The 93,492-nt window shown below is 56.3% G+C and carries 89 protein-coding genes, 1 tRNA gene, 1 other RNA gene and 1 pseudogene (1 of these 92 only partly in view); 45 read left to right on the top strand and 47 right to left on the bottom strand.

Annotated elements, in window-relative coordinates; genetic code table 11:
• Positions 1-349 precede the first annotated feature (349 nt).
• From ENTHG_RS24445 to ENTHG_RS18595, 5 genes and pseudogenes are all read right to left on the bottom strand, one after another.
• Positions 350-484: non-coding RNA, RtT sRNA (locus ENTHG_RS24445), on the bottom strand.
• Positions 485-514: 30 nt separating this feature from the next.
• Positions 515-591, bottom strand: a tRNA-Pro gene (locus tag ENTHG_RS18610).
• An 89-nt stretch (positions 592-680) separates the two neighbouring features.
• Positions 681-2,346, bottom strand: a pseudogene (gene eptB / locus ENTHG_RS18605) (kdo(2)-lipid A phosphoethanolamine 7''-transferase).
• Positions 2,347-2,597: 251 nt separating this feature from the next.
• Positions 2,598-3,800 carry an L-lactate MFS transporter gene (locus ENTHG_RS18600; protein ID WP_044183245.1) on the bottom strand — a complete coding sequence of 401 codons (1,203 nt, stop codon included), beginning with the start codon at positions 3,798-3,800 and terminating at the stop codon, positions 2,598-2,600.
• A gap of 243 nt (positions 3,801-4,043) precedes the next feature.
• On the bottom strand, positions 4,044-4,733 hold the full coding sequence (locus ENTHG_RS18595; protein ID WP_044183241.1) for an autotransporter domain-containing protein: 690 nt from the start codon (positions 4,731-4,733) through the stop codon (positions 4,044-4,046).
• Positions 4,734-4,959: 226 nt separating this feature from the next.
• Between ENTHG_RS18595 and tag the strand changes: the two genes are divergently transcribed.
• Positions 4,960-5,541: a DNA-3-methyladenine glycosylase I gene (tag, locus tag ENTHG_RS18590; protein ID WP_044183237.1), complete on the top strand. Its 582-nt coding sequence runs from the start codon at positions 4,960-4,962 to the stop codon at positions 5,539-5,541.
• Complete coding sequence (locus ENTHG_RS18585; protein WP_044183234.1) at positions 5,519-5,965, top strand: N-acetyltransferase; 447 nt, start codon at positions 5,519-5,521, stop codon at positions 5,963-5,965. The genes tag and ENTHG_RS18585 overlap by 23 nt, the downstream gene beginning before the upstream one ends.
• On the opposite strand, the gene ENTHG_RS18580 is transcribed toward ENTHG_RS18585, so the two are convergent.
• The gene (locus ENTHG_RS18580; RefSeq protein WP_106403326.1) at positions 5,928-8,258 is read right to left on the bottom strand and encodes a molybdopterin guanine dinucleotide-containing S/N-oxide reductase; all 2,331 of its coding nucleotides are present in this window, start codon (positions 8,256-8,258) and stop codon (positions 5,928-5,930) included. The two genes, ENTHG_RS18585 and ENTHG_RS18580, sit on opposite strands and share 38 nt — an antisense overlap.
• 204 nt (positions 8,259-8,462) lie before the next feature.
• Here ENTHG_RS18580 and ENTHG_RS18575 point away from each other — a divergent pair, with 204 nt between their 5' ends.
• From ENTHG_RS18575 to ghrB, 5 genes are all read left to right on the top strand, one after another.
• Entirely contained in the window at positions 8,463-9,479 is a 1,017-nt protein-coding gene (locus ENTHG_RS18575) for a LacI family DNA-binding transcriptional regulator (protein WP_044183230.1), read from the top strand.
• Between the two features lie 111 nt (positions 9,480-9,590).
• Complete coding sequence (locus ENTHG_RS18570) at positions 9,591-10,340, top strand: sugar phosphate isomerase/epimerase family protein (protein ID WP_044183227.1); 750 nt, start codon at positions 9,591-9,593, stop codon at positions 10,338-10,340.
• Between the two features lie 4 nt (positions 10,341-10,344).
• On the top strand, positions 10,345-11,283 hold the full coding sequence (locus tag ENTHG_RS18565; protein WP_044183224.1) for a sugar kinase: 939 nt from the start codon (positions 10,345-10,347) through the stop codon (positions 11,281-11,283).
• Positions 11,284-11,366: 83 nt separating this feature from the next.
• Positions 11,367-12,653 (top strand): MFS transporter, encoded by a 1,287-nt coding sequence (locus tag ENTHG_RS18560; protein ID WP_044183221.1) that lies wholly within the window; start codon positions 11,367-11,369, stop codon positions 12,651-12,653.
• A 20-nt stretch (positions 12,654-12,673) separates the two neighbouring features.
• Positions 12,674-13,648, top strand: a complete 975-nt coding sequence (ghrB, locus tag ENTHG_RS18555; protein ID WP_044183218.1) for a glyoxylate/hydroxypyruvate reductase GhrB — start codon at positions 12,674-12,676, stop codon at positions 13,646-13,648.
• 49 nt (positions 13,649-13,697) lie between these two features.
• Here the strand turns inward: ghrB and cspE are convergent, their stop codons facing one another.
• Both cspE and ENTHG_RS18545 read right to left on the bottom strand, forming a co-directional pair.
• The gene (gene cspE / locus ENTHG_RS18550; protein WP_044183215.1) at positions 13,698-13,910 is read right to left on the bottom strand and encodes a transcription antiterminator/RNA stability regulator CspE; all 213 of its coding nucleotides are present in this window, start codon (positions 13,908-13,910) and stop codon (positions 13,698-13,700) included.
• A 247-nt stretch (positions 13,911-14,157) separates the two neighbouring features.
• The gene (locus ENTHG_RS18545) at positions 14,158-14,868 is read right to left on the bottom strand and encodes a DUF3053 domain-containing protein (RefSeq protein WP_044183212.1); all 711 of its coding nucleotides are present in this window, start codon (positions 14,866-14,868) and stop codon (positions 14,158-14,160) included.
• A 382-nt stretch (positions 14,869-15,250) separates the two neighbouring features.
• On the opposite strand from ENTHG_RS18545, the gene ENTHG_RS18540 reads away from it, so the two are divergent.
• Positions 15,251-15,541 carry an HTH-type transcriptional regulator gene (locus tag ENTHG_RS18540; protein ID WP_044183209.1) on the top strand — a complete coding sequence of 97 codons (291 nt, stop codon included), beginning with the start codon at positions 15,251-15,253 and terminating at the stop codon, positions 15,539-15,541.
• Positions 15,542-15,726: 185 nt separating this feature from the next.
• On the opposite strand, the gene ENTHG_RS18535 is transcribed toward ENTHG_RS18540, so the two are convergent.
• The 4 genes from ENTHG_RS18535 to ENTHG_RS18520 form a co-directional block, all read right to left on the bottom strand.
• Positions 15,727-15,879 (bottom strand): Hok/Gef family protein, encoded by a 153-nt coding sequence (locus ENTHG_RS18535; RefSeq protein WP_044183206.1) that lies wholly within the window; start codon positions 15,877-15,879, stop codon positions 15,727-15,729.
• Positions 15,880-16,206: 327 nt separating this feature from the next.
• Positions 16,207-18,276: a glycine--tRNA ligase subunit beta gene (gene glyS, locus ENTHG_RS18530; protein WP_044183203.1), complete on the bottom strand. Its 2,070-nt coding sequence runs from the start codon at positions 18,274-18,276 to the stop codon at positions 16,207-16,209.
• A 9-nt stretch (positions 18,277-18,285) separates the two neighbouring features.
• Positions 18,286-19,197, bottom strand: a complete 912-nt coding sequence (glyQ, locus tag ENTHG_RS18525) for a glycine--tRNA ligase subunit alpha (RefSeq protein ID WP_044183200.1) — start codon at positions 19,195-19,197, stop codon at positions 18,286-18,288.
• 105 nt (positions 19,198-19,302) lie between these two features.
• Positions 19,303-19,602 carry a YsaB family lipoprotein gene (locus tag ENTHG_RS18520; RefSeq protein WP_425325305.1) on the bottom strand — a complete coding sequence of 100 codons (300 nt, stop codon included), beginning with the start codon at positions 19,600-19,602 and terminating at the stop codon, positions 19,303-19,305.
• Between the two features lie 168 nt (positions 19,603-19,770).
• Here ENTHG_RS18520 and ENTHG_RS18515 point away from each other — a divergent pair, with 168 nt between their 5' ends.
• Positions 19,771-20,766, top strand: coding sequence for an acyltransferase (locus ENTHG_RS18515; RefSeq protein WP_044183194.1), 996 nt, complete (start codon positions 19,771-19,773; stop codon positions 20,764-20,766).
• Positions 20,767-20,798: 32 nt separating this feature from the next.
• On the opposite strand, the gene yiaA is transcribed toward ENTHG_RS18515, so the two are convergent.
• The 5 genes from yiaA to xylA form a co-directional block, all read right to left on the bottom strand.
• Complete coding sequence (gene yiaA / locus ENTHG_RS18510) at positions 20,799-21,242, bottom strand: inner membrane protein YiaA (protein ID WP_044183191.1); 444 nt, start codon at positions 21,240-21,242, stop codon at positions 20,799-20,801.
• A gap of 109 nt (positions 21,243-21,351) precedes the next feature.
• Positions 21,352-22,269, bottom strand: a complete 918-nt coding sequence (locus tag ENTHG_RS18505) for a GlxA family transcriptional regulator (protein ID WP_044183188.1) — start codon at positions 22,267-22,269, stop codon at positions 21,352-21,354.
• On the bottom strand, positions 22,266-22,805 hold the full coding sequence (locus tag ENTHG_RS18500; RefSeq protein ID WP_044183185.1) for an isochorismatase family protein: 540 nt from the start codon (positions 22,803-22,805) through the stop codon (positions 22,266-22,268). The genes ENTHG_RS18505 and ENTHG_RS18500 overlap by 4 nt, the downstream gene beginning before the upstream one ends.
• Before the next feature lie 134 nt (positions 22,806-22,939).
• Positions 22,940-24,394 (bottom strand): xylulokinase, encoded by a 1,455-nt coding sequence (xylB, locus tag ENTHG_RS18495; protein ID WP_044183183.1) that lies wholly within the window; start codon positions 24,392-24,394, stop codon positions 22,940-22,942.
• 59 nt (positions 24,395-24,453) lie between these two features.
• Positions 24,454-25,776: a xylose isomerase gene (gene xylA, locus ENTHG_RS18490; RefSeq protein ID WP_044183179.1), complete on the bottom strand. Its 1,323-nt coding sequence runs from the start codon at positions 25,774-25,776 to the stop codon at positions 24,454-24,456.
• A gap of 365 nt (positions 25,777-26,141) precedes the next feature.
• On the opposite strand from xylA, the gene xylF reads away from it, so the two are divergent.
• From xylF to xylR, 4 genes are all read left to right on the top strand, one after another.
• Entirely contained in the window at positions 26,142-27,134 is a 993-nt protein-coding gene (xylF, locus tag ENTHG_RS18485; protein ID WP_044183176.1) for a D-xylose ABC transporter substrate-binding protein, read from the top strand.
• A 79-nt stretch (positions 27,135-27,213) separates the two neighbouring features.
• The gene (locus tag ENTHG_RS18480) at positions 27,214-28,755 is read left to right on the top strand and encodes a xylose ABC transporter ATP-binding protein (protein ID WP_044183173.1); all 1,542 of its coding nucleotides are present in this window, start codon (positions 27,214-27,216) and stop codon (positions 28,753-28,755) included.
• A complete protein-coding gene (gene xylH / locus ENTHG_RS18475) occupies positions 28,733-29,914 on the top strand; it encodes a xylose ABC transporter permease XylH (RefSeq protein ID WP_044183170.1) in 1,182 nt (393 codons plus the stop codon). The genes ENTHG_RS18480 and xylH overlap by 23 nt, the downstream gene beginning before the upstream one ends.
• 93 nt (positions 29,915-30,007) lie before the next feature.
• Positions 30,008-31,186, top strand: coding sequence for a D-xylose utilization transcriptional activator XylR (gene xylR / locus ENTHG_RS18470; protein ID WP_044183167.1), 1,179 nt, complete (start codon positions 30,008-30,010; stop codon positions 31,184-31,186).
• An 84-nt stretch (positions 31,187-31,270) separates the two neighbouring features.
• Here xylR and ENTHG_RS18465 read toward each other — a convergent pair whose 3' ends face one another.
• Entirely contained in the window at positions 31,271-32,098 is an 828-nt protein-coding gene (locus ENTHG_RS18465; protein WP_071825904.1) for a protein bax, read from the bottom strand.
• Between the two features lie 320 nt (positions 32,099-32,418).
• Between ENTHG_RS18465 and ENTHG_RS18460 the strand changes: the two genes are divergently transcribed.
• Complete coding sequence (locus ENTHG_RS18460) at positions 32,419-34,449, top strand: alpha-amylase (RefSeq protein WP_044183161.1); 2,031 nt, start codon at positions 32,419-32,421, stop codon at positions 34,447-34,449.
• Between the two features lie 178 nt (positions 34,450-34,627).
• The gene (gene avtA, locus ENTHG_RS18455; protein ID WP_044183158.1) at positions 34,628-35,881 is read left to right on the top strand and encodes a valine--pyruvate transaminase; all 1,254 of its coding nucleotides are present in this window, start codon (positions 34,628-34,630) and stop codon (positions 35,879-35,881) included.
• Between the two features lie 16 nt (positions 35,882-35,897).
• On the opposite strand, the gene ENTHG_RS18450 is transcribed toward avtA, so the two are convergent.
• Both ENTHG_RS18450 and ENTHG_RS18445 read right to left on the bottom strand, forming a co-directional pair.
• The gene (locus ENTHG_RS18450) at positions 35,898-36,395 is read right to left on the bottom strand and encodes a 4Fe-4S dicluster domain-containing protein (RefSeq protein ID WP_044183155.1); all 498 of its coding nucleotides are present in this window, start codon (positions 36,393-36,395) and stop codon (positions 35,898-35,900) included.
• Between the two features lie 111 nt (positions 36,396-36,506).
• A complete protein-coding gene (locus ENTHG_RS18445; RefSeq protein WP_044183152.1) occupies positions 36,507-37,328 on the bottom strand; it encodes an IclR family transcriptional regulator in 822 nt (273 codons plus the stop codon).
• A gap of 323 nt (positions 37,329-37,651) precedes the next feature.
• Here ENTHG_RS18445 and yiaK point away from each other — a divergent pair, with 323 nt between their 5' ends.
• The 10 genes from yiaK (at position 37,652) to ENTHG_RS18395 (ending at position 47,275) form a co-directional block, all read left to right on the top strand.
• Positions 37,652-38,650, top strand: a complete 999-nt coding sequence (gene yiaK / locus ENTHG_RS18440) for a 3-dehydro-L-gulonate 2-dehydrogenase (protein WP_044183149.1) — start codon at positions 37,652-37,654, stop codon at positions 38,648-38,650.
• A gap of 11 nt (positions 38,651-38,661) precedes the next feature.
• Entirely contained in the window at positions 38,662-39,129 is a 468-nt protein-coding gene (locus ENTHG_RS18435) for a YhcH/YjgK/YiaL family protein (protein ID WP_044183146.1), read from the top strand.
• 147 nt (positions 39,130-39,276) lie between these two features.
• On the top strand, positions 39,277-39,756 hold the full coding sequence (locus tag ENTHG_RS18430) for a TRAP transporter small permease subunit (protein ID WP_044183145.1): 480 nt from the start codon (positions 39,277-39,279) through the stop codon (positions 39,754-39,756).
• A 2-nt stretch (positions 39,757-39,758) separates the two neighbouring features.
• Complete coding sequence (gene yiaN, locus ENTHG_RS18425) at positions 39,759-41,036, top strand: 2,3-diketo-L-gulonate TRAP transporter large permease YiaN (protein WP_044183142.1); 1,278 nt, start codon at positions 39,759-39,761, stop codon at positions 41,034-41,036.
• A 12-nt stretch (positions 41,037-41,048) separates the two neighbouring features.
• A complete protein-coding gene (locus ENTHG_RS18420) occupies positions 41,049-42,035 on the top strand; it encodes a TRAP transporter substrate-binding protein (protein ID WP_044183139.1) in 987 nt (328 codons plus the stop codon).
• A 16-nt stretch (positions 42,036-42,051) separates the two neighbouring features.
• Positions 42,052-43,548, top strand: coding sequence for an FGGY-family carbohydrate kinase (locus ENTHG_RS18415; RefSeq protein WP_044183136.1), 1,497 nt, complete (start codon positions 42,052-42,054; stop codon positions 43,546-43,548).
• Positions 43,545-44,198 (top strand): 3-keto-L-gulonate-6-phosphate decarboxylase UlaD, encoded by a 654-nt coding sequence (gene ulaD, locus ENTHG_RS18410; RefSeq protein ID WP_044183133.1) that lies wholly within the window; start codon positions 43,545-43,547, stop codon positions 44,196-44,198. The genes ENTHG_RS18415 and ulaD overlap by 4 nt, the downstream gene beginning before the upstream one ends.
• Positions 44,199-44,200: 2 nt before the next feature.
• Positions 44,201-45,061 carry an L-ribulose-5-phosphate 3-epimerase gene (locus ENTHG_RS18405; protein WP_044183132.1) on the top strand — a complete coding sequence of 287 codons (861 nt, stop codon included), beginning with the start codon at positions 44,201-44,203 and terminating at the stop codon, positions 45,059-45,061.
• Positions 45,055-45,750, top strand: coding sequence for an L-ribulose-5-phosphate 4-epimerase (gene araD, locus ENTHG_RS18400; RefSeq protein WP_044183129.1), 696 nt, complete (start codon positions 45,055-45,057; stop codon positions 45,748-45,750). Before ENTHG_RS18405 ends, araD begins: the two co-directional genes overlap by 7 nt.
• A 394-nt stretch (positions 45,751-46,144) precedes the next feature.
• A complete protein-coding gene (locus ENTHG_RS18395) occupies positions 46,145-47,275 on the top strand; it encodes a fimbrial protein (protein WP_081653644.1) in 1,131 nt (376 codons plus the stop codon).
• 66 nt (positions 47,276-47,341) lie between these two features.
• On the opposite strand, the gene dbpA is transcribed toward ENTHG_RS18395, so the two are convergent.
• The 4 genes from dbpA to ENTHG_RS18375 all read right to left on the bottom strand — a co-directional run bounded on the left by dbpA (position 47,342) and on the right by ENTHG_RS18375 (position 49,703).
• Positions 47,342-48,715, bottom strand: a complete 1,374-nt coding sequence (gene dbpA / locus ENTHG_RS18390) for an ATP-dependent RNA helicase DbpA (RefSeq protein WP_044183124.1) — start codon at positions 48,713-48,715, stop codon at positions 47,342-47,344.
• Positions 48,716-48,800: 85 nt separating this feature from the next.
• Entirely contained in the window at positions 48,801-49,010 is a 210-nt protein-coding gene (locus ENTHG_RS18385; RefSeq protein ID WP_044183121.1) for a hypothetical protein, read from the bottom strand.
• An 84-nt stretch (positions 49,011-49,094) separates the two neighbouring features.
• On the bottom strand, positions 49,095-49,502 hold the full coding sequence (locus tag ENTHG_RS18380; RefSeq protein WP_044183118.1) for a type II toxin-antitoxin system HicB family antitoxin: 408 nt from the start codon (positions 49,500-49,502) through the stop codon (positions 49,095-49,097).
• Between the two features lie 15 nt (positions 49,503-49,517).
• The gene (locus ENTHG_RS18375; RefSeq protein ID WP_044183992.1) at positions 49,518-49,703 is read right to left on the bottom strand and encodes a type II toxin-antitoxin system HicA family toxin; all 186 of its coding nucleotides are present in this window, start codon (positions 49,701-49,703) and stop codon (positions 49,518-49,520) included.
• Positions 49,704-49,955: 252 nt separating this feature from the next.
• Between ENTHG_RS18375 and ENTHG_RS18370 the strand changes: the two genes are divergently transcribed.
• Positions 49,956-50,837: an ROK family protein gene (locus tag ENTHG_RS18370; protein ID WP_044183115.1), complete on the top strand. Its 882-nt coding sequence runs from the start codon at positions 49,956-49,958 to the stop codon at positions 50,835-50,837.
• A gap of 35 nt (positions 50,838-50,872) precedes the next feature.
• Here ENTHG_RS18370 and selB read toward each other — a convergent pair whose 3' ends face one another.
• From selB to ENTHG_RS18355, 3 genes are all read right to left on the bottom strand, one after another.
• Positions 50,873-52,723, bottom strand: a complete 1,851-nt coding sequence (selB, locus tag ENTHG_RS18365) for a selenocysteine-specific translation elongation factor (RefSeq protein WP_044183112.1) — start codon at positions 52,721-52,723, stop codon at positions 50,873-50,875.
• The gene (gene selA / locus ENTHG_RS18360; RefSeq protein WP_044183109.1) at positions 52,720-54,108 is read right to left on the bottom strand and encodes an L-seryl-tRNA(Sec) selenium transferase; all 1,389 of its coding nucleotides are present in this window, start codon (positions 54,106-54,108) and stop codon (positions 52,720-52,722) included. The genes selB and selA overlap by 4 nt, the downstream gene beginning before the upstream one ends.
• 94 nt (positions 54,109-54,202) lie before the next feature.
• Positions 54,203-54,811 (bottom strand): glutathione S-transferase, encoded by a 609-nt coding sequence (locus ENTHG_RS18355; RefSeq protein WP_044183106.1) that lies wholly within the window; start codon positions 54,809-54,811, stop codon positions 54,203-54,205.
• Between the two features lie 521 nt (positions 54,812-55,332).
• Between ENTHG_RS18355 and ENTHG_RS18350 the strand changes: the two genes are divergently transcribed.
• The 3 genes from ENTHG_RS18350 (at position 55,333) to mtlR (ending at position 59,148) form a co-directional block, all read left to right on the top strand.
• On the top strand, positions 55,333-57,243 hold the full coding sequence (locus ENTHG_RS18350; protein WP_044183103.1) for a PTS mannitol transporter subunit IICBA: 1,911 nt from the start codon (positions 55,333-55,335) through the stop codon (positions 57,241-57,243).
• A gap of 169 nt (positions 57,244-57,412) precedes the next feature.
• Positions 57,413-58,561 carry a mannitol-1-phosphate 5-dehydrogenase gene (mtlD, locus tag ENTHG_RS18345; protein WP_044183100.1) on the top strand — a complete coding sequence of 383 codons (1,149 nt, stop codon included), beginning with the start codon at positions 57,413-57,415 and terminating at the stop codon, positions 58,559-58,561.
• On the top strand, positions 58,561-59,148 hold the full coding sequence (mtlR, locus tag ENTHG_RS18340; RefSeq protein ID WP_106403324.1) for a mannitol operon repressor MtlR: 588 nt from the start codon (positions 58,561-58,563) through the stop codon (positions 59,146-59,148). Before mtlD ends, mtlR begins: the two co-directional genes overlap by 1 nt.
• Positions 59,149-59,176: 28 nt before the next feature.
• On the opposite strand, the gene ENTHG_RS18335 is transcribed toward mtlR, so the two are convergent.
• Entirely contained in the window at positions 59,177-59,395 is a 219-nt protein-coding gene (locus ENTHG_RS18335; RefSeq protein WP_044183095.1) for a hypothetical protein, read from the bottom strand.
• Positions 59,396-59,532: 137 nt separating this feature from the next.
• Here ENTHG_RS18335 and ENTHG_RS18330 point away from each other — a divergent pair, with 137 nt between their 5' ends.
• The 5 genes from ENTHG_RS18330 to fpr all read left to right on the top strand — a co-directional run bounded on the left by ENTHG_RS18330 (position 59,533) and on the right by fpr (position 64,004).
• Positions 59,533-59,895, top strand: coding sequence for a YibL family ribosome-associated protein (locus ENTHG_RS18330; protein WP_044183990.1), 363 nt, complete (start codon positions 59,533-59,535; stop codon positions 59,893-59,895).
• A gap of 208 nt (positions 59,896-60,103) precedes the next feature.
• Positions 60,104-60,898 (top strand): transcriptional regulator LldR, encoded by a 795-nt coding sequence (lldR, locus tag ENTHG_RS18325; protein ID WP_044183093.1) that lies wholly within the window; start codon positions 60,104-60,106, stop codon positions 60,896-60,898.
• Entirely contained in the window at positions 60,876-62,063 is a 1,188-nt protein-coding gene (gene lldD, locus ENTHG_RS18320) for an FMN-dependent L-lactate dehydrogenase LldD (protein WP_044183091.1), read from the top strand. Before lldR ends, lldD begins: the two co-directional genes overlap by 23 nt.
• An 87-nt stretch (positions 62,064-62,150) precedes the next feature.
• Positions 62,151-63,161: a class II fructose-bisphosphatase gene (gene glpX / locus ENTHG_RS18315; protein ID WP_044183089.1), complete on the top strand. Its 1,011-nt coding sequence runs from the start codon at positions 62,151-62,153 to the stop codon at positions 63,159-63,161.
• Between the two features lie 96 nt (positions 63,162-63,257).
• Positions 63,258-64,004 carry a ferredoxin--NADP(+) reductase gene (gene fpr, locus ENTHG_RS18310; protein WP_044183086.1) on the top strand — a complete coding sequence of 249 codons (747 nt, stop codon included), beginning with the start codon at positions 63,258-63,260 and terminating at the stop codon, positions 64,002-64,004.
• Here the strand turns inward: fpr and ENTHG_RS18305 are convergent, their stop codons facing one another.
• Entirely contained in the window at positions 64,005-64,424 is a 420-nt protein-coding gene (locus tag ENTHG_RS18305) for a DUF805 domain-containing protein (protein ID WP_044183083.1), read from the bottom strand.
• A 112-nt stretch (positions 64,425-64,536) separates the two neighbouring features.
• On the opposite strand from ENTHG_RS18305, the gene ENTHG_RS18300 reads away from it, so the two are divergent.
• Both ENTHG_RS18300 and tpiA read left to right on the top strand, forming a co-directional pair.
• A complete protein-coding gene (locus ENTHG_RS18300; protein WP_044183080.1) occupies positions 64,537-65,118 on the top strand; it encodes a DUF1454 family protein in 582 nt (193 codons plus the stop codon).
• A gap of 105 nt (positions 65,119-65,223) precedes the next feature.
• Positions 65,224-65,991 carry a triose-phosphate isomerase gene (gene tpiA, locus ENTHG_RS18295; protein ID WP_044183077.1) on the top strand — a complete coding sequence of 256 codons (768 nt, stop codon included), beginning with the start codon at positions 65,224-65,226 and terminating at the stop codon, positions 65,989-65,991.
• Between the two features lie 54 nt (positions 65,992-66,045).
• Here the strand turns inward: tpiA and nepI are convergent, their stop codons facing one another.
• From nepI to rbsK, 5 genes are all read right to left on the bottom strand, one after another.
• A complete protein-coding gene (gene nepI / locus ENTHG_RS18290) occupies positions 66,046-67,227 on the bottom strand; it encodes a purine ribonucleoside efflux pump NepI (protein WP_044183073.1) in 1,182 nt (393 codons plus the stop codon).
• Positions 67,228-67,332: 105 nt separating this feature from the next.
• Positions 67,333-67,785, bottom strand: a complete 453-nt coding sequence (locus tag ENTHG_RS18285; RefSeq protein WP_044183070.1) for a DUF1198 domain-containing protein — start codon at positions 67,783-67,785, stop codon at positions 67,333-67,335.
• A 95-nt stretch (positions 67,786-67,880) separates the two neighbouring features.
• Positions 67,881-68,894: an aldose 1-epimerase family protein gene (locus ENTHG_RS18280; RefSeq protein ID WP_044183067.1), complete on the bottom strand. Its 1,014-nt coding sequence runs from the start codon at positions 68,892-68,894 to the stop codon at positions 67,881-67,883.
• Positions 68,895-68,904: 10 nt separating this feature from the next.
• Positions 68,905-70,197, bottom strand: coding sequence for an L-fucose:H+ symporter permease (gene fucP, locus ENTHG_RS18275; RefSeq protein ID WP_044183064.1), 1,293 nt, complete (start codon positions 70,195-70,197; stop codon positions 68,905-68,907).
• 114 nt (positions 70,198-70,311) lie between these two features.
• On the bottom strand, positions 70,312-71,232 hold the full coding sequence (gene rbsK, locus ENTHG_RS18270) for a ribokinase (protein ID WP_044183061.1): 921 nt from the start codon (positions 71,230-71,232) through the stop codon (positions 70,312-70,314).
• Between the two features lie 263 nt (positions 71,233-71,495).
• Here rbsK and ENTHG_RS18265 point away from each other — a divergent pair, with 263 nt between their 5' ends.
• Positions 71,496-72,290, top strand: coding sequence for a DeoR family transcriptional regulator (locus ENTHG_RS18265; RefSeq protein ID WP_044183058.1), 795 nt, complete (start codon positions 71,496-71,498; stop codon positions 72,288-72,290).
• Positions 72,291-72,343: 53 nt separating this feature from the next.
• On the opposite strand, the gene ENTHG_RS18260 is transcribed toward ENTHG_RS18265, so the two are convergent.
• Positions 72,344-73,099, bottom strand: a complete 756-nt coding sequence (locus tag ENTHG_RS18260) for an IclR family transcriptional regulator (RefSeq protein ID WP_044183056.1) — start codon at positions 73,097-73,099, stop codon at positions 72,344-72,346.
• Positions 73,100-73,328: 229 nt separating this feature from the next.
• Here ENTHG_RS18260 and ENTHG_RS18255 point away from each other — a divergent pair, with 229 nt between their 5' ends.
• The 3 genes from ENTHG_RS18255 (at position 73,329) to ENTHG_RS18245 (ending at position 77,175) form a co-directional block, all read left to right on the top strand.
• Positions 73,329-74,228 (top strand): dihydrodipicolinate synthase family protein, encoded by a 900-nt coding sequence (locus ENTHG_RS18255; protein WP_044183053.1) that lies wholly within the window; start codon positions 73,329-73,331, stop codon positions 74,226-74,228.
• A 21-nt stretch (positions 74,229-74,249) separates the two neighbouring features.
• A complete protein-coding gene (locus ENTHG_RS18250) occupies positions 74,250-75,767 on the top strand; it encodes a UxaA family hydrolase (RefSeq protein ID WP_044183050.1) in 1,518 nt (505 codons plus the stop codon).
• Positions 75,768-75,828: 61 nt separating this feature from the next.
• On the top strand, positions 75,829-77,175 hold the full coding sequence (locus ENTHG_RS18245) for an MFS transporter (protein WP_044183047.1): 1,347 nt from the start codon (positions 75,829-75,831) through the stop codon (positions 77,173-77,175).
• 32 nt (positions 77,176-77,207) lie between these two features.
• Here ENTHG_RS18245 and ilvN read toward each other — a convergent pair whose 3' ends face one another.
• From ilvN to ivbL, 3 genes are all read right to left on the bottom strand, one after another.
• Positions 77,208-77,498, bottom strand: coding sequence for an acetolactate synthase small subunit (gene ilvN / locus ENTHG_RS18240; RefSeq protein WP_044183044.1), 291 nt, complete (start codon positions 77,496-77,498; stop codon positions 77,208-77,210).
• A gap of 3 nt (positions 77,499-77,501) precedes the next feature.
• Positions 77,502-79,190, bottom strand: coding sequence for an acetolactate synthase large subunit (gene ilvB, locus ENTHG_RS18235; RefSeq protein ID WP_044183040.1), 1,689 nt, complete (start codon positions 79,188-79,190; stop codon positions 77,502-77,504).
• Between the two features lie 104 nt (positions 79,191-79,294).
• Positions 79,295-79,393 (bottom strand): ilvB operon leader peptide IvbL, encoded by a 99-nt coding sequence (gene ivbL, locus ENTHG_RS25165; RefSeq protein WP_103281084.1) that lies wholly within the window; start codon positions 79,391-79,393, stop codon positions 79,295-79,297.
• A gap of 522 nt (positions 79,394-79,915) precedes the next feature.
• On the opposite strand from ivbL, the gene tisB reads away from it, so the two are divergent.
• Both tisB and ENTHG_RS18220 read left to right on the top strand, forming a co-directional pair.
• Positions 79,916-80,005 (top strand): type I toxin-antitoxin system toxin TisB, encoded by a 90-nt coding sequence (tisB, locus tag ENTHG_RS18225; RefSeq protein WP_044183037.1) that lies wholly within the window; start codon positions 79,916-79,918, stop codon positions 80,003-80,005.
• A 153-nt stretch (positions 80,006-80,158) separates the two neighbouring features.
• Entirely contained in the window at positions 80,159-80,992 is an 834-nt protein-coding gene (locus ENTHG_RS18220) for a DMT family transporter (RefSeq protein ID WP_044183987.1), read from the top strand.
• Between the two features lie 38 nt (positions 80,993-81,030).
• On the opposite strand, the gene ENTHG_RS18215 is transcribed toward ENTHG_RS18220, so the two are convergent.
• From ENTHG_RS18215 to ENTHG_RS18200, 4 genes are all read right to left on the bottom strand, one after another.
• Positions 81,031-82,038 (bottom strand): Ldh family oxidoreductase, encoded by a 1,008-nt coding sequence (locus ENTHG_RS18215; RefSeq protein ID WP_044183034.1) that lies wholly within the window; start codon positions 82,036-82,038, stop codon positions 81,031-81,033.
• 12 nt (positions 82,039-82,050) lie between these two features.
• Positions 82,051-83,067 carry a zinc-binding alcohol dehydrogenase family protein gene (locus ENTHG_RS18210; RefSeq protein WP_044183031.1) on the bottom strand — a complete coding sequence of 339 codons (1,017 nt, stop codon included), beginning with the start codon at positions 83,065-83,067 and terminating at the stop codon, positions 82,051-82,053.
• 8 nt (positions 83,068-83,075) lie between these two features.
• A complete protein-coding gene (locus ENTHG_RS18205; RefSeq protein WP_044183028.1) occupies positions 83,076-84,542 on the bottom strand; it encodes a mannitol dehydrogenase family protein in 1,467 nt (488 codons plus the stop codon).
• A 344-nt stretch (positions 84,543-84,886) separates the two neighbouring features.
• The gene (locus ENTHG_RS18200) at positions 84,887-85,636 is read right to left on the bottom strand and encodes a FadR/GntR family transcriptional regulator (protein ID WP_044183024.1); all 750 of its coding nucleotides are present in this window, start codon (positions 85,634-85,636) and stop codon (positions 84,887-84,889) included.
• Between the two features lie 282 nt (positions 85,637-85,918).
• Between ENTHG_RS18200 and emrD the strand changes: the two genes are divergently transcribed.
• Complete coding sequence (gene emrD / locus ENTHG_RS18195) at positions 85,919-87,103, top strand: multidrug efflux MFS transporter EmrD (protein ID WP_044183021.1); 1,185 nt, start codon at positions 85,919-85,921, stop codon at positions 87,101-87,103.
• On the opposite strand, the gene ENTHG_RS23780 is transcribed toward emrD, so the two are convergent.
• Positions 87,006-88,094, bottom strand: coding sequence for a cellulase family glycosylhydrolase (locus ENTHG_RS23780; RefSeq protein WP_052332733.1), 1,089 nt, complete (start codon positions 88,092-88,094; stop codon positions 87,006-87,008). The two genes, emrD and ENTHG_RS23780, sit on opposite strands and share 98 nt — an antisense overlap.
• 165 nt (positions 88,095-88,259) lie before the next feature.
• Here ENTHG_RS23780 and dsdA point away from each other — a divergent pair, with 165 nt between their 5' ends.
• On the top strand, positions 88,260-89,594 hold the full coding sequence (dsdA, locus tag ENTHG_RS18185) for a D-serine ammonia-lyase (RefSeq protein ID WP_044183983.1): 1,335 nt from the start codon (positions 88,260-88,262) through the stop codon (positions 89,592-89,594).
• Here dsdA and ENTHG_RS18180 read toward each other — a convergent pair whose 3' ends face one another.
• Both ENTHG_RS18180 and ENTHG_RS18175 read right to left on the bottom strand, forming a co-directional pair.
• Positions 89,595-89,945, bottom strand: a complete 351-nt coding sequence (locus tag ENTHG_RS18180) for a DUF202 domain-containing protein (protein ID WP_044183018.1) — start codon at positions 89,943-89,945, stop codon at positions 89,595-89,597.
• Complete coding sequence (locus tag ENTHG_RS18175; protein WP_044183015.1) at positions 89,935-90,282, bottom strand: YidH family protein; 348 nt, start codon at positions 90,280-90,282, stop codon at positions 89,935-89,937. Before ENTHG_RS18175 ends, ENTHG_RS18180 begins: the two co-directional genes overlap by 11 nt.
• Positions 90,283-90,366: 84 nt before the next feature.
• Here ENTHG_RS18175 and ENTHG_RS18170 point away from each other — a divergent pair, with 84 nt between their 5' ends.
• Complete coding sequence (locus ENTHG_RS18170) at positions 90,367-90,822, top strand: hypothetical protein (protein ID WP_044183012.1); 456 nt, start codon at positions 90,367-90,369, stop codon at positions 90,820-90,822.
• Positions 90,823-90,866: 44 nt separating this feature from the next.
• On the opposite strand, the gene ENTHG_RS18165 is transcribed toward ENTHG_RS18170, so the two are convergent.
• Together ENTHG_RS18165 and ENTHG_RS18160 are read right to left on the bottom strand one after the other, a co-directional pair.
• Complete coding sequence (locus tag ENTHG_RS18165; protein WP_044183009.1) at positions 90,867-92,360, bottom strand: sulfatase-like hydrolase/transferase; 1,494 nt, start codon at positions 92,358-92,360, stop codon at positions 90,867-90,869.
• On the bottom strand, positions 92,357-93,492 hold the 3' portion of the coding sequence (locus ENTHG_RS18160) for a solute:sodium symporter family transporter (protein ID WP_044183004.1). 580 nt of this gene lie beyond the right edge of the window; only the last 1,136 of its 1,716 coding nucleotides appear in the window; the start codon falls outside the window, past its right edge — the gene reads right to left on this strand; its stop codon occupies positions 92,357-92,359. Before ENTHG_RS18160 ends, ENTHG_RS18165 begins: the two co-directional genes overlap by 4 nt.

Here is a 93,492-nt window from a genome sequence, read left to right as displayed (position 1 = left end):
TTTATCGTTTGAGCAGTTTCTGAAAAATTTCTTACGGAATGCTGAATATATGAGCGATTAATACCGCGAACGTTAAAACGCACAGCGGAAAATGCTGGGGTTATCTATAAGCAACGCGAAAAAAGATTTAACTATATATAAAAAATACAATGGAATATGTCACAGAAACGTTAATGGGCAGGGGGAAATAAGGTGAGGGGAAAACCGTAACCCGGATAAGGCGTAGCCCGGGTAAGCGTGAGCGCACCCGGGATTCCCGGATGCGGCGTTGCCTTATCCGGGCTACGTATACTCATCCTCACAAACTCCGGAAAGCAAAAAGCCAGCCCGAAGGCTGGCTTTTCTAAATTGGTCGGTGCCAGATGATTACTCGCCACTGCGTGGCTCGCCCTGCGGGCCGTTGCTGGCGCAACGTTCTCTCGCTTCGCTCGAGTCGAACCTCCACCCCCGGAGGTTCTCATCCTCGTTGGCACAGATGCAAAAAAGCCTGCTCATTGAGCAGGCTTTTCGAATTTGGTCGGTGATAGAGGATTCGAACCTCCGACCCCTTCGTCCCGAACGAAGTGCGCTACCAGGCTGCGCCAATCACCGAATGCGGGGCGCATCTTACTGCCACACACCCCTACCGTCAATCCTTTAATGTAAAAAAGCCGCCTGACTGGCGATAAAGCCGCCAGTCCTTACTTCGCCGCGTCCGTCGGCAGATGACACCAGTTGTTATTTTCGTTAATCCCGCCGTTTGGCGAGGTATAACCCAGGCAGCCCATGATGGTGTCGTACAGCTCAACGTGGCGGCGGGGCACTTTCATCGCCGCCTGCTGCTTGAGATGGGCGAACATCTTCGCTTTATCCGGGTTTTGCAGATACTTATCCGACATCCATACCATCATCGGTACCCGGAACTGCTCTGGCGGCGCCATCTTGCGCGGCGTGCCGTGCAGGTGCTCCTTCTCATTAATCGACTCGCCGTGATCCGCCGCGTAGAAGACAATCGCCTTCTTATCGCGCAGCTTATCAATCACCGTATCGATAAAGTGATCCACGTAGGTGACCGAGTTGTCGTAAGAGTTGATCAGCTCCTGCTTGCTGCATTTGCTGTCCACGCCAACGCACTCCGGCTTCCACTGCGCAAAGCTGCGCGGATAACGCTGGGTGTAGTTAAAGTGCGAGCCTTTGGTATGCAGCACAATTAAATGCTTGCCCTGCGTATTGTTATCCAGCGAGCGCTGCATCTCCTGAATCAGCAACATGTCGTCGACATTTTTTGCCCCGGTTGCGCGGCTCGGCGCCGATCTGCTCGCGGTAGGCGATGTTGTCCGCCATGGTGTTGCTGTAAAACCACATCTCGCTCTGCATCGCGTAGAGATCGGACGAGAAGCCCAGCTGCTTAAGCACCGCAAAGACGTTCTGCTCTTTCAGCGTGCGCTGCGGGTTATCATCCGCCCCGCCCTCGCGCACAAACATACAGCGCAGCGAAAGCTTGGTGGCGGTGTCGCAGGAGTAACCGCGGAAGGCGACCAGGTTTTTCTCCTGTGCCAGCTTCGGCGTGGTATTACGGGAATAGCCCAGCATTCCCATATGGTCCCAGCGCGTGGTTTCGCCAATGATAAACACCACATAGGTGTCGTCGATATCCTTTGGCGCAACGTAATTAAATTTTGTGGCCGGGTTAATCAACGATTTGTAGTCCGTTGACTCATCCACCTGCGCCCAGGCATACAGCCCCAGCGCGGAGAGCCAGTTAGAGGGGAGATAGGAGTTGGCTACCACGCCGCCATAGCTGGGCATATCGACGCCGGAACTGCGCTCCACCTCTTTTTGTTGCAGATCGAGCAGACGAATCGGCCCCCACACCATCAAAGCGGCTACCATCACCAGCGCCAGGCTACGCCACCGCTGCCCGCGGGTACGCAGCTGGCGCAGCAGGGTATAACGGCAGCGGTTATTCCAGATAGAGAGCAGCGGCACAATGCTGACAATCGCCACCCAGGCGATAAGCTGCCAGCCCACCACCTCTTTGGAGAGATCGATATCGGTCGTCATCACAGAGGCGATAATCCCGTAACCAATCACCACATTAAGGAAGGTCATGTAATAGCTGGCGGCGGCGGAAAAGAGCACCACCAGCGATGCCAGCACGCGCCAGGCGCGACGACCAAACAGCGAGAGCATACGAAGTAAAAAGAAAGTCACCAGCACCGTGGCAACCAGTTCAACAACCGCAGAGAGTCCTTTCCAGACGGTGAAGGCTTGCGCATAACCGTCAAACCGACGGTAAAAAACTGCGCTATTCATAAATAAGCCGATATATAACGCCAGCAGAAAACTTAATCTCTGCTGCGTCATCGCTTTGATATAACTCATGCAAGCAACCCTGGAAAAAGGGAAATTAACGCTGCCCGACGCTGGTCATCAGCATCCGATGGGCAATAAACGCGGGGGAAGTTAGTTCAGGAACTTCTTAAGCGCGGATAAGTAGACCACAGGCGGGGGGAAAAGTGTCTACAGGGAATGTGATCCGGCCATATATTTACAAAAATATATGGCCGTCTATTTGGCATTAATTCAGGAAATGTCTACTGCCTTGTCACGACGCCTCAGGCGTGGACTGGCTCGTAAGCGTGACGCTGCGGCTGGCGGATCGTGGTCGACAGGGCCAGCGACAGGATCAGCAGGGCGAAAATCACGCAGAAGGTGACATAGAAACCGCCGAACAGCGACGCGATAATCGAACCGCAGATGCTGCCGATACCAAACCCTAAGTAAATCACACCGTAGTTTTTCGCCAGGTTATTAAGACCAAAGAATTCGCTTACCAGCGACGGGAAGACGGTAATCGTGCCGCCGAAGTTAAAGGCTACACAGGCGATAGCGGCGAAGAAACTCATCGCGTTCAGCGGCGCGAAGAGCAGCGCGGCCATACCCACCAGCGAAATCACCTGGCCTATCGTGATCACGCGGATACGGGCAATCTTATCGGACAAGATCCCCAGCACCAGGCGGCCTGACAGGTTGGCGATGGAGATTACCGTGACCGCATTAGCGGCGGTAGCGACATCCAGATGCACCATTCCCTGGGCAATATCTTTCGCCACGCCAATCACATACAGACCGCTCATGCAGGCGGTGAGGAACATGACCGCCAGCATCCAGTACTGCGGTTTACGCATAGACTGCGCAAGGGTGAAGTCGTTTTCCACCACGCCGTTTACCACGCTCGCCTTCTGTTCTGGCGCATCGGTCATCAGCAGCGAACCGCAGACAATCATCACCAGTACAATCGCGCCCCAGATAACAAAGGTCTGTTCCAGACCCACGGAAGCAAGGAGCTGGCTGTCGATAAACTTAAAGCCAAGGCTGCCCAGGCCATAAGCGCCGATAGAGAAGGCGGAAATAAGCCCCTTACGCTCCGGGAACCATTTTACGCAGTTAGAGAGGGTTAACAGGTAGCCTGCGCCATCGGCCAGACCCACCAGCACCCCGGCGCTCAGCCACAGCATCATCAGGTTATTTGAGTGGGCGGTGAGGAAAAAGCCGACGCCCAGCATAATGCCGGAGGCCATGGTGACGCGTTTTACGCCAAAACGTTCCTGCAATTTGCCCGCGACGGAAGAAGAGAGCGCCAGCCCAAGGCTTAACAGACCAAAAGAGAAGGCCACCTGGCTTACCGGCTCATCGAGCTTATCCGCCAGGGCGCTGTTAAACAGGCTCCAGGTATAGACCGATCCTAACGCGAACTGCGTAATGATGGTGCCCAAAAGGGTCAACCAGCGAGTGCGGTGAGAGAATGATGTTGTCATAGCAGTTGTCCTGCGGAGAAAGTTAAGGAATTCACTGCTGACAACGATAGCGAAGCGCATTTCACGCCAGGGTTAAAAAGGCATGAAATGCAGCGGAGAAGGAATGAAATGCATTGAAACCGGAATGAATGGCAGCGCGAAAAAAGAAGGTGCGAAAAATCATTAAGTTAGTGAGCGCATACTATCAACGTAGAGTGCGTCATTATTGTTTCCGCAATGTAAAAACTTTGTATTTAATACGCATCAAAAGCGGGCGCTGACCCCCATGCTATAGAGGTAATTTTGCCCGGTCATCCAGTTTTCCGACTGCGAAAACGACGCGTAAGCCGCCAGATGCGGATTGAGCAGCATATCCGCGCCGAGGGTCACATCCAGCCAGTTGCCATACTGATTGGCAGCCGAAAGGCGGTTCAGCCCGGACTGGCTTTTCCAGACGTTCTCGCCAAACTGCTGGTTGTAGCTGATTTGCGCCCAGGGCCGCACGTCGCCCAGCCGGCTATCCACGCGCCAGCCGAGCGAACTGACGCTGGCATGCCAGAGCGGGTCGTCATAGGGCTGCGCGGTGACGCTATCGCCGAATTCGTTATACATAGAGGTGGTGGAACCATCGTAATGCCAGACGGCCACCGGCCCGGTCATGACATTGCCGGGCAGAGGAATATTCCAGCCGATACTCATGGTGCTCACGGCATCCAGCGGCGTATCGTCAGGTAAATTAAACGCCACGCCGGGGGCGCTTTGCGAGGAGCGAATCCGCTCTGCCAGAATATCGTTATAGTCTGGCTGGTGATCGCTGTCCCATGTATAGCGCTCAGCCATATTATTTTGCGGGTCGGCCGCGATATATTCTTGCTGCCAGGCGAATGCTGGGGAAGTGAAAAGCAGACAAACAGGCACTGCCATCAGCAAACGGCCACTGTATGTTATTTTCATTAATGCGACTCCGGAAAAGAGCCGAATCCGGCATATTTGTTATCGTTGTTGTTGAGGATCTGACCGGGGCAGGTTTACATCGCTAAACTCAGTGCTGTTTACGGTAGAGGGCATATCAATCCCGCAACCTGACGGAAAAATCCCTTTATTAACTATTGTCTTTTTAGCAGGCACGTCAAGCCGGGCCTGCATTTTATTTTTTAAAAATCAGCAACGGAGAAAGGATATGCAGCGTTGTGGTTGGGTAACACAGGACCCCCTTTATCTGGATTATCACGATAACGAGTGGGGTATCCCACAAACGGACCGTAAAAAACTCTTCGAGATGATCTGCCTGGAGGGACAGCAGGCCGGTTTATCGTGGATTACCGTCCTGAAAAAACGCGAGAACTACCGCCGCTGCTTCCATGATTTCGACCCGGAAAAAGTGGCGGCGATGGGGCCGGAGGACGTTGAGCGGCTGGTGCTGGATGCCGGTATCATTCGCCACCGGGGTAAAATCGAGGCGATCATCAACAATGCCCGCGCCTTGCTGGCTATGGAGCAGAACGGCGAGCCCTTCGCCGAGTTTATCTGGTCTTTTACTGACCATACGCCGCAGGTGACCCAGGCGGCGACGCTTGCCGGGATCCCGGCTTCGACGCCCGTTTCCTACGCGCTGTCAAAGGCGCTGAAAAAGCGCGGCTTTAAATTTGTCGGCACAACTATCTGTTATGCATTTATGCAGGCCTGCGGTCTGGTTAATGACCATCTTACGGGCTGTTTTTGTCATCCCGGAGGGCAGCATGATCGTCGAGTGGAACAGTAAAGAGACGGCCCCCCTGCTCAGCCTGTGGCTGGAGAGCACCATTTACGCTCATCCCTTTATCAGCGAAAGCTACTGGCGGGAGAGCGAGCCGCTGGTGCGTGATGTCTACCTCCCCTCCGCCCGCACCTGGGTACTGGAGGAAAACGGCGTGCCGCAGGGTTTTATCAGCGTGCTGGAGATGCAGTTTATCGGCGCGCTTTTTGTGCGTCCTGACGCGCTGGGCCAGGGAAAAGGCAAAGCGCTGCTTGACCATGTCAAACAGCGCTATAGCGCCTTAAGTCTGGAGGTGTACCAGAAGAACGAACGGGCGGTGAGTTTCTATCACGCTCAGGGCTTTCGCATAGAGGACAGCGCCTGGCAGGATGAAACGCAACACCCGACGTGGATCATGAGCTGGCAGGCGGATCAAACGCCGTCAGCGTAAGGGCCGGGCCGATATACTTTTCCACCCACGCCAGCGCGGTGTTTCCGGCGCAGCCGTTGCCCAGCCGTGAACTGGGCAGGTCTTTTGTCAGCACGTTGACGGCGCCGTTTTTGCAAATCCCCCCGGCGGCAGGGTCGAGATCCGGCCAGCCGCCTTCGTGAATGCAGATAACGCCAGGGCGAATGCCATCGGTAACCACAGCCCCTGCCAGCACCTGCCCGCGCTGGTTCCATACCCGCACCAGATCGCCGTCGGCGATACCGCGCGCGCTGGCGTCCTGCGGATGCAGGGTAACAGGTTCACGTCCGGCCACCGCATACTGTTCCCGCAGCGCGGAGTAGTTTAGCTGGCTGTGCAGACGATGCGCCGGATGGGCGGAGAGTACCTGCAACTGCTCCGCTTCGGCGTTGCCGTGCCACTCGTCTGGCGCAAGCCACATAGGGTGCGGCGGGCAATCGGCGTAGCCGAAGCTGGCGATGCGACGGGAGTAAATCTCAATCCTGCCGCTGTCGGTTTTCAGCGGAAAGGCCTGCGGGTCGCGGCGAAAGTCAGCGAAGCGGACAAAACGGGCATTCTCTTCGCTTTCCGGCATTTCAATCAGTTCGTTAGCCTCCCAGAACTGGGCAAACGGCGGCAGCGTCACCTGCTGGCTCGCCCCGCGCTGCTGGGCAATCTGATAGAAGGTCTCCAGCCACTGCAGGTCGCTTTTGCCTTCGGTAAAACGCGCCCGGCCTCCCGTCTCCCAGCGCTCGCTAAGCTCCGCAAACACCTCGAAATCATCTCGCGCCTCATCGCGTGGCGGCACCACGCGTTTCATCGGCACCAGATGCTGGTTGCTGTAGTCGCCGGTCATGGTTAAATCGTTGCGCTCAAAGGATGTGGTGGCGGGCAGCACAATATCCGCGTGTTTCGCCGCCGCCGTCCAGAAGCATTCGGAAATCACAATCAGCTCTGGCTTTTGCCAGGCGCGGATCAGGCGGTTGGTGTCCTGATGATGGGTGAAATTCGCGCCGCCGGCCCACCAGATAAAGCGGATATCCGGGAAGTGCCGGTCCATACCGTTGTGCTGGTAAAACGCGCCGGGGTTTTCCAGCGCCTCAACGATGCGCGCCACGGGAATTTTTTCCACCGCGTCCACGCCATCCTTTACCGAACCCTGCATGGACGCCAGCACCGCCGCGCGTCGCGTAGGGTTGCCGCCGTTGGCAAAGTGATAGGAAAGTCCAAAGCCGCCGCCGGGGGTGCCGATCTGGCCGAGCATGGCGGCAAGCGTCACCAGCATCCAGTGCTTCTGCTCGCCGAACTGCTGGCGCTGCATCCCCCAGCCGGACATCAACATGGTGGTATTTTCATGAAAAAGTTGCGCCAGTTCGCGGATTTTCGCCGCACTTACGCCGCAAATTTCGGCTGCCCATTCAGCAGTTTTCGCCACGCCGTCGCTTTCCCCCGTCAGGTAAGCGGCGAAGTGCTCATACCCTTCGGTGCAGCGGCTCAGGAAGTCGTCGTCCTGCCAGCCATTTTCCACCAGGGTGTGGGCAATGCCGAGCATCATTGCCACGTCAGTGCCCATATGCGGGGCGATCCACTCCATGCTATCGCCGAAAAACGCTACCGTCTCCGATCGCATCGGATCGATGCAGATCAGCTTTTTCCCGCTTTTACGCAGCGCGTCAAACCAGCCGATACCCTGCTCGTCCGACGCGTTCCAGGCAATTTTCAGCGTGTTAAGCGGGTTGGCGCTCCACAGCACCACCACATCGGTGTGTTCCAGCACCATCGGCCAGCTGGTCTGCTGCTGATACACCTCATTGCCGCCCACCACATACGGCATGATCGCCTGCGCCGCGCCGGTAGAGTAATCCCCCAGATGGCCGGTATAGCCGCCCGCCAGGCTCATATAACGCTGGAGCAGGGTGGCCGCCTTATGCAGCACCCCATTCGAGCGCCAGCCGTAAGAACCGGCAAAAATCGACGCCGGGCCATGCTGCTCGCGGATCCGTTTATGCTGCTGGTGAATTAAGGCCAGCGCTTCATCCCAGCTTACGCGTACAAATTCATCCTGCCCGCGCACGCCCTGCGGGCTGTCTGGCGAAGCGAGAAACCCTTTACGCACCATCGGAAAGCGCACGCGGGTGTTGCTGTGCACCTGGTCGCGCACTACCGTTTGCAGGGAATTGGGCTGGGCGGTGGGTAGCGCGCCCCGTGATGAGAGCACCGTCTCACCATCGGTTTCGACTAACATCGGCCCCCAGTGGGCGGCCGTAAGAACTGTTTTAATTTCCGGAGTGGTCAACGCGTGCTCCTGATGCTTGCAGGTGATGTGGCAGTCTGTCGGGTACTGCCTTATGAACTGGCTCTATCATCCACACGCCGTGCCAGTTGGCAAAGAATTAATCGGCATGAGAAACGCTCGCGGCGGGATAAGGCCTTTTCCCTCTTGCCTGCGCGGATTTTCGCGCTATGGTGTGGGCACACAGTAACCGCGAGGGAAGCCGGTATGGCGAAAACAACGCGCCCGACGATCAGTGATGTGGCAAAGGCGGCAAAAACGGGCAAAACCAGCATTTCACGCTATCTGAACGGCGAGAAACACCTGCTGTCGGAGGCGCTGCTGGCGCGTATTGAACAGGCCATCGCCGAACTCGACTATCGTCCCAGCCTGATGGCGCGCGGGCTCAAACGTGGCCGCACCCGGCTTATCGGCCTGATTATTGCCGATATTACCAACCCCTACTCCGTACATGTACTGAGCGGCATTGAGGCCGCCTGCCGGGAAAAAGGCTTCACCCCGCTGGTCTGCAACACCAATAACGAGATAGATCAGGAGCTGCACTATCTGGATTTACTGCGCAGTTACCAGGTGGAGGGCATTGTGGTGAATGCGGTCGGCATGCGTGAAGAGGGGCTGAACCGCCTGCAGCAGTCGTCCCTGCCAATGGTGCTGATTGACCGCAAAATTCCCGACTTTGCCTGCGATGTCGTCGGGCTCGACAATGTTCAGGCCGCCACTACCGCCACTGAACACCTGATTGAACAGGGCTTTGAAGCGCTGCTGTTCCTCAGCGAACCGCTGGGAACGGTGAATACCCGTCGGGAGCGGCTGGAAGCCTTTCGCACCACGCTTGCCCGCTATCCCGGCGCGGTGGCGGAGAACGCCGAAACGCCGCTTCAAGAAGCAGACCAGATTGATAACGTCTTGCGCCAGTTCCATTCCCGCCATCGGGGCATGCGTAAGGCGGTGATCTCGGCTAACGGCGCGCTCACGCTACAGGTTGCCCGCTCGCTGCGGCGCATTGGCCTGCACTGGGGCAGCGATATCGGCCTGCTCGGCTTTGACGAACTTGAATGGGCCGAACTGGCGGGCGTTGGCATCACCACGTTGAAACAGCCCACCTGGCAGATTGGCTATGCCGCGATCGAACAGGTTGTGCAACGCATTGAAGGCACCCGGGATACGGTGCGCGAACGGCTTTTCTCCGGCGAACTAATTGTTCGCGGCTCTACCGCCCGATAATTAACCTTCGTGATGCCGATCATAAATTCAGCACGCTGAGCTTCTCTTTGGAACCGGTTCCATCTAGCGTTAAAGGCAATCAAACAGTCTTTACCCGAGGGGAACCGGAAGATGAAACGTAAAATCATCGTTGTCACCGCCGCCTATGGCAGCACCCAGGTCGCCGCGATGGGCGGGCAGCTTGCCACGCTGCCGCTGATTGCCGACGCGGGCGCGGACGGCGTTGAAATACGCCGTGAACTTCTCAGCCCTGAGGAGCGCCGCCACCTCTCTTCACTGGCTTTCGCCATTGAGGCCCATGAGTTGCAGGCCTGCTACTCCGCGCCGGAACCCTTATGCATGGAAGACGGCACGCTGAACCCCAGTCTCCCCGCCCTGCTGGAAGAAGCCACGACCCTTAAGTCCCTGTGGCTGAAAGTCTCGCTGGGTCACTATCAGCAGCCGGGCGCGCTGGAGACGCTGCGTCGCTGGCTTGCTGACAGCGGCATGGCGCTGGTGGTGGAAAACGATCAGACCGAATGTGGAAAGCTTGCGCCGATGCGCCGTTTTCAGGCCGACTGCGAAGCGTTACGCCTGCCCGTTACCCTCACCTTCGATGCCGGCAACTGGCTGTGGGTTGGCGACTCGCCGGAAGAGGCCGCCCGCCATCTGGCGTCGGCGGTGAGCTATATTCATGTGAAGGCCGCCGCGCCCCACGGCGACAGTTTCCGCGCCGTTGCGCCGGATCATGCCGATGAACGCTGGCTGGCATTGCTCGATATGCTGCCAGCCGATGCCCCCCGCGGTATCGAATTCCCCCTTGAAGGTGCCGACCTCACCGCCGTCACCCGTCACTACGTTAATTTGTTACGTGAGGAGTAACGCCATGCAGAACCGGCTTGATGTCATCACTATCGGCGAAGCGATGGCCATGTTTGTCGCCACCGAAACCGGCGATCTGGCCGATGCGGAACAGTTTGTGAAGCGCGTTGCGGGCGCGGAACTGAACGTTGCCACCGGACTGGCGCGCCTCGGCATGAAAGTTTGCTGGGTCAGCCGGGTAGGCGACGACAGTTTTGGCCGCTTCGTGCTGAACTCGCTGAAAAAAGAGCGCATCGACGCGGGCTGCGTCACTATTGATGGCCGTTACGCTACCGGCTTTCAGCTGAAATCGAAAGCCGACGATGGAACCGATCCCATTGTGGAATATTTTCGTAAAGGATCGGCTGCCAGCCACCTCTCGCCGGAAGATTTTAACGCCGCGGCCTTTAATCAGGCGCGCCATTTGCACCTGAGCGGCGTCGCCGCCGCACTCTCCCCCACCTCGTATGCGCTACTGGAACATGCGGCAAAGGTGATGAAAGCCCAGGATAAGACTATCTCCTTCGACCCGAATCTGCGGCCGGTGCTGTGGAAAAGCGAAGCGGAGATGGTGGAAAAACTTAACCGCCTCGCCTTCCAGGCTGACTGGGTTTTGCCAGGGTTAAAAGAGGGGACGATCCTCACCGGCGAAACAACGCCCGAGGGCATTGCCGATTTTTACCTGCAGCGCGGCGTCAAAGCGGTGGTGATTAAAACCGGTGCCGACGGCGCGTGGTTTAAAACCGCCAGCGGCGAACAGGGCGCGGTAGCGGCAATAAAAGTTGAAAACGTGGTGGATACCGTCGGTGCCGGCGATGGCTTTGCCGTTGGCGTCATCAGCGCCCTGCTGGAGGGCAAAACGCTGCCGCAGGCCGTCGCGCGCGGCAATAAAATCGGCTCGCTGGCGATCCAGGTACTGGGTGACAGTGAAGGTCTGCCAACGCGCGAGGAGCTGGGCGAGTAGCCCTCTTCCCCCAACATAGTCATCTTCAGCCGCTCTGTGCCCTACACGCAGGCGGCCTAAACCTCAACCATAGAGGCAACCTTATGAAAACCTCGACGAACGCAGCAAAACGCTGGCTCTATATTATGCCGATTGTGTTTATCACTTACAGTCTGGCTTACCTCGATCGGGCAAACTTTAGTTTTGCTTCCGCTGCGGGTATCAATGAGGACCTGGGCATCACCAAAGGCGTCTCCTCCCTGCTCGGCGCCCTCTTCTTCCTTGGCTATTTCTTCTTCCAGATCCCCGGCGCGGTGTACGCAGAACGCCGCAGCGTGCGGAAACTGATTTTTATCTGCCTTATTCTGTGGGGCGCCTGCGCCTCGCTGACCGGGGTGGTTAACAACATTCCGATGCTTGCCGCCATTCGCTTTATTCTTGGCGTGGTGGAAGCCGCAGTTATGCCTGCGATGCTAATTTATATCAGTAACTGGTTTACCAAATCGGAACGCTCCCGCGCTAACACCTTCCTTATATTGGGTAACCCGGTGACGGTGCTGTGGATGTCGGTGGTTTCAGGCTATCTGATTCAGGCGCTGGGCTGGCGTGAAATGTTCATCATTGAAGGCGTGCCCGCGGTTATCTGGGCCTTCGCCTGGTGGATGCTGGTCCGGGACAAACCGACGCAGGTTGGCTGGTTATCAGCAGATGAAAAGACCGCGTTACAGGCGCAGCTGGACCAGGAGCAGCAGGGGATTAAAGCGGTGCGTAACTACGGTGAAGCCTTCCGCTCGCGCAACGTGATTCTGCTTTGCCTGCAATATTTCGCCTGGAGCATTGGGGTGTATGGTTTTGTACTGTGGCTGCCATCGATTATCCGCAGCGGCGGCGCCAACCTTGGCATGGTAGAAGTGGGCTGGCTCTCTTCCGTACCCTATCTGGCGGCGACCATCGCCATGATCCTCGCCTCCTGGGCGTCGGATAAACTGCAAAACCGTAAGCTGTTCGTCTGGCCGCTGCTGCTGATTGCCGCATTTGCCTTTATCGGCTCATGGGCAGTAGGGGCGAACCACTTCTGGGCTTCTTACACACTGCTGGTTATCGCAGGCGCCGCGATGTATGCGCCGTATGGTCCCTTCTTCGCCATTATTCCCGAAATGCTGCCGCGTAATGTCGCGGGCGGCGCGATGGCGCTGATTAACAGTATGGGCGCGCTCGGCTCGTTCTTTGGTTCGTGGTTTGTGGGCTACCTGAACGGCGCAACCGGCAGCCCGGCGGCATCGTACATATTTATGGGGGTAGCGCTTTTTGTCTCTGTGTGGCTTACTTTGATTGTTAAACCAACCCCTGCTAACAATAAAACGTATCCGACAGGCGCACGTCACGTCTGAAATCTAACGAGGGAGACCCCATGAAGCCGTCCATCATCCTGTATAAAGCACTGCCTGATGACCTGAAACAACGCCTGGAGGCCCATTTCACCGTTACGCAGGTGGCAAACCTGCATCCGGAAACGGTGGAGCAACATGCCGAGGCGTTTGCCAGTGCAGAGGGCCTGCTGGGTTCCAGTGAAAAGGTGGATGCCTCACTGCTGGAGAAGATGCCGAAGCTGCGCGCCACGTCCACTATCTCGGTGGGTTACGACAACTTTGATGTCGATGCGCTGAATGACAGGAAAATCCTGCTGATGCACACCCCTACCGTGCTGACGGAAACCGTCGCCGATACGATCATGGCGCTGGTGCTGAGCACCGCTCGCCGGGTGGTAGAGGTCGCCGAGCGGGTGAAAAAAGGCGAATGGACGAGCAGCATTGGCCCGGACTGGTTCGGCGTGGATGTGCATCATAAAACGCTGGGTATCGTCGGGATGGGCCGCATCGGGCTTGCGCTGGCGCAGCGCGCCCACTGTGGCTTTAACATGCCGATTCTGTATAACGCGCGTCGCCAGCATACCGAGGCGGAGACCCGTTTCCAGGCACGTTATTGCGATCTCAATACCCTGCTAAAAGAGGCGGATTATGTCTGTCTGGTGCTGCCCTATACCGACGAGACGCATCATCTGATTAACGCTGAGAAGTTCGCCCTGATGAAGTCGTCCGCCATTTTCATTAACGCGGGCCGCGGCCCGGTCGTCGATGAAAACGCGCTTATCGAGGCGCTGAAAAGCGGTGAGATTCATGCCGCCGGGCTGGATGTTTTTGAGCAGGAACCGCTGCCAAAAGAGTCGCCGCTGTTGACGTTACCCAACGTGGTGGCGCTCCCCCATATTGGCTCTGCAACGCATGAAACGCGTTACGGCATGGCGGCCTGCGCGGTGGATAACCTGATTGACGCCTTAAACGATAAGGTGGAGAAAAACTGTGTGAACCCGCAGGTTCGTCAATAACGCAAAAACCCGCCGAAAGGCGGGTTTTTTAATTCAGGGCGAGCAGAACTTACAGGCTGGTAACGTTCGCTGCTGCCGGGCCTTTAGCGCCGCTTTCGATAGTGAAAGAGACTTTCTGGCCTTCGTCGAGAGATTTGTAGCCATCGTTCTGGATAGCAGAGAAGTGTACGAACACGTCTTTAGAGCCATCGTCAGGAGTGATGAAACCGAAACCTTTGTCAGCGTTGAACCATTTTACTAAACCAGTCATTTTGTTAGACATAGATATTACCTTTTAAAAAATTATTGAGCCTTCCGGCGCGATGGTATGCGTTACAGATTTTTTAAGCGATGAAGGAAGGGTCACTACGTAGGATATTTAGATAATACCTGAGGACTACTTGACTAAACTGCTTTAGGTCTGTGTAACAAACCGACGAGGTGTATTAACACATACTTGCGGCCCCAAGCACAAGCTTTATTTTCACCTTTCAGAAAAAAACCCCGCTTTAGTGCGGGGTTGGTCACATTTACTGGGTGGCGTTAACCGCCGCGCTCCAGGCCTGCGTAAACGCCTGATGCTGCGACGCCAGCGGGCCAATAAGCGTGTTGTACTCGCTCGCCTGTTGGGAGGTCGGGAATTGAATACCGTTAGCGACAAAGCTCACCTGAGTGCCCTGCTGCGCGATAAAGTCCCCCACCTGCACAAGCTGCTGGGTGAATGTCTGTGCCGCCGGGATAAGCGGCTGCAACGCATTCGCCGGGTTAGTCACCACTTTCGAATAGACCTGGTCGAAGACCGGCTTCAGATCTTCCGCCTGTTTTAATGCGGAATGCGAAGCATCGGCCTGCATTTTCGCATTCTGCAACTGCTGGCTTAACACTCCCAGCGACCCGTTAGCCTGACGGAGCGGCTCGCGCTGCGTCATATAATCCTGCGGAACGCGAATGGCATTAACGCTATCCACGACCGGACGCAGACCGGAATCCATCGCCTGATTCACCTGCTGGGAATAGCTGTAGAGGATCGCATAATCAGAAACAAACGGGCCGAACTGTTTCTTCTGGTCAGCCGTCAACGCGGGCAGACGCTCACTGCTACGCATTGCTGTATTTTGCAGGAAATCGATAAACGCCTTGCGCTGATCGCCCTCTTTATCAAAACACCCACTCAGGCCAACTACCATCAACAGCGCCATAAGAGGCGCAAACCAGCGAGAGCAGGACTTTCCTGTCGCCATTTTATTACTCCTTTCAACCAAAAAAGCGCACACCGACACACGCGTGTCTGACGCTGACAAGAATAGTCCAGGTCGGCTTCGCAGGATACCCTTTTCCATGCTTTCTTGACCCTGGCGCGGGGGAGAAACGGTGAAGCCCAGCCAGGGGTTTTCGTCATGCCATTTTTTGCTAACTATTTACAAAAAAATACGCTGAAAACCCACCTGTTGATGAATCAATCAATTACCTTCATCGAAACGTTTAAATGTGCATTCTGAAAGCATTAAAAGGCCATTTGCATGAAATATATCGTTTCTGTGAGCTACCACACGGGATTTTTGCGACTACTCTTACTGTTGCTGAATTATGAATCCGCTGTGTGTGATTTACGAGGAGTTCTCAATGGAGTATCAAGATCCGATGTTTGAGCTGCTGAGCAGTCTGGAACAGATCGTTTTTAAAGATGTTACACAGACGGCTGCCCTGACACAAAAGCCTAACTCTTTCAATGAGTTTGAACAATTACGCAGAGGCACCGGGTTAAAAATAGATGACTTCGCTCGCGCGATGGGCGTTAGCGTTGCTATGGTAAAAGAGTGGGAATCGAAGCGTATTCGCCCTTCCGCTACCGAAATGAAGTTAATGCGCCTTATCCATGCCAACCCGAAGCTGAGCAAGCAGCTAATGGATTAAGCGTTTAAGCGTTAAGTAAGCCTCTGATGCCCAACCCCCGCCATGACGGGGGTTTATGTTTTCTGGGGCATGCTAAATTATTTTATCGCCTCTGCTTTTTTCTTATTAATGGTAAAGCGAATAAAAATGGGTGCATGAGAATGCTCAACGCCAATAAGGCGGGGATGACTCCCCGCCAGACACTCTTACTTTTCGTTGCTGCAAGCCAGTATTGCCGCCAGTTCTGTTGCTCCCTGCTTAATATGCAGCTCGCATAAAGAATCTCTTACCATTAAGGTAAATAATAAAATAGTGACACATACCACTATTAAAGTACTTAACAACGGTTTTTGCGGCATTCCCGGCCTCCAGTATTGCTTTTCAACAAGTAAGAGGCTACCTTTATGTTGTCTAGCATAGAGGGGCCTCACTTTGATTTATAGTCAGGTGGGGCTTTTCTCTGTCTGTCATTCGGTGAATACCTGAGACAGATAGTCTCAAGCACCCGCAGCTATTCTAACGCAAATAACCTGTCGAACGCTGTTAACGCATTCCTAAAAAATTTCCCGCCAATGAATAATATAGAATAACGTATTCGCAGAATAATTATTAATGAAACAAATAACAGCATCCGTTAATAATAAAAAACCCGCCCGGAGGCAGGTTTTTTATTTAATGGCGAACGGTTATTGCAGCAGGGAAATATCCGCTACCTGCAAGAACAGCTCACGCAGTTTGGACAGCAGCGTCAGACGGTTGATGCGCACATCTTTATCTTCCGCATTGACCATCACGTTCTCAAAGAACGCATCCACCGGCTGGCGCAGGGAAGCCAGCTCAATCAGCGCCTCCTGATAGCGGCCTTCGGCGAAATAGGGCTGCAATTTGTCGCGCAGCACTACCAGGTCTCGGGCCAGCGCCATTTCCGCCGCCTCTTTCAATACAGACGCGTGAACGATGTCATTCAGCGTTTCATCCGACTTCGCCAGAATATTGGAGACGCGCTTGTTTGCCGTCGCCAGTGCGGATGCCGCTTCCAGGGTGCGGAAGTGCGATACCGCCTTCATACGGGCATCAAAGTCAGCCGGACGGGTCGGACGACGCGCCAGCACCGCCTGAATGGTGTCAACGGTATAGCCTTCATCCTGATACCAGGCGCGGAAGCGGCCAAGCATAAAGTCGATAACATCATCCACGACGTTGGCGTTGGTCAGCTTGTCGCCGTACAGACGCGCCGCCTCTTCGGTCAGCGTCTGCAGATCCAGATTCAGGTTCTTCTCGACGATGATACGCAGCACGCCCAGCGCGGCGCGGCGCAGCGCGAACGGGTCTTTGTCGCCTTTCGGGTGCTGGCCAATGCCGAAGATACCCGCGAGAGTGTCCATCTTGTCGGCAATCGCCACCGCGCAGGCGACCGGGTTAGAGGGCAGCGCGTCACCCGCAAAGCGCGGCTGGTACTGCTCGTTCAGCGCAACGGCTACATCTTCCGCTTCGCCGTCATGGCGCGCGTAGTGCATCCCCATCACGCCCTGGGTGTCGGTGAACTCGAAGACCATGTTGGTCATCAGATCGCACTTGGAGAGCAGGCCCGCGCGGGTCGCGTGGTTCACATCTGCGCCAATCTGCCCGGCAATCCAGCCAGCCAGCGCCTGAATGCGGTCGGTTTTATCACGCAGCGTGCCCAGCTGCTGTTGGAACAGCACGGTTTGCAGGCGCGGCAGGTGGTCTTCCAGACGCTTTTTACGGTCAGTATTAAAGAAGAACTCTGCATCCGCCAGACGCGGACGAACCACCTTCTCGTTGCCGGAGATGATCTGCTGCGGGTCTTTGGATTCAATGTTAGCCACGAAGATGAAGTTCGGCAGCAGTTTGCCGTCGGCCGCGTAAACCGGGAAATATTTCTGGTCGCCTTTCATGGTGTAGACCAGCGCCTCAGCCGGAACGGCGAGGAATTTCTCTTCGAATTTCGCCGTCAGCACCACTGGCCATTCCACCAGCGAGGCCACTTCTTCCAGCAGGCTTTCGCTCAGATCGGCATTGCCGCCAATTTTACGCGCCGCCTCTTCTGCATCGGCTTTGATTTTCGCTTTACGCGCTTCGTAGTCGGCGATGACTTTACCGCGCTCCAGCAGAATGTGCGGATACTGGTCGGCATTGTCGATAGTGAACTCCGGCTCGCCCATAAAGCGATGACCGCGAATCACGCGATCGGACTGAATACCCAGAATAGTGGCCGGAATGACTTTATCGCCCAGCAGCAGCGTGACGGTATGAACCGGACGCACGAAATGCACGTCAGACGCGCCCCAGCGCATCAGTTTCGGGATCGGCAGCTTCGCCAGTGAAGTGGCAATCATGTTCGGCAGCAGCGCTTCAGCACTTTCGCCTTTCACATGGGCGCGATAGAGCAGCCATTCGCCTTTATCGGTGGTCAGACGCTCGGCCTGATCAACGGTGATGCCGCAGCCGCGCGCCCAGCCCTCAGCCGCTTTGCTGGGTTTGCCTTCGGCGTCAAATGCCTGGGCTACGGCCGGGCCGCGTTTTTCGACTTCACGATCCGGCTGAGACTCCGCCAGATTCGCCACTTTCAGCGCCAGACGGCGCGGGGCGGCAAACCACTCTACGTTGCCGTGCGCGAGGCCAGCGTTGTCCAGCTCCGCGGTAAAATTCGCAGCAAAGGATTCAGCCAGGCTGCGCAGTGCTTTTGGTGGCAGCTCTTCGGTGCCGATCTCCACCAGGAAAGTTTTCTCAGACATGGCCGCCTCTTATTTCGTTCTGTTGCACATCGGGAAGCCAAGGGCTTCACGGGAAGCGTAGTAAGCTTCTGCTACCGCTTTGGTCAGGGTGCGAATGCGCAGAATGTAGCGCTGACGCTCGGTGACGGAGATGGCTTTACGCGCATCCAGCAGGTTGAAGCTGTGGGCGGCTTTCAGAATACGCTCGTAAGCGGGCAGCGGCAGCGGGTTCTCCAGCGCCAGCAGCTGCTGGGCCTCCTTCTCGTACTGCTCGAAGCAGGTGAAGAGGAAATCCACGTCCGCGTATTCGAAGTTGTAGGTGGATTGCTCCACTTCGTTCTGATGGAAGACGTCGCCATAGGTGGTTTTACCCAGCGGGCCATCGCTCCAGACCAGATCGTAAACGCTGTCCACGCCCTGGATGTACATCGCCAGACGCTCCAGGCCGTAGGTGATCTCACCGGTGACCGGCTTGCACTCCAGGCCGCCGACCTGCTGGAAGTAGGTGAACTGCGTCACTTCCATGCCGTTCAGCCACACTTCCCAACCCAGACCCCAGGCGCCCAGCGTCGGGTTTTCCCAGTTGTCTTCGACGAAACGAATATCGTGAATAGTCGGGTCCATACCCAGCTCTTTCAGCGACCCGAGATACAGCTCCTGAATGTTGTCGGGTGATGGCTTAATCACCACCTGGAACTGGTAATAATGCTGTAAACGGTTGGGGTTTTCGCCATAGCGCCCGTCGGTAGGACGACGAGAAGGCTGAACATAGGCGGATGCCATTGGCTCCGGCCCCAGTGCGCGCAGACAGGTCATCGGGTGAGAGGTGCCCGCGCCGACTTCCATGTCCAGTGGTTGAACAATGGTGCAGCCCTGGCGAGCCCAGTAATCCTGTAAGGTCAGGATCAGGCCCTGAAAGGTCCTGGTATCAAACTTTTGCATAGTATTTCGTGCTGGATACGTGTGGATTTAAAGGAAGCGACCAGTATACCCGCTGGCTGCAAGATATACAGTACGAAACGGCGCTGTTTAAGGAAAATTGAAGAACTAGCGCATCGACAGGTGTAAAAACCGGCCTTCCGTGTCGAAAGTGCAGACAAACGCTTCCTTTCGGGGAGTAAAGCCACGCATCTCGTAGCTGCTCTGAAACTGTTCAAACCCGATGACGGCGATTTGCCGGGTGTCGGTATTGTAGCGCCGGGCGGCATTTTGTCGGCAGAGCTGCTCCATCGAAAGAGAATGCGCCGGGCCAACCTTTCCTTTCTGCGCCTGTTGCGCCGGGCTATCCGACGGAGTGCTACAACCGGACAGTAACAACAGCATCAGAGCCGACGCACTTGCTTTCATCATTTTTTACCACCTGGCCAGACCGCTGTTATTTTTAAGAAGAGAGGGCGTAAATTCTGCAAATCCCGCGCGGGCCAGACAAGCACGAAGGGGAAAACTCGGAATTTTCCCGGGAAAAAATGGAACAATAGCCAGTCAGAGGATATTTAACAGGAAAATGAGGAACTGATGCCGTCGAAAATTCACTGGATAGATAACCTGCGAGGGATCGCCTGTTTAATGGTGGTAATGATCCATACCACAACCTGGTATATCACTAACGCCGCCAGCGTCACGACCTTCGACTGGGATGTCGCCAATATCCTTAACTCGGCCTCACGGGTCAGCGTACCGCTGTTTTTTATGATTTCGGGGTATCTCTTCTTTGGCGAACGTAGCGCGCAGCCGCGCCATTTTTTGCGTATCGGGCTGTGTCTGGTTTTCTACAGCGTCGTTGCGCTGCTGTACATCGCCTTCTTCACCTCTATAAACAGCGAATTATCGATAAAAAACCTGTTACAGAAGCCCGTGTTCTATCACCTGTGGTTTTTCTTCGCCATTATTGTCATTTATCTGGTATCGCCACTGATTCAGGTAAAACAGATCGGCGGCAAGATGTTGCTGGCATTAATTATCGTGATTGGCATTATCGCCAACCCGAATACCGTCTCGCAAAAAGCGGGCGGCGTGGAGTGGCTGCCGGTAAACCTCTATATTAATGGCGATACCTTTTACTATGTCCTTTATGGCCTGCTTGGCCGGGCGCTGGGCATGCTTGATACGCAAAAAAAATATCTGTCGTTAATAAGCGGAGCGCTGTTTGCGCTGGCGGTTTTTGCTATATCCCGCGGCACCCTGCATGAACTGAGATGGCGAGGCAATTTCGCCGACACCTGGTATTTATATTGCGGGCCGCTGGTCTTTCTCTGCGCCGTATCGCTTCTGACGCTAGTAAAAAACACGCTTAACCAGCGTGCTCTGCCGGGACTGGGGCTTATTTCACGCCATTCGCTGGCGATTTATGGTTTTCACGCGTTGATTATTCACGCGCTACGGACGCGCGGCATTGAAATAAAAAGCTGGCCGATACTGGATATCGTATGGATATTTTCCGCTACGCTGGCGGGGAGCCTGATATTGTCGATGCTGCTGCAACGCATTGATACCCGGCGTTATGTGAGTTAAAAAACGGGCCCGATAGCTATCGGGCCCGTTTATTATTCCTGCATATCGTTGACGTGCTGTACCGGCTCCGGCTCAGGCTCTGTCATTACCCAGCCGTCGCGGACGTTTTTCTGCACCGCGACGACGCCAAACAGGCTGAGAAAGAACGCAAGGCCATAGAAGCCCTTTTCACTGAGCAGCAGGGTGGCATTCCACAACCCGACCAGCAATAAACCGACTGCGATGATAAATGCGACCAGGCACATCATGTAATAGATAGACGTTGTGGGAATGCCTTCGTATTTATCACGTACTGTCTTCTGATAAGAGGCGGCGGCAAACAGCCCCAGCACCAGTACGGCGAAATAGTACCCGCGTTCATTGAGTTCCATCTGCGCGTTCCACAGCCCGACCAGATAGGCGATAACGCCGCCCATGAGAGCTATCCACGAAACGATGTTAAAAGCGGGAGAAAAGTGTGCTGCGTTTTTATCCATAAAAACAACCCTCCATTGAATTGGTCCGACCATCTTAAACGTTCGAACGTAAAGAAATAGACGGTGGAATACTTTTCAGAATTTGTCTGCGGATATATTAGAGAAAGGGTTACGCCACGCGATGCCGCGCCCGATGAAGCTGCCGCGGTGAGGAAAACCCGGCCGCCAGCGCTGCCTGCTCGACGCCGCGCCCCTGCAACAGGCACTGCTCGGCAATTGCCAGCCGCAGCTGCTCAAGGTAATCGCGCACGCTAATACCTAAATGCTGCTGAAAGAGGCGTGTCAGATGACGCGAGCTGACATGAACGCGCCCGGCGATCTCTGCGAGTTGCCAGGGCTTCTGCGGCTCCGCGGTGAGCAGATCCTGGGCGCGATGCACCGCCGGATGCAGATGGTTGCGGTAACGCAGCCAGGGGGATAGCTGCGGATCGTCGCCGGAGCGGCGAAACCAGACCACCATCTCCCGCGCCACCGCCAGCGCCGTTGCCGGTCCACAGAGACGATGAATAAGGTGCAGCGCCAGGTCGATGCCCGAGGTGATGCCCGCGCTGGTCCAGATGCCCCGGTCTTCAATAAAAATGCGGTTTTCCTTCACCAGCGCCGTGGGCGCTGCCGCTCGCAGACGGGCAATGACATCGTGGTGCGTGGTGCACTGGATGCCTCCCAGCAGCCCGGCTTTCGCTGCCAGCATGGAGCCGGAGCAGACACACATCAGCGCAATCTTTTGGCTGTGAATAGCAGGCTGCAGGCGCATCAGCCAGCGGCGCGCCTTCTCCGCCTGCGGGGTGGCATAATAATGGGCGGAATCACACACGCCGGGCAGCACCAGCAGGCTGCCCTCCGGCAGCGTTTCGGGCAACGGAAGAATGTTGCCCATCGTCAGGCCGATTGAAACCGGCACCTCAGCGTCTGGCCCGATGTAATGCAGGCGAAAAGCGTCTCCCGCCAGCGCGAAGGTCTCTGCCGGGCCGGTCATATCCAGCGCCAGCACCCCCGGCAACATCACAAACCAGACATCTGTTGTCATAACGATTCCAGCGTTTCACTCACGGTTTTTAAGGTAGCGAAGCGGCCTGCAAGCACCGTTTCCGTACGATGGCGCAACGCGTCGCAATCCAGCGTAACGCCTTTGTGCGTCATCGGGAAGGTTAATGTCGCCTCGCTGACAAACGTCACCCTGTAGCCGAGGTCAGAGGCCACCCGCGCGGTGGTTTCGCAGCACTGTTCGGTGCGAATACCGCAGATGATCAGATGGTTAATATCCTGCCCGCGCAGCCAGCGATCCAGCCCGGTGTCGGTAAAGGCGTTGTGTACGTGCTTATAGAACACGGCAGCGGGCTGATGCGCCAGGAAAGGCATCGGCGCGACATAGCCACTGGCCAGCGAGAAGGGGCCGCTCTCCACTACGTGAAAGATGTCCACGACCGGCACCTGACGCGCCGCGCAGCCGTTGATGAGCGTTGTCATGGCCTGACGAAAAGCCGGGAAATCATCTTCCTGCCAGTACTCACGATGGAAGAATGACAGCTGTGTGTCGATATTAAGAAGCGCGGTACGAGACATTTCAGGACTCCTTGCACAGTGGGTGTATTGCTATTCTGGCAAGGTGCAGTGAGGATGCTAAGACCAAAAAAGGACATCCTCATGCTTATCAGGGACCGCTTTTCATCCCCCGCGTCTGATGCGGGGGAAAGGGATTACGACATTAACGGCAGCAGCTGCTGGTAGATTTTGCGGAAGATCTCGCGGCGCGGCTGATACCACGCATGGCGCTCAGCATCCGGCAGATGCTGCTGCTCCACAGGAAGCTGCGGCAGCAGCGTCGCCAGCGGAACGTCAGGATTAACCGCGATTTGCGCAAGCCGCGCGGCCCCCAGCGCCGGGCCGACATCTCCGCCCGTGCGATAGTCGAGCTGCTGGCCGCTGATATCCGCCAGCATCTGCCGCCAGTAGCTGCTGCGCGCCCCGCCGCCAATCAGCGTCACGCTTTTCGGCGCGATACCGCAGGCGTGCACCACATCCATACCGTCCGCCAGGGCATAACCTACGCCCTCCAGCACCGCGCGGGCCAGCTCACCCTGACCGTGCTGATGGGTCAGACCAAAAAAGACGCCCTTCGCCTGCGGGTTATTGTGCGGCGTCCGCTCGCCGGAAAGATAGGGTAGAAACCAGAGATCCCCCGCCTGTTCATCGGCCTGTTCCGCAGCCGCTATCAGCGCCTGCACCGTTCCCAGGCCAGTGAGCCTTGCGGCCCAGTCCAGACAGGACGCGGCGCTGAGCATGACTGACATGAGATGCCAGCGCCCCGGCAAGGCATGGCAGAAGCTGTGCACTGCGCTCTCTGGTTTGCTGAGAAAGCCTTCGCTTACGGCGAAGTAAACGCCGGAAGTGCCCAACGAAAGCATGGCCTGCCCGGCATCGGCCATGCCAACGCCGACGGCCCCCGCCGCGTTGTCGCCGCCGCCGGCAACGACCCGGACTTCCGCCATTCCCCAGCGTTGGGCGACGTCAGGCAGAAGCGTACCGGTCACCTCGCTGCCTTCAAACAGCGCAGGCATCTGCCCGCGGCCCAGGCCGCAGGCGGCGAGCATCTCATCGCTCCAGTCACGTTTCGCCACGTCAAGCCACATCGTTCCCGCCGCATCCGACATATCGCAGGCATAGTCGCCGGTCATCAGCAGGCGCAGATAATCTTTGGGCAGCAGCACCTTCGCCACGCGGGCGAAGATGTCAGGCTCATGGCGTTTTACCCACAGTAATTTCGGCGCGGTAAAACCGGGCATCATCAGATTGCCGGTTATCGCGCGTGAATCTTTTACCTGCGCTTCCAGCAGCGCGCACTCTTCGGCGCAACGGCCGTCGTTCCATAATATAGCCGGGCGCAGCACCCGGTTTTCGTTATCCAGCAGGGTCGCGCCGTGCATCTGCCCGGCAAGGCCGATCGCCTTCACCTGCTGTAATGAATGCTGTTCCGCTAAGGCGCGAATGGCGCGATCCGTCGCCTGCCACCAGTGGTCGGGATCCTGTTCTGACCAGAGCGGGTGTGGACGGGAAACCGTGAGTTTTTCCGTTTGCGAGGCCAGAACCGTACCCTGCTCGCTCAACAGAATGGCTTTCACACCCGATGTGCCAAGATCTATCCCGATATACATAGCGGTTAACTCCTTTAAAAGAGACGCCCGGCAGCGACAGGCCTGCCGGGCCTCGACGGTTACTTATCAAACAGGTAATAGTTGACCAGATTCTCAAGCTGTTCCTGATGACCGCTTTGATGACGCGGCGCCAGTTCGTGCTGTTCAGCGTACTTCGCCACTTCCGCCAGCGTAAGCTGCCCTTGCAGGATCTGCTGGCCAAGCTCACCATTCCAGCCGGCATAGCGTTTCGCTACGCGTTTATCCAGTTCGCCGTCTTCGATCATGCGCGCCGCGACTTTCAGCGCCAGCGCCATGGTGTCCATTGCGCCGATATGGCCATAGAAGAGGTCATATTTGTCGGTGCTCTGGCGACGGACTTTGGCGTCAAAGTTCAGGCCGCCGGTGGTAAAACCGCCCGCCTTAACGATTTCGTACATCACCAGCGCGTTCTCTTCCACGCTGTTCGGGAACTGGTCAGTATCCCAGCCAGACTGCGCGTCGCCGCGGTTGGCGTCAACCGAACCGAAGATCCCCAGCGCGATAGCCGAAGCGATTTCATGATGGAAAGAGTGGCCCGCCAGGGTGGCGTGGTTAGCCTCAATGTTCACTTTGATCTCTTTTTCCAGACCAAACTGTTTAAGGAAGCCGTAAACGGTCGCCACATCGTAGTCGTACTGATGTTTAGTCGGCTCCTGCGGTTTCGGTTCAATCAGCAGCGTACCGCGGAAACCAATTTTATGTTTGTGCTCCACCACCATCTGCATGAAGCGGCCAATCTGTTCGCGCTCCTGACGCAGATCGGTGTTCAGCAGCGTCTCGTACCCTTCACGACCGCCCCACAGTACGTAGTTTTCCCCGCCTAACTGGTGGGTAGCGTTCATCGCGGTGACGACCTGCGTCGCGGCCCAGCTAAACACTTCCGGGTCCGGGTTGGTGGCCGCCCCTGCGCCATAACGCGGGTTCGTGAAGCAGTTCGCCGTACCCCACAGCAGCTTAACGCCGCTCTCCTGCTGTTTCCGGGCAAGGATATCCACCATATGCGCGAAATTATTCAGATACTCTTTCAGCGACGCCCCTTCCGGCGACACGTCCACATCGTGGAAGCAGTAATACGGCACATTCAGCTTGTGAAAGAACTCAAACGCTACGTCAGCTTTACGCTCCGCCAGGGTCAGCGCCTCGCCCGGCTGCTGCCAGGGCCTGTCAAATGAGCCAACGCCAAACATATCCGCGCCGTTCCAGCAGAAGGTATGCCAGTAGCAGGCGGCGAAGCGCAGGTGATCCGCCATGCGTTTGCCCAGCACCAACTCGTCCGGGTTGTAATGACGGAACGCTAAAGGATTGGTCGTTTTCGGACCTTCATAACGAACGCGTTCGAGCTGGTCGAAATAAGCTTGCATAATGAGCTCCATAATCAGGTGTGCGGCAAAGGTTCATTTTCGTAGTAATACTGGATTCTCTCTTCGCCTTGCTCAATTACGTTATTTCACACTGCCATTGAGATAATACGCAAATGTGCGCCGCCTCGCAAAATAGACCCTGTTAACATTGCGGCGTTACTTCCCGATTTTTATGCAAAACCGATTTTGCTCATTTTAAAATCAGATCGCGGTCAAAATTCCGCAAATAAACCAAAAAACATAACGCCGGGATAAAAATCAGTAATTGCCAGCCAGCGCTTTCGCGCTAAGAATTTGCAGCGTTCATCGCAGTGCATGTTTCTTTTATCTTAGCTTCGTCACCCTACAAAAAAGGTATTACTATTATGAAGATAAAGAACCTTTGCCTTACTCTCTGTGCCTCTTTGCTGCTCGCCAGCATGGCCGGTCACGCAAAAGAAGTGAAAATCGGTATGGCGATCGACGATTTACGTCTCGAACGCTGGCAGAAAGACCGGGATATTTTTGTTAAAAAGGCGGAGTCCCTTGGCGCAACGGTGTTTGTGCAGTCGGCGAACGGAAACGAAGAAACACAAATGTCGCAAATTGAAAATATGATCAACCGCGGCGTGGATGTTCTGGTTATTATTCCCTATAACGGTCAGGTATTAAGCAACGTCATAAAAGAGGCGAAACAGGAAGGAATTAAAGTGCTGGCTTACGATCGCATGATCAATAACGCCGACATTGATTTCTATATCTCTTTTGACAATGAAAAAGTGGGCGAATTACAGGCGCAAAGTCTGGTCAGTAAAGTTCCTCAGGGTAATTACTTCCTGATGGGCGGCTCCCCTGTCGATAATAATGCCAAGCTCTTCCGTGAAGGGCAGATGAAAGTATTAAAACCTTATATTGACAGCGGAAAAATCAAAATTGTCGGCGATCAGTGGGTTGACGGCTGGCTGCCGGAGAACGCACTGAAAATAATGGAAAACGCCCTGACCGCCAACAACAATAAAATTGATGCGGTTGTCGCCTCCAATGACGCCACCGCCGGCGGCGCGATTCAGGCATTAAGCGCGCAGGGGCTCGCCGGGAAAGTGGTCATTTCCGGCCAGGACGCCGATCTCGCCGGTATTAAACGGCTGATGAACGGTAGCCAGACCATGACCGTTTATAAACCGATTACGCAGCTGGCGAATACCGCGGCGGAAATTGCCGTCGAGCTGGGTAATGGCCAGCAGCCGAAGGCGGACTCCTCCCTGAATAACGGCCTGAAAGACGTGCCTGCGCGTCTGCTGACCCCTATCGAGGTTACCAAAGACAACATCGACGCCACGGTTATCAAAGACGGCTTCCATCAGAAAAACCAGCTCTAAGCCTTACGGCGCGCCCCGTTCCACGGGCGCGCCACCTGTCTTCAGGCACTGTTGATACCTCGAATTACGTGGAGCAGTTATGCCTTATTTACTCGAAATGAAGAACATCACCAAGGCCTTCGGCGCGGTTAAAGCTGTGGACAATGTCAGCCTGCACCTTAACGCGGGGGAAGTGTTGTCCCTGTGCGGCGAAAATGGCTCCGGTAAATCCACGCTGATGAAAGTACTGTGCGGTATTTATCCCTGGGGCAGCTACGAAGGCGAAATTGTCTTTTCCGGTGAAACGCTACAGGCCAGCCACATCCGCGATACCGAACGCAAAGGCATCGCCATCATTCACCAGGAACTGGCGCTGGTAAAACACCTGACGGTTCTTGAAAACATCTTTCTTGGCGCGGAGATTACCCGCCACGGCGTGATGGATTACGACACCATGACGCTGCGCTGCGAAAAACTGCTGGCGCAGGTAAGCCTGCATATCTCCCCGGATACCCGGGTGGGCGACCTGGGGCTTGGGCAGCAACAGTTAGTCGAAATCGCCAAGGCGCTGAATAAGCAGGTTCGTCTGTTAATCCTTGATGAGCCTACCGCCTCGCTAACGGAGCAAGAGACCGCCGTCCTGCTGAATATCATTCGCGATCTGCAAAATCACGGCATCGCCTGTATCTATATTTCTCACAAGCTCAATGAAGTGAAAGCCATTTCCGATGTGATTTGCGTTATCCGCGACGGCCAGCATATCGGCACGCGCGACGCCGCAGGCATGAACGAAGATGACATCATCACCATGATGGTGGGGCGCGAACTGACCGCGCTCTACCCCAACGAGCCGCATACCGCCGGCGACGAAATTCTGCGCGTCGAGCATCTGACGGCGTGGCACCCGGTCAACCGCCATATCAAGCGGGTCAACGACGTCTCGTTCTCGTTAAAACGCGGCGAAATCCTCGGTATTGCTGGCCTGGTCGGCGCCGGGCGAACCGAAGCAGTGCAGTGCCTGTTTGGCGTCTGGCCGGGGCGGTGGGAAGGGGAGATTTATATCGAGGGCAAGCGGGCGCACATCGCCAACTGTCAGCAGGCTATCGCCCAGGGCATCGCTATGGTGCCGGAAGACCGCAAAAAAGACGGTATCGTCCCGGTGATGGCGGTAGGTAAAAACATCACCCTGGCCGCGCTGGATCAGTTTTCCGGCACCCTGAGCGCGCTTGATGACGCGGCGGAACAGCACTGTATTTTGCAGTCGTTGCAGCGGTTAAAAGTCAAAACCTCCTCCCCCGAACTGGCGATTGGCCGCCTGAGCGGGGGAAATCAGCAGAAGGCGATCCTCGCCCGCTGCCTGCTGCTCAATCCGCGCATCCTGATTCTGGATGAACCCACCCGCGGAATTGATATTGGCGCGAAATATGAAATCTACAAACTGATCAACCAGCTGGTTCAGCAGGGGATTGCGGTTATCGTCATCTCTTCTGAGTTACCGGAGGTGTTGGGGCTAAGCGACCGGGTGCTGGTGATGCATGAAGGCAAGTTAAAAGCCAATCTTATTAACCATCAGTTGACCCAGGAGCAGGTTATGGAAGCGGCGCTGAGGAGCGAACATCATGTCGAAAAGCAATCCGTCTGAAATGAAACTTTCCGCTCCGGTACCCGGCGCGTTTAGCGGCCTGAAATCACTTAATTTACAGGTCTTCGTCATGATCGCCGCTATCGCCGTGATCATGCTGTTCTTTACCTGGATGACCGATGGCGCGTACCTCAGCGCCCGTAACGTCTCCAACCTGCTGCGCCAGACCGCCATTACCGGCATCCTGGCGGTGGGGATGGTGTTTGTCATTATCTCAGCCGAAATCGACCTTTCCGTTGGTTCGATGATGGGGTTATTAGGCGGCGCAGCGGCTATTTTTGATGTCTGGCTCGGCTGGCCGCTTCCCCTGACCGTGGCGGTAACGCTGGTGCTGGGCCTGCTGCTCGGCGCGTGGAACGGCTGGTGGGTCGCCTACCGCAAAGTCCCGTCGTTTATCGTCACGCTGGCCGGGATGCTCGCCTTCCGTGGCGTGCTGATCGGTATCACCAACGGCACCACCGTCTCGCCCACCAGCGCCGCCATGTCGCAAATCGGGCAGAGCTATCTGCCTGACGGCGTTGGTTTCGGTGTGGGGGCGCTTGGCCTTGTCGCCTTTGTTCTGTGGCAGTGGCGCGGGCGGATGCGTCGGCAGGCGCTGGGGCTGGCGACCCCCGCCTCCACTGCGGTGGTGGGCCGCCAGTCGCTTATCGCGGTGCTGGTGCTGGGCGCTATCTGGCTGCTCAACGATTATCGCGGCGTGCCGACGCCGGTGCTGCTGCTGGTCTTCCTGCTGCTGGCAGGGATGTTTATGGCTACCCGTACCGCCTTTGGGCGGCGAATTTACGCCATCGGCGGCAACCTTGAGGCGGCCCGCCTTTCCGGTATCAACGTCGAGCGCACCAAGCTTGCCGTGTTCGCCATCAACGGCCTGATGGTGGCTATCGCCGGTTTGATTCTGAGTTCGCGCCTGGGGGCCGGTTCGCCGTCGGCGGGCAACATTGCCGAACTGGATGCTATCGCCGCCTGCGTCATCGGCGGCACCAGCCTGGCAGGCGGAATCGGGAGCGTAGCCGGTGCGGTGATGGGGGCTTTTATCATGGCCTCGCTGGATAACGGCATGAGCATGATGGATGTGCCCACTTTCTGGCAGTACATCGTGAAAGGCGCCATTTTACTGCTGGCGGTATGGATGGACTCCGCCACCAAACGCCGGGCATGATACAAGGACGATCACACTGCCGGAAAAATTATTCTCCGGCAGCGTGTTGAATATGATAATCAAACTCGATGATTCATTAACGACGGAACCGACATGTTTGAAAAACGCCACCGCATTACGTTGTTATTCAATGCCAATAAAGCCTATGACCGCCAGGTGGTTGAGGGCGTTGGCGAATATTTGCAGGCGTCGCAATCTGAGTGGGACATCTTTATTGAAGAAGATTTCCGTACCCGTATCGACAACATTAAAGACTGGCTTGGCGACGGTGTGATCGCCGACTATGACGACGGAGAAATTCAGCGGCTACTGGCCGACGTGGACGTACCGATTGTTGGCGTCGGCGGTTCTTACCACACCCCCGAGCACTATCCGCCGGTGCACTATATCGCCACCGATAACTTTGCGCTGGTCGAACAGGCCTTTTTGCACCTGAAAGAAAAAGGCGTGCACCGTTTTGCTTTTTACGGGCTGCCCCCCTCCAGCGGTAAACGCTGGGCCGCCGAGCGGGAACACGCCTTCTGCCAGCTGGTTGCTCAGGAGAAGTACCGCGGCGTAGTCTACCAGGGGCTGACCACCGCGCCGGAAAACTGGCAGCACGCGCAGAACCGGCTGGCAGACTGGCTGCAAACGCTGCCGCCGCAGACGGGCATTATTGCCGTAACGGACGCCCGCGCCCGCCACGTACTGCAAGTGTGCGACCATTTACATATCCCGGTGCCGGAAAAGCTCTGCGTGATTGGCATTGATAACGAGGAGCTGACGCGCTACCTCTCCCGCGTGGCTCTTTCTTCCGTAGCGCAGGGCACCCGGCAAATGGGCTACCAGGCGGCGAAATTGCTGCACCGCCTGCTGGATAATGAACCCCTGGCGCTACAGCGGCTGCTGGTGCCGCCGGTGCGCGTGGTGGAGCGGCGCTCTACCGATTACCGCTCCCTCAACGATCCGGCAGTTATCCAGGCCATGCACTATATCCGCAACCACGCCTGTAAAGGCATCAAAGTCGAGCAGGTGCTGGACGCGGTGGGGATCTCCCGTTCGAACCTTGAAAAACGCTTTAAAGAAGAGGTGGGTGAGACGATTCACGCCGTCATCCATGCGGAGAAACTGGAAAAAGCGCGCAGCCTGCTGGTCTCTACTTCGCTGTCCATCAATGAAATCTCGCAGATGTGCGGCTACCCGTCACTGCAATATTTCTATTCGGTGTTTCGCAAGGAATATGACAGCACGCCCAAAGAGTATCGGGAGCGGTACGGCGAGAGCCTGGTATAGCGTAGCCCGGGTAAGCGGTCCGCGCACCCGGGATGCCCGGATGCGGCGAAACGTCTTATCCGGGCTACCCTGGCGTTTGTGTCATTACATGTGCGCGGCAATAAGCTGCTGATTGTCCTGATACATGGCAAACAGGTAGTTGTTGTAGCTTTGACCGCGGGTTGAGTAACCTTTCAGCTTGTGAATCATGTTGCTGGCGGTCACTTCCTGGTCTGCCTTACGCAACTGAGCACGGGATTTACGGAAAGAGGCGTACGCCGGATGGGTGTTGAGATTCACCACATAAGCGCTCACGGACTCTTTCACCGAATCAAAGTGTGAATAGCCCTTCACCTTCCCCGGACCGTTCTGGCAACGCCCTTTTCCGCACTTCATGCCGAACAGATTGTTGTTATTACGGGCCAGTTTCGATGTGCCCCAGCCGCTTTCCGCCGCGGCCATGGTCGCTACCATACTCGCCGGGATAATATCCACGCGTTCAAGCAGCGTGTTCCACGGGATACGGCGGGTATTGCCAGACCAGCTCACCTTATAGCGTTTGGCGATATCCTTAAGACGCGCGCGATCGGCAGCCGACCACTGCTGGCTGTACTGACGCGTCATCAACCATTCGCGCTCGGCGATGATGGCTGCATTCTGGCTGGTAATATAAGGCATGACCGTCCGGAGAAACGCTTTCTTTCTTGGTGCCCCGGAAGGGTATTTTCGCAAATCAGGAAGTGAACTGCTATTTACACTATTGCGAGAATACTCTTGTTTACTGCTTACCTTTTTCTTACCGCTTATCTTCGATATATGGGCCTTATGACTCGCTGTTTTGCTGTGCGTTTGTGCAAGCGTCTCACCTGAAAATGCTATGGCGAGAAACATGAGTATCGTAGCCCCAAGTCGTCGCAAGGGAATCGATATCATTAAGTCTCCTGGTCGGATACGAACATTCCAACACCTTATGTTTTACGCAAATTTGCGAACTGAATCGCAAATCATACCAAAAGTAGCCGCCCTGAGCACGTACAGAAAATAATCCAATTCCGAAAGCGCTCACGGTGAAAGCTGCTATTTAAGAAAAACAATAAGATACAACCGCAACGTTTGTGATGATTTATTTGCAAAATTTGCGCGCGATCACTCACCCGCCCCTCTCCTCCCTGGCGATAACGCGCATGGGATGAGTCCCCCTTATCGCCGTGCTGGCAAGATGGTCAAAATTAAAGCCACGGGAAGATATTCAGATGAAATACGCGCCGCTTTTACTGCTGTTATTACCCGCTGCGGCCAGCGCAAACTGGTCGGCAGAGGGGCTTTCCACGTTTACTGACGATGGAACTGGCGTCTGGCGTAGTGAAACGCAGCTGCAAAAAGGGGCGCGTCCGCTGACGCTGCAAGACAACCAGCAGTGCTGGCAGCCCGCGGCGGAGATTAAACTCAATCAGATGCTGTCGCTCAAGCCGTGCGCAGGCGAGGCGCCGCAGTGGCGCGTATTCCGCGAGGGGGAGTATCAGATTCAGGTGGATACCCGCTCCGGCACGCCAACGCTGATGCTGACGGTAAAAAGCGAGGCGGCAAAGCAGCCGGTCAATACCGTGCGGCAGTGTCCGGTCTGGGACGGCGGGCCGTTGACGCTGAACGTGGCGGCCACCTTCCCGGAAGGCAGCGTAGTACGTGATTTCTACAGCCAGCAGACGGCAATGGTGCGTAACGGCAAAATCACCCTGCAACCTGCCCGCGACAGCGGCGGGCTGCTGCTGCTTGAGCGGGCGGAGACGGACGCCGTCGCGCCCTTTAGCTGGCACAACGCCACGGTCTATTTCGTGCTCACCGACCGCTTCGTCAACGGCGACCCGTCTAACGACAACAGTTACGGGCGGCACAAAGACGGTATGCAGGAGATTGGCACCTTCCACGGCGGCGATCTGAAAGGGCTCGCCAGCAAGCTGGATTATTTACAAAAACTGGGCGTTAACGCGCTGTGGATAAGCTCGCCGCTGGAGCAGATCCACGGCTGGGTTGGCGGCGGCACCAAAGGCGATTTTCCCCACTATGCCTACCACGGCTATTACACCCAGGACTGGACCCGTCTCGACGCGAATATGGGTAGCGAGGCCGATCTTCGCGCGCTGGTGGATGAAGCCCACCGTCGCGGCATGCGGGTGCTTTTTGATGTGGTGATGAATCACACCGGCTACGCGACGCTGGCAGATATGCAGGAATACCAGTTCGGCGCGCTCTATCTTAACGGCGAGGAGCAAAAGAAAATCCTTGGCGAGCGCTGGACAGACTGGCGACCAGCGCCGGGGCAGAGCTGGCATAGTTTCAATGATTACATCAACTTTAGCGATAAAACCGCCTGGCAAAACTGGTGGGGGAAAAACTGGATCCGCACCGATATCGGCGATTACGATAATCCCGGCTTCGACGACCTGACCATGTCGCTGGCGTTCCTGCCGGATCTCAAAACAGAGTCGACGACGGCCTCCGGCCTGCCGGTCTTCTATCGCCATAAGCCGGATACTCATGCGCGGGAAATGCCCGGTTTCACCCCGCGAGATTATCTGACCCACTGGCTAAGCGAGTGGGTGCGGGAGTATGGCATCGACGGTTTCCGGGTCGATACCGCAAAGCATGTGGAAATGGCCGCCTGGCAGCAGCTTAAAACGCAGGCCACCGACGCGCTGGCCGCCTGGAAGAAGGCCAATCCGCAGAAAAAACTGGATGATGCGCCTTTCTGGATGACCGGGGAATCCTGGGGACACGGCGTGATGCAGAGCGACTACTATCGCCACGGCTTCGACGCGATGATCAATTTCGACTATCAGGAGCAGGCCGCTGGCGCGGTATCATGCCTCGCCGGTATGGATCTGGTCTGGCAGCAGATGGCGGAAAAACTGCAGGACTTTAATGTCCTGAGCTACCTCTCCTCTCACGATACAAGGCTGTTCCGCGAAGGCGGCCAGCAGGCGGCGGAGCTGCTAATGCTGGCGCCCGGCGCGGTACAAATCTTTTACGGCGACGAAACCAGCAGGCCTTTCGGGCCGACCGGTTCCGACCCTTTGCAGGGCACGCGTTCACAGATGAACTGGCAGGATATTGACGGCAAAGCCGCCCCAACGCTGCGCCACTGGCAGACGCTCGGCCAGTTCCGCGCTCGCCACCCGGCGCTGGGGGCAGGCAAGCAGACAACGCTAAGCCTGCCGCAGGGATACGGTTTTACCCGTGAGCACGGCGATGACAAAGTAATGGTGATCTGGGCGGGTAACCAGTAATACGTATTCCCCTCTCCGTTAAGGGAGAGGGGAATACGCACTTCGCAATATAAAAAACCACCAAATCATAAATCTACAAAATAAAACCTCACCGCACACTATCTCATCCGATTTGCGCAGCACGTAATCTAGCGTTATGGTTAGCCACTTTTCACATCGGCCCGACAGAAATTCTGCTATGACATTTTCACTTTTTGGCGACAAGTTTACCCGCCACGCAGGCATTACCCGCCTGATGGAAGACCTGAACGACGGCCTGCGCACGCCAGGCGCTATTATGCTGGGCGGCGGCAACCCGGCGCAGATCCCGGCAATGACCGATTACTTTCACAACCTGCTGGCGGAGATGGTGGAGAGCGGTAAAGCCACCGACGCGCTGTGCAATTATGACGGTCCGCAAGGCAAGAGTGAGTTGCTGACCGCGCTGGCGGGTATGCTGCGCGAAGAGCTGGGCTGGGATATTGAACCGCAGAATATTGCACTAACTAACGGCAGCCAGAGCGCGTTTTTCTACTTATTTAACCTCTTCGCGGGCCGCCGCGCCGACGGCAGCAGCAGAAAAGTGCTTTTCCCGCTGGCGCCGGAGTACATCGGCTACGCCGATGCCGGGCTGGAGGAGGACCTGTTTGTCTCGACACGGCCCAATATCGAACTGCTGCCCGACGGCCAGTTTAAATACCATGTTGATTTCGAGCACCTGCACATCGGCGAAGAGACCGGCATGATCTGCGTGTCGCGCCCGACCAACCCCACCGGCAACGTGATTACCGATGAGGAACTTATCAAGCTGGATGCGCTGGCTAATCAGCATGGTATTCCGCTGGTTATCGACAACGCCTACGGCGTGCCTTTTCCCGGCATTATCTTTAGCGAAGCGCGTCCGCTGTGGAACCCGAATATTATTCTGTGCATGAGCCTGTCGAAACTGGGGCTGCCGGGAAGCCGCTGCGGCATCATCATCGCCAATGAAAAGGTGATTTCCGCGATTCGGAATATGAACGGCATTATCAGCCTCGCGCCTGGCGGGATGGGGCCAGCCATGATGTGCGAAATGATTAAGCGTAACGATCTGCTGCGCCTGTCGGAAACGGTCATCAAACCGTTTTACCAGCAGCGTGTGCAGGAAACCATCGCCATCATTCGCCGCTACCTGCCTGCGGAACGGTGCCTGATTCATAAACCGGAGGGGGCGATTTTTCTGTGGCTGTGGTTTAAAGATCTGCCCATTACCACCGAACTGCTTTACCAGCGCCTTAAAAAACGCGGCGTGCTGATGGTGCCGGGCGACTATTTCTTCCCCGGTCTGGATAAGCCCTGGCCGCATACTCACCAGTGCATGCGCATGAACTATGTGCCGGAGCCGGAGAAGATCGAAGCGGGCGTGCGCATCCTTGCCGAAGAGATTGAAAACGCCTGGCGCGAAACCGCCTAATCACTGACGGCCCTTTTTACAGGGGCCGCTCAAAGGTGGAGTCGTTAAATGGCTGGCTTAGACGGTGCAAGCGCAGGCGCTCCGGGTCAACGCAGCTTAACGCCTGCGTCGGGCAGGCTTCCACGCAGGCCGGGCCGTTTTCGCGGTGCTGGCACAGATCGCACTTCAACGCCTGTGCCTTCGCATGGGTTACCGTGACCTGCATTGCGCCAAAGGGGCAGGCCAGCATGCAGCTTTTACAGCCGATGCACAGCGCCTGCTCAACATACACCGCGCCATTCACCCGGCTTATCGCCCCCACGGGGCAGACGTTCGCACAGGGCGCGTCTTCACAATGGTGACAGGTGACCGCCGTGGAAAAAGTCCCGGTCTTGACCACGCGAATGCGCGCCGTAAACGCCGAGGGAGTCAGCGCCGCGCAGTCCTGGTTCTCCTGATGTGACACGACGCAGGCCACTTCACAGGTGCGGCAACCGATGCACTTCGTCGAATCCGCAATGATAAAACGGTCCATTTTCCCTCTCCCTGACAGTAAAAACGCAGAGTGCCAGAGTTTACGCCATCAACGCTTTGATCCCGGTAGGGAAAGTGACCGGTTTTGTCATGTGCCTGAACACTTCTGGCGTTATGCCTGGGCGCGCAGGGTAAAGCCCAGCTCCCCGGAAATGGCCTTCGCCGTCTCCCGCAGCGGCGCAAGGATATTCGCCTCGCCAATTTGCTCTAAGCGCGAGGTGGAAAGGGAGATAGAGACGGCATAAGGCACGCGATGGTGAATATCGAACACCGGCGCGGCAATACACGAGACGCCCAGTTCATTCTCTTCCCTGTCCATCGCCATACCGGAATCACGAATGTGCGCCAGCTCGTCATACATCGCAGACAGATCAGTAATGGTATTTCTCGTAAGCTGCTGAATTTGCTGCTGATGGGTTTCCCAGTAGGTTTTGACATATTCCTGCTGCCCGAACGCCATATAAATTTTGCCCATCGCCGAGCAGTACAGCGGCATATGCTGGCCGATATAGGCGCGGGTACGCAGCATACCGGTGGTCGGTTCCAGCTTATAGATGAGGATAGCGTGATCGTCCTCGCGGCTGGAGAAGTTAACGGTCTCGCCGGTGGCGAGGTTGAGCGCCTCCAGATGCGGCGCAGCGACGTGAATAATATTGAGCGAAGCCAGCGCCTTTTGCCCAACCGCAATAAATTTAGTGGTCAGCCGGTAGCTGCCGGCGGCTGGCGCAGGGGTGACATAGCCGCACGATTGCAGCCCCTGGAGCAAACGGTGGACAGTACTTTTATTCAGCCCTGACAGCTCTGACAGATGCGCAAGCGGGCATCCGTTAGGGTAGTTGCTCAGGATCTCAATCAGCATCAGACCGCGAAACAGGCTCTGGCTGCCTGCGGGTCTCTCTTTATCCTGGCTATTGTCATGCTCTTTGGTATTCATTACTTCCCCTTTCCTTTTTCTGGCGGGCTGATGGTAGCGCAAAGTGTGTTTCAGTTCACGATCTGGACAGAAAATTTGTAATGCACTGTTTTTAAAGCATTTCAAAAAAGCGTGCAGGAATTGATTTGTTAAAATTCGATCGTTATATTTGAAATCAGATTTCGCATAGTGAAATTAGCAGTACGAACAATACTCTTTTTACAGCACCAGGGAAAACCCGATTTTCATCAATCGCACCGGCATCGTCGGCGCATTTTTACAATCCGGCATAGTTTAATGAAATGTAATTTCACTATGTAAAACGACAAGACAGGGAGAAGCGTATGTTGCTGAGTTTTGCTGAACTGAAAAATGAGTTTAAACGGGTCCTGCTCTCCCGTGGGGTGGCTGCCGATACGGCGGATGCCTGCGCAGAGATGTTCGCCCGCACGACAGAATCGGGGGTTTACTCCCATGGCGTTAACCGCTTCCCCCGCTTTATTCAGCAACTCGAAGCGGGCGACATCATTCCCGATGCCCAGCCGAAACGTATTACGTCGCTGGGGGCGATTGAGCAGTGGGATGCCCAGCGCTCGATTGGCAACCTGACGGCGAAAAAGATGATGGATCGCGCCATTGAACTGGCCGCAGATCACGGTATTGGCCTTGTTGCGGTACGTAACGCCAACCACTGGATGCGCGGCGGCAGCTATGGCTGGCAGGCGGCGGAAAAAGGCTACATCGGCATCTGCTGGACTAACTCCATCGCCGTGATGCCGCCATGGGGCGCGAAAGAGTGTCGTATCGGCACTAACCCGCTGATTGTCGCCATCCCCTCCAGCCCAATCACGATGGTGGATATGTCGATGTCGATGTTCTCCTACGGCATGCTGGAGGTAAATCGCCTTGCGGGTCGCCAGTTGCCGGTTGACGGTGGTTTTGACGATGAGGGCAACCTCACCCGCGATCCGGCCCCCATTGAGAAAAACCGTCGTATTCTGCCAATGGGCTACTGGAAAGGCTCCGGCCTCTCTATTGTGCTGGACATGATCGCCACCCTGCTATCCGACGGCTCCTCTGTCGCGGCGGTCACCGAAGATAATAGCGACGAGTTCAATATCTCTCAGGTCTTTATCGCCATTGAGGTAGACCGCCTTATTGACGGCGCCACCCGCGACGCCAAGCTGCAACGTATTATGGATTATGTCACCACCGCCGAACGCGCAGACGAAAATGCCCCGGTGCGTTTGCCAGGCCATGAGTTTACCCGCTTACTGGAAGAGAACCGTCGCAACGGCATTACCGTTGACGACAGCGTATGGGCGAAAATCAAAGCGCTATAGGGGAACGCAGCATGATATATGGACATATTTCCCAGCCCAATGCCTGCCGCTACCCGGCGGCGATTGAAAGCGCGCTGGAATTTCTGCGCACCACCGATTTCAGCAAGCTGGCACCCGGCGTCGTGGAAATTGAAGGGCGCACGATTTTCGCGCAAATCCTTGATTTGACGACCCGGCCACGTGAAGCCTTACGTCCGGAAGTGCATCGCCGCTATCTGGATATTCAGTTTCTCTCTTCTGGGGAAGAGCAAATCGGTGTCGCCATTGATACGGGCAATAATAAAATCAGCGAAGATCTGCTCGAACAGCGTGACATTATTTTCTATCACGACTGTGAAAATGAATCGTTTATAGAAATGATACCGGGCAGTTACGCCATATTCTTCCCGCAGGATGTACACCGTCCTGCCTGTAATAAGCACAGGGAAACGCCCATTCGCAAAATAGTGGTTAAGGTTGCGGTTTCCGCAATCGATTAACGCGGTACCAGGCTTAATGCGACGGGCCTCGAGAATTTACTGTTTTCAGGTATCAAATTGCTGGAAATAAATGCTAATGCTGGCTATGGCAGATAGCATACGGCGCTGATAAATCAACATCGAACTCTGGCCTCAAAAGGTATATCGATGAAACGGATTTTAGAAATAATAACAGCCATAATACTTTCCATATTATCGTGCATTGTATTTATCAATATCATTCTGCGATATGGATTCCAGACCAGTATTTTATCCGTAGATGAGTTATCCCGCTTCTTATTCGTCTGGTTAATATTCATTGGCGCTATTCTGGCCTACATGGAAAATTCCCATGTGCAGGTGACCTTTCTCGTCGAGAAGCTAAGTACAAAAAATAGAGCGCGGGTTGGCATTATTACGCACCTTATTGTTATTGGCCTGTGCGGCATGCTTTTTGTCGGTGGAATTGGCAAGGTGGTGCAGGACTGGAATGACCACACGCCTATTCTGGGGCTGCCCGTCGGCTTGCTTTATGCCGCCAGCCTCCCCATGAGTTTGACCATCGGGATACTGGAAATCATTAAACTTTTTTCGACATTCACGGCGCAATCTAAAAAGCACAATCACCCTTTATCACAGGATGACTGATCATGGCTGTTATTATATTCCTGGGCTGTTTATTAGGCAGTATTGCTTTAGGCCTGCCGATTGCATGGTCGCTATTAACCTGCGGTTTTGCCTTAATGCTGTACCTCGATATGTTCGATGTGCAGATCATGGCGCAGACGCTCATTAACGGCGCGGACAGCTTTTCATTACTGGCTATTCCCTTCTTTGTGCTGGCGGGCGAGATCATGAATGCTGGCGGGCTGTCGCGGCGGATTGTCGATTTGCCGATGAAACTGGTCGGCCATAAACCTGGCGGGCTGGGCTACGTTGGGGTGATAGCCGCTATGATTATGGCGAGCCTTTCCGGCTCGGCAGTCGCGGATACCGCAGCGGTGGCGGCGTTGCTCATTCCCATGATGCGCACCGCTAACTACCCTATCAATCGTTCCGCAGGCCTGATTGCCTCTGGCGGAATCATTGCGCCAATCATCCCCCCCTCCATTCCGTTTATTATCTTTGGCGTCTCCAGCGGCTTGTCGATCAGCAAGTTATTTATGGCGGGTATCGCGCCGGGGATCATGATGGGCGCGGCGTTAATGCTGACCTGGTGGTGGCAGGCCAGCCGTTTGGATCTGCCAAAACAGCCCAAAGCGACGCTACAGGAGGTATGGCACTCTCTAAGCTCAGGGATTTGGGCGTTATTTCTGCCGGTTATTATCGTCGGCGGCTTTCGCTCCGGGCTTTTTACGCCAACCGAAGCGGGCGCAGTCGCCGCATTTTATGCCCTTTTCGTCGCATTGGTTATTTACCGGGAAATGACGCTGAGCGCGCTCGTGTCCGTTTTGATCGCCTCGGCGAAAACCACGGCGGTCGTGATGTTCCTGGTCGCATCGGCGCAGGTTTCCGCCTGGCTTATCACCATTGCCGAGCTCCCCTTAATGGTCACGGAGCTGCTGGCGCCGCTGGTGGACTCGCCTCGTCTGCTCTTCGTGGTCATTATGCTGGCGATTATGCTCGTGGGCATGGTGATGGACTTAACGCCAACGGTACTCATCCTGACACCGGTATTACTCCCGCTGGTTAAAGAAGCAGGCATCGATCCCATCTATTTCGGCGTGATGTTTATTATTAACTGCTCAATTGGACTTATTACCCCACCGGTAGGTAACGTCCTCAACGTCATATCCGGCGTGGCCCGACTGAAATTCGACGATGCGGTGCGTGGCGTTGCCCCCTACATATTAACGCTGTATATGCTTCTTATTCTTTTTATATTTTTCCCCACAATAATTATTACCCCTTTAAAATGGATTAGCTAAAAGGACATCAATATGAAATTACGCTCTGTAGCTCGTGCATTATTATTCCTCGGGTTAGCGGCAACGGCAACGTGTGCGCAAGCCGGCAATACCTTTCGCTTTGGTTACGAGACGTCGCAGACTGACTCGCAACATATTGCAGCGAAGAAGTTTAACGAAATTCTGAAAGAAAAAACGCAGGGGGAAATTACCCTCAAACTGTTCCCAGACAGCACGCTTGGCAACGCGCAGGCGATGATCAGCGGCGTTCGCGGCGGAACCATTGATATGGAAATGTCCGGCTCCAATAATTTCACTGGGCTTGCGCCAGTGATTAACCTGCTGGATATCCCTTTCCTGTTTCGTGATACCGCCCATGCCCATAAGGTGCTGGACGGTAAAGTGGGGGATGAACTGTTAAAAGCGCTGGAACCGCTGGGCTTAAAAGGGCTGGCCTACTGGGAAAATGGCTGGCGCGATGTCACTAACTCCAAAGGGCCAATCAAAACCCCGGCAGACCTGAAAGGGTTAAAAATCCGTACTAATAACAGCGCAATGAATATTGCCGCTTTCAAGATATTCGGCGCTAACCCGATTCCTATGCCGTTCGCGGAAGTGTATACGGCGCTGGAAACGCGGACGATCGATGCCCAGGAACATCCTATCAACGTTGTGTGGTCGGCAAAATTCTATGAAGTGCAGAAGTACCTGACCCTGACTCACCATGCCTACTCGCCGTTAATTCTGGTGATGAACAAGAAGAAATTCGACGCCTTAACGCCAGAGCTTCAACAAACGCTGGTGAGCGCGGCAAAAGAAGCGGGCAACTATCAGCGTCAGTTAGTTGCGGAAGATCAGCAAAAAATTCTGGCTGGTATGCAGGCAGATGGCGTTGAAATCATTACCGATCCTGACCGCGAAGCATTCAGAAACGCCTTAGGCGACCAGGTGCGTGATATGTACCTCAAAGATAATCCGGAAAGCGCCCGACTGCTTACCGCCATCGATGAAACACACTAACCGGACGGAGGCCGAAATGAACGATTTCTGGCTGGGTATCGACTGCGGCGGCACGTATCTCAAAGCCGGACTGTATAACAGCCAGGGTCGCGAAGTTGCCATTGAGCGCCAGGCGTTACAGACAATCAGCCCGTTACCGGGCTATGCCGAGCGCGATATGACGGCGCTGTGGCGAGCCTGCGCGGAGACCATTGCCGCGCTGCTTCGCCGCAGCGGCATTGACGGCAGGCAGGTCAAAGGCGTGGGCATCTCGGCTCAGGGAAAAGGGCTGTTTCTGCTGGACAAAAATGACCGTCCGCTGGGTAACGCTATCCTCTCCTCGGACCGTCGCGCGATGGCCATCGTACAGCGCTGGCAGCGGGAAGGCCTTCCCCAAAAACTCTATCCTTTCACCCGCCAGACCTTGTGGACCGGCCACCCGCTTTCACTGCTGCGCTGGGTCAAAGAGAACGCGCCGCAGCGTTATGCGCAAATCGGCTGCGTCATGATGGGCCATGATTATCTGCGCTGGTGCTTAACGGGAGTGAAGGGGTGCGAAGAGAGCAATATTTCCGAGTCCAATCTTTATTGTATGACCACCGGGCAGTACGACCCTCGCCTGACACAATGGTCTGGCATTAGCGAAATCGACCCCGCGCTGCCGCCCATTGTGGGTTCATCCCAAATCAGCGGTGAAATCACCTCTCAGGCAGCCGCCATTACCGGTCTCACAGCGGGAACGCCCGTTGTGGGCGGTCTGTTTGATGTGGTTTCCACCGCGATCTGCGCGGGCCTGAACGACGAACACACCCTGAACGCCGTGATGGGGACATGGGCGGTAACCAGCGGCATCGCCGACAGCCTGCGCGAAAACGAAGCGCACCCCTATGTTTATGGCCGCTATGTTAATCCCGGGCAGTATATCGTGCACGAGGCCAGCCCCACCTCCTCCGGTAACCTTGAGTGGCTAACTGCCCAGTGGGGCGAGATCGGTTTTAGTGAAATCAACCGCCTTGTCGCCAGCCTGCCGAAGGCCGCAAGCGACGTGTTTTTTCTGCCGTTTCTTTATGGCAGCAATGCCGGGCTTGAGATGACCAGCGGTTTTTACGGCATGCAGGCGCTGCACACCCGCGCTCATCTGCTGCAGGCGGTTTATGAAGGGGTGGTGTTCAGCCATATGACCCATCTCAACCGTATGCGTGAACGCTTTACCGATGTCCGCGCCCTGCGCGTTACCGGCGGCCCGGCCCACTCGCAGGTATGGATGCAGATGCTTGCCGACGTCAGCGGCCTGCCCGTTGAGCTCCCCCAGGTCGAGGAGACCGGCTGCTTCGGCGCTGCCATCGCCGCGTTAGTGGGCACGGGAGAATATGCCGATTTCCGCGATGCCCAGCAGACTCTCAATTATGAAATAGACACGCTCGCGCCGGACGCCCGCGCCCATGCGGCTTATCAGCGCAAATATCACCGTTATCAGATGTTAATCACCGCACTTCAGGGCTTTCACGCCCGTATCAAGGAGGACGCTTTATGAGCCGACCACTATTGCAACTGGCGCTCGATCACACAAGTCTTGCCGCAGCCCAGCGCGATGTCGCATTGCTGCGGGACCATGTGGATATCGTGGAAGCAGGCACTATTCTCTGCCTGAGCGAAGGGCTGAACGCGGTAAAAGCGCTGCGTGCGCAATGCCCGGATAAACTGATTGTCGCCGACTGGAAGGTTGCCGATGCGGGCGAAACGCTGGCGCAACAGGCGCTGGATGCGGGCGCGAACTGGATGACCATTATCTGCGCCGCGCCGCTGGCGACCATTGAAAAAGGCCACGCGGCCGCCCAGGCGCGCGGCGGTGAAATTCAGATAGAGCTTTTCGGCAACTGGACATTCGAGGACGCCCGTGACTGGTACCGTACCGGCGTCAGGCAGGCCATTTACCACCGTGGGCGCGACGCGCAGGCGAGCGGTCAGCAGTGGGGGGAGGAGGATCTGGCACGCATGAAAGCGCTGTCGGATATTGGCCTGGAGCTCTCCGTGACGGGCGGTCTGACCCCCGCCGACCTGCCGCTGTTTAAAGCAGTCAATGTGAAAGCTTTTATCGCCGGGCGCGCTTTATCCGGCGCGAAGGATCCACAGCAAACCGCCGGGGCATTTCTGGCGCAAATCCGCGACATCTGGGGATCCTGATCATGCGCAGCCACCCTTTAGGAATTTATGAAAAAGCGTTACCGAAAGACTTATCCTGGCCGGAGCGTCTGGTTCTGGCTAAAAGCTGCGGTTTCGACTTCGTCGAAATGTCCGTCGATGAAACCGACGAGCGTTTATCGCGGCTCGAATGGACTACCGCCCAACGCGCCTCGTTAGTCGAAGCGATGCTGGAAACCAACGTGTCGATACCGTCAATGTGCTTATCCGCGCATCGCCGTTTTCCCTTCGGCAGCCGCGATGAGACGGTGCGCGAGCGGGCGCGCGACATTATGACCAAAGCGATCAAGCTGGCGCGGGATCTGGGTATTCGCACCATTCAGCTTGCGGGTTACGACGTCTATTACGAAGAACATGACGCAGGCACGCAGCAACGCTTTGCCGAAGGGCTTGCCTGGGCCGTTGAGCAGGCGGCAGGCGCCCAGGTCATGCTGGCGGTAGAAATCATGGATACCGCCTTTATGAACTCCATCAGCAAATGGAAAAAGTGGGATGAGATGCTCGCCTCACCGTGGTTCACCGTCTACCCGGACGTGGGCAACCTGAGCGCCTGGGGCAATGACGTGCCCGCCGAACTGGCGCTGGGTATTGACCGTATTGCCGCTATCCATCTGAAAGATACCCAGCCCGTTACTGAAACCAGCCCCGGTCAGTTCCGCGACGTACCGTTTGGCGAAGGATGCGTGGATTTCGTTAATGTCTTTAGCACGTTGCAGAGCCTGAACTATCGCGGCGCGTTTTTAATTGAGATGTGGACTGAAAAAGCCAAAGAGCCGGTGCTGGAGATTATTCAGGCCCGCCGCTGGATTGAAGCCCGGATGCAGGAAGGAGGATTCGTATGTTAGAACAGTTAAAAGCGGAGGTGCTGGCGGCCAACCTGGCCCTTCCTGCCCATCAGCTCGTCACCTTTACCTGGGGCAACGTCAGCGCGGTGGATGAAAGCCGCCGCCTGATGGTGATAAAACCATCCGGCGTCGAGTATGAGGTCATGACCGCCGGGGATATGGTTGTGGTGGAGATTGCCACAGGCAAGGTCGTTGAAGGCAATAAAAAGCCCTCTTCCGATACGCCAACGCACCTGGCGCTCTATCGCCGCTTCGCCGAAATCGGCGGCATTGTGCACACCCATTCCCGCCACGCCACCATCTGGTCGCAGGCCGGGCTGGATCTGCCCGCCTGGGGCACCACCCACGCGGATTATTTCTACGGCGCAATCCCCTGCACGCGCCTGATGACGGCAGAGGAGATTAACGGCGAGTATGAATTCGAGACGGGCGAAGTCATTATTAATACCTTTGAAGCGCGTGGCCTCGACCCCATGCAGATCCCGGCGGTGCTGGTTCGCTCACACGGCCCGTTCGCCTGGGGGAAGAATGCCGCCGACGCGGTGCACAACGCGGTAGTACTGGAGGAGTGCGCTTTTATGGGGCTGTTCTCCCGCCAGCTTGCGCCGCAGCTGCCCGCTATGCAGCCTGAACTGCTGGATAAGCACTACCTGCGCAAGCATGGGGCAAAGGCGTATTACGGTCAGTAGCCTGCTTTTTGTCGGTTTTCATCGTCCAATGAAATCTGCATATATCTTTCCCGGATAAGAGGACATCATCTTTCCGGGAAGGTCTTGATTTGATTATTTAGCCAGCATATTAAGTGAGAGATTTATTATTTCTCTCTTTCCGAACGCCTCTTTTGCGAAGTTTAAGACAGAACACCTCAATAATATGTAATAAATAATTTCCAGAATGTCGCATAAAATATCAAAATAATATATTGTTGCCTCACTGTGACTTGCCATTTTCAATCGATATAATTTCTATTTCGAACCAAAATATCGGCCTACCATCCCTGGAAGAGCTAGCGCTTCATCAGCCCTGATTAATAAAGGTGAATGAGGCGTAATTGAAATAGCATGGAAGCTTAGGGAGTCAGTGATGTTTAATAAAAGAATCGCCTCTTTTATTCTGGCTTTGGGGTTATCCTTGTTTGCTAAAACGATCAGTGCCTCATGTGATTTCAGCCCAACAGCGAATTATCCGCAGGATCAAACCATCAGATCCACCATTCCTCTGTCAGGTTTGAATAAACTTTCTGCTCCGCCCGGCACACCCGTTGGACAAATTATTTTTCGGCAAACCATTTCTGTCTCGCAGAGTGGAGTCAGCCCCGGCGTGACAATAAAATGTTCAAGCCCCGGACCGCTGCAACAGGGCTATGAATATGCCGCCTTACCCTGGCCCGCCTCTCATTACAGCAACAGCGTGTATCAAACCAATATTCCCGGAGTAGGTGTCAGAATCACGCAAGACAGTATTAACTATACCGTGTACAAGGCGGCATCAAGCTGTTTTCCAAAAGAGACGCCGGGCTGTTCTTTTAAGGGGTTATCGCTTGACGCTAACCTGGATCTGATCAAAATATCGGAAGATTTAGTACCGGGCACGATTAATGGCGCAGATTTACCCACAATCCGGCGTTCATATGGGCAAGCCAGCAGTATGGTTGCCGTTTATGAATTCAACTTTAGCGGCAGCGTAACCATCACCACGCCAACGTGTAACATCACTACGACAAGCGGCGTAGTGACTGTCCACATGGGTGAAAATGCCATCAAGAAATTTACCGGCATTGGTAGCGCTACGTCGTGGAAAAACGCGGGGATTACGTTGACCTGCCCGGAAACCTTTTATGGTAATAGCGGCGTTGATAACCTTATCGTCAGCGCAGGCAATTACTCGCCCACAACAGGCACCACTAACGGGTCCCTGCGCCAAAATTTTTGGCAGTTAAACCTGACGCCCGGCAACGGTATTATCGATGCGAAAAAAGGTATTATTGCGCTTAACGATTCGCCGATTAAAGCGAAAGGCGTTGGCATCCAGCTATCAAGCACAACAAAAGAAAGCGGAATCATTAATTTGAACGCGAGAATAGTGGGCCTGTTACCCAATAACGGTACAACTCAAATTATCATTCCCCTTTATGCCCGTTATATACAGACTGAAGAAAAGGTCTCGCCGGGGAGAGCAGACGGCAATTTAATCTATACCGTGAGCTACCAATAAATTCCCCGGGTTAAAATACGCTTTCCCGCCGCGGCGATGGCCTGCAAGCCATCATCGCTCAGGCCATTATTTCAGTAAACGTACCCGGCAGGTTTTGCCTTTGATTTTACCCTGCTGGAGCTGTTTCCAGGCGTGGCGCGCCACCGACTGGCGCACCGCTACATAGGCGTGCATCGGGTGCATATCGATTTTGCCGATGTCCGCTCCCGCAAGGCCAATATCGCCCGTCAGCGCGCCAAGAATATCGCCCGGGCGCATTTTGGCTTTTTTACCGCCGTCGATGCACAGAGTTGCCATCTCTGCCTCCAGCGGTTTAATGCTGGTGCTGATAACCGGGCTTTGCCAGTCCAGCGAAATCGCCAGCATCTCGCCAAGGATAGCGGCGCGCTGCGCCTCTTCCGGCGCGCACAGGCTGATGGCCAGCCCGCTCTGCCCGGCGCGGGCGGTGCGCCCGATACGGTGTACATGCACCTCCGGGTCCCAGGAGAGTTCGTAGTTAATCACCATCTCCAGCGCTTTGATGTCCAGCCCGCGGGCGGCGACATCGGTCGCCACCAGCACACGGCTGCTGCCGTTGGCAAAACGCACCAGCGTCTGGTCGCGGTCGCGCTGCTCCATATCGCCATGCAGCGCCAGCGCGCTCTGGTGACGTTCATTGAGGGCGTCGCACACCTCCTGGCAATCTTTCTTCGTATTACAGAAGACCACGCAGGAAGCGGGCTGGTGCTTGCTCAACAGGCTGAGCAGCAGGGGGATTTTCTCGCGGCGCGAGACTTCATAGAACCGCTGCTCTACCGCGGGCAGCGCCTCGACGGCGTCGATTTCAATGGTAAGCGGTTCGCGCTGAAAACGGGTACTGATTGCCGCAATAGCCGCAGGCCATGTGGCGGAAAAAAGCAGCGTCTGACGGCCCGCAGGCGCATGGCGCAGAATCTCTTCGATGGCATCGCTAAAGCCCATATCAAGCATGCGATCGGCCTCATCCAGCACCAGCGTTTTCAGTGCCGCAAGCGTCACCGTAGCCTTTTGCAGATGGTCGAGCAGACGGCCCGGCGTGGCGACGATAATATGCGGCGCATGCTGGAGCGAATCGCGCTGCGCGCCAAACGGCACCCCGCCGCACAGCGTCAGAATCTTAATGTTCGGCAGATAACGCGCCAGCCGGCGCAGCTCTTTCGCCACCTGGTCGGCAAGCTCGCGCGTCGGGCACAGTACCAGCGACTGGGTAACAAACTGGCTGGCATCAATATGCTGCAACAGGCCAAGGCCAAAGGCGGCCGTTTTACCGCTGCCGGTCTGGGCCTGTACGCGTACGTCTTTCCCTTCCAGAATCACCGGCAATGCCGCCGCCTGGACCGGGGTCATGGAGTGGTAACCCAGCTCGTCAAGGTTAGCGAGGAGTTCAGGGGGCAGAGCATTTAAGGTTGAAAAGGCGGTCACGACGTTCTCTCAGAATAGAAGCAGGACGCTATGCTAGCAGAGTGCGGGCGCGCGGTCATCGCAGCCCGCATCACAGGCCGTCGGATTAGCTGGCTTTGAAGGGGTCTTTTTTATCGTCTTTGCTGTCATCGCGCTTACGGGGGATCTCACCCTGCTCGTTCGGCGCATCTTTCACATCTTTCATCTGCTGTTCATCCTCTTCATAGGCATTACCGGCGTTCGGTGCCGCCTCAGGCAGCCCCTTGCTGACTTCGCCCTCGTGATGACGTCGCGTGTTGTTGGTTTTGTCGGACATTGCTTCCTCCTGTCGTTTTCATTAAGTGTAGACGATGGAAGAAGACGCAGCCCGCATGCGGCACGCCGCTTTATGCGGAGGCATCTAACCATGCAAAATACGTCTTGCCGCTTCGGCCAAAAAAGCGCTGCGATTATTGAATTGCGGATTGTCGCGTACGAAGCCATCAATTTTGCTCAGCAGGCGTCGGGGGAGCGTAATATTGATGCGTTCAGCCCTGCCATCAAATTGATTCATATTGATATCAACCAGCAACCACTGTCCGCCGATGAAGTCTTCCGGTTGCTGCTGTAAATGATGTTCTACAGGGCTTGCTGTCGGCAATGTTTCTCCCAGCTCACACAGCGTTTCAAAGTGGAAGGTAAGTGCGCTTCGGGCATCCTCAAAGGCTTCGTTAAGATTATCGCCCGCAAAAAAGCAACCCGCCACATCGGGGAAAAAACCGCTGGCACTGCCGTCGGCATCAGAATGAATATAGGCCGGATAGAACATGTCATCTCCTGATTGTTAAGGTTTAAAACCTGCCTGCCGCCAGATTTGCGCCAGTGTCCCGGTCTTAATATCTTTCCGGGGGTGAGGTACCGTCACCAGAGCACGCCGTTGCGAATGAATGAACTGATGGTGGCTCCCCTTTATTCTTATAAGAACCCATCCATGTTTTTTTAGTATTGCTATCACCTCAGCACTGGTCACATCCCTCTCTCCACCGCATATTATACACACTGCACACACCTTAAACTCCGTGCAGATCACACTAACGCAGCAGTGGATAAACGTCATCGACAGAAACCTTTCTCTGGAAAGCGGCTCGTAAATTTCCATATAGCCTTCTGCTGTTGGCGACGCTAAAGAATGTAACCCACAGCAACCATTACCTTCCTTTACAGTTTTCCGGCTGGCTTTAGCCATACTTAAAAGCATTCACGGCACACTCACGGAGTGACTATGCAACGATTTATCGGCTTCGATGTGGGCGGCACCCACATTAAATATGGTGTGATAACCGGAGAGGGCGAAGAGCTATTTAGCGAAGAGTACGACACGCCGGAAGATGCCGACACGTTTAAACAGAAGTGGCGGGAAGCGGTTGAGCATTGCCAGCGCGAGCATGATATTGCGGGTATCGGGGTGAGCTTTCCCGGCCATATCAATCCGCACACCGGGCTTGCGGCGAAAGCGGGCGCGGTGGATTTTCTCGACGGTGAAAACCTGCTTGAACTGTTTGGCGAGCTCACCGACCTGCCGCTCATTGTGGAAAACGACGCCAACTGCGCTGCCCTGGGCGAGCAGTGGCGCGGCGCCGGGCAGAAGTTTGACAGCCTGGTCTGCATAACGGTGGGAACCGGTATTGGCGGGGGCATCATTGTTGACCGCGACCTCTATCGCGGCGCCCATTTCCGCGCCGGTGAGTTTGGCGTGATTCCGGTCGGCAACGGCGGCGAGTGTATGCATGAGGTGGCCTCCGCCAGCGGGCTGATGGAAGCCTGCCGCAAAGCGCTGGGCGTACCGGAAGATGAGATGCCGCACGGCAAAGAGATTTTCGAGAAGATGGACAGCGATGTGCACCTGCGCGAGGCGGTGAACGACTGGGCGCGTTTTCTGGCGCGCGGCATCTACAGCGTGATCTCGATGTTCGACCCGCAGGTGCTGCTGATTGGCGGCGGCGTTAGCGAAAACGACAAGCTCTACCCGCTGCTGGAGCGCCATCTGCAGACGTTCGAACTGTGGGATGCCCTGAAAGTGCCTCTCTACCCGTGCGAACTGGGTAACCAGGCGGGCCGCCTGGGCGCGGTATGGCTGGCAAAGCGCAAGCTGGCTAAACAGTAACGAACGGGCGGCGGCGCGATACGCCGCCTGCCGGGTTACGCTTCGTTTTTACTGAACAGCGCCTTATCACGCAGAATATGGTCATTACCGCGACGGCGGGTAAAGCCAGTCCGGTCAAAATACTCCAGAATCTGAATCGCCAGCTTGCGCCCGATGTTAAGGTTATCGCGGAAATCCGCCGCACTGGTCGATCCCGCGGCTTCATCGCGATAGCGGATCATACTGGCGAAAGCGACAATCCGATCGTTGCGGTAATAGCGATCTTTAACGATCGCCGTTATCAGCCCCTGCTGCGCTGCCTGGCGTAACACTGCGCGCATCGTCTGCTCGTCGGTGGCGGTTTCCCGCGCCAGGTCCCGCACCCACCAGGGCTCATCGCCAAACAGCGGCGCAGCGCGTTGCCAGATAGCCGCCTGCTCCCCGGTAAACCCGGCCTTGTGTTCCGGCAAATGCAGCCAGCCGTGGTGGCTCTGAATCACGCCGTCGGTACGCATCCGCTCAATCAGCGTCAGCACCAGCCCCTCGTCTTCTGTCGGCAAGGCCATGCGCCGCAGCCGCTCGCGCCCTGGGCCCGGCTCGTCCGCGTGCTGCTCGTGATAGCGGCCCAGCGTCGCCAGCAGCTTGCGCTGCCACTCTGCCGCCACCGGGGCGTTTAGCACATTATCCCCGGCACGAATAAAACCCGGGTTCGTCAGCAGCTGCGCAAGCCCGGCGTCATTGCGTTGCCGCGCCCACGCAAACTCCGGCAGATGTACCGCTCCGCGCGCAAGATGTACCCCCAGCGCCTGCGCATCGTCTTCTGCGGCGTTTAGCGTCGCCAGCCACTGCTGATATTCCGGCTTACGCTTTCCGCGCCGGGGTGGGTTAAGGGTCACTACGCGCGCCCCGGCCAGCGTTTCGCGGGCGGAGATATCGCGCAGCACCAGCCTGTCGTTGTCCGCCAGCCACAACGGCGTATCCAGCACCAGCTCCGCCAGGCCGTTATCCAGCAGCGAAACACGCCCGGTAATATGACGGGCGGCGTGGTGAATATGCAGCGGCTGCCACTGGGTCAGAGGCGTATGGGTTTGCAGCGCCACGATAACCCGTTCGCACGGCGCAGGGGGCTTCTCCGACAGCAGCCAGTCGCCACGGCTCAGCGACGCTTTTTGCGCATCGCCGACAATATTGAGCGCAATACGCTGCCCGGCGTGCGCCTGCTCTACCGGCTGATTCTGCGCGTGCAGCCCACGCACGCGCACGGGCTTATCGCCCCCCGTCAGCCAGAGCGTGTCGCCCACGCGCACCTCGCCCGACAGCGCAGTGCCGGTGACCACCAGCCCCGCGCCTTTTACGGTGAAGGCACGATCCAGCGCCAGCCGAAAACGCTGGTGCTGTGGGTACGACCGTTCAGGCAGTTGCAGCAGATGGGCACGCAGTTCATCAATGCCGCGCTGTTGGGTCGCTGCGGTGACGAACATCGCCGCCTGCGGATAACCAAACGACCGCAGCACCTGCCGAACCTCGTCGCTAACCTCTTCAATTCTGGCCGCGTCCACCCGGTCTGCTTTGGTCAGGGCGACGGTGAGCGAGGGGTTCCCGGTCAGCTGTAAGATCGCCAGATGTTCGCGGGTCTGGGCCATCACGCCATCGTCGCAGGCCACGACCAGCAGCGCGTGGTCGATACCGCCCACCCCGGCCAGCATATTGGAGAGAAACTTCTCATGCCCCGGCACGTCGATAAAGCCCGGCACGCGGCCATCCGGCTGCGGCCAGTAGGCGTAGCCCAGATCGATGGTCATGCCGCGCGCTTTCTCTTCCGGCAACCGATCGGCATTCACGCCGGTGATGGCCTGTAATAGCGTTGTTTTGCCGTGGTCGACGTGCCCGGCGGTGGCGATAATCATTTCAACAGCATCTCCAGAAAGCGGGATTCATTCTCAAGGCAGCGTAAATCAAGCCACAGGCGTCCATCACCGATACGCCCGATTACCGGCTCCGGCAGGTTGCGCCAGCGATCGGCCAGCGCGTGCAGCAGGCTGCCGCTGCCGTCACGGGGCGTGAACGTTAAGGCTGCGCTCGGCAGACGCTCCACGGGCAGCGAGCCGCTGCCGATCTGCGACAGGCACGTCTCAACCTGCACGCTGTACGCCTCGTAATGGGGCGCCAGCAGGCTTTGCAGCCGCTGCGCCTGCTGGTAAATCTCTGCCTGCGGACGGGTGAGCAACCGCAGGGTCGGCAGGTTCTCCCGTAATTTCTCCGGGTGCAGATAGAGGCGCAACGTCGCCTCCAGCGCCGCCAGCGTCATTTTATCGGCGCGCAATGCCCGCTTCAGCGGATGCTGCTGCAGTTGCGCAATCAGCGCTTTTTTACCGACGATGATCCCCGCCTGCGGGCCGCCGAGAAGTTTATCCCCGGAAAAGCTTACCAGGCTGACGCCTGCGGCGATCATCTCCTGCACCAGCGGCTCTTTCGGCAGGCCATACAGGCTTAAATCGACGAGCGAGCCGCTGCCCAGGTCGGCGATTACCGGCACGTTGAGTTCGTCGCCCAGCGCCGCCAGCGCCGCCGCCTCTACCGCCGTGGTAAAGCCTTCAATATGGTAATTGCTGGCGTGGACTTTCATCAGCAGGGCGGTATTGTCATTCACCGCCTGGCGATAATCTTTCTCGTGGGTGCGGTTAGTGGTGCCGACCTCGCATAGCGTACAGCCCGCCTGGCGCATTACATCGGGAATGCGGAACGCGCCGCCAATCTCCACCAGCTCGCCGCGAGAGACCACGACCTCTTTACCGCTGGCGGTCGCCGCCAGCATCAGCAGAACGGCCGCCGCGTTGTTATTGACGATACAGGCGTCCTCCGCCCCGGTCAGTCGGCACAGGAGGTCAGCCAGCGCCCGATCGCGGTGGCCCCGTCCGGCATCGTCCAGCGAATACTCAAGCGTCACCGGGGAGCGCATCGCCTGCGTGACCGCCTCAACGGCCGCCTCTGCCTGTAACGCCCGGCCCAGATTGGTGTGCAGCACCGTCCCCGTCAGGTTAAACACCGCGCGCAGCGCGCTGGCGTTTTCACCGTCAAGCTGCTGCCAGGCCGCCTGCGCCCAGTCCTCGCACCAGCCGGGCAGCGCCTGCTGCTGGCGAATGGCCTCGCGCGCGCGCGACTGGAGTTGCCGCAGCGTGCGGGCGACACGCTGATGCCCAAATTGCGTCAGTAAGGGTTCGAACGCTTCGTCACGAAGCAGGCGATCGGTTGCGGGGATCTGGCTGTAAAGCGGGTGATTTTCCGTTGTCATGAGCGAGCCTGGCTGAGGATTGCCCCTCCCGACGGGAGAGGGGTCGACATGAAGGGATTGTACAGCGACTTGCCTCAGACTGTCATAACAGGCGTCAATCCTTTGGCGGCTCGGTGCGGGCGAAGCTTTCGCGCTGGAAGAGGTTTTCCACCATTTTCACCAGCTGCGGTCTGTCAACGCACCAGCCCGGCGAGACGCGGCGGAAGTTGAGATAGCTAATCGCACAGGCAATGGCAACGGTCGCCAGATTCATTTCATCTATATGTAACGTACCGTCACTAAAATAGCTTTCTAAGGTATCCAGGCCACGGCTGATCTTTTCACGCTGGCGCAGCAGCTCCGTTTCGGACTGCTGTGCGGCCGGTCGCGCCTGCTCGCGCACGGATACCAGGGCGGCGTCCATAATCCCGTCCGCCAGCGCTTCTATCTGGCGAATCTTCAGCGCCGCCCGCGGTTCGGCAGGCAGCATCGGCGGCTCAGCATTCAGCAGGTCAATATATTGGGCAATGATTGGCGAGTCGTACCACACCTCTCCCTCATCGGTTACCAGGGCGGGAACTTTACCCAGCGGGTTGTACTGCGCCACCCCGTTAATGGCGTTGTAGGGTTGCTCGTTCACAAATTCAAAGGTGATGCCTTTTTCGAGCAGGATAACCGAGATTTTGCGTACAAAAGGGCTGGTGTAGCTGCCGATCAGTTTCATTGCCTTGTCCTTTTTCGCCAACAAAGTCTTAAGTATGAACTACAGTCAACAAATCGTGCGCGACAGCCTTCATAAATGTGAAAAGCGAGCGGGATAAGGTCAGTTCTACCGAGCAGTGAAAGCGAGTTACAGAATGTGCAGGTCGCAAAATCACAGCTTGCGGGAGATCACACTCGGAAAACTCCTGGCGAAAATATCTTGTGATGCAGATCACAAACGAATAACAAACACGCCACTTCAAAACGTGATTTTAATCACAATTATCCGTCTGACTGGCGACATTTTCGCCTCTTGTTCTTTTTTTACACATGCATTTTGTGATCAACATCACGACTATTGATGCTCCACCCCCTATGTAAACGTGATTTGGATCACACTCAAGGAGGCTGTCTGGACACCAGGCCGATTCGGTGCGAGATTTCGCTTCACAGATCATGGGTCCGGCTACCTCTGCCGCCACGTTAACAACAAAACCTCGGGCTTCCAGCCTGCGCGATAGCAAACATAAGAAGGGGTGTTTTATGTCATCCGATATCAAGATCAAGGTGCAAAGCTTTGGTCGATTCCTCAGCAACATGGTAATGCCAAATATCGGCGCGTTTATCGCGTGGGGTATCATTACCGCATTGTTTATTCCAACAGGGTGGTTGCCTAACGAAACGCTGGCGAAGCTCGTCGGCCCAATGATTACCTATCTGCTGCCGCTGCTTATCGGTTATACCGGTGGTCGGCTGGTAGGCGGCGATCGCGGCGGCGTGGTGGGTGCTATCACCACGATGGGCGTGATTGTCGGCGCAGACATGCCGATGTTCCTCGGCGCAATGATTGCCGGCCCGCTGGGCGGCTACTGCATCAAAAAATTCGACGCGGCCGTAGACGGTAAGATCAAGTCCGGTTTCGAAATGCTGGTGAATAACTTCTCCGCTGGCATCATCGGTATGATCCTCGCCATTCTGGCGTTCCTCGGCATTGGCCCGGCGGTTGAAGTGCTCTCTAAACTGCTGGCTGCTGGCGTTAACTTCATGGTTGCCCATGATATGCTGCCGCTGGCGTCCATCTTTGTTGAACCGGCAAAAATCCTGTTCCTCAACAACGCCATTAACCACGGTATCTTCTCGCCGCTGGGTATTCAGCAGTCTCACGATCTCGGCAAGTCTATCTTCTTCCTGATTGAAGCTAACCCAGGCCCGGGTATGGGCGTACTGCTGGCGTACATGTTCTTCGGTCGCGGCAGCGCACGTCAGTCTGCTGGCGGCGCGGCTATCATCCACTTCCTGGGTGGTATCCACGAAATCTACTTCCCGTATGTGCTGATGAACCCGCGTCTGCTGATTGCGGTTATCCTGGGCGGTATGACCGGCGTGTTCACCCTGAACATCCTGGACGGCGGTCTGGTTTCCCCGGCTTCTCCGGGTTCTATCCTGGCCGTGCTGGCGATGACGCCAAAAGGCGCGTACTTCGCTAACATCGTCGCTATCTTCGCGGCGCTGATTGTTTCCTTCGTGGTCTCTGCGATTCTGCTGAAAACCAGCAAGGTCAAAGAAGAAGATGATGACATCGAAGCCGCTACCCGTCGTATGCAGGACATGAAAGCACAGTCCAAAGGGGCTACCCCGCTGGCCGCTGGCGATGTCACCAACGACCTGAGCCACGTGCGTAAAATCATCGTTGCCTGTGACGCCGGTATGGGCTCCAGCGCAATGGGTGCGGGCGTGCTGCGTAAGAAAGTGCAGGATGCCGGTCTGACCAATATTTCGGTCACCAACACCGCCATCAACAGCCTGCCGTCCGATGTGGATCTGGTCATTACACACCGCGACCTGACCGAGCGCGCAATGCGCCAGGCGCCGCAGGCACAGCACATTTCGCTGACCAACTTCCTGGACAGCGGCCTGTACAGTAACCTGACCGAGCGCCTGGTGGCTGCACAGCGCCACGCGGATAACACCACGAAAGTGCAGACCAGCCTGCAGGACAGCTTCGATACCAGCAACAGCAATCTGTTTAAACTGGGCGCGGAGAATATCTTCCTGGGCCGTACAGCCAGCAACAAAGAAGAGGCGATTCGCTTTGCCGGTGAACAACTGGTGAAAGGCGGCTACGTGCAGCCGGAATACGTGGAGGCGATGCTGGAGCGTGAGAAGCTGACCCCGACCTATCTGGGCGAATCCATCGCCGTGCCGCACGGCACCGTTGAAGCGAAAGATCGCGTGCTGAAAACCGGCGTTGTCTTCTGCCAGTATCCGGAAGGCGTCCGTTTCGGTGAAGAGCCGGATGACATCGCCCGCCTGGTTATCGGTATTGCTGCCCGTAACAACGAGCACATCCAGGTCATCACCAGCCTGACCAACGCGCTGGATGATGAAACCGTCATCGAACGCCTGGCGCAGACCACCAGCGTAGAAGAAGTACTGACGCTGCTGAAAGCGTAACCCTGGCCCCGGATGCGGCTACCAGGCACGTAAACGCGTAGCCCGGATAAGCGCAGCGCATCCGGGAAGTACCTTCCCTCTCCCTCAGGGAGAGGGTTAGGGTGAGGCAAAATAGCCTTTTTCCTCACCCCAGCCCTCTCGGGTCAAAACATTGATTAAGGTTAACACTATGAAAGCATTACATTTTGGCGCAGGTAATATCGGACGTGGCTTCATCGGCAAACTGCTGGCGGACGCGGGGATTACGCTGACATTCGCCGATGTGAATCAGGTGGTTCTCGACGCCCTTAATGCCCGTCATAGCTATCAGGTTCATGTCGTTGGTGAAAACGAGCAGGTAGATACCGTTTCCGGTGTCAACGCTGTCAGCAGCACCGGCGATGAAGTGGTTGAGCTCATCGCATCCGTCGATCTGGTTACCACCGCCGTCGGCCCGGTCGTGCTGGAGCGTATTGCCCCCGCCATCGCCAAAGGGCTGGCGAAGCGTAAAGCGCAGGGCGTGGAAGCGCCGCTGAATATTATCGCCTGTGAAAATATGGTGCGCGGTACCACCCAGCTGAAAGGCCACGTCTTTAACGCGCTGGCGGAAGAGGACAAAGCGTGGGTAGAAGCGCATATCGGCTTTGTAGACTCCGCCGTTGACCGTATCGTTCCCCCTTCGGCCTCTGCCACAAACGATCCGTTGGAAGTAACCGTTGAGACGTTTAGCGAGTGGATTGTTGATAAAACCCAGTTCAAAGGCGACCTGCCCTCTATTGCCGGTATGGAGTTAACCGATAACCTGATGGCGTTTGTTGAGCGTAAGCTCTTCACCCTGAACACCGGTCATGCTATAACCGCCTACCTCGGGCAGCAGACCGGTCATCAGACCATTCGTGACGCCATCCTTGATGAAAACATCCGTGCGGTGGTGAAAGGCGCGATGGAAGAGAGCGGCGCGGTGCTGATTAAACGTTACGGTTTTGATGCCGATAAACATGCGGCGTACATTCAGAAGATCCTCGGTCGTTTCGAAAACCCGTACCTGAAAGATGATGTGGAGCGCGTAGGTCGCCAGCCGCTGCGTAAACTGAGCGCGGGCGATCGTCTGATTAAACCGCTGCTCGGCACGCTGGAGTATGGTTTACCGCACGAAAACCTGGTAAAAGGTATCGCCGCCGCGATGCACTACCGCAGCGAACAGGACCCGCAGGCACAGGAGCTGGCGACCCTGATCGCAGAGAAAGGCCCGCAGGCCGCACTGGCGCAAGTCTCCGGGCTTGATGCCGCAAGCGACGTTGTCGCAGAAGCCGTCACCGCCTACAACGCAAAGGCATGATGCCGACCCCGGCGCGGGATATCCCGCGCCTGTTATTAAGATTGTCAGATATGCAGGCAATGATGGAATTAACACAGGCTTTCGAAAACCGTGTGCTCGAGCGTCTGAATGCTGGCAAAACCGTAAGGGGCTTTCTGATTGCCGCCGTCGAGTTACTGACGGAAGCGGTCAATATCCTGGTGCTGCAGGTCTTCCGCAAAGACGACTATGCCGTGAAATACGCGGTAGAACCGTTACTTGACGGCGACGGGCCGCTGGGCGATCTGTCCGTGCGCTTAAAGCTGATTTACGGCCTGGGCGTTATCAGTCGGCATGAGTATGAAGATGCGGAACTGCTTATAGCGCTGCGCGAAGAGCTCAACCATGACGGCAGCGAATACGCCTTCACCGACGACGAAATCCTCGGCCCATTTGGCGAACTGCACTGTGTTACGGCGCTGCCCCCGGCTCCGCAGTTCGATAGCAGCGACCCGGATCTGTTTGCTATGCAGCAGCAACGCTATCAGCAGATGGTGCGCTCAACCATGGTGCTCTCACTGACCGAGCTGATTTCCCGAATCAGCTTAAAAAAAGCGTTTCAGAAATAACCCCGCCCTGCGCTCACCTGCAGGAAGATCACGCCTCCTCTGTTTTCTGCACCTTAGCCGGACGGTAAAGCTGGCGATAGTGTTCAAGACGCGAGAGATACATTGTCCTTTTGTCTGCGGGAATATCGTCCGGGATAAATTCGCTGCTTCGCGTATGGGCAAGGTATTCTTTAAATGCCTGGCTGGAGGCCATGAAATCGATAGCTTTGTCGATGATATGGGGGGTATTGTCGCCTAACTTTGTCATCTTTCGCTCTCCTTTACGTAAATTCCTTAAAATAAGATGGACCACGCAACGAACAACGTTTGAGCTATGTGTGCTTTTCTGGGGTTGTTCAGCGCAATGCGGTATCCTTACTTTTTTCCCTGATGAACATAATCGCCATGAAAGAAGTCGAAAAGAATGAAATTAAGCGCCTGAGCGACCGCCTGGACGCTATTCGCCACCAGCAGGCCGCCCTGTCTCTGGTTGAGTCCGCTGAAAAATATGCGGAGCTGGAGAAAGAAAAAGCGACCCTGGAAGCGGAAATCGAACGCCTGCGTACACAGTACAGCCAGAAGCTCAGCAAAGAGGCGCAGAAGCTGGTTAACATGCCCTTCAAACGCGCCATTACCAAAAAAGAGCAGGCAGACCTCGGCAAGCTGAAAAAGAGCGTCCGCGGTATTGTTGTCGTGCACCCGATGACCGCCCTGGGGCGCGAGATGGGGCTTAAAGAGATGACGGGCTTTGCAAAGAGCGAGTTCTGACTGTTCCGCCTCCCCTCTCTGAGGGGAGCGATCCCCTTATTGGCCCTACCACTTCTCCTGATTCTGCGCACTGCTTCACACCACTTAGAATCACATAAAATTAACATTGCCATTACATAACAGCGTACTAACCTGATGTCAGGCAGGTGACCGCCAGCAAAATGGCCGTACCACTTTCCCCATACGTACTTACCTTAACGGAACCCACATGACCGCTACCGCTGAACGGCTCTCAGAAGAGGTTGCCCGGCGTATCAGGACGCTTATCCGCGAGCAGGGGCTGGAAGCAGGCATGCGCCTGCCCGCCGAGCGCGAACTGGCGCGTCGTCTTGGCGTCTCGCGCAACTCACTGCGTGAGGCAATCGCAAAGTTGATGAGTGAAGGCGTGCTGCTCAGCCGACACGGCGGGGGCACCTTTGTGCGCTGGCAACATGAAGCCTGGTCGGAACAGCGTATCGTCCAGCCGTTGAAAACGCTGCTGGAAGACGATCCCGACTACAGCTTCGACATTCTTGAGGCGCGCCACGCCATTGAGGCCAGCACCGCCTGGCATGCCGCCCAGCGCGCCACCGATGCCGATAAAGAGAAGATTCGGCTCTGCTTTGACGCTACGCTCGTGGAAGACGCGGATCTCGCCTCGCAGGCGGATGTTCGCTTTCATCTGGCGATTGCCGAGGCGTCGCACAACGTGGTGCTGTTGCAAACCATGCGCGGCTTCTTCGACCTGCTTCAATCCTCTGTAAAGCAGAGCCGCCAGCGGATGTATCAGGCGCCGCCGGTTTTTAAGCAGCTTACCGGGCAGCATCAGGCCATTATGGATGCCATCCTCGCCGCCGATGCGCCACGCGCGCGGGACGCGATGATGGCGCACTTAAGTTTTGTTCACACCACCATTCGTCAGTTTGATGAAGACCAGGCCCGCCGCGCACGCATCACGCGCCTGCCCGACGAGCGGCATACTCAATTTTCGGGAGAAAAAGATGATCATTTCCGCAGCCAGTGACTACCGCGCGGCCGCCAAACGCATTCTGCCCCCTTTTCTGTTCCACTATATCGACGGCGGCGCATATGCCGAATATACCCTGCGCCGTAACGTCGAGGATTTAGGCCAGGTCGCCCTGCGCCAGCGAGTGCTGAAAAATATGTCGGCGCTGAGCACGGAGACCACGCTGTTTGGCGAAACGCTGTCGATGCCGGTCGCGCTTGCCCCGGTCGGTCTGTGCGGCATGTACGCCCGCCGTGGCGAAGTGCAGGCGGCGGGCGCGGCGGATGCCAAAGGCATTCCGTTTACCCTCTCTACCGTCTCCGTCTGCCCGATTGAAGAGGTCGCCCCTACGATTAAACGCCCGATGTGGTTCCAGCTCTATGTGCTGCGCGACCGCGGCTTTATGCGCAACGCGCTGGAGCGGGCAAAGGCGGCAGGGTGTTCGACGCTGGTGTTTACCGTGGATATGCCGACGCCGGGGGCGCGCTACCGCGATGCGCACTCCGGTATGAGCGGGCAGAACGCGGCGCTTCGCCGTTACTGGCAGGCCGTCACCCACCCGCAGTGGGCGTGGGATGTCGGCCTGAATGGCCGTCCCCATGATCTGGGCAATATCTCTGCCTACCTGGGTAAACCCACCGGGCTTGAGGACTATATCGGCTGGCTCGCCACCAACTTTGACCCCTCTATCTCGTGGAAAGACCTGGAGTGGATCCGCGAATTCTGGGACGGGCCGATGGTGATCAAGGGCATTCTTGACCCGGAGGATGCCCGCGACGCGGTGCGCTTTGGCGCGGACGGCATTGTGGTCTCCAACCACGGCGGACGCCAACTGGACGGGGTGCTCTCCTCCGCCCGCGCCCTGCCCGCGATTGCTGATGCGGTGAAAGGCGATATTGCGATTCTGGCCGACAGCGGCATTCGCAACGGCCTGGACGTGGTGCGGATGATTGCGCTGGGGGCCGACACGGTACTGCTGGGGCGCGCTTATCTCTACGCGCTGGCGACCCACGGCCGGGCTGGCGTCACCAATCTGCTCAACCTGATTGAAAAAGAGATGCGGGTGGCGATGACGCTAACCGGGGCGAAATCCATCAGCGAGATAAGCAAAGCGTCGCTGGTGCAGACCTTAAGCGATATTCCCGCCGGGCTGGCGCCGCTCACCCAGGGCGATGCGGCGTAGGTTCCCTTTCCGGGTGGGCGGCGTCTCACCCGGTTACCCTCCCCTGTGATAAACTTCGCGCAATTTCTTTCACTTCATGAGTTTGTTATGAGACGAGAACTTGCCATTGAATTTTCCCGCGTGACCGAAGCGGCGGCGCTGGCTGGCTATAAATGGTTAGGCCGCGGCGATAAAAATACCGCCGACGGCGCAGCGGTACACGCCATGCGCATTATGCTCAACCAGGTCAATATTGACGGCACCATTGTGATTGGCGAAGGGGAGATCGACGAAGCCCCAATGCTCTATATCGGTGAAAAAGTGGGAACCGGCAAAGGCGACGCGGTGGATATCGCCGTCGATCCGATTGAAGGCACCCGCATGACGGCGATGGGCCAGGCCAACGCGCTGGCGGTACTGGCGGTTGGCGATAAAGGCAGCTTTCTTAACGCGCCGGATATGTACATGGAAAAGCTGATTGTCGGCCCCGGCGCAAAAGGCGCGATCGACCTGAATCTGCCGCTTGCCGACAACCTGCGCAATGTCGCCGCCGCGCTGGGCAAACCCCTTAGCGAACTGACCGTCACCATTCTGGCGAAACCACGCCATGACGCGGTGATTGCGGAGATGCAAAAACTGGGCGTGCGCGTGTTTGCTATCCCGGACGGCGACGTGGCGGCCTCCATTCTGACCTGTATGCCGGATAGCGAAGTCGACGTGCTGTACGGGATTGGCGGCGCGCCGGAAGGGGTGGTTTCCGCTGCGGTCATCCGCGCGCTGGACGGTGATATGCATGGCCGCCTGCTGGCCCGTCATCATGTCAAAGGCGACAGCGATGAGAACCGCCGCATGGGCGAAAACGAGCTGGCGCGCTGCGCGGCAATGGGTATCGAAGCAGGCAAAGTGCTGCGGCTGGACGATATGGCGCGCAGCGATAACGTGATTTTTTCAGCGACCGGTATTACCAAAGGCGACCTGCTGGAAGGCATTAGCCGCAAAGGCAATATCGCCACCACCGAGACCCTGCTGATCCGCGGCAAATCCCGCACCATTCGCCGCATTCAGTCTATCCACTATCTCGACCGTAAAGACCCCGACGTTCAGCGCCATATTCTGTAAGCGCATTTATCCGTGAGAGCTTTCCAGTCGACGCCGACTGGAAATCCTCTCCATTCACGACGAAGATAAGGCAATGATTCTGAACAGGAGAAAATCATGGCCGACTGGGTTACAGGAAAAGTCGTAAACGTCGAGTTCTGGACCGACGCGTTGTTCAGCCTGACCGTTCATGCCCCCGTTCACCCCTTCACCGCCGGGCAATTCGCCAAACTGGGCCTCGAAATCGACGGCGAACGCGTGCAGCGCGCCTACTCATATGTGAATGCCCCCAGCAACCCCGATCTTGAGTTTTACCTGGTCACCGTACCCGAAGGCAAACTCAGCCCGCGCCTCGCCGCCCTGCAGCCCGGCGACGAGGTGCTGATCGTCAGCGAAGCGGCCGGTTTCTTTGTGCTGGAAGAGGTGCCGGATTGCGACACGCTGTGGATGCTGGCGACGGGAACCGCTATCGGGCCTTACCTCTCTATTTTGCAGGAAGGGAAGGACCTTGAGCGTTTTAAAAATCTGGTGCTGGTGCACGCCGTGCGTTACGCGGCGGATTTGAGCTACCTGCCGCTGATGCTGGAATTACAGCAGCGTTACGCCGGAAAGCTGCGTATTCAAACCGTAGTCAGCCGTGAAACGGTGCCCGGCTCGCTCACTGGCCGCGTACCGGCGCTGATCGCCAGCGGTGAGCTGGAAGCTGCCGCAGGGCTGCCTCTCAACGCCGAAAGCAGCCATGTCATGCTGTGCGGCAACCCGCAGATGGTGCGCGATACTCAGCAGTTGCTGAAAGATACCCGCCAGATGGCGAAACACCTGCGCCGCCGTCCGGGCCATATCACCGCCGAGCATTACTGGTAATCAGCGGTACTGTACGTCGAGGGTATCTTTGCCGTATTTGTTTTCCCCCTGGGTGCCGACAAACGCGCCCAGGTCGATGAGCATCGTGACCATGATCAGCACGGGAACAAAGCGGCCTACCACCCATTGCCATGTCCCGCCGAGCATATCCCAGTGCCCCGCCAGCAGCATCCACGCCAGAATAAACAGCAAGGCCCAGAGACCTGACTTATTGCGGTCGTGCAGGCGCTTAACAACAACGCAGGCGGTGGGCCACAGAAGACACACCAGCATAAACGCCGCCGTCTGGCTGGCCAGCAGATCGAGGCTGACTGCATAAAACAGCACCACCATCGCCACCACCCACGCTATGACCCATACCCAAAAATCACGACGGCCAATACGGCCCTTAAATGAGAATAACCACTGCTGTATACCCATAACAGGTTCCTGTAATCGTAGTGACGCGTAGTTTACCCTGGTCGCGTCAGTTTTTGACAAGCCAGTGCGTTATCGTTTTAATCGTGAGCAAAGTGATTCGAGGAAGAGATGTATGAAAACGTGGTGGCTCCTTTGCGCGGCGTTGATCGTCAGCCCGTTAGCGGTAGCGGAAGAGACCGCAATAACCGCCCCCTACCTGCTGCCGGGCGCGCCGACTTTCGAGCAGTCTATCAGTCAGTTTCGGGAAAAATTTAACGTCGATAACCCGGACATGCAGCTTAATGAATTTCGCGCCGTGGACGCGCGCAGCGACACGCTTCGCCTGACCCGCGCGGCCACAAAAATTAACGATACGCTGTATGCGTCAACCGCGCTGGAACGCGGCACGCTAAAAATTAAATCCATGCAGATGACCTGGCTGCCGGTGCAGGGGCCGGAGCAAAAGGCGTCGAAAGCGAAGGCTCAGGCCTGGATGGCCGCGCTAATCCGCGCCTTTTCCCCCTCCTTCAACAAAGCGCAAAGCCTGCAAAAACTGCAAAAACTACTGAGCAACGGCAAAAATAAAACCTGGTATACCGAAACCGAGGGGGCGATTCGCTATGTTGTTGTGGACGACGGCGAAAAAGGGCTGACCTTCGCTGTTGAACCGATTAAGCTGACGCTATCTGATAGCACGCAGAGCGACAATAAATGACGAAAAGCAAAGCCTTTGCGGTGATGAATCTCTATACTGTCTCACAGACCCGGCTGCCCTGCGGCAGCCACATTCTTTATTCGCTTCGTAACGTGGAGAATTAAAATGCGACATCCTTTAGTGATGGGTAACTGGAAACTCAACGGCAGCCGCCATATGGTCAACGAGCTGGTGGCAAACCTGCGTAAAGAGCTGGCTGGCGTCTCTGGCTGTGCTGTTGCTATCGCTCCGCCGGACATGTACCTGGATCTGGCGAAACGCGCCGCTGACGGTAGCCACATCATTCTGGGCGCTCAGAACGTCGACGTTAACCTGTCTGGCGCATTCACCGGCGAAACCTCCGCTGAAATGCTGAAAGATATCGGCGCGAAATACATCATTATCGGCCACTCCGAGCGTCGTACTTACCACAAAGAGTCTGACGAGTTCATCGCGAAGAAATTTGCCGTGCTGAAAGAGCAGGGTCTGATCCCGGTACTGTGCATCGGTGAAACCGAAGCAGAAAACGAAGCGGGCAAAACCGAAGAAGTGTGCGCGCGTCAGATTGACGCCGTGCTGAAAACGCAGGGCGCGGCAGCGTTCGAAGGCGCGGTAATCGCCTACGAGCCGGTCTGGGCCATCGGCACCGGCAAATCCGCAACCCCGGCGCAGGCGCAGGCGGTTCACAAATTCATCCGTGACCATATCGCGAAAGCCGATGCGAAAATCGCCGAGCAGGTCATCATCCAGTACGGCGGTTCCGTAAACGCCGCGAACGCCGCAGAGCTGTTTACCCAGCCGGATATCGACGGCGCGCTGGTTGGCGGCGCATCCCTGAAAGCTGATGCTTTCGCGGTGATCGTTAAAGCTGCGGAAGCGGCTAAACAGGCGTAATCGCAGCCTTATTCCTGCCTTAGCCCGGATGCGCTTCGCCTCCGGGCTATTTTTTTACTTCACCTTCACTTTACTGGCCACCAGCAGCGCCGTTAACAGCATCAGCGCGCCAGAGAGCATCAGCGGCGACAGCAGGCCGAAATTATCCAGCGCATAGCCGCCCACCGCCGCGCCGCAGGTATTGGCAAGCTGAATCACCGCCACCTGAATAGAACCGGCCTTTTCCGCCTGATCGGCAAGCGAGCGGGTGATCCATGTTGACCAGCCCACCGGCACCAGCGCGAACGCCAGCCCCCAGACAATAGCAATCCCCGACGCCACCACTTTATCGCTGCCCCACAGGATCAATACCAGCGCGCTAATCGCCAGCGTCAGCGGCGCACAGGCCAGCGCCAGCTTGACCGAGCGTTTCAATATATGCGACGAAAACGAGGTGCCGACAAAACTGGCGATGCCGAAGCTCAGCAGCACCAGCGTCAGGCCATCCACATCAAACCCCGCAAGGGTCATATAGACCGGGCGAATGTAGGTAAAAAAGGAGAACTGCCCGGCGAAAGCCATAAAGATGGCGACCATCCCCGCCAGCACGCCCGGGCGTTTTAACAGCCCGAACATATTCTGGTGGTGCTCGGTCTGCCCCGGCATAGCGGGTAGCGCCACCCAGACCCAGCCGATGCAGACGGCCCCCATCAGCGCCGCGGCGTTAAAGACGTTTCGCCAGCCAATGATCCCGCCAAGAAAACTGCCCAGCGGCGCGGCAATCACCAGCGCAATGGAGACCGCGCCAAAGATAACCGACAGCGCCTTCGGGATAGTGCGCGGCGGTACCAGACGCATGGTTAGCGAGGCCGACATCGCCCAGAAGCCGCCCAGCGCCAGCCCCAGGCAGGCGCGCCCCAGCAGCAGCAGGGTAAAATTAGCGGCAAAAGAGACCAGCAGACAGGAGAGGGTCAGCAGGATGGAAAACGCGATCACCACGTAGCGGCGGTCGGTTTTCCCAATAATATTGGTGATAAACAGGCTGGCGAACATGGCGATAAAGGCGGTCACGGTGACCGACTGCCCGGCCACCCCTTCTGAGATCGCCAAATCCTGGGCCATTGGCGTTAGCAGACTGACCGGCAGAAACTCGACGGTAATCAGGCAGGCCACGCAAAACGCCACGGCAAATACGGCTGACCAGTTGGGTCGGGTCACTCCATTGTGCAGAGGCTGCGCGCTCTGTGTTTCATTCATTTTGTTACCTGGCGTGATTTTTTGAGTGAAAGTCGCGCAGTGTAACAAAAAATGTGTGATGTATTTAACAGTTTGGCAACTGTTTTGCTGCATTAGCCTTCATCATCAGTGCAGCCAGTGAACGCCCTCCTCAGGCATAAACAGGCTGTTATAGCGCATCTGGAAAGCGTTCAGTTCGCCGACGTCCGGCTCAAGTTCACGCAGGAAGCCCAGCGCCAGGCGAATTTGCGCGTCGGTTATCGGCGCGGCCAGCCGCGCCTTTTGCAACAGGCGGTGCCACGTTTGCAAATGCTGCTCGCTGCCGTCAACAATAAACACCTGCCAGATAAACAGCACCTGGGCGGCGTTTTGCAGATGCGCTTCATTCGGGCGGGCCAGGTAACGAATAAATTCCGCCCCGGCGCTTTTACCCATCTGATCGATCATGCTCTCAACCGGCGTAGGGGTAATGCCCAGCCGCTCGCTTAAGCGGCGCACCGCCCGGCGAGAGTCCGATGTTAATACTCTGAAACCAACAATAAAAACCACGACCAGGGTCGCCAGTGTTAACCAAATCATGCACGCTCCCGCCACGCCTTCTGGAGGCACATCATAAGGTCAAATCGGGCAGAAGGGATAGTATCCCGGATGCGCAGCGCATCCGGGATACGCGGTCAGGCGATACCGGTGGTCACGCTGAAATGGCGGGTCTGCTGCGGGGCGAGGCTTAACAGCGAACCGTTCTGCTTCGCGGCCAGCAAGCCCTCCGGGCGGCAGGTGGCAGGCAGAGCAAACGCCGCTACCTGCTGATCGCCGTTATAGAGTATCCAGCGGGTAGCGTAGTTAAACTGCGCGCTGGAAAAACGGGTCATAAAGGCAGTGCCGTCCGGCGCGTGCATATAAAACTCCGGCGTATCGGTGTAGCGGTCGAGCCTGTCGGCAAAGAAGACGATTTCCGGGTCGTAAAACGCCGGCTCCGTCAGCGCACTCAGGTTCGCTTCGCCCTGCTGGATGCGACGGTTAAAGGCCAGCCACTGCTCTGTCGGCTTGACGTGCGCCGGAATGGATTCGCGCAACGTCAGCGCCTCATCCGGCAGGTTCTGGCTGAACGTTGCCTGCGGCACATAGGCGTAGTTCATATGGCACATATACTGGAGCGGCATAGCCACCGAGGCGAGATTGGTCACCGCCATGTTGATGTCGAACAGCGCGCTGCCTTTTCGCAGCGTTACCGACGGCTGCGCCAGGTAGTGATCGCCAAAGCCCATCACATATTCATAGCGGCCTGCCAGACAGAGCGAATCGCCATCGAGTTCCAGCCATGCTTCATCCATTGCCGCGCAGGCCATCTCGCCGTGCAGCGGGTGGGTGTCCTCCGGCGACGGGCAGCCGTTAGCCAGCAGCCCGGAATGGAAGGCAAAACAGCCGTAGGTTTCCACGATGGTCTGCGCCGGTTTTGGCTGGCTGAACATATTGCGCATGGTCAGGTCGCGGCCATCAAAGACCGCATCCCAGATCATCTGCCCAAGCCACGGCAGCACCACCAGATGCCCGCGCCCGTTCTCCAGACGCAGCGCCTCCACGCCGCTGGGGTAGCGAAAGGCGCTGACGGTAAAGTCATCGTTTGCCAGTAGCGTGCGCGGCTGGGGGGTAAAGAGCTCACGCCAGAGCGTTAATCGCGTGGTCATTGTTTTCTCCTCAGGAAGCGGTCGCGGCGGTCAGTTCACGGCGCACTTTACTTTCACGCCAGAAATAGACGCCAACGTAAACAAAGCAGAGCATGGAAACCAAAAACGACAGCTGTAGCGAGTGAAGAAGGTCAGCGACATAGCCCTGAATCGCGGGCACCACCGCCGCGCCGACAATCGCCATCACGATCACCGCGCCTGCCATCTCCGTATGTTCGTTGTCTACCGTATCCAGCGTACCGGCATAAATGGTGGCCCAGCATGGTCCGAACAGAATACTCACCGCCACCGCGACATAGACCGCGCTAAAGCTCGGCGCCAGCGCGACGTAGGCCAGGAACAGCGCGCCAATCACGGAGTAGAGAATCAGCACTTTCGCCGGGTTAAAGCGCGTCATCAGGATATTGGCGACGAACTTGCCGATAAAGAAACAGGCGAAGCTGTAAACCATAAAGTTAGAGGCGTCGCGCTCGTTGATATCCCCCATCTCCAGCGCCAGACGGATGGTGAACGACCACACGGCAACCTGCATGCCGACATACAAGAACTGGGCGACAATACCACGGCGGAAGCGGCCGTTTTGTGCGAGATAGCGCAGCGTTTCCATCGCGGTTGGCCGCGTGTGGTTTGCCGTTTGCGCCACTTTACAGTTGGGGAAACGGGTAAACATAAACAGCACCATCACCACCACCAGCACCATAATCATGTACTTGTAGGGTTCGAGGGTGTTTTCAAGCATCAGCAGTTTGAAGTTGTGGATCTGCTCCGGCGTCATGCCGGTCATCTGTTTTTGCAGACTCTCGCCTTCGGAAAAGACCAGATACTTGCCCAGCAGAATGCCCCCTGCCGCGCCAATGGGATAGAACGTCTGGCTGATATTAAGGCGCAGCGTGGCGTGGGATTTTGGTCCCAGCATTGAGCTATAGGTATTCGCCGCGGTCTCCAGGAAACTCAGGCCAATGGCGATGGCGAAAATCGCCGCCAGGAACATGGTGTAGGTCGCCATATGCGACGCCGGGAAGAAGAGCGAGCAGCCGACGATATAGAGCGTCAGGCCAATCAGAATAGCGATTTTATAGCTGCTTTTTTTAATCACTAACGAGGCCGGAATTGCAATCAGGAAATAGCCGCCGTAAAACGCGCTTTGCACCAGCGCCGATGCAAAGTTGCTTAATGAAAATACGCTTTTAAATTGTGTAATCAGGATGTCATTTAACGCGGCGGCACATCCCCATAATGGAAATAAACAGGATAACAAAATAAACTGGAATAAAGGCGTTTTATTCAGATACCCGTCGGGCATCTGAACGATATTTTTTCGTTCATAACGCTACCTTTTAATGTGCAGGGTTTATCTCTGTTTTATTCTTTATTGCAGGCGGCGATGCGCCTGCAATAAAAATAAACTCAGCGGTAATTATTCGTGTAAAGCCAGATACTCATTAAACTGCTCAATGCTGGGGTAAGATGACTGGGTGCCTTTGCCGGTCACGCTAAATGCGGCGAACAGCGCGGCTTTCTTCATGGCGGCTTCGACATCGCCGCTCTGCACGTAATAATGGGCAAAACAACCGATAAAGGCATCGCCCGCGCCGCTGGTGTCAATCGCATTGACCTTGTGCGCCGGCACGTGAACCTCCTGTTCGCGGGTCATCCACAGCGCGCCTTTTTCACCCATCGTTACGATAATATTATTCAGACCGTTATCAATCAGGCTCCGGGCAGCTTTACGAATATTATCGTAAGTGTCCACCGGCATCCCGGTCAGAATTTCGAGTTCAGTTTCATTGGGAATAAAGAAATCGCATTTGCAGGCATAGGTCATATCCAGTTCGCGCAGCGCCGGCGCCGGATTTAATAACACCTTAATGCCGTGTTTTTTGCCAAATTCAATCGCGTGGTACACCGTCTCTAACTGCACCTCAAGTTGCAGGACAATCAGCTGGCATTTTTTTAAATCTTCCGCCGCGCGATCGATATCCTCCGGGGAGAGAAATTTATTCGCCCCTTTAATAATCAGAATGCTGTTACTGGAATTAGGGTTAACAAATATCGGCGCCACGCCGCTACTGGTGCAGGGCACTTTTTCAACGTAGGTGGTGTTGATACCCCAGGACTCCAGGTTACGGATAGTGTTATCGGCGAAGATATCGTCGCCCACTTTAGTGAGCATCATGACGCGGGAATTCATCTTGGCGGCGGCGACTGCCTGATTGGCCCCCTTCCCACCGCAGCCGATTTTGAACGCGGGCGCTTCCAGGGTCTCCCCCTCTTTCGGCATCTGATGGGTATAGGTAATGAGATCCACCATATTGGAGCCGATGACTGCGATATCCATTTTACTACCTCTCTGAAACAATCACATAACAATGATATTATAGTAACATTATCATGTTATTTTCGTATCATATGTGACAATGATCGCGATTACAGAATCACATTCAGCGGGCATCACCGGCGCAGCCAGGCGTACCAAAGCGCTATCTGTGCCTTTTCATTCCCTGTACGGAGGATTATAGTGTTGATATCATTACGTGTTACTGGCTGGCTGAAAATGTTATTTTAGCAACACAGCAGACTAAATCAGGGCGGGGAAAAAGAGTGGAAACGAAGCAAAAAGAACGTATCCGGCGGCTGGTGGAGCTTCTTAAGAAGACCGACCGGATCCACCTGAAAGACGCCGCGCGTATGCTGGAAGTTTCCGTGATGACCATCCGTCGGGATTTTAGCCAGGACGACGAACCGCTGCCGCTGGCGCTACTCGGTGGCTACATTGTGATGGTGAACAAGCCTGCCGCGCAGGCGGCATCCCCCGTCCCGGCCCCCCATTCTCACCATCGCGATGACCTGCCCGTCGCCATTCTCGCCGCCGGTCTGGTGAGCGAAAACGATCTGGTGTTTTTCGACAACGGGCCGGAAATGCCGCTGGTAGTCAGCATGATCCCGGACGACATTACCTTTACCGGCATTTGCTATTCACACCGTGTGTTTATGGCGCTCTCCGCCAAGCCTAACGCCACCGCCATGCTGTGCGGCGGCACCTGGCGCGCCAAAAGCGATGCGTTTTACGATCCGAATAACCCGTCGCTGATGGATTCGCTCAACCCGCGTAAAGTGTTTATCTCCGCCAGCGGCGTGCATGAACACCACGGCGTCACCTGGTTTAACCTTGATGATTTGCCGATGAAGCGTAAAGCGCTGGAGCATGGGATGCGCAAGATTCTGCTGGCACGCTACGCGCTGTTTGATGAGGTAGCCCCGGCGAGTATCGCCCCGCTCTCTGCCTTTGACGTGTTAATCAGCGACCGGCCACTGCCCGCCGACTACCCGGCCCACTGCCGCAATGGGTTTGTGAAGGTGATTACCCCGGATTCCGAGAGCGAAACGGGCCGGTAGCCGGGGTTCGGTTCCCGGATGCGGCTCACGCCTTATCCGGGCTACCATAGCGGTTATACCAGCTTCGAAGCCAGCGTCTGGCAGGCCTCGCGCACCAGCTGCGAATAAAGAGGAACCCGTTCTTTCGGTATCTGCAACTCCACGCCGCTGATGCTAATGGCGGCAATAACCTCTTTTTTGCGGTTAAAAACCGGGGCGGCAATACAAAAAATCCCCGGGGAATCTTCGGCGTTGTCATACGCCCAGCCCTGCTCGCGGATTTTTGCAAATTCCGCCATCAGCGCAGATTTGCGGGTGATGGTGGTGTCGGTAAAACGCGGAAGCTGCTCGTCCGGCAGCAGTTCATCAATTTTGCTCTGAGGCAGCCAGGCGCACAGCGCTTTGCCAACGCCTGAACTGTGCAGCGGCAGTTTTTTGCCGACCCAGGAACGAATGCCGATAGGCTGGGTGTTCTCCAGCTTTAAAACATAAATCGGCGCGACTTCATCAAGGATGCCGAGATGGCAGGTGAGGTCGGTCTGGTCACGCAGCGTCTCCAGCACCGGCTGGGCCACCTTGCGAATATCGAACTGTTCCAGCGAACGGTTGCCCCACTCATAGAGTTTCAGGCCGAGAAAAAAGTGGCCGTTTTCCAGCCGTAACAGGTGGTGGTCGACCAGCGCGTTGAGCAGGGATGAGGTGCTGCTTTTAGGGAGCCCTAAATCCTGCTGAATCTGGCTAAAGGTCGCGCCAGGTGAATTGAAAAGGTAATTACAGATCTTAACGGTTTTATCTAATGCCGGTACGGGTGTGGTGATGTCCTGATTCATGCGCAGATCCATCTTGTTATTTATCGTCTCTTCTCAGTATACCCGAATCACCCCCACCATAAATGCAGGCTTTCTCTGGTGTAACAGCGACACCGTTCACACCATAACCTGGATGCCGCTCACAATTGTTCATTTGTTCTACAAAAAACGTTGACGAGCGAAAAGGAGATTTGCTGTACTGACTTCAATACTTAGAACATAAGTTCCATATATAGAACAAGGAGTGGCAATGTCAGAAAAATTTCGCGGTATTTTTCCCCCTGTCCCGACCGTCGTGGATGAGCAAGGCGAGCTGGATACCGAAGGTATGGCCCGGCTGCTTGAACATGTTATCAGTAGCGGCGCGCATGGCATGCTGATTCTGGGCAGCGGCGGCGAGTTTTCCCATTTTTCGTCGGCCCAGCGTAAGCAAATCGCTGAATTTTGCCTGCGGCATGTCAACCACCGGGTGCCGGTGCTGATCGGCATCGCCTGCGCCGGGACTTCGGAGACCATTGAACTGGGTCTGCATGCCCAGCGGCATGGCGCGGATGGCGTGCTGGTGGTCAACCCTTACTATGCCAAATTAAGCGAAGAGGCGCGCTACACCCATTATAAACGGGTCGCTACGGCGCTGGAGACGCCCGTCTTCCTCTACAATTTCCCCGAATTAACCGGCCAGGATATTGGGCTTGAGGTCATAGCCCGGCTGGCGCGTGACGTGCCGAATATTATCGGCGTGAAAGACACCATTGATAATATCAGCCACACCCGGGAAATTATTAATCGCGTTCATGCCTTTCGCCCTGAGTTCGTCATATTTAGCGGTTATGACGAATATATGCTGGATACCCTGCTGCTTGGCGGGCATGGCGGTATTCCAGCCACATTTAACTTTGCGCCGCATATTACGGGCGGCATCTATGACGCGTTCCTCGCTAAAGACATGCAAACCGCACAAAGGTTACAGCAACAGCTGGCGAAACTGTCGCCGCTCTATGCGCTGGAGCAGCCCTTCTTTGGCGTAATTAAAACAGCCATCAAACTTAGCGGCGTGGATATCTCCACGGCGGTGGTTCCACCAGCGCTACCGCTTAATGACGAAAAAACGGCACATGTTAAAAATATTCTCGCCCGTATTAGTCTTTAAATTAGCAAGAGAGCAATGACGATGAACATTAACCCTGTACTCAAACTGAATGCTAAAGATGACGTCGTGATAGCCAGGCAGGCTGTAGCCGCTGGCACCTGGCTTGCAGAAGAAAATATTAAGGTGCTGAGCGATATTCCGGCTGGCCACAAAATCGCGATTCGACACATTGAACCCGGCGAGGCGGTTAAACGCTATGGCCAGATTATCGGCTTCGCCACGCAGTCTGTCCGTCCGGGCGACCATATTCATATGCATAATCTGAGCATGGGCGACTTTGAGCGCGACTACGGCTGGGGTGAGGATTGCCAGACGCTTCCCCCGGCGGAGCATCAGGATACCTTTATGGGCATTCGCCGCGCGGATGGCCGCGCCGCCACGCGTAACTATATCGGCGTACTGAGTTCTGTAAACTGTAGCGCCACGGTTGTCCGCGCTATTGAAGACCATTTCCGCCTGCACGGGCTGGGCGATTACCCCAATGTCGACGGCGTCGTCGCGCTGCCGCAAAGCTTTGGCTGCGCGATTGGTTCGAAAAGTGAATCGATGGAAGTGATGCGCCGCACAATGGCGGGCTATGCCACGCACGCTAACTTCGCAGGCGTGTTGATCATTGGCCTGGGCTGCGAATCCAGCCAGATTCAGGACATGATGAACGCCCACGGCCTGAGCGATGGCCCGATGCTGCACACCTTTACCATTCAGGAGTCGGGCGGCACCCGCCAGACCATCGAAAAAGGCATCGCCCTGATCAACGCCATGCTGCCAAAGGCCAATGAGGTTAAACGCGAGCCGATTCCGGCCTCGGAGATCATTCTGGCCCTCGAATGCGGCGGTTCGGACAGCTACTCCGGGATTTCCGCTAACCCGGCGCTGGGCTACGCCGTCGATAAACTGGTGCAGCAAGGCGGCACGGCTATCCTCTCGGAAACCTCAGAGATTTATGGCGCTGAGCATCTGCTGACCCGCCGCGCGGTAACGCGTGAGGTGGGGGAAAAACTGATCGCGCGTATCCACTGGTGGGAAGATTACTGTCGCCGTACCGGCAGTGAAATGAACAACAACCCGTCAGCAGGGAACAAAGTGGGCGGCCTGACCACTATTCTGGAAAAGTCACTGGGCGGGATTGCCAAAGCGGGCACCACCAACCTGACCGCCGTCTATGAATATGCAGAGCCGGTGACCGCAAAAGGGTTCGTCTTTATGGATACCCCCGGCTACGACCCCATCGCCGTAACCGGGCAAATTGCGGGCGGCGCTAACCTGCTCTGCTTTACCACCGGTCGTGGTTCGGCGTTCGGCTCCAAACCGACGCCCAGCCTGAAACTGGCGACCAACAACGCCCTGTGGGCGCGCCAGCAGGAAGATATGGACATCAACTGCGGCACCATTGTGGAAGGTGAAGAGACCATCGCCGAGGTGGGCGAAAGGCTGTATCAAATGATCCTTGAGATGGCCTCCGGGAAAAAGACCAAAAGCGAAGAATTTGGATACGGCAGCCAGGAGTTTGTCCCCTGGACTATCGGCTCCATTATGTAATTCACACCATAATAATACCTCGTACCGCCATGCCTGATATCAGGCATGGTAAGGAGACTTTATGTCTATTGTTAACGCAAATACCGAACAAGAAAAATTAAAAGCAACAACAGTACGCTGGCGAATATTTATAGTGATGCTTATTTTAGGCGCCATCAACTATATTGACCGCACCTCGCTCTCTATCGCGATGCCGCATATTACCGATGAGTTCGGCATTACCGATACGCGCGTCGTTGGGGTTATTCATAGCGCCTTTTTCTGGGCTTACGCATTAATGCAGATCCCCAGTGGAGTAATCGCCGATAAATTCAAAGCGCGCAATATTATCGCGCTGGCGACCATTCTGTGGGGTGCCTGCCAGGCTATCGCGGCCCTCTGCCACTCTATTTTTACCCTCTCTCTTTCTCGTCTGGGGCTGGGGATTACGGAATCGCCGATTATGCCCGCCGGGGCGAAGCTGATGGGTACCTGGCTGACGCCCACCGAACGCGGTCGCGGCTCAATGCTGCTGGACGGCGGCGCGCCGCTTGGCACGGCAATGGGGGCGGTAATTATCGCCGGGCTGATCGCCTTTTTTGATTCCTGGCGGATGGCGTTTGTGGTGGCGGGTGTTGGCACCATCCTGGTGGGTTTCGTCGCCTGGTGGTATATCCGCACTTATCCTTCTGAACATCCGTCAATTAATAAAGCGGAGCTGGATCATATTACTGCGGCTAACGGCCCGGCGACGCAGGCGAAAAAGTATCGGCTGGCGGATATCAAACCCTATTTAAAACAGAGTAACGTTATCGCGCTGATTTGCGGCTGGGTCTGCTACAGCTTCGTTTTTTACGGACTGATGACGTGGCTCCCCCTCTATTTCCAGGCAACCTACGGTTTTGATATTAAATCGATGGGCGGCGCGATGGCGATTATCTTCCTGCTCTGCTTTGTCGGCCAGTTAACCGGCGGCTACATTATGGATAAGTGGCGCGCCAGAGGCGGGAAAACCAGCCGCGTCATGCACACCATGCTGGCTATCTCCGCTATCACCGCAGGCGTTGGTATTTTCCTCTGCGCCCAAAGCTCCACGCCCGGCGTCGCCATTACGCTGCTGACTATCGCGCTCTTCCCGCTGCGCTGGGCCAGCGTCTACTGGTCAATCCCTGGGCTTCTGGGGGCGCAATCTGTTGCCGGCACGATTTGCGGCACCATGAACTTCACCAGTAACCTGTTCGCGGCGATCCTGCCGATTTTCATCGGCTTCCTGGTGCAGGCTACCGGTAATTACTATGCCGCCATGATGTTCTTCGCGCTGGCCGCGGTGGGCTACCTGATCTGCTCGCTGTGCATCAATTTCGATAAGAAAATGGAAATTGCTGCGCCAGATGCGCAGACCGGGCGCGCCGCAAGCGTAACCGAATAAACAACGCCCCCGCATGGAACGCGGGGATGCGCTTATTCGAAAAAGACAGCCAGTTTGTTAAACATACCCGGGGAGGAGTGGTTGCGGACCACCTGCGCCACGTCCTCCAGTTTCTCGATCTGGCTTATCATCTGTTCCAGCCGCTGATCGTCATTCACCAAAAGCCAGATTCGGCTCTGCTCGCTCTCCTTGATCGGCAAACAGAGAATTCCCTCGACGTTAAACGCACGGCGGGCGAACAGGCCGCAGACGTGGGTCATTACACCCGGATGGTTACGCACGGTGAGTTCAAGAATCACGTTGTCATGTGTCGGTTGTTGCATGGCTTATTCCCCCACCATTTCAGTATTCGCCGCGCCTGGCGGCACCATCGGATAGACTTTCTGTTCAGGATCGATGCGCACATGAATAAGCGCCGGGCCAGGACGTGCAATGGCTGCCTGCAGCGCCGCCTGCGGGTCAGCTTCGGCATTCAAATCACAGGTATGCAGGCCGAAACCGGCGGCAATCTGCATAAAGTTTATCATCCCCGGATAGGTAGCAGCGAAGACACCCTGCTTGTAGAACAGGCTCTGCTGCTGGTGCACCAGCCCCAGCGCTTCGTTATTCATCAGAATGATTTTGACATCCAGATTGTTTTCCGCCGCGGTGGCCATCTCCTGAATGTTCATCATCAGGCTGCCGTCGCCGGAGAAGCAGATAACTTTGCGCTGCGGGTTTGCCAGCGCCGCGCCAACCGCTGCCGGCAGGCCGAAGCCCATCGTCCCTAACCCGCCGGAAGTCAGCCACTGACGCGGGCGATTGAGCGGGTACGCCTGGGCTGTCCACATCTGATGCTGCCCCACGTCGGTGGAGATAATCGCCTCGTCATCCACGCAGGCGGCCACCGCGTTAATCAGGCCATAGTGACTCAGGGGATCGCCGCTTTGTGGAATGGCGGACGGGAACTCCCGCTGCAATTGGTTCACCAGTTCGCGCCAGCCTTCGCGCGGCTGCGCCTCTACCTGCGGCAGCAGCTGGGCCAGAACGTCGCCAACGTCCCCCTGAATGGCAATATGCGGCTGCTTGATTTTACCCAGCTCCGCGCGGTCGATATCTACATGGATGATTTTGGCGTTCGGGCAGAACTGCTCGGTCTTGCCAATCGCCCGATCGTCAAAACGCGCGCCGAGTACGATAAGCAGATCCGACTCCTGCAGAATGAAGTTGGTGCTGCGCGCGCCGTGCATTCCCAGCATTCCCAGCGACAACGGATGCGCTTTCGGCAGCATCCCCAGCGCCATTAAGGTCATGGTGGTGGGCAGGTTCGCTTTTTCCGCCAGTGCACGTACCGCTTCCGGCGCGTTGATCACCCCGCCGCCAAGATACAATACCGGGCGCTGCGCCGCGTTGATCATCGCCGCCGCGTCGCGCACGCTTTGTGCCTCAAAAGCGGGCGCTGGCGCTTTGCCGCCGGGTTCCGGCAGTTCGCTAAGCTCAATCTCTGCGGTCTGAACATCTTTAGGAATATCTATCCACACCGGGCCAGGACGGCCGGACTGGGCGATACGGAACGCATCGCAGATAACCTGCGGCAGTTCGCTGATGTCGCGCACCAGGTAGTTGTGTTTGGTGATGGGGATAGAGATGCCGTAAGTGTCTACTTCCTGAAACGCATCGGTACCAATCAGCGAGGAGGAGACCTGGCCGGTAATACAGATCAGCGGAATGGAGTCGAGGCGCGCGTCGGCGATGGCGGTGACCAGGTTGGTGGCCCCCGGCCCGCTACAGGCCATGCAGACAGCGGGCTTGCCTTCGGTTCGCGCCATGCCCTGGGCGATAAACCCCGCGCCCTGCTCGTGCCGCGCCAGCACATGGCGGATTTGCGTGCTCTGGCTTAAAGCGTCGTACAGCGGCAGCACCGTCCCGCCCGGAATCCCCGCCACGGTGGTAATACCCTGTCGCTCCAGTAAATGAACGATCAGCTGCGCGCCGGTGTAGCGCGTCTTAGTGGATGTTGTGCCCGAACTTGCCATGCTCCAGTCCTTTTCTTCTGGGCCGACTTTCCGGGGAGGTTAAAACAGAAAACCCCGCCCGGTTTGCGCCGGCGGGGTTTTGGAATCGTGTGTTGTTCCAGTCCCTACGGCGCATTGCCGACGACCACCACCACACGCACGACGACCACCGCGGCGTTATGCGCGGTTTTTAGTAGGTTCATCGTCATAGTGGAAGCGTTCATTGGGGACTCGTGTTTTTTGAATTAACGAGATTTATACAAGCACAAGAAAGAAAATTGAACAATCGGTTTTTGCACAAGGGCGAGAATCTGCGCAATCGATCACATTTCATCGCCACACTCCAAAAAACAAAAAACCCCGCCGGAGCGAGGTTTTTTAGCAGGTTTTTGCGGGTGGTAGCCGCAAGCACACTGTGTTACGTCAACAGTGAAACTATACGATCAATTCATCCTGCGCGCAAATTGTGCGCACACTACCAGCAGTTTGAGTATGGGACAGAATGCAAATTTCGTCCAGAAATTACTGTATATATTTACAGTAATTATTTATAATGGTGTTGCCGACCACGGTGTGAATAAGGGGCCGCAACCTACCGGGCGCACATAAAGTCCTGGCTGAAACGGGTGGTGCCGTCAGTGCCTTAACCCCTTGAGAGCACACTGTGTTACGCCAACAAAACGGTTGGTTACAGGCAGCGGAAAGGTAAGCCAGCCGGTCGTGCTCCTTTGCCAAAGGAGAAGCGTATGGGCGGAGTGGATATGGTCATTCTTATCCTGAAACTCATTGTTGCCGTGTTGCAACTGCTTGATGCCGTCCTGAAGTATCTTCGGTAATTCAGGTTCAAGCCGCACCAAAGAGGGGCGGGCAACCGCCCCTCTTTAACACCTCCGCTTTCCTGGGGTTTTCTTGTGAAATCCCAGGAAATACCTTTCCGCAGCGCGTTTTCATGTTACCTTTTTGTTACAGTCCACCAGCCCACCGTTGTCATGACCATCACCGTTTTTTGCGTTTTGCTCTTTGCCGCGCTGTTACACGCCAGCTGGAACGCCATTGTGAAGGCGGGGAGCGACAAGCTCTATTCCGCCATTTGCGTCAGCGGTTCCGCCGCCGCGATGGCCCTGGTCATGCTCCCCTTCTCTCCCCAGCCAGCCCTTGCCAGCGTTCCCTTTCTGGCCGCCTCCTGTGTGTTACAGGTGATCTACACCGTGCTGGTCGCCAAAACGTACCAGGTCTCAGACATGAGCCAGACCTATCCGCTAATGCGCGGCACCGCGCCGCTGCTGGTGGCGCTGATAAGCGTGGTGGCGCTCGGTGATAGCCTCTCCGGCCTTGCGTGGACGGGCATAGGGGTCATTTGCGCCTCTATCCTCGGCATGGCGATGAACGGGCGCAGCCGTTCCCAGCGCGGCATCGTGCTGGCGCTGGTGAATGCCTGTTTTATTGCCGGTTATACGCTGGTGGACGGTACGGGGGTGCGGCTCGCCGGTACGGCGCTGGGCTACACGCTGTGGACGTTCTTTCTGAACGGCTTTTGCCTGCTGGCCTGGGCGATGGTCGTCCGGCGGCGTGAAGTGTCGCGCTATCTGGTCAACAACTGGCAAAAAGGCGTACCGGGCGGCATCGGGACGATGGGCTCATACGGGCTGGCGCTCTGGGCGATGACGCAGGCGCCGCTGGCGGTAGTCGCCGCGCTGCGGGAAACGTCGATTCTGTTCGGCGCGCTTATCGCCTGCGTACTGCTAAAAGAGAAGGTAAGCGGCGTGAGGATAGTGGCGGCCTGTGGGATAGCCGCCGGAGCGATACTGCTGCGTCTGGCATAACGCCCTGTCCCGGTCAGGCGAAACAGGGCGTGACAGCATCAGCCAACGAGATACTGATAGATGCCTTCCGCAACCGGAATGCCTTCCTGCATGCACTTCATTTTATAAGCGACCTGCGGATCGTTCGGCGCCATCACTTTTTCTACGCCCGGCATCGGTCTGACCGCGCGCAGTTCGGACACCATTGTTTTCATCATCGCGGCAAACAGCGGGTTGCCCAGTTTGACCGGATCGATGACGATAACCAGGCTCGCCAGCTTGCGCATTTTGTCGTAATCGCCGTACATCCGCACGATATGGTTGCTGAAATTGGCCCCCATTAAAATGCCGGTCAGCGCGTCGATCGCCAGGGCGATACCGGAACCTTTGTGGCCGCCAAAGGGCAGCAGGTTCTCGATTTTGTGCGGATCGGTGGTGATGTGCCCTTCTTTATCCAGCGCCAGCCCTTCGCCAATATGCTTTCCGGTCTCTTTGGCATGCAAAATCTTACCGAAAGCAATGGCGCTGGTCGCCATATCGACAATCATCGGCTCTTCGTCTTCCACCGGGAAACCGAACGCAATCGGGTTAGTACCGAGGAAACGCTCCGCGCCGCCGTACGGGGCTACGCAGGTATCCGTCTGGGTCATCGCAATGGCGATTTTACCTTCACGCGTGGCCCGCTCGATGAAATAAGAGAGCGCGCCGCAGTGAGAGGTGTTTTTAATGCTGACGAAGCCAAGACCGGTTTCTGCCGCCAGTTTAACCGCGTGGTCGGTCGCGGCGATCAGCGCCGAGTGCCCCATTCCATCATCAGAATCGAGAATGGCGACAGAGGGCGACACCTCTTCGAAATGCATTTTTGCCGCCGGATTCAGCCCGCCCGCCTGCAGGCGGGTGCAATAGTGCTCCACGCGAATAACGCCGTGAGAATGCACCCCGGTTTTATCGGCATGAACCAGCACGTCCGTTACTTCCTGAGCGACTTTCGCCTCCAGGCCCGCCTGAGTTAACTTCTTCACTACTAAATTTTTTAATTCCGCTTCTTTAACGAAAACTGTCGACATAATAAATTCCTTTTAAAATAAGATGACGCCCTTCACCAGATTTTTATTTTCCACTACATCTTCTTTGTATTTATTCCCGAAAGTATAAAAATCATATTCGATGTTTTTCATCATACTTTCATCAATTGCGCCTGCCGCCATCAGCGAAATCACATATTCAAAATCCACACGGGTTGCGTTGCGACTGCTTAACAGCGTGGTCTCTTTTCTGTGGAAGGTCGGATCGTCAAGCACCAGCTCGCCGATATACAGTCCGATAAAGACGATTTTGCCGCCGTTACGAATAAGCTCAACGGAACGGCTCATCGACGCTTTATTTCCTGTGGCGTCAAATAGCGTGCACGCCAGGTTGCCATTAAAACAGGCTTTCAGGGCGTCGATATAATTCTCATCCAGCGGGTTAAGCGTTTTTACCCCTAACTTAGCGGCAATCTGCTGGCGACGGCCCGCATCGGTGTCGGCAACCACAACGCTGGCGCCGCGCGCTTTGGCGATGGCAGCCGTACCCAGACCGATCGGGCCTGCGCCAATCACCAGCACGTTTTCGCCTTTTTTAACATCCGCGCGGCGGTTAGCGTGGGCGCTAATGGCGAAGCACTCGACCAGCGACCCGGCGCTGTCGCTCAGGCTATCCGGCACTTCCACCAGGTTTTGCTCACGTACCGCCAGATACTCCGCAAAGCCGCCGTCCTGATGCACGCCATACAGGGAGACATTCTCACAGCAGTTGGTCTTCTCTTCACGGCAGGCAGGGCAGACGCCGCATGGCACGCAGGGAATCACCGAGTAACGCTGGCCCACTTTAATGCTGGTGCACGCTTTACCGATTTGCTGCGCTTCGCCGCAAATTTCATGGCCAAGTACACGCGGATAAGAGAAGAAAGGTTGGCGGCCCGCATAGGCATGAATATCCGTTCCGCAAATGCCCACCGCTTTAATTTTCAGCAGGACTTCATTATCTTTAACTTGCGGCATTTCCCTTTCAATATATTCGATGTTATACGGCTCGTGGCAAATTAACGTTTTCATAGCATTCCTTATTTAATTAACTTCTCAACCGTAGAAGTGATTCCATGCGTTTCGATAGAGGTAAAAGCATCCTGTACATCGTGGATAAAATCGCTGTTATCAGCGGCTAAATTGCCAAAGATGCTCTGTATATTGAGCAGCGATAAAGCCTGCTGCCAGCGCGGCGCGTCGGCTTTTATCACCGCCTTAAATTCGTTATTAAGCGGATCGGCGACGTCCCTGCCGTGCGTAATTTCCTTAATCACATAATGCAGCCAGCCAGCAATCAGCGTCGCTAGCGCCCGGCCTTTAATACCGCGTTGTTGCAGCGTCAAATAGGGGTCGATAGCGCGCTGGGGCAGCTTCTGCGAGCCATCCATCGCGATCTGGCCGGTTTTATGTTTGATATTGGGGTTGCTGAACCGCTCGATCAGCAGCGCGGCATATTGGTTGACATCTACCGCCAGGTGCGGGCTTAAGGATTTCGCCTGCTCCTGCAACATCAGATGGTGCGCCGCTTTACGGAAAACCGCGTCTTCCATGCACTGGTAGATAAATTCGTAGCCCGCCAGCCCGCCGTTATAGGCAAGGAAAGAGTGGCTGCCGTTCAGCATCCTGAGCTTCATCTCTTCATAGGGCAGCACATCGGCGACAAACATCGCCTCTGCCTTATCCCACTCAGGACGGCCTGCGGCAAAGTTATCTTCGATAATCCACTGGCGGAATGCTTCGCATACCACGCCGCAAGGGTCGGCGTAGCCGATCTCTTTTTCGATAGCGGTAAACTGCTCCGGGGTCATGGCCGGAACGATGCGGTCCACCATGGTATTCGGGAAGGTAATGTTCTGCTCAATCCACTGCGCGAGGTCGCCATCCAGCTGGGCGGCAAAATCAAGAATAGCGGTTTTGGTTAACGCGCCGTTTTCCGGGATGTTATCGCAGGAGAGCACGCTCAGCGGGTTTAAACCCTGCTCACGGCGCAGGCGCAAACCTTCAACAATCAGGCCGATCGCCGACTGGGGCGCACGCGGGTTTTTGAGATCGTGGGCGATCAGCGGGTTAGCCAGATCCAGCTTCCTGGAGCGCGGATCGCTGCAGTAGCCTTTTTCAGTGATGGTCAGCGAGATGATTTTGACCTGCGGCTCCACCAGTTTCTCAATGGCCGCCTGAATGCCGTCTTTTGGCGTATGAATTGCCCCGGTCAGCGTGCGTACCAGTCGGCTGGTGGTGGTTTGCGCCGATTTTTCAATCACGGAAAACAGGTGTTCCTGCTGCGCAAGGGCGTCAGTCAGTGCATTACCGCCGAAAAGGTTGATCTCAAAGATCCCCCAGTAGTCGCCCGTTAACTGGTTGGTAAGATCGTTATAGACAGCCTGATGGCCGCGATGGAACGCCCCAAATCCAATATGCACGATACGGGTTTCGAGTTCTTTACGCGGGTAAGCCGTTTTCTGGGTGAACTTTGCCATTGCGCTGGCAGGGTAAGTGGTGTTCATGGAGCAAGTCCCTTTGTTTTTGGTTAACCAATTTAAGCAAATCAATAGACCAAAAAACAGTGAGTCATATCCCAATTTTTAAAACAGCGTTTCGTAAATTTAACTCATATAGTTAATTAACCATATATATCAATATATTAAGCCAGATAACAGGAAAAGAGGAAGCCTGGTCCTAAAACCATTGGTCTAGTGAATAAACCTTATAGGTGTACCAATTATGCATGATGATTCCGGCCTTTCGCGGGCTGGATACGAGGCGCTGTAGAAATCAGCCCGGCCTGACAGCGCAGGCCGGAGCGGGGGAGAATGGGGAACGGGAGTAAAAATCAGGAACGGCGTAAACGTCAGGTGGCAAAAAAGAAATCGTCAAAATCTTCCAGCGAATGATCTTCTTTAAAGATCTTCACCAGCTCTTTTTTACTGTTTTCAATATGGTTCCATGCCGCCAGGCGGGCCTGTTCGCTGTCGCGTTGTTGCAGGGCAAGAAATATAGTACGGTGATCTTCAACCCATTTAACCTGTAAATCCTTGCGGTGCAGATATTTATAATTCAAATTCTTCCAGCGCGGGTTTTCCGTACGCACCGCGCGCCATAGCTCAGCGGATTGTTTAATCAGAACCCGGTTTTGCGTCGCCTCGGCAATAATGTCGTGAAACTGACGGTCCAGCTCTTCAAATTTATCGCTGTCGCCGCTGATCTGTTTTTCCTGCAGTTCAACAATGTGCTTAAGCTCGCGTAACTCGTTGAATCTAATCTGCCTTGCGGCAAAGCCGGTGATGTTACTTTCAATAACCTGACGCGCCTGCAACAACTCAAAAGGGCCGATTTCCGAAAAGGGCATCACCTCTTTCTGGCTGACTTTTTTAGGATTATCAATAAAGAAAATCCCGGCACCCTGCTTCACTTCTACGATGCCTTTCAGTTCCAGCATAATGATTGCCTCACGAATCGTCGTGCGGCTGGTTTTGAACCGTTCGCTGAGCTCCCGCTCGGAAGGAAGGCGGCCGCCCGCTTCGAAAACGCCGGAATAAAGCAGCTCTTCAATTTGTAATCCGATATCGAAATAACGGCGTTTCGTCATCACCTGTTCCATTGCGGGCCTGCGTAGGTACTGTCAAATTCAACAGCCTGCTAGTGTAATCAAATATCACAATTGAGGGGAACTAATTTCGCCCCCGCGCCTGTCTGCCAGTGGTTGACCAGCCGCTGGCAATAAATGTTGCCGCGAAACGTCTATAAAACCTGCCTGAGCGCTATCGTCCATTCTGGGGAGTGACCTTGCCGTGCCCTCTGGCTGTGCTAGATTTCCCCCGCTATTAGCGGATATGGCAGAACTATCTTCTTAATTTTTCACTTTTTATAATTTATTGCGCGAATGAAAAGGCAACGTAACGTCACTTTACTCTTAATGCTGATCCTGCTGGTCGCGGTCGGGCAGATGGCCCAGACCATCTACATCCCGGCGATTGCGGGCATGGCGCTGGATCTCCACGCGCGCGAAGGCGCGGTGCAGAACGTGATGGCCGCGTATCTGCTGACCTACGGGGTTTCCCAGCTCTTCTACGGCCCGCTGGCGGATCGCGCAGGGCGACGCCCGGCGATTCTTTTCGGGATGGCGATATTTATGCTGGCAACGCTTGTCGCCGTTACCACCAGCAACCTGACGGTACTGATTGCCGCCAGCGCCTTTCAGGGGATGGGAACCGGCGTCGGCGGCGTGATGGCGCGAACCCTGCCGCGCGATCTCTACGCCGGTACGGAACTGCGCCACGCTAACAGCCTGCTCAATATGGGCATTCTGGTGAGCCCCCTGCTGGCTCCGCTTATTGGCGGCCTGCTGACCACCGTCTGGGGCTGGCGTGCCTGCTATCTCTTTTTGCTGGCGCTCTGTGCGGTAGTCACTTTCAGCATGGCGCGCTGGATGCCGGAAACCCGCCCGACGGGCACCATGAACATGCGCCTTATCACCCGCTACAAAACCCTGCTCGGTAGCGGCGCTTTCACCTGCTATTTGCTGATGCTGATTGGCGGGCTGGCGGGTATCGCGGTGTTTGAAGCCTGTTCCGGCGTGCTGCTTGGCGGCGCGCTGGGCCTCTCCAGCATGGCGGTGAGCGTGCTGTTTATTCTGCCTATTCCGGCGGCCTTTTTCGGCGCGTGGTTTGCCGGGCGGCAAAATAAACGCTTTTCCACCCTGATGTGGCAGGCGGTTACCAGCTGCATGGCGGCAGGGTTGATGATGTGGGTCCCCGGCTGGTTCGGCGTGATGAACGTCTGGACGCTGCTGGTTCCCGCCGCGCTGTTCTTCTTCGGCGCGGGCATGCTCTTTCCGCTGGCTACCAGCGGCGCGATGGAGCCGTTTCCCTTTCTGGCGGGCACCGCAGGCGCGCTGGTGGGCGGCCTACAGAATATGGGCTCCGGCGCGCTGGCCTGGTTTTCCGCCCTGCTGCCGCAAAATAGCCAGTTCAGCCTTGGGATGCTGATGACGTTTGCCGGGCTGTTGATCCTGCTGAGCTGGCTGCCGCTGGCTCTGCGCCATGGGCAGCATGAACAGATGGTTTAGCTTCCCGTCGGCCCGGCTTCGCGTCGGGCCGGTCGCAAACCGGCGTAATAATCGCTTTCAGTAGCGGCTCCGTGGTGGGCCGCCATGCCCCCTCCTCCCCATCGTAAAACTGCGTATCGGCATTCACGGCGAAAGGGATACGCGCATTGTTCAGTTCGCAGGCCATAAACCTGGCAAAGGCCATTTGCGCCTCGCCGGGGGCGTTTTTGATGGTTTCCCCTGCCGACCAGCCGCCGACCCAGCTGACATGGCCTGTCTTCTGCTGCCAGCGTAACGCGGTGTTGATGCGCGCGCGGATTGCCGCTTTTTCCGCCGCGGTGCCCGACGTCCACGGATATTTTCCGTTACTCTTCTGCGGCCCCCACGGGAAGATGTGCCATTCCGCCAGCAGCCAGTTCTGGCTGTGGGCGGGCAATTTCAGCGCGGCGAGATCTTCCGGCGCGGCGCGCAGACGCGGGGCGATAAACATCATGCGCTGCGGGTCTATCGCATGCAGGGTGCGGGCAAGGTTGTCATACACGCGGTTAAGGGCCGGCAGGTCGTGGTTGAGCTTATCCGCTGGCTCGTAAATCAGATCGAAACCCAACAGCGGGTGCGTGCTGGCAAAATAGCGCGCGACCGTCGTCCACCACGCGACCAGCTGCGCTTCATTTTTTGCTCCCGGCTCGGCTTTGAACGCGTCCGCCTGGTAAGAAATGATCGGGATAAGGCCGTACTGCTCGCAGGCTTCGACCAGCTTACGCAGATGAATCAACCGCGCCTCGGTCATCGGGTCCGCCACCCGGATGCGCACGTGGCGAATCCCCTCGGCATAAAAATCCCGGGCGATAAGCGGATCGAATTCGCGGATACCGCGGTCGGTACGCGCCCAGTCAACGTCGAGGCCGACGCCCAGTTGCCGGACATAACCCGCCGCCGTCAGCGGCGCGTCGGCCGCCCACGCAGGCGTTCCCGCCAGCAGCAGTGCGATGGCTAACAGTGGTTTTAACACGATTGACCTTGCCAGAATCGGTGATGATTACCTGTATTTAGCACGCTTTAAGGCGCAACGCGTAGCGCGAATGCGTAATAAATTTTTCACGATGCGGGCGGCTGGCATTACGACACAAAATCGACGAAGGTAGAACAACCTATGGCTTATCAGACCCCTGTCGCAATGAATGATATTCAGATCGCCTCGCTCGTCGCCCGCTTCCCTTTGCTCGCCTCGCTGATGGCGCTGGCGGAAACCACCTGGTTTAACCCCAACACGACAACGCTGGCCGAAGGGCTGCCCTATGTCGGGCTGACGGAAGCGGATGTGGCGGACGCCCATGCCCGGCTGGCCCGTTTCGCTCCCTATCTGGCGGAAGCCTTCCCGGAAACGGCGGTCACCCACGGGGTGATTGAATCAGAACTGGTTGCCATCCCGGCCATGCAGCAACGGCTGGAACAGCAGCCCGGCCAGCGCATCTTCGGTCAGCTGCTGCTGAAAAAAGACAGCCATCTGCCGATTTCCGGCTCGATTAAAGCGCGCGGCGGCATTTATGAAGTGCTGGCCCATGCTGAAAAGCTGGCGCTGGCGGCGGGGCGGCTACGCCTGGAAGATGACTACAGCGTATTGCTGTCGCCAGCGTTCAGGCAGTTTTTCAGCCAGTACAGCATCGCCGTTGGCTCAACGGGCAACCTGGGGCTGTCGATTGGCATCATGAGCGCGCGGCTCGGCTTTAAGGTGACGGTGCATATGTCCGCTGACGCGCGGGCGTGGAAAAAGGCGAAGCTGCGCAGCCACGGCGTGACGGTGGTGGAGTATGCGCAGGATTACGGCGTAGCGGTAGAGCAGGGTCGCAAAGCCGCCGAAGCCGATCCCAACTGCTTTTTTATTGATGACGAGAACTCCCGCACCCTGTTTCTTGGCTATGCGGTGGCCGGGGAGCGGCTTAAAGCGCAGCTGGCCCAGCAGCACATTGTCGTGGACGCGCAGCATCCGCTGTTCGTCTATCTTCCCTGCGGCGTAGGCGGCGGCCCCGGCGGCGTGGCCTTTGGCCTCAAGCTGGCGTTTGGCGATAACGTCCACTGCCTGTTCGCCGAGCCGACCCACTCGCCGTGTATGCTGCTGGGGGTGCATACCGGCCTGCATGACAGCATCGCCGTGCAGGATCTGGGTATCGACAACATTACCGCCGCCGACGGCCTGGCGGTAGGCCGCGCGTCGGGCTTCGTTGGACGGGCAATGGAGCGGCTGCTGGACGGTTTTTACACCCTTAGCGACCAGACGATGTATGACCTGCTCGGCGCGCTGGACGAGGAGGAGGGCATTCGCCTTGAGCCGTCGGCGCTGGCTGGGATGGCCGGGCCGCAGCGCGTCTGCGCAAGCGAAGCGTATCACCGGCTACAGGGTTTCACCCCCGCGCTGCTGGCTAACGCCACCCATATCGTCTGGGCGACGGGCGGCGGGATGGTGCCGGAAGAGGAGATGGCGCAGTATCTGGCGAAAGCGCGCCGGGGCTAGTCACAGCGCGAGCAGGATGTGGCGCAGATGCGTGATGGCGAACAGCAGAGCAAGGGCAAGAACGGCAATGGCAATCAGCAGCTTGTCGCGTACCGCCCGGGGCTGCACAAAATCGCTTTGCGTCACGTCCATCAGCAGGCGGCTTCGCGTATAGCGCCACAGAATGCCGCCCACCAGCAGCAGGATAGCGAGAGAAACCCAAAACGCCACGCCTGACTGCTGCCAGTTGTGTCTGATCGCAAAAGCCAGCAGCGCCGCATAGCCAAAAAAGGTGCGCAGCCACGCAAGCGAAGTACGTTCCGGCTGTAGGCCGGGGTCCGCCTGTCGGCGGGCTTTGCGGCTATCCGCCATAGAACACCAGCCCCATAACAACAGCCGCGACAGCCACCAGTATCAGGCTGACCAGCAGCAGGCTGCGGGTATACGGCAGGTCCTCTTTCAGCCGCATCGCCTTTTCGTTTTTTAGCCAGCGCAGATAACCATATATCGCCAGCCCACCGGCAAACAGGCAGAGCAGCAGCGCCAGAGCCTGGCGAATCACCGGCGTGGCAAAATCCGGCGCCAGCTGATCCAGCCCGACGCCCGCAGCCAGAAAGCCAAGCGCGGTGCGGATCCAGGCCAGAAAAGTGCGCTCATTCGCCAGTGAAAAGCGGTAATCGGGCGCTTCGCCGAGGCGGGATATTTTCATGACGGCTCCTTATCACTATTCTCTTTAACCACTGCAAACGCGACTTTGCTGATATGCTGTTGCGTTCTGTTACAGGGAGGCTGTATGGAAATCATATCGCAAAACAAATGTAGTTCATTGGGCATGTTATTCGGCGCTATCGCGCTGATTATGGGCATTTTCCATTTCTCTTTTGGTCCGTTTTCAGCCCCGTCGCCTACCCTCGAAAGCGTCGTCGCGGAGAAAGTCTCCGCCGTTAAAAAGGGCATTATTGCCGGGCTGAAAGGGGAAAAACCCGCTGCCGCGCCTGCCGAATCCAGGGCCGTCGATACCGATAAAATCCTTGATAACAGCGGTATCGCCCTCGCGGTCATTGCGTTGATATGCGCGTTTATTGGCGGCATGCGCAAAGAGAACCGCTGGAGCGTCAGCGGCGCGCTGATTTTCGGCGGCGGCACGCTGGCCTTCCATGCGCTGCTGTTCGGTATCGGGCTGGTGTTAGGCGTTATTTTGCTGATCCTGATCTTTTCCTTCCTGACCGGCGGCGGCTCGCCAGTATAAAGATTAGCCGGAGGGCGGTGTAGCCCCGCCGTCCGGCATTTTAATCAGAACTTCTGCTTTTTCTCTTCCACTTTTACCCCTTGGGTGGGCAATCCGGTGTCGTAATCGCGTACCACCGGGGAGTAGCCGTCATCCGGGCGAGGGCGGAAAGCGCCCATCCAGCGCGGCTGCGCCTCTTTACGCCACGGGCGCAGGCTCCACTGATAGGTACGAAACGGGTCGCGGATTTTATCCATATAGTCCAGCAGCGCATCGTGCATCCGGCAGCGAACGTCGGCGAAATCAGGGCTATCAATCAGGTTGTTAAGCTCATCGGGATCGTTATGGCGGTCATACAGCTCATCGCTGGTAAACAGGTTCAGCACCAGCTTGTACTGGTCAGTCACCCAGCAGCGCACCGGGATAAAACCGCCAAAGCTGTCATGTTCAATTTCATAGCGGTTGAACTCGACCATAACGCCACGCGAAGCGTCGGCGGCGAGCAGGTTTTCGCCGGGTAAAATCGCCGGTTTCTCAATGCCCGCCAGCGCCATCATCGTCGGCAGCAGGTCGATATGGCTGACCGGCGTATCCACCTGCCGCGCCTCGCCCTGGGGCGCACGGATAATCAGCGGAATGCGGGTGATATCGTCATACATCGCCGCCCCTTTGCTGATGAGCTTGTGCGCCCCCATCATTTCGCCATGATCGGAGGTGTAGATAACCCAGGTGTTCTCCCGCTGTGCCGGGGTTAAGGCGTTAATGACGCGCCCAATCTGATCGTCGACAAAATCATTGCAGGCAAAATAGAGCGGATGGTGATAGCGCCCGTCCTCGCCCACCGGCGAGGGCATCGCCTGCGCCCACAGACGGTGATGCTCCGGTTTGTTGGCCAGCGTATCGTGCGCCTTCGCCCCCAGGTCGTAATAAAAGTCCTGATACTTCTCCAGATACTCTGGCGGGCAGGTAAAGGGATGATGCGGCTCATCATAGGAGACCACCATCAGGAACGGCTCGTCAGCGCGGGCCGGCTGGTGAAGGAAATCCACCGCCCGATTACTGATGCGGTGCGCCCAGGTGAAGGTTTCGTCTATCCCGTGCTTTTGTAAGTCCTCCACGCTATTCAGGCCGTTACGCCACAGGCTAATCTCTTCTTCGGTGAGTTCAGCCAGGTAATTTGCACCGTCAAACCAGTAGTCGGCATCCCACTCCGGCGGGCATTCGCCGGTGCCGAAGTAGTCATGGCCGTCGAGATGCCACTTGCCGATGTAGCAGGTGTGGTAGCCCGCATCCTTAAAGTAACGCCCCATCGTAGAGATGTTTTTCCCCGGCGCGACGTTATTGGTCCACGGCCCGGATTGATTGGCATAAATGCCGGTAAACAGCCCCGCACGCGCCGGGGTACACACCGGCGAACAGGTATAAGCGGAGTTAAAGCGAATCCCCTCCGCCGCCAGGCTATCAATATTCTGGGTGTTAAGGGGCTTACCGCTGTAGCACCCCACCATATTGGTTGCCTGGGTATCGGTCATAATGAACAGAAAGTTAGGACGAGTCATGCTTGATCCTTAGCGTCAGAAACAGAAACATCAGAAGAGGTTCGACGCGTCCGCCAGCTGCTGTAAACCAGGTACACCAGCACCGCCGCGGTGATGCCGTAGCTGAGAATGGTCAACCACTGCGAGTTGTAGCCGCCGAACTGCGCCAGACCGGCATAAACGCCAATCATGGCGAACAGGATGCCAACGGAGGCGATCTTCGCGTTTTTCCACGGCTGCATATCAACGGCGAACGCATCATGAAATTTGAAGGGAGTCGCGCGCGGTTTAATCGCGCCAATGATCAGCATCACGACCACGTTGATACAGAAGGTGCAGGCCAGCACATACAGGAAGTGAAAATCGAACTTCACCAGATAGTTAATGGTGATATAGCTTACGATGCCAAGCCCCATCGCCACCTTGGCGGCAAGCGCCGGGATGCGCGGAAAGAAAAAGCCCATGATGATAATGGTCACCAGCGGCACGTTATAGATGCCGTTAAGCTGTTTCATCCAGCTGTAGAGTCCCTCCGGCGCATTAGCGATCCACGGCGCGACCAGCACGGAGACAATGGCGATAAAGAAGCCGAACTTACGCCCCACCTGCACCAGCCGGTCAGGGGTCGCCTGATGGTTAATCACCCGGCGGTAAATACCCATGCTGAATAGGGTGCTGGCGCTGTTTAAAAAGCCGTTGAAGGTGCTGATCACCGCGCCAAACAGCACCGCGCCGAAGAAGCCCACCAGCGGCACCGGCAGCACGTTATTGACCAGCGTCGGGTAAGCCATATCCGCCTTCGGCAGATCCTGATACAGATGGAAGGCGATAAGCCCCGGCAGCACCAGCACCAGCGGGTCGAGCATTTTGAGCACCGCCGTCAGCAGCGCCCCTTTTTGCCCTTCCGCCAGGCTACGGGAGGCCAGGGTGCGTTGAACGATGCCCTGATTGGTACACCAGTAAAAGGTGTTTACCAGAATCAGGCCGGTGAAGGCCGCGCCGATTGGCAGCGGGTCCGACGCCCCGCCAATGGAGTTGAGCTTCTCCGCATGTACGGTGGTGAGCTGCTCCAGCCCTTGCAGAAAGCTGCCCTTACCCATTGCGATCAGGCCAAATACCGGCACCATCAGGCCGCCAATAACAAGGCCGATGC

Origin of the sequence: Phytobacter massiliensis JC163, from assembly GCF_000321045.1 — a bacterium.
In the GTDB taxonomy this organism is placed as follows: Bacteria; Pseudomonadota; Gammaproteobacteria; order Enterobacterales; family Enterobacteriaceae; genus Phytobacter_A; species Phytobacter_A massiliensis.
This window is presented reverse-complemented; position numbering and strand designations above follow the sequence as displayed.

Coding starts and splice junctions, on each gene's coding strand:
- yiaN (WP_044183142.1), top strand. CDS start 39,759: ATGGCTGTTATTATATTCCTGGGCTGTTTATTAGGCAGTATTGCTTTA.
- ENTHG_RS18420 (WP_044183139.1), top strand. CDS start 41,049: ATGAAATTACGCTCTGTAGCTCGTGCATTATTATTCCTCGGGTTAGCG.
- ENTHG_RS18355 (WP_044183106.1), bottom strand. CDS start 54,811: ATGAAACTGATCGGCAGCTACACCAGCCCTTTTGTACGCAAAATCTCG.
- ENTHG_RS18565 (WP_044183224.1), top strand. CDS start 10,345: ATGCAGAACCGGCTTGATGTCATCACTATCGGCGAAGCGATGGCCATG.
- ENTHG_RS18165 (WP_044183009.1), bottom strand. CDS start 92,360: ATGACTCGTCCTAACTTTCTGTTCATTATGACCGATACCCAGGCAACC.
- ENTHG_RS18370 (WP_044183115.1), top strand. CDS start 49,956: ATGCAACGATTTATCGGCTTCGATGTGGGCGGCACCCACATTAAATAT.
- glyS (WP_044183203.1), bottom strand. CDS start 18,276: ATGTCTGAGAAAACTTTCCTGGTGGAGATCGGCACCGAAGAGCTGCCA.
- dsdA (WP_044183983.1), top strand. CDS start 88,260: ATGAATGATATTCAGATCGCCTCGCTCGTCGCCCGCTTCCCTTTGCTC.
- ENTHG_RS18545 (WP_044183212.1), bottom strand. CDS start 14,868: ATGGCGACAGGAAAGTCCTGCTCTCGCTGGTTTGCGCCTCTTATGGCG.
- ENTHG_RS18255 (WP_044183053.1), top strand. CDS start 73,329: ATGTCAGAAAAATTTCGCGGTATTTTTCCCCCTGTCCCGACCGTCGTG.
- ENTHG_RS18575 (WP_044183230.1), top strand. CDS start 8,463: ATGGCGAAAACAACGCGCCCGACGATCAGTGATGTGGCAAAGGCGGCA.
- ENTHG_RS18600 (WP_044183245.1), bottom strand. CDS start 3,800: ATGACAACATCATTCTCTCACCGCACTCGCTGGTTGACCCTTTTGGGC.
- ENTHG_RS18415 (WP_044183136.1), top strand. CDS start 42,052: ATGAACGATTTCTGGCTGGGTATCGACTGCGGCGGCACGTATCTCAAA.
- nepI (WP_044183073.1), bottom strand. CDS start 67,227: ATGAATGAAACACAGAGCGCGCAGCCTCTGCACAATGGAGTGACCCGA.
- ENTHG_RS18520 (WP_425325305.1), bottom strand. CDS start 19,602: ATGAAAGCAAGTGCGTCGGCTCTGATGCTGTTGTTACTGTCCGGTTGT.
- ENTHG_RS18430 (WP_044183145.1), top strand. CDS start 39,277: ATGAAACGGATTTTAGAAATAATAACAGCCATAATACTTTCCATATTA.
- selA (WP_044183109.1), bottom strand. CDS start 54,108: ATGACAACGGAAAATCACCCGCTTTACAGCCAGATCCCCGCAACCGAT.
- lldD (WP_044183091.1), top strand. CDS start 60,876: ATGATCATTTCCGCAGCCAGTGACTACCGCGCGGCCGCCAAACGCATT.
- yiaK (WP_044183149.1), top strand. CDS start 37,652: ATGTTGCTGAGTTTTGCTGAACTGAAAAATGAGTTTAAACGGGTCCTG.
- mtlR (WP_106403324.1), top strand. CDS start 58,561: ATGCCGACCCCGGCGCGGGATATCCCGCGCCTGTTATTAAGATTGTCA.
- ENTHG_RS18170 (WP_044183012.1), top strand. CDS start 90,367: ATGGAAATCATATCGCAAAACAAATGTAGTTCATTGGGCATGTTATTC.
- tisB (WP_044183037.1), top strand. CDS start 79,916: ATGGGCGGAGTGGATATGGTCATTCTTATCCTGAAACTCATTGTTGCC.
- ENTHG_RS18280 (WP_044183067.1), bottom strand. CDS start 68,894: ATGACCACGCGATTAACGCTCTGGCGTGAGCTCTTTACCCCCCAGCCG.
- xylR (WP_044183167.1), top strand. CDS start 30,008: ATGTTTGAAAAACGCCACCGCATTACGTTGTTATTCAATGCCAATAAA.
- ENTHG_RS18585 (WP_044183234.1), top strand. CDS start 5,519: ATGATCGTCGAGTGGAACAGTAAAGAGACGGCCCCCCTGCTCAGCCTG.
- ENTHG_RS18535 (WP_044183206.1), bottom strand. CDS start 15,879: ATGCCGCAAAAACCGTTGTTAAGTACTTTAATAGTGGTATGTGTCACT.
- lldR (WP_044183093.1), top strand. CDS start 60,104: ATGACCGCTACCGCTGAACGGCTCTCAGAAGAGGTTGCCCGGCGTATC.
- ENTHG_RS18480 (WP_044183173.1), top strand. CDS start 27,214: ATGCCTTATTTACTCGAAATGAAGAACATCACCAAGGCCTTCGGCGCG.
- ENTHG_RS18445 (WP_044183152.1), bottom strand. CDS start 37,328: ATGAATACCAAAGAGCATGACAATAGCCAGGATAAAGAGAGACCCGCA.
- glyQ (WP_044183200.1), bottom strand. CDS start 19,197: ATGCAAAAGTTTGATACCAGGACCTTTCAGGGCCTGATCCTGACCTTA.
- glpX (WP_044183089.1), top strand. CDS start 62,151: ATGAGACGAGAACTTGCCATTGAATTTTCCCGCGTGACCGAAGCGGCG.
- rbsK (WP_044183061.1), bottom strand. CDS start 71,232: ATGGATATCGCAGTCATCGGCTCCAATATGGTGGATCTCATTACCTAT.
- fucP (WP_044183064.1), bottom strand. CDS start 70,197: ATGCCCGACGGGTATCTGAATAAAACGCCTTTATTCCAGTTTATTTTG.
- ENTHG_RS18385 (WP_044183121.1), bottom strand. CDS start 49,010: ATGTCCGACAAAACCAACAACACGCGACGTCATCACGAGGGCGAAGTC.
- xylF (WP_044183176.1), top strand. CDS start 26,142: ATGAAGATAAAGAACCTTTGCCTTACTCTCTGTGCCTCTTTGCTGCTC.
- tpiA (WP_044183077.1), top strand. CDS start 65,224: ATGCGACATCCTTTAGTGATGGGTAACTGGAAACTCAACGGCAGCCGC.
- ENTHG_RS18435 (WP_044183146.1), top strand. CDS start 38,662: ATGATATATGGACATATTTCCCAGCCCAATGCCTGCCGCTACCCGGCG.
- ENTHG_RS18205 (WP_044183028.1), bottom strand. CDS start 84,542: ATGAACACCACTTACCCTGCCAGCGCAATGGCAAAGTTCACCCAGAAA.
- ENTHG_RS18215 (WP_044183034.1), bottom strand. CDS start 82,038: ATGTCGACAGTTTTCGTTAAAGAAGCGGAATTAAAAAATTTAGTAGTG.
- xylH (WP_044183170.1), top strand. CDS start 28,733: ATGTCGAAAAGCAATCCGTCTGAAATGAAACTTTCCGCTCCGGTACCC.
- ENTHG_RS18175 (WP_044183015.1), bottom strand. CDS start 90,282: ATGAAAATATCCCGCCTCGGCGAAGCGCCCGATTACCGCTTTTCACTG.
- ENTHG_RS18450 (WP_044183155.1), bottom strand. CDS start 36,395: ATGGACCGTTTTATCATTGCGGATTCGACGAAGTGCATCGGTTGCCGC.
- ENTHG_RS18560 (WP_044183221.1), top strand. CDS start 11,367: ATGAAAACCTCGACGAACGCAGCAAAACGCTGGCTCTATATTATGCCG.
- tag (WP_044183237.1), top strand. CDS start 4,960: ATGCAGCGTTGTGGTTGGGTAACACAGGACCCCCTTTATCTGGATTAT.
- yiaA (WP_044183191.1), bottom strand. CDS start 21,242: ATGGATAAAAACGCAGCACACTTTTCTCCCGCTTTTAACATCGTTTCG.
- ENTHG_RS18300 (WP_044183080.1), top strand. CDS start 64,537: ATGAAAACGTGGTGGCTCCTTTGCGCGGCGTTGATCGTCAGCCCGTTA.
- araD (WP_044183129.1), top strand. CDS start 45,055: ATGTTAGAACAGTTAAAAGCGGAGGTGCTGGCGGCCAACCTGGCCCTT.
- ENTHG_RS18505 (WP_044183188.1), bottom strand. CDS start 22,269: ATGACAACAGATGTCTGGTTTGTGATGTTGCCGGGGGTGCTGGCGCTG.
- ENTHG_RS18515 (WP_044183194.1), top strand. CDS start 19,771: ATGCCGTCGAAAATTCACTGGATAGATAACCTGCGAGGGATCGCCTGT.
- ENTHG_RS18335 (WP_044183095.1), bottom strand. CDS start 59,395: ATGACAAAGTTAGGCGACAATACCCCCCATATCATCGACAAAGCTATC.
- ghrB (WP_044183218.1), top strand. CDS start 12,674: ATGAAGCCGTCCATCATCCTGTATAAAGCACTGCCTGATGACCTGAAA.
- ENTHG_RS18595 (WP_044183241.1), bottom strand. CDS start 4,733: ATGAAAATAACATACAGTGGCCGTTTGCTGATGGCAGTGCCTGTTTGT.
- selB (WP_044183112.1), bottom strand. CDS start 52,723: ATGATTATCGCCACCGCCGGGCACGTCGACCACGGCAAAACAACGCTA.
- ENTHG_RS18465 (WP_071825904.1), bottom strand. CDS start 32,098: ATGATATCGATTCCCTTGCGACGACTTGGGGCTACGATACTCATGTTT.
- ENTHG_RS18250 (WP_044183050.1), top strand. CDS start 74,250: ATGAACATTAACCCTGTACTCAAACTGAATGCTAAAGATGACGTCGTG.
- emrD (WP_044183021.1), top strand. CDS start 85,919: ATGAAAAGGCAACGTAACGTCACTTTACTCTTAATGCTGATCCTGCTG.
- ENTHG_RS18500 (WP_044183185.1), bottom strand. CDS start 22,805: ATGTCTCGTACCGCGCTTCTTAATATCGACACACAGCTGTCATTCTTC.
- ENTHG_RS18305 (WP_044183083.1), bottom strand. CDS start 64,424: ATGGGTATACAGCAGTGGTTATTCTCATTTAAGGGCCGTATTGGCCGT.
- ilvB (WP_044183040.1), bottom strand. CDS start 79,190: ATGGCAAGTTCGGGCACAACATCCACTAAGACGCGCTACACCGGCGCG.
- ivbL (WP_103281084.1), bottom strand. CDS start 79,393: ATGAACGCTTCCACTATGACGATGAACCTACTAAAAACCGCGCATAAC.
- ENTHG_RS18260 (WP_044183056.1), bottom strand. CDS start 73,099: ATGAATCAGGACATCACCACACCCGTACCGGCATTAGATAAAACCGTT.
- ENTHG_RS18200 (WP_044183024.1), bottom strand. CDS start 85,636: ATGGAACAGGTGATGACGAAACGCCGTTATTTCGATATCGGATTACAA.
- ENTHG_RS18180 (WP_044183018.1), bottom strand. CDS start 89,945: ATGGCGGATAGCCGCAAAGCCCGCCGACAGGCGGACCCCGGCCTACAG.
- cspE (WP_044183215.1), bottom strand. CDS start 13,910: ATGTCTAACAAAATGACTGGTTTAGTAAAATGGTTCAACGCTGACAAA.
- fpr (WP_044183086.1), top strand. CDS start 63,258: ATGGCCGACTGGGTTACAGGAAAAGTCGTAAACGTCGAGTTCTGGACC.
- ENTHG_RS18245 (WP_044183047.1), top strand. CDS start 75,829: ATGTCTATTGTTAACGCAAATACCGAACAAGAAAAATTAAAAGCAACA.
- mtlD (WP_044183100.1), top strand. CDS start 57,413: ATGAAAGCATTACATTTTGGCGCAGGTAATATCGGACGTGGCTTCATC.
- ENTHG_RS18395 (WP_081653644.1), top strand. CDS start 46,145: ATGTTTAATAAAAGAATCGCCTCTTTTATTCTGGCTTTGGGGTTATCC.
- ENTHG_RS18405 (WP_044183132.1), top strand. CDS start 44,201: ATGCGCAGCCACCCTTTAGGAATTTATGAAAAAGCGTTACCGAAAGAC.
- ENTHG_RS18460 (WP_044183161.1), top strand. CDS start 32,419: ATGAAATACGCGCCGCTTTTACTGCTGTTATTACCCGCTGCGGCCAGC.
- ENTHG_RS18210 (WP_044183031.1), bottom strand. CDS start 83,067: ATGAAAACGTTAATTTGCCACGAGCCGTATAACATCGAATATATTGAA.
- ENTHG_RS18380 (WP_044183118.1), bottom strand. CDS start 49,502: ATGTTCTATCCGGCCTATATTCATTCTGATGCCGACGGCAGTGCCAGC.
- ENTHG_RS18350 (WP_044183103.1), top strand. CDS start 55,333: ATGTCATCCGATATCAAGATCAAGGTGCAAAGCTTTGGTCGATTCCTC.
- ENTHG_RS18285 (WP_044183070.1), bottom strand. CDS start 67,785: ATGATTTGGTTAACACTGGCGACCCTGGTCGTGGTTTTTATTGTTGGT.
- xylB (WP_044183183.1), bottom strand. CDS start 24,394: ATGTATATCGGGATAGATCTTGGCACATCGGGTGTGAAAGCCATTCTG.
- xylA (WP_044183179.1), bottom strand. CDS start 25,776: ATGCAAGCTTATTTCGACCAGCTCGAACGCGTTCGTTATGAAGGTCCG.
- ENTHG_RS18540 (WP_044183209.1), top strand. CDS start 15,251: ATGGAGTATCAAGATCCGATGTTTGAGCTGCTGAGCAGTCTGGAACAG.
- ENTHG_RS18220 (WP_044183987.1), top strand. CDS start 80,159: ATGACCATCACCGTTTTTTGCGTTTTGCTCTTTGCCGCGCTGTTACAC.
- avtA (WP_044183158.1), top strand. CDS start 34,628: ATGACATTTTCACTTTTTGGCGACAAGTTTACCCGCCACGCAGGCATT.
- ENTHG_RS18570 (WP_044183227.1), top strand. CDS start 9,591: ATGAAACGTAAAATCATCGTTGTCACCGCCGCCTATGGCAGCACCCAG.
- ulaD (WP_044183133.1), top strand. CDS start 43,545: ATGAGCCGACCACTATTGCAACTGGCGCTCGATCACACAAGTCTTGCC.
- ilvN (WP_044183044.1), bottom strand. CDS start 77,498: ATGCAACAACCGACACATGACAACGTGATTCTTGAACTCACCGTGCGT.
- ENTHG_RS18330 (WP_044183990.1), top strand. CDS start 59,533: ATGAAAGAAGTCGAAAAGAATGAAATTAAGCGCCTGAGCGACCGCCTG.